The sequence below is a fragment of the Pedobacter sp. AC402 genome (genome assembly GCF_979252805.1).
This window is the reverse complement of the sequence record NZ_CEEDAI010000006.1, coordinates 173,015-288,357: the sequence shown is the minus strand read 5'-3', so window position 1 is coordinate 288,357 and position 115,343 is coordinate 173,015. Positions and strand designations below refer to the sequence as shown.

General features: G+C 37.2%; 109 protein-coding genes and 5 pseudogenes (1 of these 114 cut by a window edge). 44 read left to right on the top strand and 70 right to left on the bottom strand.

The features are described 5' to 3' along the window. The 3 genes from secDF to AC0IWE_RS05645 all read right to left on the bottom strand — a co-directional run. Positions 1-2,391, bottom strand: partial view of a protein translocase subunit SecDF gene (gene secDF / locus AC0IWE_RS05655; RefSeq protein ID WP_471792284.1) — the 5' portion only. Its footprint begins 591 nt before the window's first position; only the first 2,391 of its 2,982 coding nucleotides appear in the window; the start codon lies at positions 2,389-2,391; its stop codon lies off the left edge, out of view. Positions 2,392-2,794: 403 nt separating this feature from the next. Further along, entirely contained in the window at positions 2,795-3,358 is a 564-nt protein-coding gene (locus tag AC0IWE_RS05650; protein WP_471792283.1) for a dihydrofolate reductase, read from the bottom strand. A gap of 76 nt (positions 3,359-3,434) precedes the next feature. After that, positions 3,435-4,229 carry a thymidylate synthase gene (locus AC0IWE_RS05645; RefSeq protein ID WP_471792282.1) on the bottom strand — a complete coding sequence of 265 codons (795 nt, stop codon included), beginning with the start codon at positions 4,227-4,229 and terminating at the stop codon, positions 3,435-3,437. A gap of 210 nt (positions 4,230-4,439) precedes the next feature. Here AC0IWE_RS05645 and ispE point away from each other — a divergent pair, with 210 nt between their 5' ends. The 3 genes from ispE to AC0IWE_RS05630 all read left to right on the top strand — a co-directional run bounded on the left by ispE (position 4,440) and on the right by AC0IWE_RS05630 (position 7,086). After that, entirely contained in the window at positions 4,440-5,243 is an 804-nt protein-coding gene (ispE, locus tag AC0IWE_RS05640; RefSeq protein ID WP_471792281.1) for a 4-(cytidine 5'-diphospho)-2-C-methyl-D-erythritol kinase, read from the top strand. Positions 5,244-5,389: 146 nt separating this feature from the next. After that, positions 5,390-5,809, top strand: a complete 420-nt coding sequence (locus AC0IWE_RS05635; RefSeq protein ID WP_471792280.1) for an OsmC family protein — start codon at positions 5,390-5,392, stop codon at positions 5,807-5,809. 110 nt (positions 5,810-5,919) lie between these two features. After that, positions 5,920-7,086 (top strand): trans-sulfuration enzyme family protein, encoded by a 1,167-nt coding sequence (locus AC0IWE_RS05630; protein WP_471792279.1) that lies wholly within the window; start codon positions 5,920-5,922, stop codon positions 7,084-7,086. A 114-nt stretch (positions 7,087-7,200) separates the two neighbouring features. Here AC0IWE_RS05630 and AC0IWE_RS05625 read toward each other — a convergent pair whose 3' ends face one another. Next, a complete protein-coding gene (locus AC0IWE_RS05625; protein ID WP_471792278.1) occupies positions 7,201-8,457 on the bottom strand; it encodes a hypothetical protein in 1,257 nt (418 codons plus the stop codon). Positions 8,458-8,834: 377 nt separating this feature from the next. Here AC0IWE_RS05625 and AC0IWE_RS05620 point away from each other — a divergent pair, with 377 nt between their 5' ends. Beyond that, positions 8,835-9,557, top strand: a complete 723-nt coding sequence (locus AC0IWE_RS05620; RefSeq protein WP_055905930.1) for a pirin family protein — start codon at positions 8,835-8,837, stop codon at positions 9,555-9,557. 142 nt (positions 9,558-9,699) lie between these two features. Further along, entirely contained in the window at positions 9,700-9,996 is a 297-nt protein-coding gene (locus AC0IWE_RS05615) for a hypothetical protein (protein ID WP_471792277.1), read from the top strand. 225 nt (positions 9,997-10,221) lie between these two features. Here AC0IWE_RS05615 and AC0IWE_RS05610 read toward each other — a convergent pair whose 3' ends face one another. From AC0IWE_RS05610 to tgt, 9 genes and pseudogenes are all read right to left on the bottom strand, one after another. After that, a complete protein-coding gene (locus tag AC0IWE_RS05610; protein ID WP_055905924.1) occupies positions 10,222-10,500 on the bottom strand; it encodes a lipopolysaccharide assembly protein LapA domain-containing protein in 279 nt (92 codons plus the stop codon). A 3-nt stretch (positions 10,501-10,503) separates the two neighbouring features. Next, the gene (locus tag AC0IWE_RS05605) at positions 10,504-11,253 is read right to left on the bottom strand and encodes a hypothetical protein (protein WP_471792276.1); all 750 of its coding nucleotides are present in this window, start codon (positions 11,251-11,253) and stop codon (positions 10,504-10,506) included. A gap of 104 nt (positions 11,254-11,357) precedes the next feature. Next, positions 11,358-13,307, bottom strand: a complete 1,950-nt coding sequence (locus tag AC0IWE_RS05600; RefSeq protein WP_471792275.1) for a TolB family protein — start codon at positions 13,305-13,307, stop codon at positions 11,358-11,360. A gap of 2,229 nt (positions 13,308-15,536) precedes the next feature. Continuing rightward, positions 15,537-15,779 carry an EamA family transporter gene (locus tag AC0IWE_RS05595; protein WP_471792416.1) on the bottom strand — a complete coding sequence of 81 codons (243 nt, stop codon included), beginning with the start codon at positions 15,777-15,779 and terminating at the stop codon, positions 15,537-15,539. Between the two features lie 23 nt (positions 15,780-15,802). Then, complete coding sequence (locus AC0IWE_RS05590) at positions 15,803-16,414, bottom strand: EamA family transporter (protein ID WP_471792274.1); 612 nt, start codon at positions 16,412-16,414, stop codon at positions 15,803-15,805. Between the two features lie 2 nt (positions 16,415-16,416). Then, entirely contained in the window at positions 16,417-16,521 is a 105-nt protein-coding gene (locus AC0IWE_RS05585) for a hypothetical protein (RefSeq protein ID WP_471792273.1), read from the bottom strand. 171 nt (positions 16,522-16,692) lie between these two features. Further along, on the bottom strand, positions 16,693-16,848 hold the full coding sequence (locus tag AC0IWE_RS05580) for a hypothetical protein (protein WP_471792272.1): 156 nt from the start codon (positions 16,846-16,848) through the stop codon (positions 16,693-16,695). A gap of 98 nt (positions 16,849-16,946) precedes the next feature. Further along, a complete protein-coding gene (locus AC0IWE_RS05575) occupies positions 16,947-17,525 on the bottom strand; it encodes an LptF/LptG family permease (protein ID WP_471792271.1) in 579 nt (192 codons plus the stop codon). Between the two features lies 1 nt (position 17,526). Continuing rightward, positions 17,527-18,658: pseudogene (tgt, locus tag AC0IWE_RS05570) on the bottom strand (tRNA guanosine(34) transglycosylase Tgt). A 132-nt stretch (positions 18,659-18,790) separates the two neighbouring features. Between tgt and AC0IWE_RS05565 the strand changes: the two are divergent. From AC0IWE_RS05565 to rsmG, 3 genes are read left to right on the top strand one after another with little or no spacing between them, the layout of a single operon-like run. Continuing rightward, the gene (locus tag AC0IWE_RS05565) at positions 18,791-19,408 is read left to right on the top strand and encodes a glycosyltransferase (RefSeq protein ID WP_471792270.1); all 618 of its coding nucleotides are present in this window, start codon (positions 18,791-18,793) and stop codon (positions 19,406-19,408) included. 5 nt (positions 19,409-19,413) lie between these two features. Further along, a complete protein-coding gene (locus tag AC0IWE_RS05560) occupies positions 19,414-20,007 on the top strand; it encodes a glycosyltransferase family 2 protein (RefSeq protein ID WP_471792269.1) in 594 nt (197 codons plus the stop codon). Between the two features lie 25 nt (positions 20,008-20,032). Beyond that, positions 20,033-20,668: a 16S rRNA (guanine(527)-N(7))-methyltransferase RsmG gene (gene rsmG, locus AC0IWE_RS05555; RefSeq protein ID WP_471792268.1), complete on the top strand. Its 636-nt coding sequence runs from the start codon at positions 20,033-20,035 to the stop codon at positions 20,666-20,668. 101 nt (positions 20,669-20,769) lie between these two features. Here the strand turns inward: rsmG and AC0IWE_RS05550 are convergent, their stop codons facing one another. The 5 genes from AC0IWE_RS05550 to AC0IWE_RS05530 form a co-directional block, all read right to left on the bottom strand. Continuing rightward, on the bottom strand, positions 20,770-21,744 hold the full coding sequence (locus AC0IWE_RS05550; protein WP_471792267.1) for a M28 family peptidase: 975 nt from the start codon (positions 21,742-21,744) through the stop codon (positions 20,770-20,772). Positions 21,745-22,166: 422 nt separating this feature from the next. Beyond that, complete coding sequence (locus AC0IWE_RS05545; RefSeq protein ID WP_116252798.1) at positions 22,167-22,376, bottom strand: DUF2281 domain-containing protein; 210 nt, start codon at positions 22,374-22,376, stop codon at positions 22,167-22,169. Between the two features lie 285 nt (positions 22,377-22,661). Next, on the bottom strand, positions 22,662-22,895 hold the full coding sequence (locus AC0IWE_RS05540) for a hypothetical protein (RefSeq protein WP_471792415.1): 234 nt from the start codon (positions 22,893-22,895) through the stop codon (positions 22,662-22,664). 29 nt (positions 22,896-22,924) lie between these two features. Next, positions 22,925-26,203 carry a chromosome segregation protein SMC gene (gene smc, locus AC0IWE_RS05535; RefSeq protein WP_471792266.1) on the bottom strand — a complete coding sequence of 1,093 codons (3,279 nt, stop codon included), beginning with the start codon at positions 26,201-26,203 and terminating at the stop codon, positions 22,925-22,927. Between the two features lie 211 nt (positions 26,204-26,414). Next, positions 26,415-28,718 (bottom strand): ATP-dependent helicase, encoded by a 2,304-nt coding sequence (locus AC0IWE_RS05530; protein WP_471792414.1) that lies wholly within the window; start codon positions 28,716-28,718, stop codon positions 26,415-26,417. 436 nt (positions 28,719-29,154) lie between these two features. Between AC0IWE_RS05530 and AC0IWE_RS05525 the strand changes: the two genes are divergently transcribed. Beyond that, positions 29,155-29,508, top strand: a complete 354-nt coding sequence (locus AC0IWE_RS05525) for a DUF493 family protein (RefSeq protein ID WP_471792265.1) — start codon at positions 29,155-29,157, stop codon at positions 29,506-29,508. Between the two features lie 78 nt (positions 29,509-29,586). Here AC0IWE_RS05525 and AC0IWE_RS05520 read toward each other — a convergent pair whose 3' ends face one another. Genes AC0IWE_RS05520 through AC0IWE_RS05510 form a run of 3 tightly spaced genes read right to left on the bottom strand, consistent with a single transcriptional unit; the run spans position 29,587 to position 32,672 of the window. Then, positions 29,587-31,092: a PH domain-containing protein gene (locus AC0IWE_RS05520; RefSeq protein WP_471792264.1), complete on the bottom strand. Its 1,506-nt coding sequence runs from the start codon at positions 31,090-31,092 to the stop codon at positions 29,587-29,589. Then, entirely contained in the window at positions 31,092-31,640 is a 549-nt protein-coding gene (locus tag AC0IWE_RS05515) for a PH domain-containing protein (RefSeq protein WP_471792263.1), read from the bottom strand. Before AC0IWE_RS05515 ends, AC0IWE_RS05520 begins: the two co-directional genes overlap by 1 nt. 57 nt (positions 31,641-31,697) lie before the next feature. Beyond that, the gene (locus tag AC0IWE_RS05510) at positions 31,698-32,672 is read right to left on the bottom strand and encodes a GDSL-type esterase/lipase family protein (protein ID WP_471792262.1); all 975 of its coding nucleotides are present in this window, start codon (positions 32,670-32,672) and stop codon (positions 31,698-31,700) included. A gap of 302 nt (positions 32,673-32,974) precedes the next feature. Here AC0IWE_RS05510 and AC0IWE_RS05505 point away from each other — a divergent pair. Together AC0IWE_RS05505 and AC0IWE_RS05500 are read left to right on the top strand one after the other, a co-directional pair. Further along, positions 32,975-34,347 (top strand): annotated as a pseudogene (locus tag AC0IWE_RS05505) (dipeptidase). Positions 34,348-34,944: 597 nt separating this feature from the next. Next, on the top strand, positions 34,945-35,886 hold the full coding sequence (locus tag AC0IWE_RS05500; protein ID WP_471792261.1) for a glycoside hydrolase family 43 protein: 942 nt from the start codon (positions 34,945-34,947) through the stop codon (positions 35,884-35,886). A 19-nt stretch (positions 35,887-35,905) separates the two neighbouring features. Here the strand turns inward: AC0IWE_RS05500 and AC0IWE_RS05495 are convergent, their stop codons facing one another. Beyond that, on the bottom strand, positions 35,906-37,072 hold the full coding sequence (locus AC0IWE_RS05495; protein WP_471792260.1) for an MFS transporter: 1,167 nt from the start codon (positions 37,070-37,072) through the stop codon (positions 35,906-35,908). A 203-nt stretch (positions 37,073-37,275) separates the two neighbouring features. Here AC0IWE_RS05495 and AC0IWE_RS05490 point away from each other — a divergent pair, with 203 nt between their 5' ends. Then, positions 37,276-38,193, top strand: a complete 918-nt coding sequence (locus AC0IWE_RS05490; protein WP_471792259.1) for a glycoside hydrolase family 25 protein — start codon at positions 37,276-37,278, stop codon at positions 38,191-38,193. Positions 38,194-38,377: 184 nt separating this feature from the next. Here the strand turns inward: AC0IWE_RS05490 and AC0IWE_RS05485 are convergent, their stop codons facing one another. After that, positions 38,378-39,475 (bottom strand): mandelate racemase/muconate lactonizing enzyme family protein, encoded by a 1,098-nt coding sequence (locus AC0IWE_RS05485; protein ID WP_471792258.1) that lies wholly within the window; start codon positions 39,473-39,475, stop codon positions 38,378-38,380. Positions 39,476-39,604: 129 nt separating this feature from the next. Between AC0IWE_RS05485 and AC0IWE_RS05480 the strand changes: the two genes are divergently transcribed. From AC0IWE_RS05480 to AC0IWE_RS05470, 3 genes and pseudogenes are all read left to right on the top strand, one after another. Beyond that, complete coding sequence (locus AC0IWE_RS05480; protein WP_471792257.1) at positions 39,605-41,614, top strand: thioredoxin domain-containing protein; 2,010 nt, start codon at positions 39,605-39,607, stop codon at positions 41,612-41,614. A 194-nt stretch (positions 41,615-41,808) separates the two neighbouring features. After that, a complete protein-coding gene (locus tag AC0IWE_RS05475; protein ID WP_471792256.1) occupies positions 41,809-42,267 on the top strand; it encodes a hypothetical protein in 459 nt (152 codons plus the stop codon). 265 nt (positions 42,268-42,532) lie between these two features. Next, positions 42,533-43,040 (top strand): annotated as a pseudogene (locus AC0IWE_RS05470) (FKBP-type peptidyl-prolyl cis-trans isomerase). A 75-nt stretch (positions 43,041-43,115) separates the two neighbouring features. Here AC0IWE_RS05470 and AC0IWE_RS05465 read toward each other — a convergent pair. From AC0IWE_RS05465 to AC0IWE_RS05440, 6 genes are all read right to left on the bottom strand, one after another. After that, positions 43,116-43,745 carry a Uma2 family endonuclease gene (locus AC0IWE_RS05465; protein WP_471792255.1) on the bottom strand — a complete coding sequence of 210 codons (630 nt, stop codon included), beginning with the start codon at positions 43,743-43,745 and terminating at the stop codon, positions 43,116-43,118. Between the two features lie 87 nt (positions 43,746-43,832). Further along, positions 43,833-44,342: an outer membrane beta-barrel protein gene (locus AC0IWE_RS05460; protein ID WP_471792254.1), complete on the bottom strand. Its 510-nt coding sequence runs from the start codon at positions 44,340-44,342 to the stop codon at positions 43,833-43,835. A 13-nt stretch (positions 44,343-44,355) separates the two neighbouring features. Further along, on the bottom strand, positions 44,356-45,021 hold the full coding sequence (locus AC0IWE_RS05455; protein WP_471792253.1) for a hypothetical protein: 666 nt from the start codon (positions 45,019-45,021) through the stop codon (positions 44,356-44,358). Positions 45,022-45,068: 47 nt separating this feature from the next. Next, the gene (locus tag AC0IWE_RS05450; RefSeq protein WP_471792252.1) at positions 45,069-45,599 is read right to left on the bottom strand and encodes an RNA polymerase sigma factor; all 531 of its coding nucleotides are present in this window, start codon (positions 45,597-45,599) and stop codon (positions 45,069-45,071) included. Positions 45,600-45,722: 123 nt separating this feature from the next. Next, complete coding sequence (locus AC0IWE_RS05445; RefSeq protein WP_471792251.1) at positions 45,723-46,418, bottom strand: DUF4397 domain-containing protein; 696 nt, start codon at positions 46,416-46,418, stop codon at positions 45,723-45,725. A gap of 166 nt (positions 46,419-46,584) precedes the next feature. Further along, a complete protein-coding gene (locus tag AC0IWE_RS05440) occupies positions 46,585-48,207 on the bottom strand; it encodes an ABC-F family ATP-binding cassette domain-containing protein (RefSeq protein ID WP_055905850.1) in 1,623 nt (540 codons plus the stop codon). Positions 48,208-48,516: 309 nt separating this feature from the next. Here AC0IWE_RS05440 and AC0IWE_RS05435 point away from each other — a divergent pair, with 309 nt between their 5' ends. The 4 genes from AC0IWE_RS05435 to AC0IWE_RS05420 all read left to right on the top strand — a co-directional run bounded on the left by AC0IWE_RS05435 (position 48,517) and on the right by AC0IWE_RS05420 (position 50,773). Beyond that, positions 48,517-48,807, top strand: coding sequence for a hypothetical protein (locus tag AC0IWE_RS05435; RefSeq protein ID WP_471792250.1), 291 nt, complete (start codon positions 48,517-48,519; stop codon positions 48,805-48,807). Further along, positions 48,755-49,198, top strand: coding sequence for a hypothetical protein (locus AC0IWE_RS05430; RefSeq protein WP_471792249.1), 444 nt, complete (start codon positions 48,755-48,757; stop codon positions 49,196-49,198). The genes AC0IWE_RS05435 and AC0IWE_RS05430 overlap by 53 nt, the downstream gene beginning before the upstream one ends. 333 nt (positions 49,199-49,531) lie before the next feature. Then, the gene (locus AC0IWE_RS05425) at positions 49,532-50,086 is read left to right on the top strand and encodes a hypothetical protein (protein ID WP_471792248.1); all 555 of its coding nucleotides are present in this window, start codon (positions 49,532-49,534) and stop codon (positions 50,084-50,086) included. A 111-nt stretch (positions 50,087-50,197) separates the two neighbouring features. Further along, the gene (locus tag AC0IWE_RS05420; protein ID WP_471792247.1) at positions 50,198-50,773 is read left to right on the top strand and encodes a nitroreductase family protein; all 576 of its coding nucleotides are present in this window, start codon (positions 50,198-50,200) and stop codon (positions 50,771-50,773) included. 730 nt (positions 50,774-51,503) lie between these two features. Here AC0IWE_RS05420 and AC0IWE_RS05415 read toward each other — a convergent pair. Both AC0IWE_RS05415 and AC0IWE_RS05410 read right to left on the bottom strand, forming a co-directional pair. After that, on the bottom strand, positions 51,504-51,743 hold the full coding sequence (locus AC0IWE_RS05415) for a hypothetical protein (protein ID WP_471792246.1): 240 nt from the start codon (positions 51,741-51,743) through the stop codon (positions 51,504-51,506). A gap of 300 nt (positions 51,744-52,043) precedes the next feature. Beyond that, positions 52,044-52,283 carry a hypothetical protein gene (locus tag AC0IWE_RS05410; RefSeq protein ID WP_471792245.1) on the bottom strand — a complete coding sequence of 80 codons (240 nt, stop codon included), beginning with the start codon at positions 52,281-52,283 and terminating at the stop codon, positions 52,044-52,046. A gap of 572 nt (positions 52,284-52,855) precedes the next feature. Here AC0IWE_RS05410 and AC0IWE_RS05405 point away from each other — a divergent pair. Beyond that, complete coding sequence (locus AC0IWE_RS05405; RefSeq protein WP_471792244.1) at positions 52,856-53,200, top strand: DUF1801 domain-containing protein; 345 nt, start codon at positions 52,856-52,858, stop codon at positions 53,198-53,200. A 17-nt stretch (positions 53,201-53,217) separates the two neighbouring features. Beyond that, entirely contained in the window at positions 53,218-53,670 is a 453-nt protein-coding gene (locus AC0IWE_RS05400) for a 3-oxoacyl-ACP synthase (RefSeq protein ID WP_471792243.1), read from the top strand. A gap of 651 nt (positions 53,671-54,321) precedes the next feature. On the opposite strand, the gene AC0IWE_RS05395 is transcribed toward AC0IWE_RS05400, so the two are convergent. The 6 genes from AC0IWE_RS05395 to AC0IWE_RS05370 form a co-directional block, all read right to left on the bottom strand. After that, entirely contained in the window at positions 54,322-55,488 is a 1,167-nt protein-coding gene (locus AC0IWE_RS05395; protein WP_471792242.1) for a DUF3298 and DUF4163 domain-containing protein, read from the bottom strand. A 90-nt stretch (positions 55,489-55,578) separates the two neighbouring features. After that, entirely contained in the window at positions 55,579-56,460 is an 882-nt protein-coding gene (locus tag AC0IWE_RS05390) for a polysaccharide deacetylase family protein (RefSeq protein ID WP_471792241.1), read from the bottom strand. A gap of 11 nt (positions 56,461-56,471) precedes the next feature. Next, positions 56,472-57,425 (bottom strand): M1 family aminopeptidase, encoded by a 954-nt coding sequence (locus tag AC0IWE_RS05385; RefSeq protein ID WP_471792240.1) that lies wholly within the window; start codon positions 57,423-57,425, stop codon positions 56,472-56,474. 28 nt (positions 57,426-57,453) lie between these two features. After that, positions 57,454-57,834 carry a hypothetical protein gene (locus AC0IWE_RS05380; protein WP_471792239.1) on the bottom strand — a complete coding sequence of 127 codons (381 nt, stop codon included), beginning with the start codon at positions 57,832-57,834 and terminating at the stop codon, positions 57,454-57,456. 55 nt (positions 57,835-57,889) lie between these two features. Next, on the bottom strand, positions 57,890-58,087 hold the full coding sequence (locus tag AC0IWE_RS05375; protein WP_471792238.1) for a hypothetical protein: 198 nt from the start codon (positions 58,085-58,087) through the stop codon (positions 57,890-57,892). After that, entirely contained in the window at positions 58,029-58,772 is a 744-nt protein-coding gene (locus AC0IWE_RS05370) for a polysaccharide deacetylase family protein (RefSeq protein ID WP_471792237.1), read from the bottom strand. The genes AC0IWE_RS05375 and AC0IWE_RS05370 overlap by 59 nt, the downstream gene beginning before the upstream one ends. A gap of 173 nt (positions 58,773-58,945) precedes the next feature. Between AC0IWE_RS05370 and AC0IWE_RS05365 the strand changes: the two are divergent. Together AC0IWE_RS05365 and AC0IWE_RS05360 are read left to right on the top strand one after the other, a co-directional pair. Continuing rightward, positions 58,946-60,499: pseudogene (locus tag AC0IWE_RS05365) on the top strand (DPP IV N-terminal domain-containing protein); the annotation flags it as partial. A gap of 51 nt (positions 60,500-60,550) precedes the next feature. Next, positions 60,551-61,453 carry an alpha/beta hydrolase family protein gene (locus AC0IWE_RS05360; protein WP_471792413.1) on the top strand — a complete coding sequence of 301 codons (903 nt, stop codon included), beginning with the start codon at positions 60,551-60,553 and terminating at the stop codon, positions 61,451-61,453. Positions 61,454-61,864: 411 nt separating this feature from the next. Here the strand turns inward: AC0IWE_RS05360 and AC0IWE_RS05355 are convergent, their stop codons facing one another. Then, positions 61,865-62,701 (bottom strand): M57 family metalloprotease, encoded by an 837-nt coding sequence (locus AC0IWE_RS05355; RefSeq protein ID WP_471792236.1) that lies wholly within the window; start codon positions 62,699-62,701, stop codon positions 61,865-61,867. Positions 62,702-62,823: 122 nt separating this feature from the next. Here AC0IWE_RS05355 and AC0IWE_RS05350 point away from each other — a divergent pair, with 122 nt between their 5' ends. The 4 genes from AC0IWE_RS05350 to AC0IWE_RS05335 all read left to right on the top strand — a co-directional run bounded on the left by AC0IWE_RS05350 (position 62,824) and on the right by AC0IWE_RS05335 (position 65,654). Continuing rightward, entirely contained in the window at positions 62,824-64,026 is a 1,203-nt protein-coding gene (locus AC0IWE_RS05350) for a S8 family serine peptidase (protein ID WP_471792235.1), read from the top strand. Positions 64,027-64,037: 11 nt separating this feature from the next. Next, entirely contained in the window at positions 64,038-64,469 is a 432-nt protein-coding gene (locus tag AC0IWE_RS05345) for a hypothetical protein (protein ID WP_471792412.1), read from the top strand. A 159-nt stretch (positions 64,470-64,628) separates the two neighbouring features. Beyond that, positions 64,629-65,453, top strand: coding sequence for a hypothetical protein (locus tag AC0IWE_RS05340; RefSeq protein ID WP_471792234.1), 825 nt, complete (start codon positions 64,629-64,631; stop codon positions 65,451-65,453). 45 nt (positions 65,454-65,498) lie between these two features. Beyond that, positions 65,499-65,654, top strand: coding sequence for a T9SS type A sorting domain-containing protein (locus AC0IWE_RS05335; RefSeq protein WP_471792411.1), 156 nt, complete (start codon positions 65,499-65,501; stop codon positions 65,652-65,654). Positions 65,655-66,099: 445 nt separating this feature from the next. Here the strand turns inward: AC0IWE_RS05335 and AC0IWE_RS05330 are convergent, their stop codons facing one another. From AC0IWE_RS05330 to AC0IWE_RS05320, 3 genes are all read right to left on the bottom strand, one after another. After that, positions 66,100-66,705 (bottom strand): c-type cytochrome, encoded by a 606-nt coding sequence (locus tag AC0IWE_RS05330; protein WP_471792233.1) that lies wholly within the window; start codon positions 66,703-66,705, stop codon positions 66,100-66,102. Between the two features lie 167 nt (positions 66,706-66,872). Next, positions 66,873-67,082: a hypothetical protein gene (locus AC0IWE_RS05325; RefSeq protein ID WP_471792232.1), complete on the bottom strand. Its 210-nt coding sequence runs from the start codon at positions 67,080-67,082 to the stop codon at positions 66,873-66,875. Positions 67,083-67,340: 258 nt separating this feature from the next. Continuing rightward, the gene (locus AC0IWE_RS05320; protein WP_471792231.1) at positions 67,341-67,472 is read right to left on the bottom strand and encodes a hypothetical protein; all 132 of its coding nucleotides are present in this window, start codon (positions 67,470-67,472) and stop codon (positions 67,341-67,343) included. 301 nt (positions 67,473-67,773) lie between these two features. On the opposite strand from AC0IWE_RS05320, the gene AC0IWE_RS05315 reads away from it, so the two are divergent. Then, positions 67,774-69,426 carry a M28 family metallopeptidase gene (locus tag AC0IWE_RS05315; protein ID WP_471792230.1) on the top strand — a complete coding sequence of 551 codons (1,653 nt, stop codon included), beginning with the start codon at positions 67,774-67,776 and terminating at the stop codon, positions 69,424-69,426. Between the two features lie 82 nt (positions 69,427-69,508). Here the strand turns inward: AC0IWE_RS05315 and AC0IWE_RS05310 are convergent, their stop codons facing one another. Both AC0IWE_RS05310 and AC0IWE_RS05305 read right to left on the bottom strand, forming a co-directional pair. Next, positions 69,509-70,111, bottom strand: a complete 603-nt coding sequence (locus tag AC0IWE_RS05310; protein ID WP_055905798.1) for an outer membrane beta-barrel protein — start codon at positions 70,109-70,111, stop codon at positions 69,509-69,511. Positions 70,112-70,427: 316 nt separating this feature from the next. Next, a complete protein-coding gene (locus AC0IWE_RS05305; RefSeq protein WP_055905795.1) occupies positions 70,428-70,985 on the bottom strand; it encodes an NADPH-dependent FMN reductase in 558 nt (185 codons plus the stop codon). Between the two features lie 107 nt (positions 70,986-71,092). Between AC0IWE_RS05305 and AC0IWE_RS05300 the strand changes: the two genes are divergently transcribed. Further along, positions 71,093-72,295, top strand: coding sequence for an MFS transporter (locus tag AC0IWE_RS05300; RefSeq protein WP_471792229.1), 1,203 nt, complete (start codon positions 71,093-71,095; stop codon positions 72,293-72,295). Positions 72,296-72,346: 51 nt separating this feature from the next. On the opposite strand, the gene AC0IWE_RS05295 is transcribed toward AC0IWE_RS05300, so the two are convergent. The 7 genes and pseudogenes from AC0IWE_RS05295 to pyrE all read right to left on the bottom strand — a co-directional run bounded on the left by AC0IWE_RS05295 (position 72,347) and on the right by pyrE (position 82,480). Further along, complete coding sequence (locus AC0IWE_RS05295; protein ID WP_471792228.1) at positions 72,347-72,976, bottom strand: hypothetical protein; 630 nt, start codon at positions 72,974-72,976, stop codon at positions 72,347-72,349. A gap of 162 nt (positions 72,977-73,138) precedes the next feature. Then, positions 73,139-73,834 carry a hypothetical protein gene (locus AC0IWE_RS05290; RefSeq protein WP_471792227.1) on the bottom strand — a complete coding sequence of 232 codons (696 nt, stop codon included), beginning with the start codon at positions 73,832-73,834 and terminating at the stop codon, positions 73,139-73,141. An 11-nt stretch (positions 73,835-73,845) separates the two neighbouring features. Then, entirely contained in the window at positions 73,846-74,499 is a 654-nt protein-coding gene (locus tag AC0IWE_RS05285; RefSeq protein WP_471792226.1) for a hypothetical protein, read from the bottom strand. Positions 74,500-74,649: 150 nt separating this feature from the next. Continuing rightward, positions 74,650-77,251: pseudogene (gene clpB / locus AC0IWE_RS05280) on the bottom strand (ATP-dependent chaperone ClpB). Between the two features lie 1,318 nt (positions 77,252-78,569). Continuing rightward, positions 78,570-81,248 (bottom strand): alpha-L-rhamnosidase, encoded by a 2,679-nt coding sequence (locus AC0IWE_RS05275; RefSeq protein ID WP_471792225.1) that lies wholly within the window; start codon positions 81,246-81,248, stop codon positions 78,570-78,572. Between the two features lie 141 nt (positions 81,249-81,389). Then, positions 81,390-81,788 carry an SRPBCC family protein gene (locus AC0IWE_RS05270; RefSeq protein ID WP_471792224.1) on the bottom strand — a complete coding sequence of 133 codons (399 nt, stop codon included), beginning with the start codon at positions 81,786-81,788 and terminating at the stop codon, positions 81,390-81,392. A 26-nt stretch (positions 81,789-81,814) separates the two neighbouring features. Beyond that, positions 81,815-82,480, bottom strand: coding sequence for an orotate phosphoribosyltransferase (pyrE, locus tag AC0IWE_RS05265; RefSeq protein WP_471792223.1), 666 nt, complete (start codon positions 82,478-82,480; stop codon positions 81,815-81,817). Between the two features lie 600 nt (positions 82,481-83,080). Here pyrE and AC0IWE_RS05260 point away from each other — a divergent pair. Next, complete coding sequence (locus AC0IWE_RS05260) at positions 83,081-84,124, top strand: NAD(P)-dependent alcohol dehydrogenase (RefSeq protein WP_471792222.1); 1,044 nt, start codon at positions 83,081-83,083, stop codon at positions 84,122-84,124. Positions 84,125-84,199: 75 nt separating this feature from the next. On the opposite strand, the gene AC0IWE_RS05255 is transcribed toward AC0IWE_RS05260, so the two are convergent. Further along, positions 84,200-85,066 (bottom strand): hypothetical protein, encoded by an 867-nt coding sequence (locus AC0IWE_RS05255; RefSeq protein ID WP_471792221.1) that lies wholly within the window; start codon positions 85,064-85,066, stop codon positions 84,200-84,202. A 563-nt stretch (positions 85,067-85,629) separates the two neighbouring features. Between AC0IWE_RS05255 and AC0IWE_RS05250 the strand changes: the two genes are divergently transcribed. Beyond that, positions 85,630-86,046, top strand: a complete 417-nt coding sequence (locus AC0IWE_RS05250) for an NUDIX hydrolase (RefSeq protein ID WP_235526018.1) — start codon at positions 85,630-85,632, stop codon at positions 86,044-86,046. Positions 86,047-86,312: 266 nt separating this feature from the next. Here AC0IWE_RS05250 and AC0IWE_RS05245 read toward each other — a convergent pair whose 3' ends face one another. The 6 genes from AC0IWE_RS05245 to AC0IWE_RS05220 all read right to left on the bottom strand — a co-directional run bounded on the left by AC0IWE_RS05245 (position 86,313) and on the right by AC0IWE_RS05220 (position 89,964). Then, positions 86,313-86,918 (bottom strand): hypothetical protein, encoded by a 606-nt coding sequence (locus tag AC0IWE_RS05245; protein WP_471792220.1) that lies wholly within the window; start codon positions 86,916-86,918, stop codon positions 86,313-86,315. Beyond that, positions 86,908-87,411 (bottom strand): sigma-70 family RNA polymerase sigma factor, encoded by a 504-nt coding sequence (locus AC0IWE_RS05240; protein ID WP_471792219.1) that lies wholly within the window; start codon positions 87,409-87,411, stop codon positions 86,908-86,910. The genes AC0IWE_RS05245 and AC0IWE_RS05240 overlap by 11 nt, the downstream gene beginning before the upstream one ends. Positions 87,412-87,529: 118 nt before the next feature. Further along, positions 87,530-87,862, bottom strand: coding sequence for a hypothetical protein (locus tag AC0IWE_RS05235; protein ID WP_471792218.1), 333 nt, complete (start codon positions 87,860-87,862; stop codon positions 87,530-87,532). Between the two features lie 14 nt (positions 87,863-87,876). Then, complete coding sequence (gene coaD, locus AC0IWE_RS05230; RefSeq protein WP_055905751.1) at positions 87,877-88,338, bottom strand: pantetheine-phosphate adenylyltransferase; 462 nt, start codon at positions 88,336-88,338, stop codon at positions 87,877-87,879. Between the two features lie 289 nt (positions 88,339-88,627). Beyond that, a complete protein-coding gene (gene rsmD, locus AC0IWE_RS05225) occupies positions 88,628-89,167 on the bottom strand; it encodes a 16S rRNA (guanine(966)-N(2))-methyltransferase RsmD (protein ID WP_471792217.1) in 540 nt (179 codons plus the stop codon). Further along, a complete protein-coding gene (locus AC0IWE_RS05220; RefSeq protein WP_471792216.1) occupies positions 89,158-89,964 on the bottom strand; it encodes a DUF3822 family protein in 807 nt (268 codons plus the stop codon). Before AC0IWE_RS05220 ends, rsmD begins: the two co-directional genes overlap by 10 nt. A 390-nt stretch (positions 89,965-90,354) precedes the next feature. Between AC0IWE_RS05220 and AC0IWE_RS05215 the strand changes: the two genes are divergently transcribed. The 4 genes from AC0IWE_RS05215 to AC0IWE_RS05200 all read left to right on the top strand — a co-directional run bounded on the left by AC0IWE_RS05215 (position 90,355) and on the right by AC0IWE_RS05200 (position 93,988). Further along, complete coding sequence (locus tag AC0IWE_RS05215) at positions 90,355-90,867, top strand: putative sensor domain DACNV-containing protein (RefSeq protein ID WP_471792215.1); 513 nt, start codon at positions 90,355-90,357, stop codon at positions 90,865-90,867. Between the two features lie 58 nt (positions 90,868-90,925). Next, positions 90,926-91,495, top strand: coding sequence for a hypothetical protein (locus tag AC0IWE_RS05210; protein ID WP_471792214.1), 570 nt, complete (start codon positions 90,926-90,928; stop codon positions 91,493-91,495). A 266-nt stretch (positions 91,496-91,761) separates the two neighbouring features. Further along, entirely contained in the window at positions 91,762-93,195 is a 1,434-nt protein-coding gene (locus AC0IWE_RS05205; RefSeq protein WP_471792213.1) for an ATP-dependent DNA helicase, read from the top strand. A gap of 118 nt (positions 93,196-93,313) precedes the next feature. Then, positions 93,314-93,988 (top strand): MCP four helix bundle domain-containing protein, encoded by a 675-nt coding sequence (locus tag AC0IWE_RS05200; protein ID WP_471792212.1) that lies wholly within the window; start codon positions 93,314-93,316, stop codon positions 93,986-93,988. Positions 93,989-94,322: 334 nt separating this feature from the next. Here AC0IWE_RS05200 and AC0IWE_RS05195 read toward each other — a convergent pair whose 3' ends face one another. Continuing rightward, complete coding sequence (locus AC0IWE_RS05195; protein WP_471792211.1) at positions 94,323-95,168, bottom strand: CvfB family protein; 846 nt, start codon at positions 95,166-95,168, stop codon at positions 94,323-94,325. A 269-nt stretch (positions 95,169-95,437) separates the two neighbouring features. On the opposite strand from AC0IWE_RS05195, the gene AC0IWE_RS05190 reads away from it, so the two are divergent. From AC0IWE_RS05190 to AC0IWE_RS05165, 6 genes are all read left to right on the top strand, one after another. Next, positions 95,438-96,040, top strand: coding sequence for an LURP-one-related/scramblase family protein (locus AC0IWE_RS05190; protein WP_055905729.1), 603 nt, complete (start codon positions 95,438-95,440; stop codon positions 96,038-96,040). A gap of 179 nt (positions 96,041-96,219) precedes the next feature. Next, entirely contained in the window at positions 96,220-97,512 is a 1,293-nt protein-coding gene (locus AC0IWE_RS05185) for an ABC transporter ATP-binding protein (RefSeq protein WP_471792210.1), read from the top strand. Between the two features lie 70 nt (positions 97,513-97,582). Continuing rightward, entirely contained in the window at positions 97,583-97,957 is a 375-nt protein-coding gene (locus tag AC0IWE_RS05180) for an ATP-binding cassette domain-containing protein (protein WP_471792209.1), read from the top strand. Then, complete coding sequence (locus AC0IWE_RS05175) at positions 97,941-99,701, top strand: ABC transporter ATP-binding protein (RefSeq protein WP_471792208.1); 1,761 nt, start codon at positions 97,941-97,943, stop codon at positions 99,699-99,701. Before AC0IWE_RS05180 ends, AC0IWE_RS05175 begins: the two co-directional genes overlap by 17 nt. 61 nt (positions 99,702-99,762) lie before the next feature. Beyond that, complete coding sequence (locus AC0IWE_RS05170) at positions 99,763-100,653, top strand: SMP-30/gluconolactonase/LRE family protein (protein WP_471792207.1); 891 nt, start codon at positions 99,763-99,765, stop codon at positions 100,651-100,653. A gap of 365 nt (positions 100,654-101,018) precedes the next feature. Continuing rightward, positions 101,019-103,442 (top strand): DUF4982 domain-containing protein, encoded by a 2,424-nt coding sequence (locus tag AC0IWE_RS05165; RefSeq protein ID WP_471792206.1) that lies wholly within the window; start codon positions 101,019-101,021, stop codon positions 103,440-103,442. A 466-nt stretch (positions 103,443-103,908) separates the two neighbouring features. On the opposite strand, the gene AC0IWE_RS05160 is transcribed toward AC0IWE_RS05165, so the two are convergent. Then, complete coding sequence (locus tag AC0IWE_RS05160; protein WP_471792205.1) at positions 103,909-104,202, bottom strand: GIY-YIG nuclease family protein; 294 nt, start codon at positions 104,200-104,202, stop codon at positions 103,909-103,911. A gap of 348 nt (positions 104,203-104,550) precedes the next feature. Here AC0IWE_RS05160 and AC0IWE_RS05155 point away from each other — a divergent pair, with 348 nt between their 5' ends. From AC0IWE_RS05155 to AC0IWE_RS05145, 3 genes are all read left to right on the top strand, one after another. After that, positions 104,551-104,841 carry a hypothetical protein gene (locus AC0IWE_RS05155; protein WP_055906590.1) on the top strand — a complete coding sequence of 97 codons (291 nt, stop codon included), beginning with the start codon at positions 104,551-104,553 and terminating at the stop codon, positions 104,839-104,841. Positions 104,842-104,999: 158 nt separating this feature from the next. After that, a complete protein-coding gene (locus tag AC0IWE_RS05150; protein WP_055906587.1) occupies positions 105,000-105,188 on the top strand; it encodes a cold-shock protein in 189 nt (62 codons plus the stop codon). A 246-nt stretch (positions 105,189-105,434) separates the two neighbouring features. Further along, positions 105,435-106,106: a hypothetical protein gene (locus AC0IWE_RS05145; RefSeq protein ID WP_471792204.1), complete on the top strand. Its 672-nt coding sequence runs from the start codon at positions 105,435-105,437 to the stop codon at positions 106,104-106,106. Position 106,107: 1 nt separating this feature from the next. Here AC0IWE_RS05145 and AC0IWE_RS05140 read toward each other — a convergent pair whose 3' ends face one another. The 11 genes from AC0IWE_RS05140 to AC0IWE_RS05090 all read right to left on the bottom strand — a co-directional run bounded on the left by AC0IWE_RS05140 (position 106,108) and on the right by AC0IWE_RS05090 (position 115,195). Next, positions 106,108-106,449, bottom strand: coding sequence for a hypothetical protein (locus AC0IWE_RS05140; protein ID WP_055905710.1), 342 nt, complete (start codon positions 106,447-106,449; stop codon positions 106,108-106,110). A 1,424-nt stretch (positions 106,450-107,873) separates the two neighbouring features. Further along, positions 107,874-108,533: a bifunctional molybdenum cofactor biosynthesis protein MoaC/MoaB gene (gene moaCB, locus AC0IWE_RS05135; RefSeq protein WP_471792410.1), complete on the bottom strand. Its 660-nt coding sequence runs from the start codon at positions 108,531-108,533 to the stop codon at positions 107,874-107,876. Further along, a complete protein-coding gene (locus AC0IWE_RS05130; RefSeq protein WP_471792203.1) occupies positions 108,487-108,783 on the bottom strand; it encodes a cyclic pyranopterin monophosphate synthase MoaC in 297 nt (98 codons plus the stop codon). Before AC0IWE_RS05130 ends, moaCB begins: the two co-directional genes overlap by 47 nt. A gap of 1 nt (position 108,784) precedes the next feature. Continuing rightward, positions 108,785-109,228, bottom strand: coding sequence for a molybdenum cofactor biosynthesis protein MoaE (locus tag AC0IWE_RS05125; protein ID WP_471792202.1), 444 nt, complete (start codon positions 109,226-109,228; stop codon positions 108,785-108,787). Between the two features lies 1 nt (position 109,229). Then, complete coding sequence (locus tag AC0IWE_RS05120; RefSeq protein WP_471792201.1) at positions 109,230-110,336, bottom strand: ThiF family adenylyltransferase; 1,107 nt, start codon at positions 110,334-110,336, stop codon at positions 109,230-109,232. Positions 110,337-110,340: 4 nt separating this feature from the next. Further along, entirely contained in the window at positions 110,341-110,574 is a 234-nt protein-coding gene (locus tag AC0IWE_RS05115) for a MoaD/ThiS family protein (RefSeq protein ID WP_471792200.1), read from the bottom strand. 112 nt (positions 110,575-110,686) lie between these two features. Beyond that, positions 110,687-111,865 carry a molybdopterin molybdotransferase MoeA gene (locus tag AC0IWE_RS05110; protein ID WP_471792199.1) on the bottom strand — a complete coding sequence of 393 codons (1,179 nt, stop codon included), beginning with the start codon at positions 111,863-111,865 and terminating at the stop codon, positions 110,687-110,689. A gap of 7 nt (positions 111,866-111,872) precedes the next feature. Continuing rightward, entirely contained in the window at positions 111,873-112,853 is a 981-nt protein-coding gene (gene moaA, locus AC0IWE_RS05105; RefSeq protein WP_471792198.1) for a GTP 3',8-cyclase MoaA, read from the bottom strand. Continuing rightward, a complete protein-coding gene (locus AC0IWE_RS05100; protein WP_055905690.1) occupies positions 112,850-113,443 on the bottom strand; it encodes a nucleotidyltransferase family protein in 594 nt (197 codons plus the stop codon). The genes moaA and AC0IWE_RS05100 overlap by 4 nt, the downstream gene beginning before the upstream one ends. Further along, positions 113,444-114,559, bottom strand: coding sequence for an XdhC family protein (locus tag AC0IWE_RS05095; protein WP_471792197.1), 1,116 nt, complete (start codon positions 114,557-114,559; stop codon positions 113,444-113,446). A gap of 405 nt (positions 114,560-114,964) precedes the next feature. Then, a complete protein-coding gene (locus AC0IWE_RS05090; RefSeq protein ID WP_055905684.1) occupies positions 114,965-115,195 on the bottom strand; it encodes a hypothetical protein in 231 nt (76 codons plus the stop codon). Positions 115,196-115,343: the final 148 nt, after the last annotated feature.

Here is a 115,343-nt window from a genome sequence, read left to right as displayed (position 1 = left end):
TGCTAAACCTTTATTTAAAGCATCTTCTACAACTTTATCAGTTTTAATGTCCTGATCTTCAATGTGGAAAGTAGTGGTGATTTTAACCTGACTATCTTCACCTGCAGTTTTAACCTCTGGCGTTTCGTTACCGAAAACCGGATTTAACTTGGTTTTTAAATCTTCAGTACTCACAGCTTTATCGAAGTGAACCAAATAAGTTCTACCACCTTTAAAATCTACACCCAGGTTTAAACCGCCATTTTTGAAGTACATACCAATACCGGCAATAATAATGATGGTAGAGATAATGTAATAGATTTTACGACGGCCAACAAAGTTGAATGCTAAGTTTTTAAATGCATTACGTGTTAGGCTATTATCAAAACTAACATCGATTTTACGGTTTAATAACGATTCGAAAACAACTCTCGAAATGGCTACAGCAGCAAATAATGATGAAAGAATACCAATACATAAAGTAGTTGCGAAACCTTGAACCGGACCGCTACCAAAAACGTAAAGAATAGCACCTAAGATGAACAAGGTAACGTTTGAATCGATAATTGATGGCATTGCATGTTTAAAACCTTCTTTAATTGCAGTAGCGGTATTTTTGCCATGTGCAAGTTCTTCACGTACACGTTCAAAAATAAGGATGTTTGCATCTACCGATAAACCAATGGTTAACACGATACCAGCGATACCAGGTAAGGTTAATACTGCACCTAGTGATACCAAAATACCAATGATGAAGAATAAGTTGATTAACAATGCAAAGTTAGCAACCCAACCTGCACGGTGATAATACAACGCCATGAAGATTAAGATTACGATAAAGGCAATTACGAATGAGATTAAACCATCGTGAATAGCTTTTGCACCTAAAGTTGGACCAACCACATAACTACCCGCAATACGCGCAGGAGCAGGCAATTTACCAGCTTTTAAGATGTTAGATAAATCTTTAGTATCTGTTTGGGTAAAGTTACCAGTGATTGAAGAAACACCACCAGCAATTTCGTTCTGCACAGTAGGGGCAGAATAAACCTGGTTATCCAATACAATTGCAATAGATTTTTTGTTGTTCGGGTCAGCAGCAGCTTCAGCAGTAATTTTTTTCCATTTAGCAGCACCTTCGCTGGTCATGTACATGGTTACCTCTGGTTTGTTGTGCTGATCGAAATCATCTTTGGAATCGCTAATCGCATCACCACCTAAATCTGGTTTGCCATCGGCACTTACCACTTTAATAGCATATAATTCAAAAATTCTCGAACCTTCCCTTGGTTTAACACTCCACATAAATTTCATCGTTGATGGAATAGATGCAGCAACTTCAGGAAGTTTTAAGTAATTGTTAACCTTTGCAGTATCTTTTTGTAACGACATACCAACAACTGCACCTGGCATTAATTGTTGTTGTCCGTTTTCGCCTTGATAAATCGGAAGATTAAGAACAGCGTATAATGGGTTAGATTTTGCCAGTTCGGCCCTAACCGCTGTAGAATCTTTTTTACCTAAGCCAGCAAGTTTACCGCCTTTAGCTGTAGTATCTTTAGTAGCCGATTTTTCAAGGCCAGCCAATTTACCACCAGCAGCTGGAGCAGCAGTTGTATCTTTAGTTGCAGTAGCATCAGTTTTTAATGTTGCTGCTAAAATTTTATTAATGTTTTCTAATAATGGCGCAACTTCTTGTACCTGGTATACCTGCCAGAATTGTAACTCAGCAGAACCTTGTAAAAGTTTCGCCATACGCTCCTGATCTTGTACACCTGGCATCTCGATTAAGATACGGTTGCTACCCTCTTGTTTTTGCATGTTCGGGCTTACAACGCCAGAACCATCAATACGGGAACGTAAAACTGTAAACGAACGATCGATAGCACTAGTTGCTTCTTTCTCTAAGAAAGCTTCAACTTCAGCATTGCTTGCGCTAGGTTTTAACTGAGATGCATTATCCTGGTTAGAAAAATAATCTGCAAGTTTAACTCCAGGGCTTAATTTTTCGAATTCATCAACAAAAATTTTGATGTAATCTTTACCACCGGCATTTAACTGGATCTGTGCATTCTGAACTGCTTTGTTGAAGTTCGCATCAGTAGGGTTGCCCGCTAATGATTTTACCAACTCCGCTAACGATATCTCCATCGTTACGTTCATTCCGCCTTTTAAGTCTAAACCCAAATTAATCTCTTTCGCTTTTACCTCTTGATAAGTAAATCCAACTACAGGATAAACTTTCACGGTACTCATCGAATCTAAGTAAGCCTTTTCTTTGGCTAAATCACCCTTCGCAGCGTTTTTTGCGTCTTTTTCTACCTTGGATGCTACCAAAGTAAAAGAAAGTGCGTACGCACAAACGATAGCCAATACTATCGCTATAAACTTAATAAAACCTTTTCCTTGCATTGTTTGTTTAAAATAATTTGTCTTTCGCTGTTTTTTAACAAGTCGGCAAATCTAATTAAATTTTTAAATTATAGAACCCCTTAATTGATAATTTATTAACAATAATTTTTATCGGGCAATAATCCTTTACGATTCTCCATACATAATCCATAAAGGAGTTTAAAATGTAGATGATATTGACTGGGAAAGCAATTGCAGCAGCTTTTGGCTGAGGTTCCGTCCTGCTAATGTTTCTGCCCCGATAAAAAAAATCGGGGGCATCCACGTATATCGGGTTTAGGCGGCCAAGGTAGTGGGGCTTTGGGTATTTTGCCCTAGCAGGCTGCAAAACATTGTATAACCCTGGCTAAGCAACCTGGTTTTTAGGTTGCCTCATGCTTCCTTACCGCAGATGACTAATGGATTATATCCTTTCTAAAACTTCAAAAGTATAATCGTATTTGTTTTTTTCGTCGGCTTTATGTGCTTCGCTGCTAATTATTCTCCATTCATTTCTGTCAATTTCCGGAAAAAAAGTATCTGCATCAAAATTATGGTGAATGGTAGTTAAATATAATGTAGTGATTTTTGGCAATGCCTGTTTGTAAATTTCAGCCCCACCAACAATAAATACTTGTTTTTCTTCCGTTTTGGTAATCGCTAAAGCTTCATCTAAACTGTTTACCACTTCAACGCCCTCAATTTTTAATTCAGTATCTCGGGTAATAACAATATTTCTTCGGTTTGGTAATGGTTTTCCAACAGAATCGAACGTTTTGCGTCCCATTATTACAGTATGGCCTGATGTGGTTTGCTTAAAAAACTTTAAATCAGCCGGCATATGCCACAAAAGCTGGTTATTTTTGCCAATGGCGAAGTTTTCGCCTACGGCTACAGCGATGGATAACCCCAACCCCTGAAGGGGCTTTTCCGTTCCCTTGTTTAACCCCTCTACCCCTAAAGGGGAATTTGAATTTCCGTCGTTCATGTGCAGTGCTTAATCTCTTTTTTTTATTGCTGGTATTTCAACATGCGTTTAGCTCCCCCTTCAGGGGGCTGGGGGGTTACACCGCCACAATTCCTTTAATATGCGGATGCGCTTCGTAGTTTTCCAAAGTAAAATCTTCAAATTTAAAATCAAAGATGCTTTTTACATCAGGATTGATTTTCATGGTGGGTAGTGGTTTTGGCTGCCGGCTTAGCTGCAAATTGGCTTGCTCAATGTGGTTATTGTATAAATGTGCATCGCCTAAGGTATGGATAAAGTCTCCGGCTTCTAAACCGCAAACCTGTGCAACCATCATGGTAAGCAATGCGTAAGAGGCGATATTAAAAGGTACACCTAAAAAAATATCTGCACTGCGTTGGTATAACTGGCAGCTTAATTTTCCATCCGCTACGTAAAACTGAAAAAATGCATGACAAGGGGGCAAAGCCATATTTTCAATTTCGGCAACATTCCAGGCAGAAACAATAATTCTTCTCGAATCGGGATTGTTTTTTATCGTATTGATAATATTTGTAATCTGATCGATGTGCTGCCCGTCTGGTGTTGGCCAACTTCTCCATTGCGAACCATAAACCGGGCCTAAATTGCCGTTTTCATCAGCCCATTCATCCCAAATGCGCACGCCATTATCTTTAAGGTATTTAATGTTGGTATCGCCAGTTAAAAACCAGATCAATTCGTGTATAATAGATTTTAAGTGCAATTTTTTTGTGGTCACCATCGGAAAACCTTCCTTAAGGTTAAAGCGCATCTGGTAACCAAAAACACTTATAGTTCCAGTACCGGTACGGTCGTGCTTTTGAGCGCCATGATCCAGCACATGTTGCATTAAATCTAAATATTGTTTCATACTGTTCTGATAATTTACAAATATCTAAAATTTATCAGGTGTTGTAAATCATTTTATTGTTTTAATTGTTAACATCGGTTGTGTGTAATCTCGGTGTGCAGCCTTGGCTTAAAGCTGTGACCTACATAAAATTTGTATGTTTGCAAGTGAGATGTCTGCTGGTTTCGGCACCATGAACTCACGACTTAAAACTCACGACTCACGACTAACATGCTATCTTTTCCCAACGCAAAAATAAACTTAGGCTTAAATATCACCGAAAAACGTGCTGATGGTTACCACAACCTCGAAACTGTTTTTTATCCGATCAACATTAAAGATGCCGTAGAAATTACTGATGGCGCTATTACATCATGTAAAATTTATGGAATTGATATTCCTGGTGATGCAAATGATAACTTATGTTATAAGGCCTATCAATTGGTTAAAAACGATTATGACATTCCCGAACAGCAAATCAGTTTATTTAAAAATATTCCTGTGGGTGCTGGTTTGGGAGGAGGATCTGCTGATTGTGCTTTTTTAATTAAATTATTAAATGAAAAATTCAGTTTGGGGATGTCTGTTGATAAAATGGAAGATTACGCCCGTCAATTGGGTGCCGATTGTGCCTTTTTTATCGAAAATAAACCTGTTTACGCATTTAATAAAGGGGATGAATTTCAAAAATGCGAAATAGATTTGTCAGCCTGGTTTAAAGTTTTGGTAAAACCGCCTGTACATGTAAGTACTGCAGATGCTTATGCGCATGTAAAACCTCAAAAGCCTTTGCAATCGTTAAAAGAAATCATACATTTGTGCCCAACAACATGGAAAAATAAGGTTATCAACGATTTCGAAATATCGGTTTTCGCTAAATATCCCCAAATTCATCAAATAAAAACCAGTTTATACGATGCAGGCGCAACATTCGCTTTAATGAGTGGTAGCGGTTCGTCGGTTTTTGCAATTTTTGACCATCCGGTAAAATTGTCAGAACTGGAAGTAAATAACTTAGTATTTTATGGTATTTAAGCAAAGCACATGGCGCATAGCATGTGAAAGGCAAAAATGTTAGGTATTAAATTAAATAGCGGTGAAAAGGTTTAAGGTAGATGGTTTAAGGCATTAAAATGCCTCAAATCTCGCGTTTCAAATCTAACATCCCAATAGTATACACAATGAATATAAATCTAATCCGCAAAAGCGGTAAATTTAATTTTGAAGCAGAAAACGAGAGCGGTTTTACTGTAGAGTTGGATGCAAAAGCTGCTATTGGTGGCGAAGGAAAGGGTTTTAGGCCAATGGAAATGTTGTTGATCGGATTAGGTGGCTGCAGCGGTATTGATATGGTAAATGTATTAACGAAGCAGAAAGAACCACTTGATGATGTTAAGATTGCAATTAATGCCACTAGAAAAGACGAAGAAATGCCTCCGATTTTTGATGTAATCAATATTCATTTCGACCTGTTCGGCGATTTAAGCGTACCAAAAGTAGAGCGTGCTTTAGCAATGACATTCGATAAATATTGCTCTGTATCAAATATTTTAGGCCGTTCAGCAACAATTAATTTCACATATAAAATAAACAAGGTGTAGAGTAGCAGTTTAAGCTGTAGGGTTTAAGGTTGAGGGATAAAATCTCATACCTCAAATCTCACATCACAAAACCATCATTTCACATCTTAATACTCATATCTAGCAATACAATGAAATCCGAAAATTTTGAAACCATAGCTATACGCACTCAAACCGAACGCAGCCTGCATAAAGAGCATTCTTCTCCGATTTACCTTACCTCAAGTTATAAATTTGAAGATGCCGAAGAAATGCGTGCCTTATTTGCCAATGAAAAGGAAGGGAATGTGTATAGCCGTTATTCAAATCCAAATACATCAGAATTTATCGAAAAAATGTGCCTCTTAGAAGGTGCTGAAGATGGTTTTGCCACAGCAACAGGCATGGCCGCAATTTTTACAACATTTGGTGCTTTCTTAAAAAATGGTGATCATATTGTTTCGAGTAGATCGGTTTTCGGCTCTACCCACCAGTTGCTAACCAATGTTTTTTCTAATTGGGGCGTTACTTTCGATTATGCCGATTTAGATAAACCGCAGGATTGGGAGGCTTTGATTAAGCCAAATACAAAAATGATTTTTGTAGAAACGCCATCTAATCCGGGTATCGATATTATTGATCTTGAATTTTTAGGCAACCTGGCTAAAAAACACAATCAGTTATTGGTTGTGGATAATTGTTTTGCTACACCATATTTACAGCGGCCGATTGAACTTGGCGCGCACATTTCAATACATTCTGCAACCAAATATATCGATGGTCAGGGCCGTGTTTTGGGAGGTGTTATTTTAGGTACAAAAGAATTAATTGCCGAGGTTATTGCTTTCGCCCGCCACAGCGGACCAGCTTTATCGCCTTTTAACGCATGGATTTTATCTAAAAGTTTAGAAACTTTGGCCATCCGTATGGACCGTCATTGCGAAAATGCTTTAAAGGTGGCCGAATATTTAGAGAAACACCCAAAAATTAAGCTGGTAAAATATCCATTTTTACCTTCGCACCCACAATATGAAATTGCTAAAAAACAAATGAAGCAGGGAGGTGGCATTGTTACCATTGTGGTTGATGGGGGGATAGATGCTGCCCGTAAATTTATGGATAATTTAAAAATGTTCTCCATCTCTGCAAATCTGGCCGATACCCGTTCCATAGCAACCCATCCTGCAACAAGTACACATAGTAAACTTACTGAAGAACAACGTAACAAAGTTGGTATTGAGCAAGGTTCTATCCGCTTATCTATCGGTTTAGAGCATATTAATGATATTTTAGCTGATATTGAGCAAGCATTGGCTTAAGGCATAATATCGTGTCGAACGTATTGGAGAAATCTTTGTACTGTGATAAAGATTTCTCCATTACGCTGCGCTTCAGTCGAAATGACGAATTTTCACAACGAGGTAGAAGAATAATTATTCGTATTTTGAAAAATCTACAGCGAATACGCAACGGTTAACCTGACTGCCGTTTTGAGCTCCTGCATTCGGTTCGAATTCGGTTAAGCTCCATAAATATCCATATTGGGCTTCAAGATATAATGATTCAGCTCCATAAGGCCATCTGTATCGAACGGTGTTTGTATCACCATCAGTATACCTCGCTAAACGGGCTGTAGATCCATACGATTCGCTAGGTGATCCGGTGCACGAAAGCCATGTCCTGTTTCCTTTTCTGAATACACCCTGTATCCCATGTGCATGATCTGAAGTAAATAAACTATTTTTTGGAACAACGGTTTGTATACCCGAATTCTGCAATTCTCCGGCTGTGCTGATCGGAAAGCCAAATATTTTAGGTACAATCGATGCATCTGCACTTCCTGCATAATATTGACCGGTCCATAATTGATTGTTTTCGTAATTCACCTGTACTGTTGAAATAGGACTGGCATCATTAATTTTATAGTAACCTACCTGCGGAAGGATGTAACGGTAGTTGAAAGCGTATAGGTTACCATTAGCATCTTTGCCACATTTATCATCAGTGCCAGTACCCGAAGTTACCTCAATAATTTTATCCAAATCGAAAACCCTTAAGCCCAAACTTGTACTGCTTAAATAAATTTTGCCATTAAAATAAGCCAGTCCGCCAGCATGCACGTTTAATGGTGCATAAGTGCCATATTGTGTATAATCCAAAGTGCCTGTTGGCAGCGTTGGCTGTACCAATAAAATATGTCTGTAAGTTAAATAAGTGCTCGAGCTTGGACTGATGTCAATAAGCGTTATTCTGGAGCCTTTACTTTCTGCTGCATCTTTAGCGTACCAGCTCACCAATAAATAACGCACGCCATTTCTAGAGAAACCCGCTATTCCCTGAGGGCGCCAAATGGATGTTGTTTCGTCGTCTTCATTCCACCTAATGCCCCTTACCCTGTTTTCTTCAGGGATGTTAAAGCCATATACCTCCGTGTAAGCGCTACCTCCAATGGCCTGTCGGTTTTTATCCAACTGTGTTGGGTTTAAAAATGAAAAGCCCGAACTGATATAACTTGATGTATTGGTATAAGCGTTTACACTTGCAGCTGCGCTGGCTGCTGCCGTTGTGGCCAACAGACTGGTTTTGTTTTGGCTTGCTGTAGTAACGCTATCTTCTGGCAATATATTCTTTTTGCAGGATACGCTTATCAGGCATATGGCCAGAAGCATCCAGATTGTGTTTTTTTGCATGGTTTTTTTAAGGCTGATTATTTGGTGAAATTGAAACAAGTTTAAAGAGTTGATGTAAACTTAAAACTGAAAAAATGTTAAGGATTGGTTATGTTTAAGGTTGGAAATATCGTTTTGTTTAAATTGTTGATGTTAAAAGCGCAAATAAATGCTTTGAGAAGAGGTTTTGCTTGCACGTGGTGATTGAAGGGTATTTAAAAATTTTTTCCTTTAAAAGGCTTTATTTTTGATATACCTAATGAACCAATGCAACTTTAATTAATGCTAGTTGCGATTAACACCTGGCGCGTTCCATTCCAAACTCACTTCTTATCCTAGGTCAATGCACAGTAAACTTGCTTGCTGTAAATTTGTATCATAAACAAGAAAGGAAATTTATGTCACAGTTTATTTTGCACAAAGAAAACACCCGCGGTCATGCTAATCATGGCTGGTTAAATGCACACCACTCGTTCAGTTTTGCTAATTATTACAATCCAGAAAGGATGCATTTCGGAGTTTTGAGGGTTTTAAATGACGACAGTATTGATGGTGGAATGGGTTTTGGTTCTCATCCACACGATAATATGGAAATTATTACCATCCCATTGGCAGGTGCAATTGCACACAAAGATAGTATGGGTAATTCAGCAGTAATTAAAAATGGAGAAATTCAGGTAATGAGCGCCGGTACAGGTGTTAGTCACAGCGAATTTAATGCAAATGCAGATGAGCAGCTAAATTTATTGCAGATCTGGTTGTTTCCGAACAAGAAAAACGTTACCCCGCGATATGACCAACAAACTTTAGACCTTGCTGCGAGACACAATAACTTTCAGCAGATTTTATCGCCAAATGCTGATGATGCAGGAGTTTGGATTCAGCAAGATGCCTGGTTTTCGCTAGGTAAGTTTGATGAAGGTTTTGAAACCGAATATAAAATCAAAAAAGCTGGTAACGGGGTTTATGCTTTCGTAATCAGTGGCGAAGTTACCATTAACGGACAGGTGCTGAGTAAAAGAGATGGATTAGGGGTGTGGGATACAGACAGCATCAGTTTTAAAGCCAATACTGCTGATGCAGAGGTTTTATTGATGGATGTTCCAATGGAATTGAATTAAATTATAAAAATCGTCTTTTTCGGCTGTTGTGGAGAAATCCTGAAGTAGAGATCAGGCATTTCTCCACCTTGCTGCCAATGTAATTGGTGCTTCAGCTGAACTGACGATTTTTTAATAAATATTACTTCTTAAATTAACAAATATGCAAACTACCATACTATATATTGGCCGTGATACCGAAATAACTACAGTAATGAACCGTTTGTTAAATGCAAGGCCCGAATGGAAGGGTTTATGTGTTTGCAAAGATGAAGAAGCTATTTCCATTTGCGCAGAACAGCAGATTGATCTGGTTTTACTTGGCAATGGAATTGAACCCAGTTCGGAAACTGAACTGAAAAATAAACTACTTTCATTAAGGCCGGAACTAAAAATTATACAACATTATGGCGGGGGCAGCGGCCTATTGTATGGCGAGATTATGACTGCGCTGAGCTAGGAAGAAAAACACTTCTCATTTAAATTGAGTAATCTATCTCCTAAAAAACAAGGTGATTGACAGAAAGTTTATGAAGGTCAAAATCCAGAGTGCCGGTCATCCCGAGTGAAGTGCAATAAGGCCGAGAGATCTATCGAGCCAGATCTCTCCATTTCACTGCGTTACGGTCGGGATAATGATTTGCTATAGCAAATCAAATTTTGAAATCCTATCTAATCTTTGGCATTAGCTAATGTAATCCCTGTCCTCGTCACTCAATTCTTTCTTATTCGAAACAGGTTGGTGTTTTTCGATTTCATCATCGTAACTGCTTAATGTTTTTCGCGGCCTTCCAACAACAAAGCCGATAATGAAACCGATGATGATACAAATGCCGATAACCAAAAGTTTAGATACCGGAACGGTGGCAACTAAAAAATCGAAATCAACAGGCTCGGTATTTACCATCAAAAATATAGTCAGTAATACAGTTAGGATAATGATGGAAATTGTTTTTGCACTCATGGTTTAAAAGCTATAATTAAATGAAAACTCTAATATCGGATTTTGATTGTAAATCTGATTAACAAAAACCAACCGTGCTCCTAAATCAACAACAGGTTGATACCTCAAAATGTTTACGCTTGTATTCAATTCTATACCATAAGTTTTAGGATCGTTAAAAGTGGTTCCTTTACCGATGTTTTCATAATGGCAGAATAACCCCGCCCTGAAATTTCTTACATAGGCAAGCGGACCTAATTCCCAATCAGGAAATGCAAAAGGAAAACGGTAGTTAAAGAGTAAGCTGTTTTGCAGCACGTTTTTCGCCAAAATATTGTTGTATCCATAAACAGTTGCAATCTCTGTGGCGTACTGGTTTACACCGCTGGCTTTTTGGTAATTGAAGCTAGCTAGAAACGAATGGTTTTTGGCGATCCCCGGAAAGTAAAAGAAACTTTCGAGAGCCAAAATTTCTCCTTTTAAATTTTTATCAAACGGTTGGTGATTGTAGGTTGCCCTTAACACTTGTGCCCATTTCGGAGCAATGTCTCGCTCGGTGGTTCGCACGCTATGGTTAAAAGTAAAATTATATTCCAGTGGAAATTTAAGCTCGCGGATAAAATTGGCAGGCATGTTTTCCGGCAGGTACCTTTGTGTAAAACTCGTTGCTGCATTTAAAGTAAAAGCATAATTCTCATTCCTTGCATTAAATGAAAGTGGAAGTGATGCATTAAGCTTAACATAGTTCTCTCTCCAATCGCCCTGCTGTATCACATTTTTAGCGCGGTAGAACGTTCTTTTCGGCCGGTTGCGGTATAACAGGCTTAGTACAGGATAAAGTGCCTTATAGCTAATATCTGCAGTGTACTCAAAACGTTTTAAATCGCGGTGGTATTTTGCCCTGTGTAAAAATCCATAGTGTTGAGCAGATTGTTCGATTGAAGCTCCAGCCCGAAAAGATATTCATTATCAATAACAGGAATAATGCTATGAAAACTAAACAAGTTTAATGCCTGATGGTAGCGTTTAGACTGGTAGGTGCTGTCGGGAATCTGATTAAAAACATTTCCAACATTTTCCTGCTTTTCTGCTGCTTCAGAAAAATCCATAAAGTTGTTTTCACCAACCGGTTTTTCGCTTAGTGCTGCTTCCGCAATTTCATAACCGTTGATTTTGTAATTGTTGAAAACGATTTTCCCGTCCATGCTTTCCGAAGGATTAAATGCACCATATTTAGCTGCGCTAAGTGCATTGATTTTTTTTGAATCAGGATCAATTTCATAAATGTTATCAATGCCGTTAAAATGCGCATTAAAAACAATTTTGTTTCCGATAAAAATCGGTCGGCTTAATTGCTGTCTGCTGTTCGAAATCAACTCCGATTTTTGATCACCATCGATCAACCACAAACTCTTTCCTTTTTCCGTAACGCTGATGTAGGCGATTTTATTTCCCGATTGATCAAAGGATGGCGTTTGTAAAATTTCATTTGTTGGATTTGGAAAAGTTTTTAAAATCTTTCCGGAGCCGGCATCTATTTCTACTAGGTTAAATTGATTGTTCAGCTCTACTTTTGCTGCTATGATTTTTGTTCCATCATTAGAAAGGCTGGGAGAGAAGAGCCTGCTCTTGCTGCTTAATTTTTTGAATTTTTTTGTTTGCAAATTATACGAACAGATTACGCTATAACTGCGCTGTTTATATCTTGGGTCGTAACGGATTTCGTCCCAAACCAAAATGTTATTTTTTAAGCTAAACCAAGGTTGTTCCTGATAGCCGATTCCGAATAATTTTTGTTCCGATTTATCTTCATTAATGATAACAATATAACGTGTATCAGTCTTGCTTTCTTTCAATGCTAAAATCTGGTTTTTATTTAACCTTACCGGAAGAAAATAATCAGTAGCTAAAGCAGGTTGTTTATTCAAACTTTCATAGTTTTCTGGTTTAGATTTTTCCTGCTGTATTTTCCATTTTTCTGTGAGCTTATTTTGGGTAGAAAGAAAGTATTGCCTGGTATTTTGTTTTGTAATTTTTTTTAAGCTCCCGGAGAATGGGTAAAGTCTTAACGGCCTCTTTCGGATATCTCCAAGTAAACTGTCTGAAATGAACTGACCATATTTTTCCTTCATATCTGAAACCATCAAATATCCTGTTTGGTAATAGCCTGGCGTTACATCCTTGTTCGACCCAAAATAAGCTTTACTGTATGAAAATTTTTTTCCTTCTAAAACGGAAGTTCGGTAAGGCATAATCCAGTTTGGTTGTCGGCCTCTGCCCGAATGGGTAAGGGCAGTTTCGTTAACCACAGCATCCCCTTCAAAAAACCAGGTTGGGATGCCCGCGCCAAAATAAGCAAAGTATACTAGCTCAGGGAAGGGGTGCGCTTGCGTTCCTGTCAATTTGTCAAACTGGGCGATGTGCCTAAGTTCATGTACAGCCAGGTTGTTCAGCCAATCCTGACTATCGAAAAACTGAGGTGGGGTAGCATAGAATTCAGACTTCTTAGGTGCGAGCTGAACAAAGCCGTTTGCCTGGGTGCCGCGGTTCTGTAACAGGAGCGGAATAGTGGTTTTTTGCTGCCTTAAACCAAACCCTATTTTAGGGTAGATGAAGGGTAGGGTATTGGCCATTCTCTGAGCTTCTTTCTCTAATTCCTGAGGATAGATGATTTTAAAGCCTCCTGATGAAATGTAGTTCCATTTTACACTAAGTGGGTTTTGTGCAGTGCTGAAAATTTGCCCGAAAACTGATAGTGATGTGAAACTTAATGTAAATGCACTTAAGTACTTGATAATTAATTTTTTGTTTGATTTATTTAAATTCATCTAAATTCTTTGCTAAAATATTTAGTTTTTTAAAATTTGTTGATCGTTGATTTGGTAGATATTTAATTTAACTATTAATATTTAATGTACTGATTATTAGTTAATAATATGATTTACTTAAATATCAAAATTTATTATTTTTAACTTTATTTTTTGTTGATTTTTATGAGGATTGAGGCTTTAATTAATTTTTTTTAAGCTGCTAATTTTATTGATTTAATTTACACTTATTAATCGATTTTCTTTGAATAATTTATTGTCTTTTTAAAAATCTGTATAGTTTTTAATAATTTGCTTAAGGGTTAAAAGACTGAGAAAAATTTGAATGGATAGTCCACTTTTCATCATTATTAATTTCTCCAGCTAATTGAAAATTGATTGGAGTTTTAAGGGGGAGAACCACTCTCTTGGAGACTAGAATTTAAGGCGTTTTTGGCTTTACAAAAACAAGTTTTGAGTGAGTATTTCAACACCAAATTTTCATAAAAATCTTACGCTAGAAAATTCTAATCCATATCTAAAAGTAGATTGTTATGACAAAATGTCTATATCATAACGTGATCATTTAAGCCTCAGTTTTATTAAATTTTGCGCTGAGATATCGGAAATTTTCTTTTTCTGATAAATTTTAAACCTTGAAAGCACAAGATTATTTGCTGTAAATAGCATGTGTCTTCAGCCAAAAAATTGATTTTTAAGCTTAATTTCTTGAGTTAAATTGAGACTTGCAGCTCTAATTTGTATGTTTTTTTAAGATGGTTGGTGCCCTTATTTGTATTTTTTCAGACTTATAACTGCATTTCCTGACGATATTCATGAATAAGGATGTATTCTTCAGGTTTTACAGAGATTTTTATTTGAATATAAAAAAGTGCTCTGAATGTTATTTAGAAAGTTTTTGATTAAAAAAGTGTGAATAGACTAAAAATCAAATATGCGGAGTCTTTTTTGCGTTTTGCCTATGAGAATAAAGCTAAAATGTAGGTTTTCGTCGCTCAATATCCTGAATATTTTAAGATGAATTGAGTCGGGAACAGCTAATTTCTTTAATATTTTTAGTTGCTTTTTCATCGCAAAAATTTCTGAGAATGGAATATGATGCGCTGTTATTTTGTTGATGATCTTTTATAATACGAAAATTGGATGCTTTATAACACTATAAATCCAGATAAAAAGTAGAGTGATTATTCTAGTTATTTTACTTGAAATTTGCTTTTATTTTCATTTGGTTTGGAGCTTAATTCTGCGCATTTTAATATTCTATAAAGCCAAATTATATACATATTCTGGTATCTATTTTTAGAGTGTTTTTTGTTATTTATTTTAGTGATTTAATAACCTTTTTCTTACGCTATAATTGTTTGTTTTCAAATGAAATTATTAGATGAATATGAGTTTGTTTTGGTTAAAATTTTATGATATTTTTCATTTCCTTGGAACTTTCTTTGTATCTCTATGTTGTTGAAGACGATTTTTTTTAGCGCTAATTTTTGGCTTGGATTTAAAGTTTTATTAGGTGAGTTTTAAGGAGGTTTTCCATCTTAATTTTCTTTATAAATTATCTGAAGATTCACACTTAAAATATTGCAATGCTTTTTTAATCTTCATTATTTTTATATTCAGTCTCATGATAGTTTTCTTCCTGATTTTTTATTTGTTAATGGAATTATAAACGGAAAATGTTAGGGTTTGGTAAATTAATAATGACCTGGAACATGGTTGTTGATGTAAAGAGTATTCATAACTTAACCAATTTATGATGCTTGCTTGGTCAAATGAATTTGATGTCAAATCGAGATGAAAAATTAAGAATTCAAATTGATATTTTTACTCTTTTTGTAAGTCTAATAGTTCTGCTATTGAAGTAAATTCTGTAATTAATATAGAGTATAGTGTATGAACTATTACTAGCTTTTTAGTAATGTTTTTATTGCAGATTATATTAAAGATTAAAGCCTGTTTTTTGCACTTCGTTAATGATTTAAACTTATTTATAAAATGCTTTTTGATCTCTATTTTAGATGGTGCTAATCAAGAAGAATAGTGAAATTTTAAGGTTCTTTTGGCAAATCATTATTGAATAATTGATCTTAAATTTATAGTAGAGATATTAGTTAAACAGGAAATCCCGTCTATATCACTTACATTACAAGTAGTAATTTTCCTAAATTATTTTAAGAAAGATTAAATGACTCTTATTAAAATTTATAGTGTTTTGGAAGGATTTGTTTACAGTTGACTTTTTCTTTTTTTATAGATCGGATATAAGAAAATTGAAGCCAAAATGATAGTTGCCCCGATATAAAAACCACCCGTCATTTGCTCCTTGTTTTGAAAGAAAATAAAGGCCAGTATAATTCCATAAACTGGTTCAAGGTTGGTAATAAGCGCAACTCTAAAGGCCGATAATGTACGCATTACAGCAACACCAGCAACGTAGGCAACTGATGTGCAGAGCGTACCAAGAAGGATAAGGTAGAACCAATTTTTTGTGCTCAGATTAAAGTGCGTATGCAGTAAAGTACCGTCGTATAAACGGTATAAAGTAATCCAGAAAAGCGCACCAACCAGTTCGTAAAATCCAATAATAGCAGGTTCGCTTTTTGTACCAATGTAGAATTTATGGTCGAAAATAAACTTGAAGCTACTGCCGCCAGCAAGCCGAAAATGATCCCTAAAGTATACTGACCTTCAAATTTGAAGATCATATAGATGCCTAAAATAATCAACAAACCGATTAAGATATCGCCCGTTTGGATAGGTTGTTTTTTAATCAGCGGTTCTAATATCGCAGTAAACAATGTGAATGAAGAAAGGCATACCAAAGTAACAGAAACGGTAGAAACTTTAATGGCATGGAAGAAAAATATCCAATGGATGGCTACAATTCCGCCAGTTAAAAAGAACTGGAAAAATTGTTTTTTGGTAATCTTAATGTTTTTCTTGGTAATTAAAAACCATGCAAAAAGGGTAGTGGTTGCAATCAATACACGATACCATACCATGGGTACAGCATCAATGGAAATTACTTTACCCAATACGCCGGTAAAGCCCCAAACAAAAACGGTAAGGTGAAGGATTAATAAATTCTTTTTTGTGGCTTCCATTATTATTTTGGTGCTTTTCTCAGCAGGTAAAAACCTAAAAGACCAAAGAATAGCGTAGGCATTATTACAGCGGCAAAAGGAGGTAATCCACCTTTGGTAGAAAACATCTGTGTAAACTGATTAAACACGATATAAGCGAAGCTAATGAAGATTCGCTATACCTAATGATACTCCAACGCCGCCACGCACTTTACGTGATGATAAAGCTACCCCAATAAGTGTAAGCACGAAAGCCGGAAAGTGGATGCAGGTACCGCTTGGATTCTTCAAATTGAAGATCATTCATTACACCTGTTCCACGGATTTTTTTCTTTTCTGATCTTCTCTGTCAGTTCTTTTGTAGTTAAATTCTGAACCACATTGTCGTAAGCAGAAAAATCATCAGGTCGCATGTCCAGAATGGTATCTTTCAGTTTTCCGTTACCGTAAATCATCGTTTCCTTAAGCCCTGTCAATCTTGCGGATCGAGTAATTGCTTAATTGCCACTTGCGTTTAAGTGAATCCCATTTAATGTTTTCGGCTATAATTTTTTTAGTTAAGATATCGCCATTGAAATTGTCTAAAGAAAAACGATATCCCGAATTTTGTTTTGTTGTCAAAATTATCAATGTAGATATACGTTTTATCATCCAGTTTCATGTGGATGTTCGACTTTGTAGAAGGATCGTTCCGTTTAACATAGGTGTTTTCGAAACGATTTTTTAAGGTATTTGTATACGGTAAAATGTATAAATTGGATAATAAATTGGCAGAGAAAATGATTGTTGCTGATACCAGATAAGGGAATAAGAAACGATTAAAACTCACTCCACCACTTAAAATCGGAACAATTTCAGTCTGATCGGCCATCTTTGCCGTAAAAAAAATTACAGCAATAAAATTGATCAATGGTGAAAGCATATTCACATAGAAGGGAATGGAGCCAGCATAGTATTTGGAAAGAATTCCCCAAAAACTTAATCCGCTTTTCATAAAATCATCCATCTTTTCGGATAGATCGAATACAACGATAATGATAACGAAAATGGCCAGGGTATAAATAAATGTACCCAGGTCTTTACCGATAATGTATTGATCGATGATTTTTATTTTCCCTTTTAACAGACTCATTTTATAGCTTATTGCCTAATATTTTAACCATTTTGTTTTTCCACTCGTAAAATTCACCAGCAATAATCTTCTCTCTGGCCTGTTTTACCAACCATAAGTAGAAGTGTAAGTTATGTAAGGTAGCAATTTGTGCGCCAAGCATCTCCTTACTGTGCACTAAATGTCTTAAATAAGCTTTACTGGTTACTAAATCAACATGAAGATCGCTCTCCGCATCTAATGGAGAAAAATCATTCTCCCATTTTTTATTTCTGATGTTTATAATGCCATTCCGTGTAAAAAGCATCCCGTTTCTTGCATTTCTTGTTGGCATTACACAATCGAACATATCAATGCCCAACGCAATATTCTCTAAAATATTGATCGGTGTACCCACACCCATTAAATAACGTGGTTTTTCTTCCGGTAATATATTGCATACCACTTCTGTCATGGCATACATTTCTTCCGCAGGCTCACCTACAGATAAACCGCCAATCGCATTCCCTTCACGATCCATACTGGCAATAAATTCTGCAGATTTTATGCGTAAATCCTTATATACAGAGCCTTGAACGATCGGAAAAAGAGTTTGATCGAAACCATATTTCAGGCTCGGTACTATCAAAGCGTTCACAGCAGCGTTTTAACCAACGGTGCGTCATTTTAATCGATTGAGCAGCATAAGTATAATCGCACGGATAAGGCGTACATTCATCAAAAGCCATAATTATATCAGCACCAATGGTACGTTGGATATCCATTGCATATTCGGGCGTAAAAAGGTGTTTTGATCCATCAATGTGAGAATGAAAAGTAACGCCTTCCTCCTTAATCTTACGCACTTTACTTAAAGAATAAACCTGGTAACCTCCGCTATCTGTTAAAATCGGACGGTCCCAGCCTATAAATTTGTGTAGGCCACCGGCCTTTTCAAGAATTTCCAATCCTGGTCTTAAATATAAGTGATAGGTATTGCCAAGAATAATTTTTGCGTCAATATCCTCCTTAAGTTCGCGTTGATGCACCGCTTTTACTGTTCCGGCAGTGCCCACAGGCATAAAAATAGGGGTTTGTATTTCGCCATGCGCAGTTGTTACTGTTCCGGCCCTGGCTTTTGATAAAGGATCGTTAGCCTGTAAACTAAATTTCATCTGTTTCTATTTATTTCCTCCAGTTGTAAATTGGAGCTACTTCACACCAAAATACTTTTAATTAAATGTTATTTTGATGGTAAATGGTTTATATGTGTTTTTCTCGTCGAAAATCTCCAAAAATAGCAAAAATTGAGGGCATTATTTTGTTTAATTTTTTATCCACATAAAAGTGTTTTACAGATTAAAAATGAGAAATTTGCGCCTATTTATTTAACCATCGTGATATTAACTCCGCTTGAAATTACTCTGCTCTCTATATTGGCTTTTTGCCTTTTGGTTCAGCTGTATTTTGTACTTTTTGTTCATTTAAGATTGGCCACCGTAAGTATTGAAGAGGTTCCATTATCTGCCCGAAAACCGATAAGTGTAATCGTTTGTGCCCGAAATGAAATTAAAAATTTAGAACAGTATCTGCCTTCGCTTTTTAACCAGGATTACCCCGAATTTGAAGTTGTGGTAGTTAACGATCGCTCATGGGATGGAACAGAAGAATTTTTAGAGCAGCTGGAAAAAAAATACAGTAACCTTAAAGTGGTTAAAATTTTAGATAACGATAAATTTATTGCCGGTAAAAAGTTTGCGGTAACCATGGGCATAAAGGCTGCTAAGTACGATTGGCTGGTTTTTACTGATGCAGACTGTGAGCCAGCTTCTCAACATTGGTTATTGGATATGCAACCATCGGCAGATGAAAATACTGAAATTATTTTAGGCTATTCGCCTTACATGAAAAAAGAAGCCTTTTAAATGCATTGATCCGTTTTGAAACCTTTTTTACGGCTGTTAATTATTTATCGTTTGCTTTAAAGGGAATGCCTTATATGGGTGTAGGACGAAACATGGCCTATAAAAAATCGCTTTTTTTTAAGAATAAAGGCTTTGCCGCACATATGCATATCCCTTCCGGAGATGATGATTTGTTTGTAAATGCACACGCCAATAAATACAATACGGAAATCCGTTTAAACAAAGATAGCCATGTTTGGAGCGTACCCAATAATACCTGGAGAGGTTATTTGAGGCAGAAAAAGCGTCATTTCGGAGCGGGTAAATTATATAAATCGAAGCATAAGTTTATTTTAAGTCTACAGATAGTGTTCCAATTTTTATTTTACGCTTTCTTTGCTGCAAGTATGTTTTTTAGTCGCGAAGCACAATACATTGCCCTTGGAATTCTTGGATTGAGTATCATCATCAGGTGTTTCATCTACCCAAAACTGCTAAAACGCTTAAACTATGGCGATTTACGTTGGTGGTTCCCAATTTTAGATATACTTTTGTTCTTATTTTTAACTTTGAACGGATTTTTAGCCATGTTTGGCAAGAAAAAAGTAAACTGGAAATAATTCAATAATCTTTAGTAACTACAATATGCTTGATGTAAAGCCCGATATCGTTTTAAAATATTTCCCAGATTTAAGCGAAAAACAGATTGCACAGTTTTCGCAACTGTTTGAATTATATAGCTTTTGGAATGCACAGATTAATGTAATTTCAAGAAAAGATATTGAAGAGCTGTATGAACGTCATGTGTTACACTCTTTAGGGATTGCGAAAGTTTGTACTTTCAAAGCGGGCGAATCAGTTTTAGATGTTGGTACAGGAGGAGGGTTCCCGGGCATTCCTTTAGCCATTCTGTTTCCTGAAACAGAATTTTACCTAGTGGATTCTATCGGGAAAAAGATTAAAGTTGTGAAAGAAGTGGCTTCGGCCCTGGGTTTAGAAAATTTAAGGGCTGATCATTTAAGGGCAGAGCAGATTAAGGAGAAATTTAATTTTATAGTATCACGAGCGGTTACACGCTTAGGCGAATTTTATCCATGGATACAGGGAAAATTTAAAAAAGATTCACTAAATGCCATTCCTAATGGAATTTTGTACTTAAAAGGTGGCGATTTAGCTGAAGAAATTAAAGAATCTAAACTGAAAGCAGAATTATATCCACTTTCAGCTTATTTTGAGGAAGACTTCTTTGAGACTAAATATGTGGTTTACGTACCGCAATAATTAATGCGCTGTTTCAATTTGATTTGATGCCAGTATGATTTCACCAACATGAATTCCATTTATATTGGCACTCGAATTTAAACGCTGCAACGCTCAGAAAATTAAAACTTTTCCGACTTTCTTGGATTATCCATCATAATCATTTTATCCTTTAACAGCTGTTGTAAAGCAGTCTGTTTATCGATATTTTTTACCACATCGAGTACGGCGGCAGCGGCATTGCTAAAAAAGGGTTTAGTGATTGTCGAATATTCGTCAGTAGCTTTGTGGTAATCTTTATGGTCTTCTACACCGAAGTATAAAAAAGGAATGTTTTTGGCGTTAAATGCACCCTGATCGCTCTGATTGGTCCAATCATCATGGCCTTGTTTTGGATCATCATGACCGAAAAGTAATTTAATGTTGGTTTTAGTCGTATCTACATACTTCTTTAAATCCGGATATTTAAAGGTTCCACAAACATAAAGTTCACCTTTATCACTATGGCTAATCATATCCATGTTTAAATCAACAGCTATGGTATTGATGTTTACCGGAGGATTGGCTACAAATGCTTTTGCACCTTGTAAACCCATTTCTTCTGCATCGAAAGAAGCAAAAATAATGGTGTTGTTGGGTTTATTCTTGGCAAAATAAGCGGCAATTTTTAATAATCCTGCTGTTCCTGAGGCATTATCGTCGGCACCATTAAAAACTTCGTCTTTTATTACACCTAAATGGTCGTAATGTGCCGATACCACAATAACATTGGTTCCTTTGCCCGGAATGTAGCCGATGATGTTGGTTCCGTTTACCTTTGCACCAGATCTTCCGTTAAAAGTAAACTCCTGTGCGTAATTTACATGTTGAGGATATGATTTTAAACCTAATTTCTGAAACCGCTCTATAATATAGGCCCGCGCCATTTCTGCTCCTTTAGTACCTGTTTTTCGACCCTGGTAAGCATCAGAAGATAATACTTCCACATCTTTTAGCAGTTGGGTATCTAGTTTGCCTGAAACTGCTGTGTTTTGATTTTTTACTGATGAACAGCTGCTTAGCATCATGGCTAAGGGAATGATATATAGAATTTTCATGGTTATAATAGATTACTGCCAAAACATTTTAAAATAGTTGGATACAACTTGAATTTTTCATCGGCGGATAATAAGGTAGCATCTTTTCATATCGCTGAAGAAATTATTAACCGATCGAATGGATCTCTGTGCCTCATTCAACAATGGGACGTTATTATAATTGAAAATTGAGGAATTTTCAATTGATAAAAAAGTAAAACCATCTAAAAGTGCTTGATTATAAATGTCCTCAACAGTTACACTGAAGTGGGGAAGTTTACCAAGAGATTGTTTTATTGAGATTTCGAATGAACTAATTTGACTAAAGTAAACGATATTTTCTATGTTTTGAATAATATCCAAAACTTTTTTTGGGATTTTTGGACTGTTTTCCTGAAACCAAAGTAAGCAATGAGTATCTAAAAGATAGTAATTATATGCCATTACATGTACTCTTTTAAATCATCTAGAGGATCGTTAAAATTGTCTGGGATTGATATTTTACCTTTCAGCGCACCCGGAATTCTTTTTAAGATAGCTGGTTGTTCATCTGTAAGAAAGGTAACAATAACCTCTGTTTTTGTTTGTACAGGTGCTTTTTCTTTCAACGTTATCTTTCCTTTTTCGTAATATCCTTTAACTGTAGCTAACATATCCTTAAGTTGTTATAACAAATATACATTTTTTCATTATGCTATTCAAACACTGTTAGATGAACAGCATTGCGTTTTTAACCTGATGGAAACGGCAGCTCCCGACATAAAGTTGGGACTATAGTGTACAGCAGAGCTGAAAACGGAGAAAAGCCGTTGCTTTCATTTCTAATAAAAAAACTAATAAAAGATTGTGCCAGAACAGCTTATCGGCTTAAAAAGCCTTATCACAATAGAAGAAATGGTAGGTTTTGCTTTGGTCGTTCAGGTTTAACTTTTAAGCTTTTACGCCGCCACTTCCCTTAAATCAACCGCTACAACTCTCGAAACGCCTTGTTCTACCATGGTTACGCCATAAATGATATCGGTGCTGGCAATGGTCCGTTTGTTATGCGAAACGATGATAAACTGCGATTGATCGGAGAATTTACGGATGATATTATTAAATTTATCGATGTTGGTATCATCCAAAGGTGCATCAACCTCGTCGAAAATACAGAAAGGTGCGGGTTTTAACAGGTAGAGTGAAAATAATAATGCTGTGGCCGTCAGCAGCTTTTTTCTCCTCCCGACAACTGGTTGATGGATAGCGGTCTTTTACCTTTCGGACGGGCAATAATATCAATATCAGCCTCTAAAGGATTGTTAATATCCGATAAAATCAGGTCGCAGCTATCTTCTTCGTTAAATAAGGATCGGAAAACCACAATAAAATGTTCACGGGCCTGGGTAAAGGCCTGCATAAATTTATCTTTAGCAGTATCATCTATCTCTTTTATGGTTTGCAAAAGATCCGTTTTAGCAGCATTAAGATCTTTCTTCTGATTTTGAATAAAAGTATATCGTTCTTCCATTTCCTTAAAGGCCTCCATTGCCATAGAGTTGATGGCACCAAATTCGTCTAACTGGCGTTTCATTTTCTCAACTTTCTGACGGAGATCGAACTCGCTTTCTAGAGCTTCAATTTCGGTATCGGTATCTAAAAGATCGTTTATGTCTATGTTAAATTCAACGGCTAAACGTTCTTTTAACGCATTCAGGTCAATTTTTAAAGCATTTTTCTTATCCTTTATTTCGGTTAGTAAGAAATCGGTTTCCTCGCGGTTTTTACGAATATTAGTCAGGTCGTTTTCCACCTCGTTAATGCTTCCTTTACTTGTAAAATATGCTTGTTCTGCTTCAGCAAGCCCTTTTTCCATTTCTTCACGTTGTTGATACATTTCTAAAAGTGTATCGTCGTTAAGATCGGTATGTTGTAATGTTGCCGTAATCTGAATGAGTGCTTCCTGTAATTCTTTATCATTTTGGGCAATGCGCTTGTTTAACGCTTCTTCCTGTACAAAACGGTAATCCAAATCTTTTTCTAAGCCTGATAACTTATTTTGTTGCTGGTGAAAACGGATATTATCCTGATTGTATTTACCTGCACTTTCATTCACCTGATCGGCAATTTCCTGATAATTAAGTTGTTGTTCCTGCAAATTTACGTGTGCTTCCTGCTGGTCTTTTTGCAATTGAACCAATGCGGGCAACTTTTCTGATAATGCTTTTTCAATAGAAACTATTTTTTGCGCAATATCTGTCTTGCGGTTTTCACTGGTGGTGATAAATTCCTGGTATTGATCGCGACGGGTTTGAACCGAAATGTGTTCGTTATTTAAACGGTTCATTTCTTGTTTCAAAGCATTGATCTGATTAATTTTTGAAGCCTCTTTTAAATCAAAAATATGATCAGTTTCGGTTTTAATTGCCGTATTGTATTGGTTGATCAATACTTCTGAAGCCTTAATTTCCTTAGCGAGATTTTCTAAATTTTTAGCCCTTCCAATCCTTTTTCCCTCAAATAACCCCACAGAACCACCTGCCAAAGTAAATTTAGTTTGTGCATATTTCCCATTTTTGGCCAAAATGGTTAAAGTATCGGTAGGCGTTGTTTTAAATAGGTTTTCTTGGTCGGCTACAGCTATATATACGTTTTGTAACAACAAATTACAAAGGTTCTGGTACTTTTTGTCGACTTCTATTACTGATAAAGCTGATATCAAACCTTCATGAGTACCAATAACAGGATTTTTATCCGGCACATTTTCTAAAATGAAAAAATTAGCCCGTCCACGGCTGGCATCTGTTAAAAGGTTAATCGCCTGAACAGCATCGCTATACTGATCTACCACATAATGGTTCATTACCGGTTCGAGGTAATTTTCGATGGCTATGCGGTAATCTTCATTACAAAATAAAATATCCGAAAGGAGTAAGGCACTTTTAGCAAATGCATTGTTTTTCTTTAAAAAACGGATAGATTCCGGAAAGCCTTCCAAGCTATCAACCAATGATTTGGTGAGGTTATATTCATTTTGTTTGGCATCCTTTTTCCGGTTTTCGGCAGCCAGTTTTTCTTTATTCGAACTTAAATTGATTTCTGAAGCGGCTAGTTTTTCTTTTAAAATTTCTTCGGCCTCGGTGAGGTTTTTAATCGTGGCCTGCTTTTCTCTTACCTGTATATCTAATTCGGCCAAAGCATGGTCAAATGCTTTTAATTCTAATGTTTTGGTTTCTGTATCATCAACATTTCGGTTGGTTTCCTGTACCAAAGCATCTTTTTGAATGTTCAGTATATCAATCTCTTTTTGTGATTGATACACTTGGTTTTGAAGTTCGTTAACAGATTTTATCAGGTTATCAATCCTGTTTTTTTCAGTTTGCTGTTGTTCGCGTAACGCATCAAGTGTAGTTTTTAAGCTTTTTAAATCAGATTCAAGTTTATTAAAAACCTCGGTTTCTGTTACTACTTCTTCGTTTAAACGTTTGATGTTGTATTTAATGTGGTTAACCTGGTTCTTATCTTTTTCGAGTTCGCCAGATAAACGCGTTTCCTTTTCCTGTAAAAAACGCATTTGCTCATTTTTTACCTTTTTTTCGCTTTCGTAAGCACGGATTTTAGAAACAAACTCGTTTGTAGCCTTTTGTTGTACAGAGAGATTTTTTTCCTGATTGATGCTTCCCAATTTAAGCTTTTGCAGCTCAGCTTCGCCAGTATCTATTTTAGCATTGAGTTCGGTGCGGTTTACCTGTTGGTTTTGCTCCTGTATTTCTAAAGCATTTAAATCGGTGCGGAAAAATGCAATCCGGTGTGTAGCCAATTGAACACTCAACTCGCGGTATTGCTCTTTTAATTTATAATATCGTTCTGCTTTGCGGGCTTGGTTTTCTAAAGTTTTAAGGTTTTTTTCAATCTCAAAAAGCAAATCTTCAACACGTTCAAGATCTGTTTCAGTATCTTTTAACTTACTGAAAGTCTGTTTTTTACGTAATTTGTACTTAGAGATGCCCGATGCTTCTTCAAACAGCGAACGGCGACTATGTTCTTTATTGGTAATAATTTCATCTACCATTTTAAGCTCAATGATCGAATAACTATCAGAGCCGATTCCTGTATCTAAAAATAAGTCGGTAATGTCTTTCAACCGGCATTGAACATCGTTTAAACGGTATTCGCTATCGCCATTTCTATAAAGTTTACGGGTAACGGTAACTTGCGAATAGGCAGTGGGAAGAATATTTTTGGTGTTGTCAAAACTTAAGGAAACCTCGGCAAGCTGTGCCTGCTTACGGTTTTTTGTACCATTGAAAATGATGTTCTCCATCTTTTCAGAACGTAAGGCTTTGGTACTCTGTTCACCCAAAACCCAGCGCATCGCATCAATTACATTGGATTTTCCGCAACCATTAGGACCAACAATAGCGGTAACCCCTTCATTAAAATTGATGGTCACTTTATCGCCAAAGCTCTTAAAACCTTTAATCTCTAATCTGGTAAGTTGCATGGTTTGTGATCGGGAGAACCGAAACCAATATTAAGGATAATTTTATGGTTTTTCAAGTTTTAACCATGGTAATTTAAACCGCAAAGTATGCAAAGAGAAAAGCGATTAAGGTAGGTTGCCCAGGTTTTTCATACTAAACCACAAAGACACAAAGAACACAAAGATTAGCGAAGAAATTCTTAGTGTACTTGGTGCCTTTGTGATAAAAAGGTTATTTTACAATCATCAGTTTAGCAAATTTAAGCAGCAATTGCTTGTTGCCCAAACCCTGAAAAAATACGGTTGCCTTAACATCGGGTAAAGTACCTTCCAAACTGATGATTTTACCGAAACCGAATTTTTCGTGTTCCACATCCATACCGCCTTGAAATTCGTGTGCCTGGGATGGTGTAAAACCAGGGGTGGGTACATGTGCTTTTGCCAACAACGATGTTGTTTTTGGTCGTACTGGTGGGGCAGATGCAGTTGCACCTGCAGCTGGCTTTGGTTTGCTAATGAAATCGCGTGGCTGCGATGTCCATGATTTTCGCTCATCATCAAAACTGCCTTCAAAATTGGTAGATTTGGCTGGTTTAACATCCAACTCTAAAAATTTCGGACTTATTTCATTAATAAAACGGCTTGGTTCGCAATTGGTTAATGTTCCCCAACGGTAACGCGAGGTAGCATAAGTAAGGGTTAGTTTTACCTCGGCACGGGTAATGGCCACATAAAATAAACGGCGTTCCTCTTCTAAATCTGTCCGGTTGGTTAACGACATTTGCGAAGGGAACAGGTTTTCTTCCAAACCTACTATAAATACATTTTTAAACTCCAAACCTTTAGCCGAGTGGATCGTCATTAAAGAAACGGTATCTTTATTTTTGTCGCCATCTTTATCATCATTAGTTAAAAGGGCAACATCCTGCATAAAAATATCCAGTCCTTTTTCTTCGATATCTTCACGCTCTGCAAATTCTTTAATACCGTTTAATAACTCCTGGATATTTTCGTATCGCGCGCGTCCTTCAACGCTATCATCGGTATAGAGTTCTTTCAAAATACCAGCATGCTGCGCAATAAACAAAGCGGTATCGTAGGCGTCGAGCTTTTTCGCCTCTGCCTGAAAACTTTGTACCATCATGGCAAAATCGTTAAGCTGGTTTGCTAAACGGCCATCAACATATTCGTGTGCGTTCGAAATTACATCCCACATGGTTTTGCCATTTTGATCTGCAGCAACGATAATCTTATCAATAGAAGTATCTCCAATACCACGTTTTGGGTAGTTGATTACCCTTTTTATGGCTTCTTCATCTTTTGGATTAAATGTTAAACGGAAATAGGCAATTAAATCCTTAATCTCCTTACGTTGGTAGAAAGATTGGCCGCCGTATATCCGATATGGAATATTTAATTTGCGTAATCCTTCCTCCATAGCCCTGCTTTGTGCATTGGTACGGTACAAAATGGCAAAATCGTTGTGCTGATAGCCTTTTGTGCTCCTTTCCTGAATAATGGCTTCTGCAACCAGCTTTCCCTCTTCGTTATCGGTAAAAGCCCTCGATACTTTAATGCGGTCGCCAGGTTCGTTATCAGAAAAAACATTTTTTTCGAGCTGATTTTTGTTATTCGCGATGATACTGCTCGCTGCATCCACAATATTTTGGGTAGAACGGTAATTCTGCTCTAATTTATAAACCTTTAAATCAGGATAATCGCGCTCAAAATTTAAAATGTTCTGGATATTGGCCCCACGGAAAGCATAAATACTTTGTGCATCATCACCCACAACACAGATATTCTGATAAGCGGCAGCCAGTTTTTTTACAATGGTATATTGCGAAAAGTTGGTATCCTGGTACTCATCCACCATCAGGTATTTAAATTTCTGCTGGTATTTATTCAATACATCCGGATGCTCTTTTAAAAGGATGTTCGTTTTAAAAAGCAAATCATCAAAATCCATCGCACCTGCCCTAAAACAACGTTTGGCATAAGTTTCGTAAATCTGGCCAATTAAAGGGCGTTTATTCTGAATATCTTCTGCCTGTATCTGGTCGTTAGCCTGGTATTCTCCCCATGAAATTAGATTATTTTTGGCCGATGAAATTCTGTTAAAAACAAAATTCGCAGCATATAATTTATCATCCAGCTGCATTTCTTTCAAAATTGCACGGATTACACTTTTACTATCATCGGTATCATAAATGGTAAAATTGTTTGGATAACCGATTTTTTCAGCCTCTACGCGTAAAATTTTTGCAAAAACTGAGTGAAAAGTCCCCATCCAAATGTTTTTCGCCTCGGCACCAACCACTTTACTAATACGCTCGCGCATATCCTTACTCGCTTTATTGGTAAAGGTTAAAACCAAAATGTTAAAAGGATCTGTGCCGGTTTGAATGAGGTGGGCAACACGAAACGTAATTACCCTGGTTTTGCCCGAACCCGCACCCGCAACAATCATTACCGGTCCTTTTGTGTTCTCTACTGCTGCTCTTTGTTGTGGGTTTAATCCTGCTAAATAATCCAAATCGGCTCCTGTTTTTTTGAGGTTCAAAAATAACAATTCCTGTGGCTTTTTGCCAAAGTTGTTAGTAATTAGTTTTAAACCGAACCAGCCTGCTGTAATTATTGTAGACTGGTTTTGCTACATAGGCAAGGATGCAAGGATTGGCATCGGACAGAGATTTACAACCTATTGGCGAACAAAAAAAACTTACAAAATTTTTTATGACCGTTTAATTTGTGACACTTTTTTTCGTCACATAAAATTTGGTCACAAAGTTGTGTCACATTTTCTTGTGACAGTTTTTTTGGTCACAAGAAAAACGGTCACAAAATATAATTTTCATGGAATGGGAAGTTGATTAAACACTATTAAGATATTTTCTGTCGATTATTGAATTAATTTCTATATTCTCAGGTTATCAAAACGTGATAGGCTGTCAGAATTACATCCTATTTATTTGGGTATAGAATTTGATATGTTTTTAGAAATGGACGAGAAAAAAATGAATAAGGATATTGAGTTTTCTGATATCCCGGAAGGGGCAAATACAGATATTTATGCCAATTTAAAAGAGAAATTGGAAAGTGTTGAGCAGTTTGCTGGTATTTACAATTTTAAATTTATAATTACTGGTGGTTTGGACAAGATCCAGGAACTACGTGCAATTTTACCTGATGATGAGTTTATTGAACAACCTTCAAAAACCGGTAAATATGTATCGATTACAGTAAAAAAGCAAATGCAAAATGCCGATGAGGTGATTGCTGTTTATAAGCAAGCAGGAAACATCAAAGGGATTATGATACTGTAATTGCTGAAAATAATTATGCTGAAGCGTAGCGTTAAAATTTTCCGCTACGCTTCATTTAATGCTATTATTGGTGAGGATTTACATCCAATTTTCGTTTCTGCTTTCTACCTGATACAACCAATAATTTACCAATAATTTAATTTCTGTGTAATTGCCATATTTAAAATGAATTTGGCCGGCAGCGGTGTGTAGTGATAGGTGACCTACATCTACACCTTTATGCCAGGGATATTGAAAAGTGGTAATGGCCTGAATTTTATCTGGCTTTACAATTTCGTTGGAAATATCCCAAATGCCACTCTTTTTGATAATAAAATCTTGGTTTACTGCAAGCCGGTGCCTTTTGTAACTGATGTAGATCATTAATATACCAATTGCCAAATAAGCAATGGCAATGCCTATATAGGGCTTTATTTCGGGTACATTAAACGCAATGATCAGGAATATGCTAACGGGCAATGCCAGTTTAAAGAAAATTGGTAAATTTAGAAAGCGCCAATCGGGAATAAAAGTTTTTCCATGTAATTGTGCTTCACCTAAAATCATTTTTAACAGTTCATCCCGCTCAGTAGGGTTACAGCCAGGAATTTCCAGTGTATTTCCCTGCATTTCGTGTCCTTTTTTACTTTGACCAAAATGAGCCTGCTTTAAACTCATGTTCAGCATATTCATCTTTTCCTGGAAATAATTCTGACTATGTTTTGTTATCTGAACTTTATCGGGACTAATGATCGTATTTTTCTTAGCAATTAAACCTGATGAAAGTAGGAGGGTGTTTTTATGCTGGCTAATTTCGAGTTCGAAATATTTATAAAATGTTCTTATCAGGTTAATCAAAAGTAACACAACTAAAAGGCAGGCAATTAAAATAAATACCGTTACTATAGTTAACATGCCTGTTACAGTGCTCTGAATTTCATCTTTATTAATTTTAAAAGCATCGAGTACCTGCCTGCCTTCATATATAACGGTATAAAAAAAGGCAATCAGCAATCCCATGCTTTGGCCATAATTAGAAGTTAGGCCTACCTTTAACAAAGTCCACGCACTGATTTTTAAAAACGGTACTTCTGCGGTTAAATTCTTGTCTTGCGCTACTTCCAACTGTGTTTCTGCCTCTTCTTTTCGGTTTAAAAGATGTTCTTTAAGGTTATAGGCAGAAATTTCGTCGATAGCTCTTATGCTTACTTCATCTCCGTGAGCACCCGCAGTATCTATTTTAAGGCCATAAATTCCAATAATTTTTTGCAAAATGTTTTGATTAATATTAACCTGCTGTATTTTATCAAGCTGAATAATTACCTGGTCGCGGCTAAAAATCCCTTTGTTCACTACAAATTCCTGTTTTTCTTTATCTAAAAAGAAAGTAAACTTTAGGTACCATAAATAGGCAAAAAATGCACTCACCAGCATGATAAAAGCAATGCCCAGCAAAAGGTATATAAAAGTAGAGGTTGGTAATTTAATAAAGGCTGCAACAAATACAAAAAAGGTTCCTTTAGCTATCTGTAAAAAAGTATGGGCACCCATTATAATAATGCCAAATGCCGATTCGCGTTGTGGTTTACTAAAGTCGTTATCCATTATGCTTCAGTTTCTGGTAATGGTTTTTCGAGCAGATCGAGTTTTTTCAGCAATAAATCCCTAATGCTTCGGGCTTCATCAATGGCGATGCCTGAAATGCGGATATGGCCGCTTTGGCCACCTGCCGTAAACAGTTGTAGCGATCCTAATTTGTATGCTCTTGAAAAAATACCTTCATTTAATTCAATATGCTGAATTCTGTTTAACGGAACAATCGTTGTAGATTCTGCAATGATCCCATTTTTATAAATTACATCGTGCTTACGCATTGCATAACCCCTTTTTTTAAAGCTTAAACGGAAAAGCAGAAAGGAAATAACAACCAGAACGATATAAGCGGGGATTATCCACACTGCATTTGGCCTTATTTCTTTAAAAAGTAGAAGTAATGCAGTTGTACCCATGCCCAGGATGCCGAAAAAGATTAGCAAGTTAATGCAAATGATTTTCCAGTAATCCGGATGCGGCCTTTTAAGCGTTATCTCTTCATATTTTGGCAGTTGATCGAGATCAATGGTTTCATTGGTAAATAAGGACGCTGAAGGCATGGTTAAAGATATAAAAACATATTAATCTACTGTGTAGACAATTATTTAAATCTTTTGTTACCGCGCTACAATAAACTTTTTTGCTGTATTATACTGGCCGGAATCAGAAGATATTTTGAAAAAATAGATACCCGGTACAAAGGTTGAAGTATTGATTTCTAAGGTGTGTTTTCCGGTATTGAGGTATTCATTTACAACCGTTTTAACCAATCGGCCCATCATGTCGTAAATCTGTATGTTAAGCTTATCCGATTCAGGCAAAACCACATCAATAAACGTTTGCATTGCCGCAGGGTTAGGATAGTTTTGAGAAACGGTAAACTTTAAAAACTTATCAAAAATAGCTTTGTTAACGGCATCAAAAATTACGTAACTAACTAACCGGTAGCCCCGTGCATTAGGGTGGAAGGCATCCTGATACAGCGTAAAATCGCGTCTCATTGCGGCATTTACATCTGCAAGGTAAATTTTGTATTCGGTGGCCAATTTTCTGTAGGCGGCGTTAATGTTCCTGATGTTGGTATTAACCGCAACATAACTTTTATTTGTTCTGTCATCTACAAACTGAAGCGTACATAAAATTGGAACTAACTTCTGTTTTAAACTGGAGGTGATAAAAACACGCATGTTCGAAACCGTTTGGGCCAAGCTGCCTTTACCTGCGGCAATAGACAACGCATCGTTTATGCCCATATCAATTACAATAAAACCTGTTCTGTTGGCTATTGCGTTATCAATTCTGAGTAAACCCTGAAAAGTAGTTTGACCACCGATACCGTGATTGGTAATATCGACTACCTTATTAGTATAACAGTTTAAAAAATTATTCTGAAGCATGGTTTGGAAACCAACTCCATTTACACCTTCTACCGTGCTGGCACCAAAAGTTACAATGTTAATACTGTCTTTAGCGTAATATTGGGCGGCTTCGGGGCAACTTACCCGAGTTGGATTTGGAGCCTGGGCAAAAGCAGAGGTACGGACAAACAGAAGCAGCAGCAGAGATAAAAATACTTTTGCGCTAAACTTCATTGTTAAAATTCTTTCTTACAGGATTTAAGGATATCTGTTATGGGGCGCAATTTACAAAAAAGTAAATAGAAATGGTGCTGCAACATTCTTTTTTACAAACATTAAATTATTTTTTTGTATCCATTAAAAGACGGTTTTAATTTTAAAAAATTAAGGGTTGGTTTTTAGCTATGGCAAAAAATAAATAAACATTTTAACTGTTTGATTATTAGTTGAGTTTTACGCCTTGGCCCGGATAATTTGTAACTACTTACTGTGCCATTTATTTGGTAAAGCCTATATTTGTCCAAATTCATTTTGTTATGCAAGAGATTAAAAATTATGTAGAAACGCACAAACAACGTTTTTTAGATGAACTGTTTGAGTTATTGCGTTTTCCATCGGTTAGTGCTGATCCGAAATATAAAGGAGATGTTTTAAAAACTGCCGATTATGTTGCACAGAAATTAAAAGATGCTGGTGCTGATAACGTTGAAATTTGTCCAACTGCAGGATATCCTATTGTTTACGGAGAAAAAATTATAGATGCTTCATTACCCACTGTATTAATATATGGCCACTATGATGTTCAACCGGCCGATCCGTTAGAACTTTGGCACACACCACCTTTTGAACCTACTGTACGCGATGGCAAAATTTATGCACGCGGTGCTTGCGATGATAAAGGACAGTTTTATATGCATGTAAAAGCATTTGAACTGATGATGGAAACCAATACCCTGGCTTGCAATGTTAAATTTATGATTGAGGGCGAAGAGGAGGTAGGTTCTGCAAATCTTGGCATTTTTGTGAAAGATAATGCAGCACGTTTAAAGGCTGATGTGGTTTTAATTTCTGATACCTCAATGATCAGCATGGATCATCCATCTATTGAAACCGGTTTACGTGGTTTAGCTTATATGGAGGTAGAAGTTGTTGGCCCGAACCGCGATTTACACTCAGGTGTATATGGTGGTGCTGTGGCCAATCCGGCAACTATACTTTGCAAAATGATTGCTTCTTTACACGATGAAAACAACCACATAACAATTCCAGCATTTTATGATAAAGTGGTAGAATTAACTGATGATGAGAAAAAAGCATTAAATTCTGCACCTTACGATGAAGCTGAATACAAAAAAGATCTTGATATTGATGAGGTATGGGGAGAAAAAGGATATTCTACTTTAGAAGTCGTACAGGAACCCGCCCAACATTGGAAGTGAATGGAATATGGAGTGGATATATTGGTGAAGGCGCTAAAACCGTATTGCCAAGTAAAGCAAATGCAAAAATTTCGATGCGTTTGGTTCCTCACCAAAGTTCAGAAGAAATTGTAGAAATATTTACCAAACATTTTGAAAGCATTGCCCCTAAAAATGTTAAAGTTAAAGTTACCCCTCACCATGGCGGCGAACCTGTAGTAACCCCAACAGATAGCGTTGCTTACCAGGCAGCAGAAAAAGCAATTGAAGATAGCTTTGGTAAAAAAGCAATCCCTACGCGTGGTGGAGGAAGTATTCCTATTGTGGCACTGTTCGAAGATGTTTTAGGTATTAAATCGGTACTTTTTGGCTTCGGTTTAGATAGCGATGCTTTACACTCGCCAAATGAGAAATATGATATTTATAATTATTATAAAGGAATAGAAACTTTGCCTTTGTTCCATAAATATTTCGCAGAACTGAGTAAATAAGCTTGATTAATTTATGCGTTCTGACGCAACAGATCGTCATTTCGAGCGGAGTGCAACGTAGTAGAGAAATCTATTTTCAGCAGATCTCTCCATTTCGCCAAACTTCCGTCGAGGTGACGATTTTTTTGAAAACGAGCGGTTCTGTTTTTCATAGGTACTGTAGTCCCGCCATCGCTTATAGTCCTCATTTCGCTGCGCTCCATTCCGGGCTATTTAGCTTTGTCGGGTTTATTAGATAAAGTGTAGTTCTTTTTTGAAAGGCTTGTTATTGCGATGGGCTAATTATGCATCCTGCAGCCCTGATTAGTAATGGTAGCCCTGCAACCTAAACCTCACCGTAGTGTTAAACCCGCCGGCCGAAGCATAAGGCCGAGGATTTGAAACGAAGGGTAGGACTGCTTTAACTGAATTGCTAGGGGTTTTGCTTTCCTATACAACTAAATAATTTTAACGTTTATGATCAGTCTGAGCGTAGTCGAAACCATATCTATCTCTTTGCATCTGGAAATAGAATAACCTAAATTTTTTTAATAGCTATTTTTTTCTAAATTGGTGCCATGAAATACCTATTCTCTTCACTTTTACTTTTATCAGGGCTTGCTTCTTTTTGCTCAGGGTACTAAAACGATTAACCAATCTGGAAATCCAATCTTTCCCGGCTGGTATGCAGATCCTGATGCTGCCATTTTCAACAATAAATATTGGGTTTATCCTACTTATTCTGCAAAATACAAGGAACAGGTGTTTTTGGATGCCTTTTCGTCTGACGATTTAGTGAAATGGAAAAAACATCCCCATATTTTAGATACGGCAGCCGTAAAATGGGCCAATAAAGCGATGTGGGCACCCGCAATAGTACAAAAAGACAAAAAATATTACCTGTTTTTCGGTGCAAATGATATTCAAAGCGATAATGAGGTAGGAGGGATTGGCGTTGCTGTTGCCGATAAACCGGAAGGACCATATAAAGACCATTTAGGAAAACCTTTGGTTGATAAGTTTTACAATGGTGCACAGCCGATTGATCAGTTTGTGTTTAAAGATAAAGATGGTCAGTATTATTTAATTTATGGAGGCTGGAAACATTGTAACATTGCCAAATTAAATAAGGATTTTAATGGTTTTGTGCCTTTTGAAGATGGAAAAACCTTTAAAGAAATTACACCTGATAATTATGTAGAAGGACCATATATGTTCATTAGAAATGGCAAATACTATTTTATGTGGAGCGAGGGCGGCTGGACTGGTCCGGATTACTCTGTAGCTTATGCTGTTGGCGATTCACCTTTTGGACCGTTTAAAAGAGTGGGCAAAATTTTAAAACAAGATGCCGCAATTGCTACCGGCGCAGGTCACCATTCTATAATTATCAATGAGAAAAAAGGAAAATATTATATCGTTTACCACCGTCGGCCGTTAACGGAAACTGATGGAAACCACCGTGTTACCTGTATTGATGAAATGAATTTTGATGCTAATGGGAATATTCTTCCTGTAAAAATTACAAATGAGGGCGTTAAAGCCCAAAAAGTAAAATAAATGCTGTTCGGCTGGAAATTTATTCAGTTTCCAGCTGAACTTTGCTTTTTGCTAACAAAATTTCAGCCTGCTTTTTATTTAGTGTATTAAATCCCCAGGCACACAGTAAAAGCATGCAGGAGATTCCTATCCAAAGCCAATTGTAACCCAGGTTTTCTGCCACTAAAAATCCCAGATATGGTCCGGCCAGCTGTGCAAACGACCAACTTAAGGTATATCCTGCTGCATATAAACCCCTGTTGTGTGCGTTACTTCTGCTAATTACAATCGTATTGATGAATGGTAATGTGAGCATTTCTCCGCAGGTAAAAACCACGATAGTTAGTATTGCCATCAAAATATGAAAACTTACCGGGGTACTTAACAGGAGATAAGCAGTGGAAAATAGTATAGCACCTATGATGATGAAAAATATGGGCGATCTTTTTGCTTCAATTTTATTGATCATCACCATTTCAAACAAGGCAATAACGGCCCCGTTGATGCCAATGATAAGACCTATTGCAAATTCATCAATATGCCATTCTTGTTTAAAAAACACGGGTACAATCCTGAACATTAAAAAAGCACAGGTAATAAATACGGTGGTGAGGAGAATAAACTTTACATAGAAAGCATCGTTCCATGGTTTCATAATGACCATATTATGTGCAGTTTCTTTAGCTTTTTTTATAAAACCTTTCACTTGTGGTAAAAATGAGAGGATTAACAAACCCACAATAATACTTACCACCCCTTCTACCACGAAAAGCAGCCTGTAGTTGATGGAAGCAATAATACCTGCAAAACTAATCCCTATAGACCAGCCCATGTTTGTGGCTAACCTGTTTAAAGAGTACGATCGCGTTAAAGTACCTTCTGCGGCATAGTGAGCCACTGCGGTAAAATTAGCCGGGCGGAAAGCTTCAGAAAAAAAGCTAATCACAACTGCGAGGGCACATAAACTATAAAAATGAGTAAGGGTAGAAAATAAAATAAATAGTAGGCCGCTTACAACGGATGATAAAACCTGTACCGGGCGAAAGCCAATCATATCGGTTAATTTACCGCCCGTTGCCGAGCCAAGTACCGAGCCAACTCCAAATAAAATAATGATTAAACCTGCATCCGTTACCGATCTATGTAAGCTTTGGGTAACAAACAAACCCATAAAGGGTACAGACATACTGCCGAATCTGTTGAACATTATCACAAAACTCAGCAGCCAGGTTTCTCTGCTTCAACCCGCTAAAGGAGCTTTTGTAGGTATTAAAAATGAGTTTGAACATTAGCTATTTTAGATGCCGTAAAAATAGTAAAAGGCAATGTATTAATTGATCATCTGAATTCAATATCCGTTAAAAAACTAAAAAAAGTTCGGCAGAAAATATCGGGTAATTTTTTACAAATTTGCATACGGAAACCGATCAAATGCCGCCAGAGAAAAGAACCCCATTAAATAAAACGCCTGTTGCCAGAAAACCTGCTGTTCGGAAACCTGTAACCCGAAAACCCGCTGCAAATAAAAAAAGGAAAAGTGTACTCTCCATTCAGGTTAAACTGGTTATTGCCGGATTATTGTTGATTTTGCTTTCTCCGTTCTATTACGGCTACGTATTACGAAGTTTTGTTGCCACCTGGCGCTGGGTTAAAGATTGGGGGCAAGATCCAAATTATAGAACTTATGAAAGTTTTAACATCAAAATTCCAAAAAAGTATAGCATTCATGGCATTGATGTTTCATATTATCAAGGTAAAATAAACTGGCAAAAGGTAAAAGAAATGAAAGAAGATGAGGTGAGCATCCGTTTTGCCTTTATTAAAGCTACAGAAGGATTGATGCTGGTTGATCCCTATTTTCAGCGGAACTGGCGCGAAGCACCAAAAGTTGGTATTATCTGTGGTGCATATCATTTCTTCAGACCAAAAAAGGACGGGAAAACGCAGGCGAAATTCTTTTTACAGGTGGTTAATATAGAAAAAGGAGATTTACCTCCGGTTGTTGATATTGAATCGTTAGATGGTGTTTCTCCATTAAAAATGAGGGCAGAATTGTCTGATTTTTTGAATTATGTTGAGCTAAAGACGAAAGTAAGGCCGATTGTTTACACCGGACTTAAGTTTTACGAAGATTATCTGCTTGATTATTTTGATGATTATCCATTATGGATAGCCCATTATTATCAACCAAAATTGCGCATGGATAATAGCCGCTGGAAGTTTTGGCAACACTCTGATAAAGCCAAAATTAACGGCATTGGGCATGTGGTTGATTTTAATGCTTTTAATGGCGATAGTTTGGAGTTGGATAGATTATTAGTTCATTAATTCAATGGTTATTAGTTGATTCTACATGATTTATACCCTTTTCATCATTGCAAGAAGGCTTTTTTATTAGTCATATACCCTCGTGGCGTCATCCTGAATTTGTTTTAGGATCTATTATTGTGAATTTTACAATATTTTAAGTGTTTAAACCGATTGATCGACTCCAAACCCCAAACTCAGTAAATTAAACCGTCCAGCTTTCACATTTTTCCAAGAAAAATTCGTCTGCTTCGGCACCTATGCCAATTTCATCCGGAACATCAAGGAAGTAGCCATTATAAGTTAAGCCACCAATTACAGGATCTACTAAATGCCCTAATAGTGCAGTATCCAGGTCGAAAAATTCTACATTTGGACTTGCCAGCGCAAAATGAAGGTTGGCACTTAGCGCAATCCGACTTTCCAGCATACTACCAATCATACATTTTACACCATGCTTTAATGCTTCTTCGTGTATTTTTTGGGCTTCTAATATGCCTCCTGATTTCGAAAATTTAATGTTTAAATAGGTGGTGCTCTGGCTATTGATCAGTTTACGGGCATCATGATGGTTATAGCAGCTTTCATCGGCCATTAATTTAATTGGCGAGTTTACATTCAGCTCTGGTAATTTATCGTCGTACCAGGTGCGCATGGGCTGTTCGCAAAATTCAATGTTGTATTTTTCCAATTCGCCCAAAGCAAATAAAGCATCATCAAAACTCCATCCCTGGTTGGCATCTAAACGTAAAATCAATTCTTCACCTACAGCTTCGCGGATGTGTTTTACCCTTTCAATATCGTCATGAACTTTTTTGCCCAACTTTATTTTAATAATCCTGCAACCCTTGCTTTTGTATTTTAACGCAGTTGCGGCCATGCCTTCAGGTGTATCAATTCCGATGGTCATATCGGTTTCAATAGTACGTTTTTGTCCTCCAAGGAATTTATATAATGGCAATTCTGCATTTTTTGCTGCAATATCAAATAAAGCCATATCAAAGGCACTTTTAATGGTATTGTTATGGTCTGCATAACCCAATAAGTCGTTCATCCGCTCCGGAATTTCGAGTGGATCTTTCCCTTTTAATATTGCTGCAAAATCTTTAGCCATGGCAATACATGTTTCCTGGGTTTCACCTACAATCATCGGGAAAGCTGAGCACTCTCCAATTCCGTGGATACCAGCGTCGGTATAAATCCTGACCAATACATTCTGGGCAAAATGCATGGTTCCGGTTGCAATTACAAAAGGTTCCATTGGTATACTAAAGCGGTATATTTCGGTATGGGTAATTTTCATTTTTTATAAGCTTAGATTTCCAACTAAAGTATAAAAACAAAAACTAAATCGAAACAGGTTTGTAGATTATTAATAGATTTACGCCTTACCAAAATTCTGCTTCCGGCTTACATTTATATACTAAACACCATGTCTGATACCAATAACTTAATCCACGCTTCATCGCCATATCTTCTTCAACATGCCCATAACCCCGTTAATTGGTACGAATGGGGAACTGAGGCTTTAGAAAAGGCAAAGGCAGAAAATAAATTGATATTGGTGAGCATCGGTTATTCGGCCTGCCATTGGTGCCATGTAATGGAGCGCGAAAGTTTCGAAAACCATGAAGTGGCCGAGGTGATGAACCGTCATTTTATCTGTATAAAGGTAGATCGGGAGGAGCGTCCGGATATTGATCAGATTTATATGTATGCCATACAGTTAATGACCGGAAGCGGGGGCTGGCCCTTAAATTGTATTTGTTTGCCAGATCAGCGTCCGATTTACGGAGGAACCTATTTTAGAAAAAATGATTGGATAAACATCCTCGAAAATGTTGCTGCTCTTTGGGCAAACGAACCTGATAAAGCCATTCAATATGCCGAAAGGTTAACTTCAGGCATTAACGACAGTGAAAAAATAATTCCAGCCGTAGCTACTGAAGAATATAATGATGCACATTTAACCGAAATTGTAACACCATGGAAGCGCCATTTTGATATTGGTTATGGAGGATATAACCGTGCACCTAAATTTCCATTGCCTAATAATTGGGTGTTTTTATTACGTTATGGCTTTTTAAAGGATGATGAATCTGTTTTCACTGCTGTTTGTCACACTTTGGAAGAAATGAGCAGGGGAGGCATTTACGATCAGATTGGCGGTGGCTTTGCCCGTTATTCGGTTGATGACAAGTGGCATGTACCTCATTTCGAAAAAATGCTGTATGATAATGCACAATTAATCAGTTTATATGCCGAAGCGTATCAATGCACTAAATTCGATTCTTTTAAACAAACTGTTGTTGAAACCATCAACTGGGTTTTTGAAGAGATGACTTCTGCCGATGGATTATTTTACTCGGCATTGGATGCAGATAGCGAAGGCATTGAAGGTAAGTTTTATGTTTGGGATAAAGCAGCTTTCGATCAGATTTTGGGAGATGATGCTCAATTAATCGGTGCATATTATAACGTTACCGAAGATGGAAACTGGGAAGAAGAACAAACCAACATTTTGCGTAAAACAATTAGTGACGACGATTTGCTATCGAGATTTAATTTCGAACCTGAAACACTTTATGATAAAGTTAAATCGGCCAAGGTAAAATTAATGGCTGAACGAAGCAAAAGGGTTAGACCAGGTTTGGATGATAAATGTTTAACGGCCTGGAATGGTATGATGATTAAAGCACTGGCTGATGCTGCTCAGGTTTTAAGTCGCAACCAATATTATGAAAAGGCAGCTGCTGCAGCCAATTTTATTTTAAATAATCTAAAATCGGAAAATGGAGGATTATACCGGAACTATAAAAATGGAAAAGCATCTATAACAGGTTTTTTAGATGATTATGCGTTTTTTATCGAAGCTTTAATTGCAATATACGAATATGATTTTGATGAAAAATGGTTGGAAGAAGCCAAATTATTTGCAAATTATGTAATCGCTAATTTCACTGATCCGGATTCACCGATGTTTTTCTACACCTCCGCCCAAAGTGAAGATTTAATTGCCCGAAAACACGAAGTGATGGACAATGTAATTCCTGCTTCCAACTCTGTAATGGCCCAAAATTTAAAAAAATTGGGTTTACTTTTTGATCAGGAAAACTATGCGGAAAAAGCATCAGGAATGCTTGCTGCGGTACATCCTAAAATAAAAAATTATGGCTCCGCATACTCAAACTGGGCCATCCAGTTACTAAATGAAATTTATGGCATTAACGAGATTGCCATTACCGGTTTAGAAACAGATGTGATTAAATTAGAATTAAGCGGACATTACATTCCAAACAAAATTACATTGGGTGGAACAAAAAGTAACCTACCGCTGTTAAAAGGTAAGCAAAGCAACGAAACAAAAGTTTATATTTGCCGAAATAAAGTATGCCAGTTGCCGGTTAACACTGTTGAGGACGCATTAGAATTATTAAATTAGAAATAGCCTTTATAGAAGTAAATATTTTAAATATTATATATTTGTATAATAATGACACTCAAGATATTACATATCAGTAAACCTTCTGCAAAACTTGTAACTTTGGTTAGAAAATTGCAGTCAGAAAAAGAAGCTAAATTGAAGCAACTTGATTCTGAACGTGAAAAGTATTTCGGAATGAAGAAATAGCTTTAATGGGTAAAAAAGAGATTATACCCTTGATAACAAAGGAGGGGCACAATTATCTTATTCAGTTCGAATTTATTGGCAAAGCGCAAATTCCAGCCGGAGTTAAAACAGATATAGTTGATGTTCTTATATCAGTAGAAAATAATGTTGGTGTTAATAACGGCTCAACTCTTGGTCAATTTGCATCCATTCTTAAAAAATTTCTTGCCGAGAATAATGTTATCTTATATTGTTATTGTGATCACGCTGAAATTAATAGAGGAGCAAAAAAGCAGAATATGAGCCCCCAAAAATACCGGAGTAAGTTATTCTCAGCGATGTTTGACAAACAAGGCAATAATAATTATATCAATCAATTAATAGTGATTAATGATGAAGTAGACCACTATATTCACTTAATATCTCATAGAAAAAATGAGGAGGATATCACTTTACTCAAAAATGAAGTGCTTGCGCAAAAGTAATTCCATTACTACTTCCTGAACTAATTTATATTTATTTCAGTTTATTATAGATTACTAATTTTCTTTCTTTGAATTCACTAAAAAACATCTTCTTTTCTGAACAATAAGTGCATCTTTTTTGTTAGGTAAATAATTAACTTATCTTTGCCCAGCAATATTTAAAAGCACTATAATAAGTTTAATGAATATTTGCCGAAATAATTATGCCAGTTGCCGGTTAACACTGTTGAGGACGCATTAGAGTATTTACAATAAATTAATTTAAATGAATATTTCACCAAACTCTGTAGTAGCGTTAACTTACGAATTGCATACTACTAACGAAGAAGGACAACAAGTTTTTGTAGAAAAAAGCTGATGAAGAAAATCCTTTAGTATTTTTATATGGCGTTGGCATGATGTTGCCTAAATTTGAAGAACATTTAACCGGTTTAAAAACTGGTGATGAATATGGCTTCGAACTATCTGCTGCAGATGGTTATGGTGACATCGATCCAGGTGCATTTGCCGATCTTCCAAAAACAATGTTTACCGAAGCTGGTGGCGAATTGCCAAATGTTGGTGATGTTATTCCTTTACAGGATAATAACGGTAACCAATTCAGAGCTGGTGTTACTGCGGTTCATGATGAAACCATTTCTGTAGATTTAAACCACCCAATGGCTGGTAAAAACTTAGTGTTTAGTGGTGTAATTCTGAATGTACGCGAAGCTACTCAGGATGAATTGGCTCATGGCCATGCACACGGTGCTGATGGTCATTCAGGACACTAATAATAAATAGAAAGAGCTTTTAAAGGAGTCAGGTTTTATTAAACCTGACTCCTTTTTTTATGTAATGTATTTTAATTAATCCTGAAAAACCGCTTCGAGGTCTAATGAAAATCCGGGTAAAATTGGTGTGGTTACTACTTCACCTTCGGTTAAAAGCTTTGTAGGCTGAAATTTACCTTTATCATCAAGGATATACCTGAAAAATGTTTTTTCAGATGGGCTTACAATCCAGTATTCTTTAACACCTGCTTCTTCATAAACCTCATATTTATTTACGAGTTCTTTCTTGTTGTTGCCTGGCGATAAAATTTCTACCACAATATCCGGCGCACCGATGCAACCACGTTTATCTAATTTGCTTTGATCGCAAACTACCACAATATCGGGTTGTACTACAGTAAAAACTTCTTTATCGTTAAGAGTTCTCTTTGCCAATCGAACATCAAAAGGGGCACTATACACTTCACATTTACAACCGTTCAGTGCATTATATATAGGCACGTAAATTCTTCCTGATAGTTTTTGATGAATACGGGATGGCGCAGGACTCATCTTAAAAAGATAGCCTTTGATAATTTCTAAGCGATCTTCAAACTCGAAACGCATATAATCTGCATAACTGTATTGAGCAGAAAAATCTACCTCATTAACAGTTTTAACAGGGGGTAACTCTTCTTCTGTAGGGTATGGCTTAAGATTTTTCATATAACGTTACCCAAATATACTAAATATCTTAGTGTTTTTTTTTTCTAAAAATCTGTTCTTCTCAATCGAAGTCCGCCATTGGTAAGGTTAAGATTTTCTTTTTGAGAAAGTTTTCATCGGCAGGCGAAGAAAGGGTTCGATAGCAATATTGTTCTTTTTGGATATTTTTTGCTTGTATCCCAAAGAGAAATTGTAAAACCCGATGTATTTATCAGGATCTATATTGGCTTCGGATTGCGGCTCAACCGTTTTTTCTTTTACAATCAGTGTTTTAAAATCTGAATAGCCATTTATTGCCGGGGAAGAAAAACTTTGTACCTGGTTAATGATATAACTGTTTTGTTGCGAGTTATTTAAAACAGCAAGTGCTGAAACCCCAATATTGGTATAAAGTTTATCACTAATGTTATATTTTAATTCCAATGGAATATTAATTCCACGCACTTTAGCATCAACTGAAGCCAGATTTTTACCTGATAGCGTTTGTGGAGCAGAGGCATCTAAAGATTCGGTTGTACTAATTGAAGCATATGATACGCCAGAGCTTATCGATAATTTATTGGCAATGGCATATGATAATGAGAAACCGTAATTCATGGTTACCTTATTGTCATTTACCCATTGCAGGAGCAACATATACATCTGGCTGCCATTTGGAGTTTCCAGTAGTTTTGGCAGCAGGTTTTTGTTGATTAGCGTAACTATCCTGGGCTAAAAGCTTTTCAAAATTAGTTTGTGTACTGGGTTGAGGTTTTTTATTTTCGGTTAAAATATCAAATTCTTTCGACTTCAAATCGGAAATATTTTTGCCAGAAAGTGTATTATCCAGCAAATTGTTATTTATTAACCCTAATCCTTCTGTTGCATTCGTTAAAGCATAACCATTCTGTTGTTCCAATAAAGGTTTTATCTTTTCATTGGTTATGCTAGGGCTATTATAAGCTAAATTGGTTTCAGCAGGCGTTTGGTTGCCGATATTAGTGTTTGACGGAGGGGCAATACTTTTCGATGGAACAATAGTATCCGTATTTTTATGAGCTGAATCTTTTGTTTTTTGCTTGGTTATTGCAACTTCATTTTTAGAATTATCATTATTTAATGTTAAAAACACACCGCCAAAAATTAAAATTAAGGCAGCAGCAGCCCATAAAGGCCAGTATGCAATGCCTCTTTTTTTATTTTCTTTTTCCGAAAAGCGCTCCCAAGCACCATCAGGGTATGTTTCCTCATGGTTTTGGAGTTGCGCGGTGATGTGCTCAATTAATTCCTTATCCATTTTTTTCGTATGAATTAACCATGGTATTTAGGTAAAGGGTACGTAACTTATTTTTGAAAGCGGGTAAGATATACCCTGCTCGAACTTTCTGGAATGTTCAACATTTTCGAAATTTCATCATGGGCAAAGCCTTCAATTTCATATAAGTTAAATACCAGTCGCTGTGTATCTGGCAGGTGATTTAATAAATTTAAAATATCGTTAACATGAAGTTCGGAAGCAACAGAAACCTGCGTAACCGGATGTTCACTTTCTGCAAGATCATCTACATAAAACTGGGCCTTCGAACTTCTTATTTTGTCTATTGCAGTCCGCGAAGCAATCTGGGCAATCCACCCTTTAAAAGATCGCTGTAGTTCTTCGGGGTTTTTTGGTGGTTTAAATCCGCCAACATGTTTAAAAATCTTGATAAAGCTATCATTTACAAGCTCTTCGCTGTCTGATGTATTTTTTGTATACCTTAAAATAATGCCCATTAAATAGCCATAAAATGATTTATACATCATTTCTTTACAGCTATTGTCGTTTTTTACACAGCCTTTTAAAATTTCCTCAAAACTGAGTATTTTTTTTGTCACCCTTGTAAAGGACTATTTTTTAGCGGTTTATCATGGTTAATTGATTGCAAATTTAAGAAAATAACACCACCCAATTTTTTGAGTGGTGTCAAATTTCTTTTCAACAGGTAGTGTGAAATGATTTTATTTGTTTGTCATTACTGATAATCCAACTCCGGTACTATCAGTTTTGCTTGATAGGCCTTTTGCCCAAATGGTATAAATTTTTCCTTTTTCAATTTTAACAGCTGGTAAACTTACTTTAACTGTACCGCCTTGTTTTAACTGAAAGGTATAACTATCGTTTGGTGTAATGTTGCTAAAAGTAGTAAACTCTTTAAATGCCTTTGCAGTAAATAACGGTGTCTCAGTACCCGAAATAGCTAAATCAAATGGTGCAGAACCCGGACTTAAGTTTACAAAGCGAACTTTTGCCTTATCGGTTTCTGGTGCTTTTAAATCATCTTCTAAAATTAAAAGTTTTGTCGATTTTAAAGTATCCACTACGAAAACCGAATAAAATGATCCTGATTTTAATGTAGCTGTAGCTGTGGTTAAATATTTTAATGAATCTTTTTTGGCAACCCCAATCAATCTTGTTCCTGGGTAAGCGGCGTAATACCCTAAATCTTTAGTGTAAGTAAAGCTGTTTACTTTTTGGTTGTCCAAAATAAAATCCAAGGCAGCTGTTCCTGGCGATGCGTGTATGAAACCAATACCTGCAGCTTCAATCGGATCGCTGTTAAAGTCTTTTTTACAAGCTGATATAGTTAATGTAATTGCAATAAGAGAGAGTATAATTTTTGTCGTAGTGCTAAAGTTTTTCAAATTAGTTTTCATTTTAATGTTATAAATCAATTTTATGAACAAAATTGGTTAATGGCCATTAACGCTTTTTTCTTGTAAAACGATTAACGGAATGAAAACGCTACACCAGCTTGGTTTTTTTATATAAAAAAAGCCACATGTTTAACATGTGGCTTTAAAACAATATCTTAAATAAAATTTAAGAATACATTTGTTCTCTTAATTTGGCAACATCGCTGCTGTTAATGTATTCATCATAAGTCATTAACTTATCAATGGTTCCTTTTGGCGTAATTTCGATAATGCGGTTTGCAACAGTTTCTGTTAACTGGTGATCTCGTGAGGTAAACAATATGGCACCTTTAAAATCTTTCATGCCATTGTTCAATGCCTCAATGGATTCTAAATCAAGGTGATTAGTAGGTTCATCAAACATCAATAGGTTGGCTTGCTGCAACATCATCCTGGAGAACATGCAACGCATTTTCTCACCTCCTGAAAGTACTTTAACATTTTTAAGTACTTCTTCGCCTGAAAATAACATACGGCCTAAGAAACTGCGTACAAACTGTTCATCAGCTTCGGTGCCCGAATATTCGCGTAACCAATCAACAAGATTTTCATCTTTGCCGGCAAAATATTCAGAGTTATCATTCGGTATATCAGCAGTACTGATGGTTACTCCCCATTTAAATTCTCCTCTATGGTCGGTATCTCTACCGGTTAAAACATCGTAAAATGCGGCTGTTGCTAAGCTATTTTGAGACAATACGGCAATTTTATCGCCCTTATTTACCATAAAAGTAACTTTATCGAATAATATGCCTTCGTTTCCGTTTTTGCCAAGGTTTTCTACCTGTAAAATCTGATCGCCTGCTTCGCGGCCTGTGTTGTTAAATATAATTGCAGGATATTTTCTGCTTGATGCTTTAATTTCGGTGATATCGATTTTATCGAGGGCTTTCTTACGCGAGGTAGCTTGTTTCGATTTAGATGCATTGGCACTAAACCTGCGGATAAATTCCTGCAGCTCTTTTACCTTATCTTCCATCTTCTTGTTCTGATCGCTGCGTTGTTTTAATGCCAACTGACTGGATTCGTACCAGAATGTATAGTTACCGGTGTAGATACTCATTTTCGCGAAATCGATATCCACAATGTGGGTACATACAGCATCTAAAAAGTGCCTGTCGTGAGATACCACCAATACTATATTCTGGTAATCGGCCAAAAAGTTTTCTAACCAGGCAATGGTTTCAATGTCCAAATCGTTGGTAGGCTCATCCAGTAGCAAAATATCTGGATTACCGAATAAGGCCTGCGCCAATAATACACGTACTTTTTGTGTATTATCCAGCTCTTTTAGTAATTTATGGTGGTTATCTTCGGTAATGCCTAAGTTGCTCAACATGGTTGCAGCGTTGCTTTCCATGTTCCAACCGTCCATTTCTGCAAAAAGATTTTCCAGTTCTCCGGCGCGTTCGCCATCTTTCTCGGTAAAATCTTCTTTCATGTAAATGGCATCTTTTTCTTTCATGATGGCATAAAGTTCTTTATGTCCGATCATTACTGTTTCTAATACCGAAAACTCATCAAATTCGTAGTGGTTTTGTTTTAAAACCGCCATTCTTTCGCCTGGTGTAAAAGCAACGCTACCGGAAGTTTGGTTAACTTCTCCAGATAAAATTTTTAGAAAAGTAGATTTACCTGCACCGTTAGCCCCAATTACGCCATAGCAATTGCCCTGGGTAAATTTTAGGTTAACATCTTCAAATAGTGTGCGCTTGCCGTACCGTAATGATAAATTAGAAACTGAAATCATGCTGTAATTGAAATAAGGCGCAAAGATATACAAAAAGGTTGACGGTAAAAAGGTATTTGGTTGCTGATCTTGAAATCGTAATGGTTAAAAACGGGTAAATGATGGTTTCTGTTCTTTTTGGCAAATACCGTCCCGTTATACGCTTTACTCGTTGCACTTCGTGTTCGCTGCTACCGGGTTTATTTTACAAAAGGGAGGAGCTTTTGGCAGGTTGCGCACCACTCAAATTAAAAAGATTAATACAGGTTTAGTATACCTTTTTCTTGATGTTGTTTTGTATTTTAGTGCTACACACAAAATGAAATCAATATGAAAAAATTAACACTAGGCATTATAATGTCTACAATTTCCGTCGTGGCTTATGGCCAGGAATCCCAGTACAAGTATAAAGTAGATTTTTTTGGTGATACGATTCTGGTTGATTCGAAAGATAAGACCATAGGTAAACAGAAGAAAGACTTTTTTGGAAAAACTATTATTGTAGATAAAGATGGTAAAACCATAGCGAAGCAAAAGCAGGATTTTTTTGGCAATACAATATTGGAAAATGAAGCCGGAAAAACTGTTGGTACACAAAAAAAAAGATTTTTTTGGCAATAGGGTATTAGAAAGTGAACGCGAAGAAAACCTGGTGCCAAAACCTTTAGGTGGTTTGGTGCCTGGAGATGGAAAAACGGAGGTTACGCTAAAACAAAAGGCAGATATTTTTGGCAATACGATTATTGAAAACGATCGAGGCCAGGTTCTGAACGTTTACAAAACAGATATTTCGGGCAATATTACCATAGAAAATGGTGAGGGCAAGGTAATAGGCAAGCAAAAAAATAACTCGTTTGGCGAAACGGTTGTTGAAGATGACCATGGAAATGTGATTGCTAAGTATAAAAAAGATGTATTTGGCAATACTGTTGTAGAAGATGTTAACGGTAAAAAGATTGGTATTTTTAAAACAGATATTTTTGGGAATAAATCTTTTGTGCCTGAACATTAAACAACTAAACCTCGTAGGTTTAACCGTAATAATTGGCTTTATGGCCTCATAGCGCCAGTACTGTTTATAACCTGCGAGGTTTATTTAAATTTTTATCAGGGAGTGGGTTTTGCGTTAGGGATTGTAAGGGTTCAGTGCCGATTAAGCACCCCTGTTTTTATTAAATTACGGTATGCTTGCTTGTTTTACAGGCTTCATCGGTACCGGAGCAAAGCGAAGCCCTGAAAAAGCCCGACCCTTGCGCAGCTTGGGTAACGCCCAAATCATTTTATTAACCGCTCGCATTTCTGGATGATGTGAGGTTTTATCCGGTAAAAAATATATTTTCGTTTTATGCAATCAGATCTCTTGCTCGAAAACATAAAAACAACGCTGCAAAAAAGTAAGGTAGAAAAATTAGCCGCTATTGCTTCTGAAGAAACCTTTTCGGTGAAAGATTTGATTGATTTAAGTTTTTACCATGATGAACAGATTGGTTTTAGGGCCGCATGGATTTTAGAAAATGTATTTACTCATCATCAGGAAAGATTTTTACCTTACACGCATTATTTCTTAGAAAAATTTCCTCAACAAACCAATTTATCTGCTTTAAGGCATTATGTAAAAATCCTGGCTTTAATAACTAAAAGAAATGCTTCAAAAGCACTTAAAGAAATTATTGCCGATTACAATACGGATCATTTAGTGGAAATTGTTTTTGCCTGGTTAATCGACCAGAAAATTCCTGTGGCTATAAAATCACATTGTTTAAACATTTTGGCCAATTTAAATGCCAAACACGATTGGATAAAGGAGGAGCTTTTACAAACGATGGATTTTTTGGTGGATAAAGAAAGTATCGGCTTTTTTGCGAAGGTTAAACAGATCAGGAAACAGCTTTCAGTTTGAAGTTAAGGGTTTGCAGTTATTTAGTTTAAGCTTCAGTTAAGGGAACGTCAAAACTTTGGGAGTTGTTGGCTTCTTTCTTATACCTTCTGCCTTTTAGCTTATATTTACCACATGAGTACAACATACGATATCGTTTCAAAAGTTATAAAAGAACGTCGCAGTATTTTTCCTGCAAGCTATATAAAAAAAGAAATCCCGGTTGAGGTAATTAACCAGATTTTAGAGACAGCTAATTATGCACCTACACACAAATTAACGCAGCCCTGGCGTTTTGTGGTGATTAGAAAGGCTGGATTAGCCAAACTTGGTGAAGAACTGGGGAGGCTATATAAAGAGCTGGTTAGTCCGCAACAGTTCTTACAGAAGAAGTACGATAGCTTTGCCGAGAAAACAAGTCAAGCAGATTGCATTATAGCCATTAATATGCAGTTAAGTGGTAAAATACCGGAGTGGGAAGAATTGGCTGCTGTATCATGTGCGGTACAGAATATGGCGATAACGGCCGAAAGTTTACAGGTTGGCGCGTACTGGAGTTCGCCACCGTTGATTGATGATTTAGGCGAATTTTTAAGTCTATCCGAAAATGAAAAGTGCATTGGTTTATTTTATATGGGTTATCATAATGAGAAACCATGGGCACCGAACAGAACTCCGATGGAAGATAAGGTGAGGTGGATAGAAGGGTAGGATGAAATCTTTGGATTTGTTATTACTATAAATTCGTAATTGTGAGGCTGGGGAGAGTAGAGGGAATGCGTTAAATCCGTCATTGCGAAGATGGGGGAGAGCGAGCTGAAGCAATCTTTCTAGTAATGTTTCTAATACGGTCGTCATTCCCGCGCATGCGGGAATCGTAATGCTTTCGCTACGCTCGGGCTTGCCTCGGTTAGCCACCGAAGGGCTTTTACTTTTGGCTTGGCCCAAAAGTAACAAAAGTCCAAGGCTTGGAACTGATGTCGGATAAATTCGTTAAAGCTTTTTGGTCGTCAGCACAAGTTCCGCCGAAGGGGGCGGAAAGTGTGTGCTGCCTCAATGCAACGATGGAAGGAAAGGTATTGATAAAGCTTTAACGTTTTCTCCTTCCATCATTTCCTATGCCGGATAGCAGGGAGGAAATAGCGAGGGGCAGATACAGGCATCCGTAAGTTACTTCTTCTGAAACTATGAGGGGATGCATTCATCCGTCATCTCGACCGTAGTGGAGAGATCTTTGAATTTGCTATTACTATAAATTCGTAATTGTGAGGCTGGGGAGAGTAGAGGGAATGCGTTAAATCCGTCATTGCGAAGATGGGGGAGAGCGAGCTGAAGCAATCTTTTTAGTTTTTTACACACGGCCGTTATTCTTGGGTATGCGGGAATCGTAATGCTTTCGCTTCGCTCATGCTTGCCTCGGCTCACCGCCACCGAGGGGCTCTTACTTTTGGCTTGGCCCAAAAGTAACAAACCTGAGCGCAGCGAAAGCATGACTACATATAAAAACAACAAACAATAAGGCATAACTGAAAGGCTTGGAACTGATGTCGGATAAATTCGTTAAAGCTTTTTGGTCGTCAGCACAAGTTCCGCCGAAGGGGGCGGAAAGTGTGTGCTGCCTCAATGCAATGATAAAAGAAAAGGTAATGATAAAGCTTTTAACGTTTTCTCCTTCCATCATTTCCTATGCCGGATAGCAGGGAGCATATAGCGAGGGGCAGATACAGGCATCTGTAAGTTACTTCTTCTGAAACTATGAGGGAATGCACTCATCCGTCATCTCGACCGTAGTGGAGAGATCTTTGGATTTGTTATCACATAAATCCACCATTGCTTTTATGCTGGGGAGAGTGAGCCGAAGCAATCTTTCTAGTATTGTTTCTAACACGGCCGTCATTCTCGCGCATGCGGGAATCGTAATGCGGTCGCTATGTTTTCGCTCCGCTCGGGCTTGCCTCGGCTCACCGCCACCGAAGGGCTTTTACTTTTGGCTTGGCCCAAAAGTAACAAACCTGAGCGCAGCGAAAGCATGACTACCTATAAAAATAACAAACAATAAGGCATAACTGAAAGGCTTGGAACTGATGTCGGATAAATTCGTTAAAGCTTTTTGGTCGTCAGCACAAGTTCCGCCGAAGGGGGCGGAAAGTGTGTGCTGCCTCAATGCAACGATGAAAGAAAAAGGTAACGATAAAGCTTTAACGTTTTCTCCTTCCATCATTTCCTATGCCCGATAGCAAGGAGCAAATAGCGAGGGGCAGATACAGGCATCTGTAAGTTACTTCTTCTGAAAGTATGAGGGGATGCATTCATCCGTCATCTCGACCGTAGTGGAGAGATCTTTGGATTTGCTATTACTATAAATTCGTCACTGTGAGGCTGGGATAGAGCGAGCCGAAGCAATCGTTTTAATAGGTTTTTAACACGGTCGTCATTCTCGCGCATGCGGGAATCGTAATGCGGTCGCTATGTTTTACATACATGTTTGCCATTATGTCTAAGGCGATCGTCATGCTGATCCGATTGCTATCGGATTTATTTCAGCACCTTCTCCTGTTTAAAACATTGAGGGAGCACATAAATCCGTCATTGCTTTTATGCTGGGGAGAGTGAGCTGAAGCAATCTCACTATCAAAAGATCTCTTTAAAAATAATGTGAGCATGTAACTGGAAATTACTTTATCGCATTAGAAATGCGAATCTCAACAATCCTCGTTATAAACGAGGACTATGTAGGATTTAAAAGATTTCTTCACTTCGTTAGAAATAACGATCTTTCTAATTATTTAAAATATGTTAAATCCTCTGGATAATTATTTCGAGCAAAAAGATGAGCCAATTAAAAGTTGCCTACAATATTTGAGGGCGCTTTTATTGCGTTATGCCGATATTACGGAGCATTGGAAATATGGTATGCCTTTTTATTACCACAATGGGAAAATGTTCTGCTATCTTTGGACTCATAAAAAACTTTATCAGCCTTACATTGGGTTGGTTGACGGAAATAAAATTGAACACGAAGATTTGTTGCAAGAGAAGAGAGCCAAAATGAAGATTTTACTAATCAATCATCTTGAAGATATTCCTGAAAGGAAAATAGAATCTATCTTAAAACAGGCATTTGCCCTTCGTAAATAAATATCTTAAACCATTACATGTCTGCATTAAAATCCAATCTATACAAGCTTTGCCTAACCTTTATCCAAAACCGGATAGAAAACATTGAATATTCTTTGCAACAAGCCCGACAGGCTTCTAATGATGATACCAAAAGTAGCGCGGGAGATAAATATGAAACTACGCGCGAAATGATGCAGCAGGAGATGGACCGCAACAGTAAGTTGCTTTACGAAGCTGGTCAGCAGAAAATTGCCCTGCAACAGATCGAAAATGTTGAATCAGATCGCCTGGTTAAAAACGGAAGTTTGGTTTTAACTAATGAAGGTAATTTTTACATCAGCATTAGTGCTGGTGAACTTAATACCGATGGGCAAAAGTTCTTTGCAGTATCCCAGGCTTCACCAATTGGGCGGTTTTTGATTGGAAAAGCCTTACATGAAAGTTTTAAGTTTAATGGCAAGGAATATATTGTAAAAGAGATACTATAAAATTTTCATTTAACCGTTCGAAGCTTGCGGTAGATAGTTCTGAAGTCGCAGTAGATAGTTCTGAAGTCGCAGTAGGTAGTTCTGAAGTCGCAGTAGGTAGTTCTGAAGTCACAGTTGATAGTTCTGAAGTCTCAGTTGATAGTTCTGAAGTCGCAGTAGATAGTTCTGAAGTCGCAGTAGATAGTTCTGAAGTCGCAGTAGGTAGTTCTGAAGTCGCAGTAGGTAGTTCTGAAGTCGCAGTAGGTAGTTCTGAAGTCGCAGTTGATAGTTCTGAAGTCGCAGTTGATAGTTCTGAAGTCGCAGTTGATAGTTCTGAAGTCGCAGTAGATAGTTCTGAAGTCGCAGTAGATAGTTCTGAAGTCGCAGTAGATAGTTCTGAAGTTGCAGTAGATAGTTCTGAAGTCGCAGTAGATAGTTCTGAAGTCGCAGTAGGTAGTTCTGAAGTCGCAGTAGATAGTTCTGAAGTCGCAGTTGATAGTTCTGAAGTCGCAGTAGATATTTTTATCAACGCAGTCAACAACATTATCAAACATTCATCCTTTGAACTGGGAGAAATCTTAACCCTTCATTCCCGCAGATGATAAATTTTGAGTGGGCAGTTTCAATTAACCAATTCTATCTGTTAACCGTTTAACCAACAATCAACGCTAATTATTTAATTCCCATCCGTTGCGCAAACGCAGGCACCAGGTAATTTTTTAAATCTGTATAGGGAATAAACACCACAATCTGGCCCTGGGCATAGCTTGCTACTTCGTAAGGGTTGTACATAAATGCAATCCCGTTTGCATTGAAATAAAAGTTATGATTGGGTTTTATGAAATTGTCGAACAATACCGTAGTAAGTGCATCCGTGGCTTTTATATTGTATTCTTTACGGAAATTCCGCTCCAAAATGCCTTGTAAAGCATTCGAATCTATTTTAACAATATCGCTCAATACCAGTTGTTTTTTGTTCTTTACATCTAAACAGAACATCGTACTGCTGTAGTTGCCATGCGCCCCGCCTGTATAAGCATCGGCCAGAAAATCAATTACCACATAACCGTTATCATTGTAATTAATCGATTGCTGGGTATCGTTTGTATAATTTAACCAAGCCTGAAAATCTTCTCCACGGCTGTTTTTAGATTCTTCGGTAGCCTGAGATTTATAATCTTTAAAATAGTCGTCGGCTATATATTTGAAACCCACTGAGCGATCTACCTGTGATTTAATACCAATTATCTTTTTAAGTTGTGTATTTAACCAGTTTCCGGCGTCATCATTATTTTTACTTTCTAAATATTCGAAGCTGATTTCTGCTGCGGGAGATTTCGGTTGATTGGCAAAAGCTTTTACTGAATCTTTATAAATTGCGGCCTTAAACGGATAACTGCCTTCAGGGTATTTTTCTGTAAGGGCAATGGGAAAATTTTTGGTTTTATCGCCACTTTCCCAGTTGCCATTAAAGCCATTTCCATTCCATTTAAGCCTTAAAAGCGGCGATTTGGAATCATTTGTAAAGTACGATTCGTAAAAGCTGTACTCGGTAAGCACTAAGCTATCTTTACCAATCAGGGTATCGGTACTTAGGTTAAGCCACGAGCCATTGTAATAATAGGTTCCGCTTACATCATTATCTACTTTTTGCAGGTGCATAATTACTGGTTTACCGGCAATTGTTCCCTCTAATCTTTTATAAAAACTGGCAGTAAGTTCAACTTTTGCATTTGTTGTACCGGCTTTGTTTTCGGAAGTGTTGTTGCTATTTTTAGGGTTGTTACAGGCGGATATAATCAATACTCCGAAAAGGAAACAAAAGAAATGGTATTTCATGGGGCAGGCTATTACTTAACAGTATTAAAGTTTACAGCGTTGCAAGGTTAAATTTTTCAACCTGAAAGCACACAAGATTTACAGTTGAGGCTATGATTTTGTTTTATTAAAACTTTTATTAATGCTGTAGTATAAATTTTTGGCCGTGTACCTTCCTGGGTCTATTATTCTTCTGATGGTATAGAGCGGATAATTTTCATCTCTGGCTGTAGAAAGAATAAAGGCTGCCTTAAAACCATGTTCTTTTAGCTTATGTAATGTAGCGGATTTGAAAACTCCATAGGGGAAAGCGAAATAGGATACTTTTTTCCCTGTAATTTCCTCTAGTTTTTTGGTTGGCGCATCAATTTGGGTCGTCCAGTCTTGATCGGTAAAATGAGCAAAGTTTTTATGGTCGTAAGTGTGGCTGGCAATGGTGTTGCCTTCGTCTGCTAATTGCTTAATTTGCTGTTTAGTCATGTAATTGATCCTGCCTTTTCTACCTATTGATACGGTCATGATAAAATAAACACCTTTGAAGCCATATTTTTTCAAGGTAGAATTGCCTGTGGTAAACTGATCTTCATCGGTATCGTCAAAAGTTATCATAATTGGTTTTTCGGGCAATTTTCCTCCATAAACCAGGTAATTGTAGAGTTGATCGGGCAAAATGGTATGATAACCGCTATCTGCAAGCATTTTCATGTGTTCTTTAAACTTATCCGGGGCAATAATATCATCGTGCGCACGCTTACTGTCGCTGGCAATATTGTTTCTGATCTGGTGATAGCACAGCACTGGTACCTCTCTTTTTGCCAAAATGGTTTTGTTATCGGCCGGTTTAGTATTTGTAGAATCTTTTTTAACAGTTTCGGGGGTATTTGCGGTAGCCGTTTTTTCTTTTTGTTTACTGCCGGAGCATGCCAATGAAAATGAACCCAAAACCAGGATTGATACTAGGGTATAGACAGCGGAACTGAGGTATTTTCTCAATGTTTTTATATTTATTTTACCAAAGATACAGCGTTTTCGGAAAGGATAAATGTTTTTTCATAAGCATCCCATTCTTTTTGCGTGATTCCGGATTTTAAGGCATTTCTTTTAAAGAAAGCGTAATCTGTAAATTCACCTTTAGTGTTTAAGCAGGTATTGAGAAATTTAAACATGCGCTGCTCTCCGATTGATTGTTCGAGCCCGCGTAATAAAAACGGGCCGTATGAATAACGGTAAGTGCCCGATATTTCATTCGCTTCTTTAATGGCATTTAATGGTTTTGCCTTAAAATTTTTAAGTTGTTTCCCTTTGTCTTCAAAATATTTGGTGCCGAATGTTTTTCCAAATTTTTCTTCGCTTGCTTTTACTGATAAATATTCGGCGGTAGATTCTAAAAAGAACCAGAATAAGGTGGCGTTTGGTTGCAGTACATTACCGAAATAGTAGTGCCCAATTTCGTGTGCGATAAATGGGTAATCGTTTTGATTTTTAAGTTTGTGGTGTTCTTCATCTATCATATCGCCCAATTTAATGCCCGCAAAAGCAATGGTTGGAAACGACACAAAACCCCAGCTTCTGCCTTTGTTGAATTTTTCTACGGGCGCATGTTCAATAAAGATATTTTGGGTATTGTAGGGTATTTTTAACGCTTTAAAATAATAAGCTTTCATTTCGGCTATGTTTTCTTCAAAAACTTTAAGCTGCTTATCATTCATTTGGGTGTTTAAAAATATTGCTCCTTTTGTTTTTTGTGCATCGTAATCGCCAGCAAAAATCATGGGTGCAATCGGCACATCAGATTTAAACCTTGCAACAGGACCTGCTTTGGGCAGATCGCCATTAACAAAGATCATTTTGGCATCTTTACTGATTACCTGTATGTCGAAAGTCATCTGTTCAATCTGACGGTCGTTTTTGATATCATAAATAACCGGATACCATTTAGATTGATCGGTAGCCCGCATTGTTTTACCATTAAAAGCAATTAAGCCTTTAAAATCGACAAAGTTTAGCGTATCGGTATAAATAGGGAATGCCTCCTGTATAGGTAATGTGCAATTTCACGGGGTTAACCAATGTGCTATCTTTAAACAATGGGGTATAGGTTAAACCTTCGCCCCGCATAGCCCCGCCATAAAAACCAGAATAGTTTAAGGTTTGGTTTGCCGAATCTTTTATTGCTTTGATGTTAAATCCTTTGTTTAGCAGGATCTGGTAATCTTTTCCAAGGTTGGGGATATTGCTTAATACAAAATCGCAGGTAATTTGCCCGGTGGCCATTACAATTTCGGCTTTACCAGTTAAATGCGGCGTTTGTGCATAAGAGTTAATCAACTGAAAAGTTAACAGAAGCAGTAGTAAGTATTTTTTCATGTTTAATCGTTGGTTCGTTAAAAAGAAAAATCCCGACAGTGCCGGGATTGGTGATTTAAAAACTGTTTTTAATGCTGTTGCTCAATGTTTTTGGCGACCAGTAACCGCTGGCAATAATTCTGCGGATGGTAAATAACGGGTCTTTTTCATCGCGTTTTGTAGAGAGTTGATAAGCCATTCTGAAACCACGTTTTTTAAGTTCCGGAATTCCTTCTGCATTCCATAAACCAAAAGGATAAGCAAATTCGGTCATGGTTTTGCCTGTAATTTCTTCTAGTTTTTTCAGTTGGTTTATCCAGTTGTTCTTCCCAATCTTTACCGGCATATTTTTTAAAGTTTTTATGGTCGTAAGTATGGCTGCCAATTATGTTTCCTTCATCTGAAAGTTGTTTAATCTGCTCCTTCGTCATGTAATCTACAAACTTGCCTTTTCTGCCAATCGAAACCGTCATGATAAAATAAACGGCTTTAAAGCCTAATTTATCCAACGTTGGGCGAACAATGGTAAACTGATCCATGTCTGTATCATCAAAAGTAAGCATAATCGGTTTGCTTGGCAGGGCAGCACCAGTGTTCAGGTAAGCGTACAACTGATCGGGTAAAATGGTGTGGTAACCACTATCGGCCAGCATTTTCATTTGATCTTTAAAGTTTTGTATTTCTACAATATAATCTTTACCTACTTTACCATCGGTTGGTTTCCAGTTTCTCACCTGGTGATAGCATAAAATCGGCACTTGTTTTCGGGCCAGAATGGTTTTGGCATCGGCAACTTTTATCTTCGAAACATCAACCGGAGCTGCATTACCTGCTGCGGTTTTGGCCATTTTTGATGTGGTATCTTGAGTAGAAGGGTTTTCTGTTTGTGATTTAGACTGGCAGCTGGCAAATAAGATTGCGCCTGCTGTTATTAAGGTTAAAAAGCTATATTTCATCATTGGGATATATGGCTACAAAACTATAAAATCTGTTAATTATTTAGCTATCAAAATAAATAGTGTTAATAATTTATTTACAGCATATATAATTGAGCTAACTATCGCTTTTATTACACATTAAAACCTGCTTAATATGCTTTAATTAAATAATTTAGCGGTTCAAACAAATTTTAATGAATAAACTTTATAAACTCCTGTTGTGTGCGCAGTTTTTATCCCTAACTGTAGCTGCACAAAACAAAACTTTTACCATAACCGAGAATGTTCTGCCGCAACCTAAGGCGAATTATCAGCTTGCATCGCGTTTTTCGCCAAACAAGTTGAAAAAAATGGTGTATTCTACCGCGGTAGATCCGCATTGGCTAAAGTTAAGTAACCGTTTTTGGTACACTTTCGAAAGTCCGAAAGGTAAATTCTGGTATTTGGTAGATCCTGCTGCAAAAAGCAAAAAACTGATGTTTGATAATGCTAAAATTGCTGCAGATATTACCCTGGCCGTTCGTGATCCGTTTGATGCTGAGCATTTACCACTCGAAAACTTAAAATTTGCTTCGGATGAAAAAAGTATCTCTTTCGAAATTAAAAGCAGTGTTGATGAGTTGAAAAAAGAAAGGAAAGATAAAAAAGCGGCAGATTCGATGCAGAAGAAAATATTTTCTTTTAAGTATGAACTGGCCACTGCAAAGTTAACTGAGGTACCGAATTTTAGTAAACCCAAACCAAAACCAGCATGGGGATCAGTAGCACCAGATTCATCTGCTATTATATTTTCACGCAATTATAATTTGTATTGGATGGATAGGGACAATTACAAAAAAGCGGTTAAAAATGAAGATGACAGTACCATTGTAGAACATCAGTTAACAAAAGATGGTGTAAAATTCTATTCGTACGGGAGTGATGGCGATGGCGAAAACAATGTAGAAAACGAAAAGAATAATAAAAAACGCCGCGGTGCTTATGTGCTTTGGTCGCCGAATTCGAAATATTTTGTTTTAGACAGGACTGATTCGCGTAAGGTTAAGGATCTTTGGGTAATTAACAGTGTTACACCTGGCCGCCCAACTTTAGAAACCTATAAATATCAAATGCCTGGAGAGGCTGAAGCTGCCTAGGATGAGGTTTTGTTATTCGATTTTGCAGCAAAATCTTACAAAAAACTAAGTGTTGCAGCTTTTAAAGATCAAAGCATTTCGGTTTGGAGTAAACCTTCATTAAATAAAGACCGTGATAATGAATTCCGCCCGTCTATATGGCTCGGCAATGATAGCCGTTTCTATTTTTCTCGTACCAGTCGCGATTTAAAGCGCATTGATATTGGTACAGTAGATATTGCTACCGGAAAAGTTACTCCAATTATCGACGAACGTTTTAATACTTATGTAGAGGTAAACCGCCCGGGTTTGGTAAATGATGGTAAAGAGTTGATTCATTGGAGTGAGCGTGATGGCTGGGCGCATTTTTATCTTTTTGATGAAAATGGTAAACTGAAAAACCAGATTACCAAAGGTGCTTTCCACTGCGAAAGTATTGTGAATATTGATGAGAAAAAACGCATCCTATATTTTACGGCTAACGGACGTGAAGGCAAAGAAGATCCTTATTATTTGCATTTATACAGCATTAATTTTGATGGCTCGAATATGAAATTGTTAAATGCCGGCGATTTTGACCACGCTTCGAGTATGAATGATAACAATACTTTTTTTGTAGATAATTATTCGAGGGTTAATACTGCGCCTAAGGCTACACTTTATGATGGTACTGGTAAAAAAGTAATGGATCTGGAAACAACTGATTTATCATTGTTGATGACTGCTGGTTACAAATTTCCGGAAACTTTTAAAGTAAAGGCTGATGATGGCATTACTGATCTGTATGGTGTGATGTATAAACCATTTGATTTCGATCCAAATAAAAAATACCCGATTATTGAATATGTATATCCAGGGCCGCAAACGGAAGCTGTGAATAAGGCATTTAGTAAAAGTATGGACCGCACTGAACGTTTGGCTCAATTCGGTTATATCGTAATCACCGTTGGTAACCGGGGCGGAAACCCTTCGCGTTCTAAATGGTACCATACTTATGGTTATGGCAACCTGCGCGATTATGGTTTGGCTGATAAGAAAACGGCTATAGAGCAACTGGCCGCAAAATATCCTTATATAGATGAATCTAAAGTAGGGATTACAGGCCATTCTGGCGGTGGTTTTATGTCAACAGCGGCCATGTTGGTTTATCCTGATTTTTTTAAAGCAGCAGTTTCTAATGCAGGAAACCACGATAACAGCATTTATAACCGTTGGTGGAGCGAAAAACACCATGGGGTAAAGGAAACCATCTCGTTAAAGGGCGATACCTCATTTAAATACAGCATTGATAAAAACCCAGATCTGGCTAAAAACCTAAAAGGGCATTTGTTATTGATGCATGGTGATGTAGACAATAATGTGCATCCTGCGAACTCCATCCGTGTAGCCAATGCATTGATGAAAGCGGGTAAACGTTTCGATTTCTTAATTATCCCTGGTCAACGCCACGGCTTTGGAGATATGACAGAATATGCTTTCTGGAAACTGGCTGATCATTTTAACAAATATTTAATTGGCGATTTCTCAGAACCCAGCGATGTTGATTTGGTAGAAATGGACAGAGATATCGAACAGAACGGAAAATAAAATTCATTTAACCACAGATTAAGAGGATGAACACAGATAATGAATCCGTCTTTATCAGTGTTCATCTGTGGTTAAACAATATTCCTATGAGCCATCTGTCGTTTTTGGAAAGCAGGGCGCGGTAGTTCTTCGGTTATTGTAGTCCTGCTATTGCCTATAGTCCCGATTTAAGTGCGCTTAAATACAAGATATTTCCTCAAATCGGGAGCTATTTGGCGCTATCAGTAATAAATCAGGCTTGTGTTTCAAAGGGTAAGCCGTTGTCACAGGTTCACGTTACGCGTCATCCTGAATTTATTTCAGGATCTATTTCTGTTGCAACCCTTTAGTGAATAGAATATAAACATAAAAGCCCCGAATATTTCGGGGCTTCTAATTTTGATCTGTAAGATAATCCTTTGGGTGTTCTGCTTATTTGTAAAGGTAGTTTACAGCAATAACATCATTAGCGTTAAAGGTGCGGTTACCACCATTAGAACAGGCTAACATAAATGAAGCTGCATCAGGATTGGAAGGAGTTCCTGGAATTCTAACTGCGCCAACATTCGATGCACCTTCATTGCCTGCGCCACTTGCACCACAGCTAAAAGCACGGTTCATGTAATCGGTATGACGGAAACCTATGCAGTGGCCAACTTCGTGCTGGATCACAGAAGCCAGATACAATAAATCAGGGTTGCTTCCATAAGCAGCAGCATTGGTATTCATTTTGATCTGATTAAATGGTTTTCCTGATGATGTTGGGAAGCCTGCAGAGCCTAAGGTGATAAAACCACCGCTAGGGCCTTCATTAAAACCTATTACATTAATGTTTCCGGTTGTACCGGCACTAGCCCTTTGGAAAGTAATGCGAAGGCCCAATGAATTGTACCTCGAAATCATGGTATTTACGGCATCGCTGTATACCTGTGGTAAATTGGTTACTGATACTGTGATAACACGCGGTAAAGATTTTACAACATTAGTGGTTCGGTATTGCTCGGTTTCAGCAATATTTAAATTTGCACCGGTAGCAGTTTCAGTTAAATTATCTTCAGTTAAAAGGATATCGCCTTCAACTAAATAACCTTCGTCTATTTTGCGGAGGTTATCAGTGCTAAATCCTAACGATTTAATTTGTGATAATTTGTCGGCCGAAATATCTGTTTTGTTTTCTACTGCACTTTCTGTATTATTACTCTTACAAGAGTATAAAGTAGTGAATAAAAGGCATAGTGCTGCCATTGATAAAAATTGGGATGTTTTCATCTTGTTTAGGTTTGATTTTTTTTAAATTGAATAAGTTAGTTAATAAAATTTGCGGATTACCTTATAAATCCTAATTTAGGGAACATAAACGATGTAAACAAAACTTTGTTATAAAATATTTATTGAAAGTCACTACTGTATTTTTAGTTTTATTATTTTGTCTGTCTGCTTTTGGTTTAAACGCACAGGTACAACCTGCTGGAATAGAAAAATATTTTGAAAAATATATTTCAAAAGGTGGTAATTTTCAAAAATCACCAGCCGATTCGTTGGTTTTAGTTCGGTTTAACCGTAGCTTAACAACCCGGGAAATTGAGTTATTGCACCCAAAAAAGAAGCTTGCCAGCGATTATTTTATTGTCGAAAAATCAGCTGTTTCCAACCTATCCAAAAATGTAATTGATCAGCAACAGGCTAATGCCCTTTGGAAAGCCAGTGATCGGTTAATGAAAGTGCTGAACAAGGCAACAAAAAAGAGTGATTCCGTTCGGGTAAGGCTTTCATTCAAAAACACAAATGAGTTAACAGTTGCCGCTAAAAACCTTAATGTTAAAGCAATAGATTATGGCAATAATATAGTAACAGTTGATATTTTGCCATCGGATTTACTGTTGGTGCTGGAAAGTGATGGAATATTATATGCGGATACGCTGCCGGTTGCCAAAACAGAGGTGGTTATTAATGGGCTGGATTTGAGTTTAAATCAGATTTCTAACGCCCATATTCTTTTTCCAGGTACTGATGGCAACGGAATTAATGTTTCTTTTAAGGAAGGAATGTACGATGCAACCGATCTTGATTTACTTGGAAAAACCGTACCAGGAGCAATTATAGGTAAAACACCTACCAGCCATGCCACCACAATGGCCACGCTGGCATTAGGCAATGGCAATTCGTTTATCAGGGGGTTAGGGGCTGCACCTAAAGCTAAACTTGCATTTTCTGATTTTTCTAACCTCATGCCTGATTTAGCTGCTGATTTAAACAAGCTTAAAATCAGTGTCCAAAACCATTCTTATGGTACTGATATTGATAACGATTATGGCATGGAAGCCGCTGCTTACGATAAGCAGATTTACGAAACGGACACGATGATCCATGTATTTTCTGCCGGAAATAAAGGAACAACCACGCCATCAGTAGGCTTTTATCAGAAGATTAACTCAAGGGCTAACCTAACCGGTAATTTTAAACAAGCCAAAAACCTATTGGTTATTGGGGGCATTAGCAGGGAAGATGTATCTGAAAGTTTGAGCAGTAAGGGCCCGGCTTATGATGGCCGCGTAAAGCCCGAGCTTGTTGCTTTAGGCGAAGATGGAACCTAGGTTCGGCCGCAATTACGAGTGGATCAGTTGCTTTATTGGAACAATTTTATCAACAAAAATATAAAAAAGCTGCTTCTGCACCATTAATAAGAGCAACACTGATCAATTCTGCTGATGATTTGGGAACGCCACAAGTTGACTTTGTGTACGGATATGGGAAATTAAATGTAACCCAATCGTTAAAAACCTTAGATGAAAACCGGGTTGCAATGTATGAGGTTGCCAAAAACCAGGATCTGGTAATACCTTTAACTATTCCTGCCGATGTAACCGAAGCTAAGCTTACCATTACCTGGAATGATCCTCCGGCAACTGTGAATGCCGCACAAAGTTTGGTTAATGGATTGGATTTAAGTCTCCAAAGCCCATCAGGAAGTTTAACCTTACCGTGGGTATTAAGCAGTTTCGCTAATTTAGATTCCCTTTCAAAGGCCTGCGGTTAGAAAAGCGGATGTAATTAATACTATTCAGCAGATCAGCGTGGAAAACCCAAACCCAGGTGTGTACCAGGTTCATGTTAAGGGAAAACAGGATTGAAACTGGCAACAATCAGCGTTTTGCATTGGCTTACCGTTATAAAATGAAGAATACTTTTTTCTTTCGTGAGCCCGGAAAAAGATGAATACTTTTTTGCCAATGAAGGAAATTACATCCGGTGGGAAAATAATTATTCAAGCAAAAGCGGAAACTTGTCTGTAAGTTATAATGATGGAGCTTCCTGGAAATTAATAGCATCGGGAGTGGATATAAGCAAGGGTTTTTATAATTGGGTTGCGCCTGATTTGTTTTCCAAAGCGATGGTAAAAATGGAAGTAGAAGGCAATGTAATCATGAGTCAAACCTTTGTGATTTCTAACCCAAGAGTATTAAAGGTTGGGTATGCTTGTAAGGATGGTATTGTGCTAAACTGGAATCCACAGCCTGGTGCCAAAGATTATACACTCTATAACGTGGTGGATAATGTACTTACGCCGGTTTTAAACCTTACAGATACCCTTGTGAAGCTGGATATTAATAAAATTTCGGGAAAGTATTTTGCCGTGGCCGCCAACGGTACGGGGTTTACAGGGTTAAAAAGCTATACCATCGATTATACCCAACAAGGAATTGCCTGTTATGTTAAAAGTTTGTCTGCTTCGGTTATTGAAGATAAAATCAGACTTGATTTGAGTATTGGAACTACGTTGGATTTAAAAAATATCATTTGGGAAAAACAGACTGGCGTAAATAAGTTTACAGCTTTACACACCAGACTAAACCTGTTTCAAAATCAATTGGATTATGCTGTTTTTGATGACAAACCAAAGGCTGGGCATACAGTTTTATCGGGTTACCTTCGAAACGGCCAGTGGACAGGTGCAGAGCGATCTTGTTTTCGGTGGTTTACCTTAAAGAAGATCAATTTGCTTTCTTTCCCAATCCGGTAGCCGATTATTTAACCATTCTTAGCGGTATCATTCGAAGATTATAGTCTGGCTATATTTAACATTTTGGGGCAGAAGGTTTTTGAAGAAAAGGCAACAAGTTCTAATAAATTTGCCCTCAATGCATTATCTACAGGTGTTTATGTTGGTGTAATTAATAAAAACGGACAGCAATTGAAAAAAATTAAGTTAATTAAGAAATAGTTAAATTCTATATACTTCTTTTAAGTGGTTAGGTATTACCTAAACTTAGCTTTGTTATATTTAAATCCATAACCAATTTGTTCAAAATTATTCTTTGGAGATGCTGTGAGCAAGGTTTGTATCTAATTTAGTAGGTAAAGCTTGTAGCCGATTATATTCTTTTATATAATGGATCAGGTTTTTCCGGTCACAACCTGATAGACTATCTAAAGTTTTAATTTTATTACTTAAAAAATCGCTCGACTTTTGAAATATCCTTTATGTTTGCTAATGAAGATAAAGTCTCTTAATTTAAGGCTGTCCATTTTTGATAGCTCAAAGTAAGAAGGTACATTGGGGTAATATCTTTTTTCTTGCTCTACATGACAGCTTCTGCAGCCAATGTTAAATTGAAGTTCACTTCCTTTAGCTAGGTAAAGAAGCACCGCAAGTATCGACTAACATTTTATACACGATTTTTAGTAGCTGCTACTTTATTATTGTTACCTGTGCAGCCAATTATAAATGAGATAATTAATAAACTACCTAAACTTAGCTTTGTTATATTTCGTATCCATTGGTATGGGGATTTATAACTTTTGTTTATTTTTTCAGGTATTGTATCAGAAGCATCTTCAGGTGTTCTTAATATATACAAATGTGGCCGGTTATATTCTTTAATGTAATGGATCAGGTTTTTACGATCACAATCCGATAGACTATCAATTTTTTTAAGCGGTTGTTGTAATTGGTATAGGGTTTTCATATAAAAACTAAGATTCTTTTTATGCTTAATGATGAACAAAAAATCTCTTAATTTTAAACTATCCATGCCAGAAACCTCTTTCATGGTAAAAAAATCAGGTGTAATTCTTTTATCTCTCTGGGTGTGACAGTTTATACATTTAATTTCTTCTCCAATTTGAGCTGCTTTTTCTACATTCAGCTTACAGGTATCTGTATTCAATTTACCCAGCGCCTCAGATTTATCATTGTTTCGATTTATACAGCTTAAGGTAAGTAAGACCAGTAATAGATTACCTAAACTTAGCTTTGTTATATTTAAATCCATTGGTGGGGTTGTTTAAAATTTTTCGTAATATTCTACTGTATTTAAACGTTGGGCTTAAGCGTAATGACCATTGGACATATCAACCAAACCTAGCATTAAATATGCATTCATTTTGGATAGTTCACTCAATGAAATCATATTATTATCTGTACCTGCAATTTCAGCCATTATACTTTTTCTGCTTGCGGTCCGTTAACATGCTTTAAACCCAAAGTATGAAAAACTTCGTGCATACTGATATTTGGATATTTACACCAGTCGTTATATACAACTGTAGCAGGTCCACCTTCTCCATCAGTTAACCCACTCGTGTTTAAATTATCAGTTTTGAAACCGATCCTGTCTACTACTGCCAGAACAAAATCATTACCTGCCAATTGGCTTAATCGGCTAATTTTTTCTGAGTTTTACAATGTAATTTATTCTATATCTTAGATTATATGCTCGATACTTTATATTCTTATTGAATTTATTTGATTTTATATCATAACTTTCAAGAACTAATCCATATTCCATCGTTTCTCCCCTAAGTTTATTCGGAATATTTTGCTGGGTATAGTGCATTAAGCTATTTAATTTCGGCGCACCAGTGATGGTTAAATCAAACACTTTTATGGTTAGGGTTACATCGCCAGTTACCAGCAAACTCCGGCAGTTTTGCCAGATGCATGTATAAGCTGTATCCTTAAGCCATTGCAGGTAATGCCACCGGAAAGTTTTTTGCCCTGGGCCAAAGCAACTTTTGCAAATAATTGGTTGAGCGTCATTTTGTTGCAGGTTAAGGTGTAGGCATGTTGTATAAAATATAATTTTTAAATCGTAAAATTAATGCTGGATGACTTTGCTTAAGTGAAATAGTATCTACTAATATACATTAATATATAGTTAATACTACAATTATCTAATCCAAACATTTTTTTTGAAATTTGATGGAGACCCCAGCAAAATTATTATAGTAGGCTTATAGTGGATAAATGCCAGTCGTTTACTTAAAACTGCATCTCCTTTTAGCATTTTCTTCGTATTTTTCAACAAATCATACCAGTCATTAGAAACTAAGCTGTATAAATGAAAAAACTCTTACTATTTTCTACCTCTGCACTACTTTTTTTAAGTGCTTGCAGGCAAAATACCCAAATTACAGAAAACACTACTGATTCTTTGGCGATAAAAGCCATAAATGATTCTAGTTTAACCCAATATTTAGCTGTTATTGCTGCGGATAGTTTGGAAGGAAGAAAACCCTTTACTGTTGGCGAAACCAAAACCATTAATTATTTAAAGGCACAGTTCGAAAAATTGGGGTTGGAACCTGGTAATGGAAAGCGTTTTTTTCAGGAAGTACCGATGGTTGAAATTAAATCCGTACCTGAAGATAAAATGCTATTTAAGGGAAAAACAAGTTCTTTGGTGCTAAATTATTTAACCGATTTTGTTGCCGGAACTAGGCGTGTACAAAATGAAGTGAGCATAAACAATTCGCCACTGGTTTTTGCTGGGTATGGCATTGTTGCACCCAAATATGGTTGGAACGATTATGCCAACCTTGATGTGAAAGGAAAAACTGTTGTGGTGTTGATAAATGACCCTGGATTTGCAGATTCTACTTTGTTTAAGGGTAAAAATATGACTTATTACGGCCGTTGGACATATAAGTTTGAGGAAGCCGCAAGGCAAGGTGCTGCCGGAATTATCATTGTGCACGATACTGAACCTGCCGCTTACCCCTGGACTGTTGTACGCAGCGGATGGTCGAAATCTAAACTTACCCTGCAAAGCGAGGATAACGGTATGAACCGAAGTATAGTAGAAGGTTGGATTACTTTGAATAAGGCAAAACAGTTGTTCGCAATGGATGGCAAATCATTTGATGAGCTGGCTTTAAATGCCCGTAAAAAAGGTTTTAAAGCCGTTGATTTGGGTATCACTACCTCATTAAAAGTTAAAAATACCATTAAAAAATCGGTTACCTATAATGTGCTGGCAAAAATACCGGGCGACAAACGTAAAGATGAGGCCATTATTTATTCGGCCCACTGGGACCATTTAGGCGTGGGAGAAAAAATACAGGGTGATTCGATTTATAATGGAGCGGTTGATAATGCAACAGGCGTGGCATCTCTTTTTGAAATTGCTTCAGCCTTTAAAAAATTACCTAAGGCTCCGGGCAGAACGATTTTATTTATTTCTTACACTGCTGAAGAGCAGGGTTTATTAGGGTCTGAATATTATGCCAAGCATCCTGCCTTTCCTTTGGCAAAAACTGTTGCCAATATTAATATGGATATGATGGGCATTGCCGGTAAAACCAAAGATATTGTAGTATATGGTTTCGGCCAGTCTGAACTGGAAGATTATGCAGCAGAGGCTGCTAAAAAGCAGGGGAGGGTTATTGTGCCAGATCCTGTTCCGTCATCGGGTTTGTATTACCGATCTGATCATTTTAACCTGGCCAAGGTTGGTGTGCCGTCGCTGTTTACAGGTTCGGGAGTAGACAACATTAAAAACGGAAGGGCATGGGGATTAAAACAGGTTGCAGATTTTACCAAATTCCGTTACCATTCTCCTCAAGATAATTTTGATGCTAAAACATGGGATTTATCTGGCATTATAGCAGATGTTAGGATGCTTTTTGATTTGGGTTACCGCATCAGCAATGAAGGTTCTTACCCTAAATGGAAAGATGGATCGGAATTTAAAGCCATCAGAGAAAAGAAATAAACAAAAAGCGTCCCGATTGGAATAACCGGGACGCTTTTTGAAAAAAAGTCATTAATTAAGTTTTTCTATTGGAAAGACTTAATTAAAAGTAGAACTGTACACCTAATCTTGGCGCAAAAGTATCAGCATTTAAGCCAAAACTGTTTGTTTTTAATTTAGCACCTGTTCCTTCAGCTTTAATAGTGTAGTTTTCATAACTTAAACCTTTAACTGAAAGTTCGATACCGATTTTTTTAGTTGGGAAGAAAGCAAAACCTGGAGCAACTTCTACACCGATTTTAGTTGTAGTTCCCAATTTTACTGAGTTATCGCCATTAGCATCTGTTGCTTTTAACTGCCCGAAAGCCAATGGAACAGATAATTGGCCGAAAAATTTAAATTGATCTGATAAACCAACATAGTAACGACCGAAAGGAGCAACTTTAAAAGCGCCATCTTGTGTTTTTTCGCTAACTGTTTTATTGTATTCGTAACCTACACCTGTACCGATTGCAAAATTGTTGCTGATAAAATAACCAACACTTGGTAATACTGTAAAGCTGAAATCTGCTTTTGGAGCGCCGTCAACTTTTGTAGAATTTACACCTACGTTACCACCTAACATAAAATTTCCTTTTTCAGTTTGTGCTTGTGCACCATAAACTAAACCTGCTACTGCTACTAAAGATAATAATAGTTTTTTCATCTTTTTTATTATTTATTTGTTATTAAAATATAGTCAATTTTGTTAATTTAATGTCTGACTATATTCGCCTAAAAGTCAACACTTGTGCCAAAAAACATTGCTTAGGTCATTAAAAAATCAGTTTTTGGACAACTGCTTCACTCACAAACAGATGTAAATTTAATGTTAAGTCAATATTATTTTCGCGTGACTAAAAATCAATCGATCGATTAATTTTTTAAGCATGACAGATTGACAATCTGACTTTTTTTGTATTAATGTCAGATTTATTTGTAGCAGAATTGGCAGGTTTTAAGGAAAGCTTCTCTGGGTATTATTAAACTTTTGATGCTGAAATTAAATTTTCAATTTTCTTTTTAATGATGCTGATGGTTTTCTCATCTGTTAGGTTTCCTTCTGCATCAAATTTATTTTGTGCTTGCGCAATCAAAACTTCTGGTTGTAAAACAGGGTTCATATTTAAGAAAGTAAAAACGGGCAGAAAAGCGGCCTGCATTCTTACCGTTCCCCACATGCCCTGTGTTGCACCCATTAAAGCCACAGGTTTATGCATTAGTGGTGAGTCTTTTCCACGGCTTGCCCAATCGATGGCGTTCTTTAATCCGCCTGGGATAGAATAGTTGTATTCAGGCGAAACGATAATAAAGGCATCGGCACCTGCTAAAGCTGCTCTAAATTTTACTACGCTTGCTGGTCGTTCTTCAACTTCAGGTAAATCTTCATCAGCATTATAAACAGGGATATCATGATAAGCTACAATTTCGAAATCGATACCTTCAGGAATCAAGCTCCCTGCAACTTTCAGTAACATCGCATTATAGGAACCTTTTCTTAAACTTCCACATAAACCAACAATTTTTCTATTCTTTTCCATAGCTATTAAACCGCAACGTTATAAAAATGTTTGGTTTTTGCAAGGACAAGGCGCAAGGTTTAAAAATTTATAATTGCTACTTTTGATGCTATTAGTATACCGATTTTATGAATGAGCCTGCATCTACCACCTCCATTATTGAAAAAACCGTTTTTCCGATACTTTTTGCTTTAAGTTTTTCGCACTTGTTAAATGATACGATTCAATCGTTAATTCCTGCAATTTACCCTATCATTAAAACGAGTTATCATTTAAGTTTTTCGCAAATTGGTTTAATAACGCTTACCTTTCAACTGGCTGCATCGCTGTTACAGCCATTTGTAGGTTTATATACTGATAAAAAACCTCAGCCATTTTCGTTGGCCATTGGAATGGGTTTTACCCTGATCGGATTAATTTCGCTTTCGCAATCAACCCATTTTTACACAATACTGCTTTCTGTGTGTTTTATAGGCATAGGTTCTTCCATTTTTCATCCTGAAGCATCACGGATGGCACACGCGGCCTCCGGAGGAAAGCGGGGATTGGCACAATCCGTTTTTCAGCTGGGCGGTAATGCAGGCAGCTCTTTAGGGCCTTTGTTAGCGGCTTGGATTATAGTTCCTTACGGGCAGTTCAGCGTAATCTGGTTTTCGGTCATCGCATTGCTGGCCATTATCATTCTTACCTATGTGGGCAACTGGTATAAGGGTTTTATGCTTTCAAGAAGTAAAAAGGTAAACATACAAACGGTTGTGAATCAGTTTTCTAAACAAAAAGTGATTTTTTCTGTATGTATTTTGCTCTTGCTTATTTTTTCGAAATACTTTTACATGGCCAGTTTAACCAATTATTTTACTTTTTACCTGATCGATAAATTTCACGTTTCGGTACAAACTTCGCAGATCTACCTGTTTGTATTTTTATTTTCGGTAGCAGCCGGAACATTGCTCGGCGGACCAATTGGAGATAAAATAGGAAGGAAATATGTAATCTGGGCATCTATATTAGGAACAGCGCCATTCGCATTATTGTTGCCACATGCCAGCCTGTTTTGGGTAGGGGTATTGATTGTTCCAATAGGAATGATTTTGGCATCGGCATTCTCTGCAATTTTAGTGTATGCACAGGAATTAATCCCAGGGAAGGTAGGATTAGTGGCAGGACTATTTTTCGGCTTTGCCTTTGGTATGGGCGGCATTGGGTCGGCATTATTAGGGAAACTGGCCGATTCTACAAGTATTGAATATGTATTTAACATTTGTGCGTTTCTGCCATTAATCGGCTTGTTAACAGGTTTATTGCCTAACATAGAAACGAAAAAGAAATAAAAAAGCCCATCCTTTTTATAAAGATGGGCCACAATTTTGACTGTTGAGGAGTTAAAAAAGGATATAAATCTTAAAGCCAAGGTTGTTGATGAATCCTTGACTGCTTAAATTGAATGAGGTGGTTTCGGTTTTAGTGATCACGTTGGCATTATTTGTTTCGTTTATTTCGTTTTTAGCATACACAATGTCTGCTGTTAATAAACTGGTTTCTAATGCAAATCTTTTTGATAGAAACCAGGTAATACCTCCATATGCACCTACATTATATTGGTTACTGGTTGAGCTGTATTGCGAATAGCTTTCAGGTAAATTATTGTTTTCACTGTGTGTGTAACCGGCTCTTCCTCCAGCATATGCAAACAAGGTTTTTACCAATGGGAAATAATGCTGATAACTTAAATTGCCGCCATAACTTTTTTGCTCTTGCTTTACATTATCGTTCGCATTATATTTATTTAAACCATAAGTTAAATCTAATCCAAGCTTATCATTATCTTTAATGAAATAGCCATATCCAAGGCTGAAGCTATTATTTTGGTACTTGTTTTCGTAGTTTGCACCAGTAGTTTTGTTTGTGGTAGAGTTAATACCAAAGCTTAAAGCGTTTGTTCCTTTTGTTTGCGCGAAACCGCATAGGGAGATACCCACGGCCATAGCCGTAACCATTAGTTGTTTTTTCATTCTCATTTGTGTTTTTTGTGTATCCAATGATAAAATAAAAAAAACGATATTAACTATTGCTTTAGTTATGTTTTTGTTAAGTTATTGATTATCAGTAATAAAAAATAAAACCAATCTGTTTTATTAGATCGGTTTTAAGTAATAATAAGACTTATTTGTGTACTATTTAGCGTTTGCGCTCAGAATAAAATAGTACATTTCAAGGGGAGTGGAGTTACAATCGCCTCCTATATTTCCGGTAATTGATTTGATCTTTCCGTTTTCTTCGGGGAAAATACTTCTGTTGTATTCGATCTGTGCGCCACCTATTGATTTAATCTTTCCATTCTCTTCTTCAAAAATGCTCTTGTAGTATTGTATTTCTACCTGGCCAATTGTCTTGATTTTTCCATTTTCTTCGGGGAAGATGCTTTTATAGTATTCAATTTTCTTATCCCCGATAGATTTCACTTTACCATTTTCCTCAGGGAAAATGCTTTTATAATATTCGAAATTCTTATCTCCGATGGATTTAATCTTTCCGTTCTCTTCCGGGAAAATACTTTTATAATATTCGAAATTCTTATCTCCGATGGATTTAATCTTTCCGTTCTCTTCCGGGAAGATGCTTTTATAGTATTCAAATTTCTTATCTCCGATGGATTTAATCTTTCCGTTCTCTTCCGGGAAGATGCTTCGATAGTATTCTATTTTTTTATTGCCAATAGCCTCTGGCTTCCCATTTTCTTCGGGAAAAATACTTTTATAATATTTTATTTCAGTGCTTTCTGTTGTTTGGGCTTTCACATTACATATGTAAGTGAAGAGCAGCACTAAGCTTAAAATTCTTAAGCTTAGCAGATTGAATATTTTTCTCATTCGATCAGAAATTAGAAGTGAATATTGATGGTGAAGGTAGGGGTAAAGTTATCGAGTGCCAACCGGAGGTTATTTTTCTTATCGAAGTTGTAAAATGATTCTTCGGCATAATAATTTTGGTGGAAGAAGCTTAAAATTGGAAACGAAAACTCGATACTGGAATCGTTAGTAAGCATATAGGCAAAACCTGGACTTAAGCTTGCTCCAAAGCCTTTTGCACGAGCATCGGTACGGATAAGATAACCTTCATCGTCAATTCTATTGAATGTATTAATCTGAAGGAGCAAATTAGCCTGAGCAAAAAACTTAAACCGATTTTTAACATCAACATATTTGCGTATGAAAGGAGAGATGCCGAAGCTAAATTCTTTTGGACCATAGCGATCTTCGTATCTTCCATCTTCTTCATCCCAGGAAATATAACTTTCGCCACGTAATTTGGAAAGATTTAAAGGGATCTCCAGGCCTATAGCAAAATTATTGGACAAAAAGTAACCTCCTCTGGGTGTTGCAGTAAAAGTGTTTAAGCTTGGTGAGGAGTTGTTCTGTTTAGAAGTTCCAAAACTTAAACTCAAACCAGCAAAGCCGGTTCCTTTTTCAGTTTGGGCATAACAGCGCCAACTGACGGCGCATAGCAGTGCCATGATGATTAATTTAGGTTTCATTTTATTTGTGTTTTTGTGTGTAATCAATAATAACCATTATTGAAACAAAAAGCAAGAAAATGAACGGTTAAATTAGTTGATTTAAAAGGTGCTTTTTAAACAAAAAAAAACCGCCCCGATGTAATCGGGACGGTTTTTGATCAGTATATATTAACCAGCATTTTGGTTCAGGAACACAAAATTATGATCGAACATATCCAGCTTAATTTTACTGTCTTTATCGATCTTTCCTGCCAAGATCTCTTTCGACAGCTCATTTAAGATTCTTTTTTGAATGACCCTTTTTAACGGTCTGGCACCAAACTGAGGATCGTAACCCAATTGTGCCAACCAATCTAAAGCTTCATCACTGGCATCCATTTCTATACCCATTTCGGCCAGGGTTTGTTGTACCTGTTTAAACTGTAAGCTTACAATATTTCTAATTTCGCTGCGGTTTAAAGGGGTAAACATAATCAGCTCATCAATCCTGTTTAAAAACTCCGGGCGGATGGTCTGTTTCAACACCTCGAACAATTCATTTTTGGTTTTAGCAATTACCTCATCGCGGTTTTCGTCACTTAAATCTTTAAAATTATCCTGAATTAAATGCGCACCAATGTTAGAGGTCATGATAATGATCGTATTTTTAAAATTCACTGTTCTACCTTTATTATCAGTTAAACGGCCATCATCCAATACCTGTAACAGGATGTTAAATACATCTGGGTGTGCTTTTTCAATCTCATCAAGCAATACAACCGAATAAGGTTTGCGTCTAACTGCTTCGGTTAACTGTCCACCTTCATCGTAGCCAACATAGCCTGGAGGCGCTCCGATTAAACGCGACACGGCATGGCGTTCCTGGTATTCACTCATATCAATCCGGGTGAGGGCATTTTCATCGTTGAATAAAAATTCGGCCAATGCTTTTGCCAATTCCGTTTTACCTACACCTGTTGTACCTAAGAAAATGAAAGAACCAATTGGTTTACGTTTATCCTGTAAACCTGCACGAGAACGGCGGATGGCATCAGAAATGGCTTCGATGGCCTCATCTTGCCCGGCTACGCGTTGGTGTAACTCTTGTTCTAAATGGAGCAGTTTTTCCCGTTCACTTGCAATAAGTTTTGTAACTGGTATGCCTGTCCATCTACCTACAACACCAGCAATATCATCGGCAGTAACTTCCTCTTTAAGCATTCGGCTATCCGTTTGCTGACTTTCTAAATCGGCTTTAAGTTTTTCAACTTTATCTTGTGCCTCTTTAATTTTTCCGTAACGGATTTCGGCAACTTTACCATAATCTCCGGCACGTTCTGCCTGTTCGGCTTCTAATTTATAGTGTTCTATCTGCTCTAAGTGCGTATTTACAGCATCTACCAAATCTTTTTCGCCTTGCCATTTTGCTTTAAATTCATCGCGCTCTGCTGATAAATTTGCAATTTCTTCTGATAGCTCTTTAACTTTTCTATCGTCTTTTTCGCGTTTAATGGCTTCACGTTCAATTTCCAAACGCATAATCTCGCGGTCTAAAGCATCCACATGCCTCTGGCACACTGTCCATTTCCATGCGCAATTTTGATGCTGCCTCGTCCATTAAATCAATGGCCTTATCGGGTAAAAAACGGTCTGAAATGTAGCGCTGACTCATTTCTACAGCTGCAATAATTGCTTCATCTTTAATTCTTACCTTATGGTGTGTTTCGTAACGCTCTTTTAATCCACGAAGGATAGAAATTGCATCCTGGGTATCTGGTTCTTCCACCATCACTTTTTGGAAACGACGCTCCAATGCTTTATCTTTTTCTAAATATTTTTGGTATTCGTCTAAAGTTGTTGCACCAATGGCACGTAATTCTCCGCGGGCAAGGGCAGGTTTTAAAATGTTTGCGGCATCCATTGCGCCTTCGCCACCACCAGCGCCTACTAAAGTGTGTATCTCATCAATAAACAAAATAATGTCGCCATCACTTTGGGTAACCTCTTTAACAACAGCTTTTAAACGTTCTTCAAACTCGCCTTTGTATTTTGCACCGGCAATAAGTGAGCCCATATCTAGTGAATAAACCACTTTGCTTTTTAAATTTTCAGGCACATCTCCTTTAATAATTCTAAAAGCAATCCCTTCGGCAATGGCGGTTTTACCTACACCTGGTTCACCGATTAAAATCGGGTTGTTTTTGGTTCTACGGGATAATATCTGGATTACGCGGCGGATTTCTTCATCACGACCGATAACGGGATCGAGTTTTCCGCTTTCTGCATATTCGTTTAAATTCCTGGCATATTTGCTTAAAGCCTGGTAAGTAGCTTCGGCATTCTGATCGGTTACGCGGTTATCGCCACGCAATTCTACAATGGCTTTCTTAAGGTCTTTTTCGTTAACACCTTGCTCTTTTAATAACTTGGAAGTGCTATCATTAACGGTAAGAATACCCAATAACAGGTGTTCTACTGAAACAAATTCATCTTTAAATTCTTTTAAAAACGTTTGCGCTTTCTGTAAAACGCTATTGGCATTTGATGACAGATAGACATTGCTTCCACTCACTTTAGGGAATTTGGCAATCTCCGCATCAAGATTTTGATTTAAGGAATTAAGGTTAACGTTCAATTTCTTTAAAACATAAGAAACCACGTTTTCATCAACAGTAAGCAAACCTTTAAGCAGGTGTGCCGTTTCAATAGCCTGTTGCTGATTGCCTTGGGCTATTTCAGAAGCCTGTTGAACTGCTTCCTGGGCTTTTATGGTAAAATTGTTGAAGTTCATATTTGCTTTTAAGTCAAAACAAATGCCATATTGATTTAGATTTTTAAATCGGAAATTTTGTCTGTAAGTTTAAATTTTTTATGACTAATTTACTGATAATTAGTGTTTTATGCTGAAAATTTGTCGTGCATGGTTTGATTATTAGTTTTATTGATGACTGGGAAGTGTCAATTAATTAATTGCAACTGAAAACTCAAACTGCCAACTGAAAACTGCCAATTGAAAACTATAAATTGCCAACTGAACATAATAAACTGCTAATTGATTTGGGCGTTCCCCATCCCGATGAAAAATCGGGAAAGGGGCGGGCTTTACAGGGCTGCGCTTCGCTCCGGTACCGATGAAGGATCGGCACTGAACCCTTACAATCCCTAACGCGGTATTTAGCTCGGTATCTATCCCGAGGTGGGAAATTGTTGCCAAAAAGCACTGAAATTGCTGATTAAACCTGATAGAACGGAAAGCCCGAAGACCGATTTTTCCATCGGGCGAAGACTTGGAGAGATAGCAGGACTACCGTAACCTAAATGTACAGGAACATGATTTCCAAAATAAAATCAATGAAATTACTTTTTACAAAGATGCTGAAACAAGTTCAGCAGGACGGATTTAGGTAAGGAAATAAAAGTGAATAAATTAGTACATCCTTGTAAAATTACCGGGTATTTTCTCTTTGCGTCTTCCTGAACTCGTTTCAGGATCTTTTATCATGGTTGTTTGATCAAAAAACTTAAAATGAAAACTATAAACTGCCAACTGAAAACTATAAACTGCTAATTGATTTGGGCGTTCCCCATCCCGATGAAAAATCGGGAAAGGGGCGGGCTTTGCAGGGCTGCGCTTCGCTCCGGTACCGATGAAGGATCGGCACTGAACCCTTACAATCCCTAACGCGGTATTTAGCTCAGTATCTATCCCGTGGTGAGAAATTGTTGCCAAAAAGCACTGAAATTGCTGATTAAACCTGATAGAACGGAAAGCCCGGAGCCCGATTTTCCATCGGGCGAGGACTTGGAGAGATGGCAGGACTACCGTAACCTAAATGTGCAGGAACCTGATTTCCAAAATAAAATCAATGAAATTACTTTTACAAATATGCTGAAACAAGTTCAGCAGGACGGATTTAAGTAAGGAAAAGTGAACAAATTAATACATTCTTGTAAAACCACCGGGTATTTTCTCTTTGCGGTCTTCCTGAACTCGTTTCATGACCTATTATAATGGTTGTTTGATCAAAAAACTCAAACTGAAAACTATAAACTGCCAACTGATTCGTAGATTTAGACCTCGCAGGTTTCAAAAACCTGCGAGGTCTGGATTATTTACCTGCTTTTTGTTCTATTATATATTTCCCTGCGGCTAAATCTATTTTTCCGGTATTGCTTGGCTTACCATTTATATAGTTACTCATGCCACGGGTAAGTGGCAGATTAATTGTGGCTGTAGAATTAGCAGGGATAGTGATATCGTATCTAATTCCATTATTAATCCGCTTCCACGAACTGATAATTTTACCATAAGGACCAATATGGCTGGCTTCGAAAGCGTTTAATCCTTCCATAACGTGTGGGCTCAAAATTATATGTTTAAAGCCTGGCTCTTTTTCGTCGGGTTTAATTCCTCCTGGTGATTTGTATAACCAGGCACCAATTTCTCCAAACATAATGTGGTTCATCGAGATATCCGATTTTGCATCAATTGGCCAGTTTTCATACAATGTTGTGGCTCCGTTTTCCATCCACCATCCCCAGCTTGGATATGTTTTTTGAGCGGCAACCTTGTAGGCAACATCGCTGCGTCCGTTTTCGCTCAAAGCATTTAAAATGGCTTTAGTGCCCAATAAACCAACATCTAAATGAAACCCATCGGCTTCTACGCGTTTAGCTAAATTTTCTGCAACTAAAGCAACTGATTCTTCTGGAACGATTTTCCAATAAAGCGGCACACTCATCTCAGTTTGCACACCGGAAGCATAAATTCCTTTTTCTTTATTTAAATATTTGGTGTTAAAGGCGTCTTTAATTTTTTTGGCCAATGCCATGTATTTTTCATAATCATCGTTTTTGCCTAAAATTTTAGCTGCTTTAGCCAAAATAACCACATCAGCATAGTAATAACAGGTAGAGGTAAGTTCGACAGGGGATTTAGATTTTACCGGAATCCAATCGCCCAACCCCCAAGTGGTTAAGCCAGTAGGATAGGTTTCGTCGATATGGTTTACATATTTTCTGATGTTTTCGTAACAGTCGGCAAGTAATTTTTTATCGCCATAAAACAGGTAAACATTCCATGGTATAATGGCAATTGTGCTTGTCCAGTCGGGGCCATTACCCCATTCGTAACCCCAGCCATCAGTTGGAATAATAGATGGTAAAACACCATTTGGCTGTTGTTCATCACGGTGATCGGCAAGCCATTTTTCATAAATGGTGATGCCATCAAAGCCATATAGTCCGGTTTCTATGGCAATTTGTGCGTCGCCAGTCCAGCCGTTTTTCTCTCTCTGTGGGCAATCGGTTGGGTAGCCAAAAAGGTTAGATAGGTATGAATTGTTGGTGGCGTAATAGATTTTGTTAATAATCGGCTCAGAAGATTTAACATCGCCAGCAACCGGCACATCGCTGTGCATAAAATAACCCACTAAATCTTCTTTTTTTAATTCGATAGGAGCTGAACTGGTTACTTCTACATATTGAAAACCCTTGTAATTAAAATGCGGCATAAAACTTTGTTTACCCTTTCCGTTTAAAATCAAAATATCGGTTTGAAAGGGATCTGTATTATCGATGGGGCGGTAATGAGCGTCAATATTTGAAATATCTACATGCCCGTTGGGGTATAAACGTTCGCCATGTTTTAGTTTTATTGTAGTTCCTGCCGGGCCATTTACGGTAATTTTACTCACTCCGGAAATATTTCTGCCCAAATCGAAAAGATACGTGGTATCATTAAACTTTCTTAAACTTTTACTGGCTATTTCTTCTACATTTCGAATGGGGTGTAATGCCTGTGCAACAATATTTTTCGATGGGGCAGAGCGGTACATCACTTCTTTCCAATCTTTATCATCAAAATCAGGCGTATTCCAGCCTAATTTTTCTAAACGTGCGTCGTAATGTTCGGCTGTATAAATGCTGTTAAAAACAATCGGACTGAGTGCTGTTTTCCAATCTTTGCCTGATTTAATGGTTTCAGTTGTGCCATCTTCATAGCTAATGCGTATATCGAGGCAAAAAGCAGGCCTGTTGCGCCATGGGGCACGGTCAAAATACCATACAGCGGTTGATTGATGGTTGTACCATCCATTTCCTAATAATACCCCAATGGCATTTTTACCAGATTTTATGGCATTTGTTACATCATAAGTAACGTACAATGTTCTCCTATCGTAACGGGTATACATAGGATCCATACGGTGGTTGCCAATTTTATTGCCGTTGATCGATAGCTCGTAAAGTCCGCCTGCTGCGATATAAGCCCTTGCCGATTTTATTTTTTTTGTAGCGGTAAAGGTATTTCTAAAATAGGGGGCTGGTTTAAGCCTGGTGTTTTCGGTATCCGAGATCCATGCCCCTTGCCAGTTTTCCATTTTCATCATGCCAGTTTCAAAACTGGCAATCGCTATTTTATTGGATTTCTTTTTGTTTCCATCGGCTATATCAATCCTCCAATAATATTTAGTAAAAGGTTTTAGTAATTGACCCGAATAAACAACAAGATTTTTATCTGAAGTTACCCAACCGGTATTCCAAAGTTTGCCGCCAGCTTTAACAAGCGAAATAGAATCGGTATCAACCAGAATACGATAGGCAGTTTGCCTTGCACCCCGGCTGGTGTCATTCATTTGCCAGGTAAAACGTGGATTGGGATTATCCAAACCGATGGGATTAACCAAATATTCGGTTTTTAATGCGGTGAGTGATGTTTGTGCAAATGTTTGTGAAACAGGGATAAGGGCAAATACTAAGGCAGTTACCTGTAGAAATCTGAGGTTCATAGTTTAAAGGTTATTCAAAAACTAAGGTATTAAAATAATATGCGGATAAAAGAACAGCAATGGAATTTTTACGCATAAAAAAAGACGAGCTTTTACTCGTCTTCAATATCTATGCATTCAGTTAAATCTGAGAACCAATGTTTAGCCTAAAATTTCTTTCAGTTTTTCTGTTTGATGATCAGCAAGTTTTTGTAAAGGGCCAGAGGCCAACATTTTCATCATCATATTTAAATCTGCAGAAATGATGTGTTTTGCTGTAGTGGTTCCATTTCCATTATCGGCAACTGTCCATTTTAATTCAACATCGAAAGGTGCTTTTTCGCTCGGAATTGCTGTTATTTCTTCATTTTCTACCCGGTTAGCAATTTTTATGGCCAATTTTGCCATATTCTGAATGGTAAAACGTGCATCATCTTCAGTAGATTCCCAGTTGTAAATGTTTTCTGGCATCAATTGCTGATGATTGTTCATATTGGATAGGAAAGTATAAACCTCTGAAACCGGTTTATTAACTTCTACTGTGCTTTCAATAACAGTCATTATATATTTTTATAGATTTGTTTTACTTAAGACTCGGAACTTAAAGTCTGACCCTGGCCCCATTCTGAAGGATTTAAGCGCCATTTGCCTAATAATTCCATGTCGTTTTTAGCAATAATGCTGTGCTCTGCAGCATAATCGATTAAGGCACCATAATTTGATAAAGTTAAGTAACGGCATTTTGCAGCTGCAAAATTTTCGTCTGCTTTTTCGAAACCGTAAGTGAAAATTGCAGCTAAACCGGCTACAGATAAACCAGCGGCTCTTAAAGCTTCAACAGCTTGTAAACTGCTTTTACCTGTAGAAATTAAATCTTCAATAACCACCACGCGTTGGCCTTCTACAACTTCACCTTCAATTAAACTTCCGGTACCGTGCTCTTTAGCTTTTGCTCTAACATAGATAAAAGGTAAACCCAGTTCCTGAGCCACCAAAACGCCCTGAGGAATTCCAGCGGTTGCAACACCTGCAATTACATCAACCGAACCGAATTCTTCCTGAATGGCCTGTGCCAGTTTTTGGCGGATGTATGTTCTAACCTGAGGATGAGAAAGGGTAATTCTGTTATCGCAATAAATTGGCGATTTCCAACCCGAAGCCCATGTAAAAGGGTTATTTGGTTGTAATTTGATTGCTTTTATCTGTAATAAAAATTCCGCTACCTTTAATTCAATATCACTTTTATTATACATGGTTCAAAATTACAGATTTATTTGTGTTTGTCATAACGTTTATTAAACCCCAATGTTTTAAAGGGCATAAAAAAAATGTAGAAAATAATTCGATTTCAACATTCAAATGTTTCAAATATCGGAAATTCTGATGGATGCTAAAAGCTATTTCTTGCCACTCCTTGTAAATCAAGAGGATAAAGAATTGTAAGTGTTGAAAACACTAAAGATTATATTGTATTTATCATATTGTACCGTTTGTAACAATGAATAATCCGATCTGTCTTAAGAGATATCACTAATTTATGATAGTTTTAAAATCAGATTATTTTAGTTCGCACGAACGCCTTACGCTTTTTCTCAACGAGAACCATATTAAACGCGAAGATATTTTAGTGATCACCCAAGACCAAGGGATGTTTACAATCTTTTTTTACGCAGATGATGCTATAAAAGAAATTACACATGGCTTGTTCTCTTGATATATTTTGATCTAGTTCTCTTTAATAACATACTTATACCATACTGTTGTTTGAATTTTGCAATGAATTATTTGATTTGTGTAATCGTTCCTAACAAAGGGCTGATTACATTTGTTATGGTTAAATAAATTAAATTTTTATGATAGCAACAAAAGGATATGCGGCACAAAATGCCGGAACAGATCTTGCACCCTGGAATTTTGAGCGCCGGGAAGTAGGTCCTCATGATGTTCAATTTGAAATACTTTTCTGTGGCGTTTGTCACTCAGATCTGCATCAGATTAAAAATGACTGGTTTCCTGGGATATTCCCGATGGTTCCCGGACATGAAATTGTAGGCAGGGTTATTAAAGTTGGAGATCATGTTAAAAAATTCAAAGTAGGTGATCTTGCCGGTACAGGTTGTATGGTAGATTCTTGCCAGGTTTGCGAAAACTGTAAGCAGGATTTAGAACAATACTGTTTAGAAGGCAATACGCAGACATATAACGGTTTGGAGAGAGATGGTAAAACGCCTACTTATGGTGGATATTCTGATTCGATCGTAGTGCGTGAAGAATTTGTACTTCATGTTTCTGATAAATTAAATCTTGCTGCTGTAGCACCGCTTTTATGTGCTGGTATTACTACTTACTCTCCGTTAAGACACTGGAAAGTAGGAAAAGGCCATAAGCTTGCCGTACTTGGTTTAGGTGGTTTGGGCCATATGGCAGTAAAATTTGGCGTAGCATTTGGAGCTGAGGTAACTGTATTGAGTACTTCACCTAAAAAAGAAGAGGATGCTAAAAAGCTTGGTGCACATCATTTTGTGGTAACTACCGATCCTGAACAGGTTAAAGCTGCGAAAGGTACTTTCGATTTTATTTTGGATACAGTATCTGCAGAGCACGATTTTAACATGTACCTTTCTTTATTAAGAACAAATGGTACACATATCTGTGTGGGTGTACCGCCAAAACCAGCAGAAATTGCCGCTTTTAGTTTATTGGGCGGTAGAAAAAGTCTTGCAGGATCGGGGATCGGAGGAATTGCTGAAACTCAGGAAATGTTAGATTTTTGTGCTGAAAACAATATTGTTTCTGATATCGAAATGATCGATATGAAAGACATTCACCATGCTTATGAACGCATGGAAAAAGGAGATGTTCGTTACCGCTTTGTAATTGATATGGCTACTTTATAGCTATAACTTAGTATTTTAATAGGGATTTGGAACAGCATCAGCTGATTTTAAATCCCTATTTTTTTATAAAACGATCTACTCTGCAGCGTTCTGCTTTATAAATTCAGCTATCGTAATGTGATGATCAGATTCTACTTTAAAAATCTGTTTCCTGTTTTCGGCCAGTAAATTCTGAAGTGTGCTTACCGAATCTTTAAGGTAGGAGATGGATAGCATGCGCGAAATGCGGCTTCTTATTTTATCTGCCATAAATATTTCAACAAGGATCAGGCTGATTAAAAAAATATAATGTGTTAATATCAGGTTATTGGTGTTTTTGCCAAGGGCAGGCATCCCGATCGAACTGAAAATGGCATCTATAACCAATGGAATACCAATAATGGCAATTAACGAAAATGCACTTACCTTTAAGGTGATGCGTTTTTCTGCAAGTTTCATCTGTTCATTAAAGGCAGAAAACTTACTTTGAAAAGGAGTATTGCGGTTATTTTGTTGTTGCTCCAGTTTCTGCAAATCCTTTCCATGTGCTATGTCGATTTTGCGCACCTGCTCCACAATAAACGATTCCGCATTGTTGAGTTTTTCCTGGTCTTTTACTATCGATTCCTGCTCAGCAATAATTTTGTCCATCACCATCAAATCTTCCGGAATGCCATGGCGTAACTTCTGTTCTGCGGCAATAATGCGGTTATCCAATTGTTTAAACTGTCGTTTAAGCTCGGCAATTTCTTTGTTGTAATGCTCTTTTTTGGAGCTGTAATCGTTTTCCAGACTATTGAGTGCTGAAGCATACTCAAAATTTGCCAACAACTGTTCATTGCCAGCAAACCGCTGATAAAGCCCATTTAATTTGATAAAGAGTTCTCCTGTTGATTTTTCTGGGTTTGAAAGATCAATCTGGTATGCTTCCAGATCTGTTTCGGATAGTGAAGGTATTGGCATGGCAGATTAAAAGGTTAAAATTATGAAAATATTTGTCGTTGAGTGAATTATTCACCATTCTTTTCCAACTGATTATAAATATTGAGCAGTTAAACAATAACATTTTTGAAATACATTTCTTCTTCAAGAAAATATTTATATATTTGTACCAAGCAAGGGGTGAGAGCCTTGCATCAATCTTTGATTGAGAGCGTTAATTTAGATAAGGTTACAACATTAATTGTTGTAACCTTTTTTTTTACCATGTAAATAACTCAACAATTTTTCTACTTTAGGGGAATCAAACATTCAGATTTATTCGTGTTGGAATGATACAATTGAATTATTTGATTTGAGTTTAGCGCGTTTTAATGTCTTTTTAAAAATATATGCCGAGAAATTATAGAATTTATATTAACGATAACACTTTATTTATCTCAGATTTTCTGCCCGAACAAAAAGAGAAAATTCAACAACTTGAATTTCAGGATTTTGATTTGCAGATGTTCTACAAAAAACTAAAGAACGGGTCAAAAAAAAGCTATATTTTTTTAACAAAGAATCCTAAGGAAACGTTTAAAAAATTGAAAAAAGATTGCACAATCATAAAAGCTGCGGGTGGTTTGGTAGAAAGTGCAAACGGAAATTACCTCTTTATTTTCAGGAACAAAAAATGGGATTTGCCGAAAGGCAAGTTGGAAGAAGGTGAAAAAATGAAAGAAACCGCTGTTCGCGAAGTAGAGGAAGAATGCGGGATCAGGGTTTTTAAACGGGAAGAAAAGCTTTGTAAAACTTACCATGTTTATCCAATCGGTTCGAAAATGGTAATTAAAAAAACAAATTGGTATAAAATGAAGGTTAAAGGTGAACCTAATTTGATACCACAAAAGGAAGAGGGAATTGATGAAGCCGTATGGTTAGATAAAAACCACATTTCTCCGGTAGTTAAAAATACTTTTCCATCAATAATGGATGTGTTAAGGGCCGGGGGGATCTTGTAATTATTCCTTCGCACAGATTGTATTGCTGAAATTATTTTTAGCAGGTGGAAATCACCTTAACTTTGCCAGATTAAACTTGTTGAAACTTTTTAAGATATTTATATCCGCATTTATAGATCTTTTAGAAAGGTGGTCATGGTGAGGAGTAACCAGGAAAGCAATCTTTCACATTAGTGATCCTTGCCATAAATATTGCTTCGTCGGCTGAAAAAGCCTTCTAGCAATGACGATTTGACAGAAATTATTATTAAAATCTTAGAGGTACATTACTCATAATCTAGTTCATCAACTATTTTTTTTAAGTGTTTTAAATGTTTTCCGTAATAATACCAGGCCCACAGTTCGGTAATTGCACCAATAATTAAAATGGAAACAAAGCAGTTTAATAGAATATAAACAGATGATAATTTGCTTAAAATCCTAATGAATATTGAAGCTTTTTCAATAAACAGATATACCGCTATCAATGCGACCCCAATAAAGGCGATAATGTATGTTAGGGCTTTATAAAGTTCTACATTCAATTTCATTTCATAGTAAAACCACAGGATATTTTTGCGTGTATCCAGGCTCATATCGTAAGAATTTTTATAAAAGCGGTAAAATTTAAGAAAGTAATATGCTGTAAAACCACAGGTAATGGCATAAAACATTAAAAATACCTGAACCATCGTTTCTGAAAAGTTAAAAAGATAAGGAATGAAAGCCATGATAACCAAAGCAATAACCTGGTAAAAAAACTCATGTTTCATCTTTCTCCTAATCCTATCAATTGGAGTATGTGCCTGTTTTATTTGTAACATATCTTTAGAAATGTTGTTCCCTTCAGGATTTCCAGCATTCCATTCGTTTTTGATATCGTCAAAATTCATAACCGTTTTTCTTTATAATGAATTGTAATTTTTCTTTTGTTCTGTTTAGCTTAACCCTTGCATTTACTTCGCTGATGCCAAGGTTTTCAGCAATTTCACGATGGGATTGATTTTCGAGAAAAAGAAATATCAATGCCTTTTCGATCATATTTAACTCTTGAACTGCAGTATACAGATAGGCTAATTTCTCCTCTTTACCTTCGCTGTCGTTTACATCTATGATGTCAATATTTTCGTCTAAATGTATTTTATCAATCTTTTTCTTATCCTTTTTAAAATAAATCAATGCCGTATTTAAGCATACGCGGTACATCCAAGTGGTAAATTTAGCGTTACCCTTAAAAGTAGGATAGGCTTTCCAAAGTTGTAATACGATTTCCTGAAACAGATCACGTTGTTCTTCAACACCGTTCATATACATTTTCGAAATTTTATGTATAATCGCTTTGTGTTGATTAATCAGGTTGAGAAATATGTTTTCTGTTTCTTTCATTTAATATGATAACCCATTGGTAACGGATTGATTAAAACGTTACAGATTTATTGAAATAAAATTAAATGAATCCTCTGCCGTAACGTTTGGCTACAACTTAAATAAGTATTGTTACAGATTATTTAATAATTGCTGTATAAATAGCGCCAATGATCAGGAATAAAAAAGTGCCGATTAAAATTGCAGCGCCTGTGTACAGGTACAATGGGGTTTTTGAAAGCTTTTCATACACTTTAGCGTTCTCACTTATAACGTTATTGTTGCTAAAGTTGCAGCTATCGCAACTCATTGATGTGTATTTTTCGGCAGGAAGGATTGGAATCCCGTTGATTTGGTAATATTTCTGAATGATGCGATAGGTTACTGTTTTCTCATTGCAATTATCACAGCTTGCCAACTCATATTCATAAAAATTGAGCAGTTTCTCTGTTTTGCCAAAATGAACGAGCATAAAGAGTCTGATTTCTATAAAAAACTAAGTGCTTCTTTGGGTACAAATGGACTTACATCGCCATGGTTTCTTAAAATATCGCGTACTATTGTAGAGCTGATGGCTGAATATTCGGGTTTACTTAAAAGCAGAATGGTTTCTACTTCAGGCATCATGGTTTGGTTAATTTGTGCGATGGCTCTTTCATATTCAAAATCTGCTGCCGAACGGATGCCGCGTACCATGTAAGTAGCATCAATTTTTCTACAGAAATCTACTGTTAAACCTTCGTAAGTTTGAATTTCGATATTTTGATAACCGCTAAAAACAGTCTGTAATATTTGAAGACGCTGTTCTGCACTCAAAAAATTCTGTTTAGAACTGTTTAGTCCGATACCGACTACAATTTTATCGAAAAGTGGTGTTGCACGTTGTAAAATATTTACGTGAGCAATAGTGATCGGATCAAATGAGCCTGGAAATAGCGCTATCTTCATTATTCAAATATATATTTTATAGCGGAATTATTTACCACAATACACGAAGGACACAAAGTGGATTAATTTTTTTGCCACGGAAACACGGATTTACACGGAATTTTTTGGTTTTAACAATTAAGGAATTAAGAATGTTAAGGTGATTTTTGGCATTGCGGCTGGAGCAGGCTGCCCATTTTTAGTCTGATTGCAATGAAAAGCAGTGCTAAACGCCGCCATAATACAAGAATGACCGCCTTAAACAAAAGAAAATAATATATACTGGCTTAGGTTAAGCTTAGGACCTTCGCTACTTGCTATACTCAAAAAAACTAAAAGAAGAATTGCCGTATTTCCTGGTTTCGGTATAACCTGGCTGACTGTTCAGTTTCATGTTGCTTTGGTGTTCCACAATCAACAAGCTATCAGGTTTAAGTAGTTGTTGCTCTTTTACCATTACCGGAATTTGTGGGATGTTTGGCATGTTATAGGGTGGGTCGGCAAAAATCAGGTCGTAAGCACCTGTCATTTGTTTTAATAACTTAAAAACATCGCCTTTGCGAACATCGATTTGATTAAACTGGTGTTGCTTGGCTGTATTTTTAACCCAGTTTACACAACCATAATCCATATCAACGGATAAAATGCTTTCTGCGCCGCGTGAGGCAAACTCGAAGGTTAAATTTCCCGTTCCGCAGAACAAATCGAGTACGGTACAGGTTTCGAAATCATATTTGTTGTTAAGGATATTGAAAAGTGCTTCTTTGGCCATATCCGTAGTTGGGCGCACAGGTAAATTTGCAGGGGGCTGCAAACGGATGCCCTTTAATTTGCCACCAATTATTCGCATAAATCTAAAGCAAGCAGACCGCTAAAATAGTGTTTTGGCATATCTGCCAATAGTTCGCTATTCTGTTTTCCGGCTGGAAGGAAGAAATAAAGTTGATTGAAATATTTTAATAAGCAATTGTAATGCTCATCATCTTCGTTAATAATGCCTTGTAAATAAACCGGAATAGTATCGGTTAAACCCAATTGTTCGATCATCAACAAAAGGAAATAATTAAATTCCTCGGCATTTTCTGATTCATAATGATTTTGGAAAACAACTTTTTTATCCTTTATATACAATACATTGAAAGATACTGCTGTAAAATCGATCAGTAAAGCTTCATCAGCCAAATGGTTAAATAAAACCATCAAGGGTTCTGATTGTGGGAAAATGTTGGTTTCTTCGGGCAAATGGGCTTTCACATTTTCGTTTAAACAAAAGATGGTGTTAAAGCCAAGTTCGTCATTATGTTTAGTGTACACCTTTGCATCCGTACCTAAATATTTGGAGTAAACGGCTAAATTTTCACCGTTGAACCATTCATCAGGAATAAAAATGAAATTTGAGGTATGAACGGCTGCTTTTACAGCTGCATAAGGTAAAGATAAGTAACTATCGGCTTCAAATGCAGATTTTAGCTCTTGCTGAACGTCATCGCAACCTTGTTTATCGAAAATAACATTAATTTCTTCGGTATCCTTACCTACAATTGCATAAGAGAAGCTATCATTCGTTATTTTTAATAATAAATGGCAGTTTGCAGATGCATCGGCTTTAAAATTCGGATCAACTAATAAGAGACTATTGTTACTCATTGAAACAAAAATAGAGTTTTTTAAGGATTAACGGTAAGATGAGGTTTAATTTTTTGGTTTTGACTTGTAGTGCTTTAGTTTTTTGCCACAGAAACTCGAGTTCACAGAAATAATTCCTTGCCATTTGGTTTACCAATTGCCCAATAAACCTTTTAAACTTAAAGCACCTTAGTTTATTTAAGTGAATTGATATACACCCAAATTATTTAATAAACTTTATGTGCTTTGCACCTTCGTGTTTAATCTTGTCTCTGTGCTTTGCGGTAAAATGAACCTCAAAAATATCTGTGTTTATCTGTAAAGATCTGTGGTGAAACTGTCTGTATTTTTTTACCAAAATCAAACCTTTAGGGTATTCAAAAATCGAAATATTCGGCTTAAATTCGGAACATGAGTTACAAGCCTACCTATAAAGCTGCAAACACCATTGCGGCTACTATTGAACAACATTTTGTTAAGCTGCATAAAAATGCAATTGAACAAGGTGAGATAGATCTGGCTACTCAACCGGATAGGAAAATAATTGAAGCGATAATTGATGTTGCTTTTTGGAGCAGCCTCCGCAAGGAAGAAGGGCATTCGCCACGAATTTCGATTGCATTTTTACCTCCCGAGCAAGCGTCGAAACCTTTGCGCTTTGCAAAAAAGCTAGCTTTAAATGCCAATACTTTAACTAAAATTGCCCCTGGAATTGAACGTTCTGGAATCCATTTAGGGGTTTGGGAAGAAGATGGCGAACTTTATATCTGGGGCACAACTTTAAATATACCCAACTTTTGTTTTGTTGTAGATGTTTCTGAACCTGGCTTAATCGTAATTAAACACCGTCGGATTTACGGCATAGGTAAGTTTACCAATGTTGCGGTATTGAAAGGAGAGCGAGATCAGGATTGTAGACGATAGGAGCTGTACAAACAAAGATTGTCCGCCAATTTTACAGGCCTTATTAGATCTTACAGTTTTGGCGAGCTGGAATGATCCCATCAATATTCTCATTCAGTTTTCGGTTTCAATGCGTGCGCATGGCCGTGGGGGAGCTTTGTTAATTGTACCTAAGGGCGATACGAAGTGGGAAGAATCCATTATTCATCCGATACAATATTTAGTAGAGCCTCCTTTCTGCGGTTTATCTAACCTGGCGAAACAAAATGGCAACCAGAGCGAGATTTTTTCTCAGGGTGCTATACGTCGCGAGGTTGAGCATTTAGCAGGTTTAACCGCTGTTGATGGTGCAACAATTATTAATGAGGAGTTCGATCTTATTGCATTCGGGGCGAAAATCGGTCGCGCCAAAGGAAAACCAACCGTAGAGCAGATTGCTTTTTCTGAGCCGATTGTTGGTGGGGAGGATAAGATTTTATATCCCGGACAGCTCGGTGGCACCAGGCATTTTTCTGTTGCGCAGTTTGTTAATGATCAGCCACAATCAATTGGTTTAGTGGCTTCTCAGGATGGTCATTTTACTATTTTTAGCTATAGCAAAAAACAGAATATGGTAATGGCACACCGCATTGAAACGTTACTTTTGTAATAAGCAAGGAGCAAAGGGCTGAAAGCATAAATCATAGCGATTGCATTTGTTGGAAAAGGTACTGTACTGCTAATCGGATACAGTTGTCCGTCTTTCCGCTAAATACCCGATCAAACATTTACAAAAAAACGAATGTTAATCTAGATCGGGAGATACCGCTTCAATACGGTTTAATTAATTGAGGGCTGTGCTCAAAACTCAGTTTATTATTTCATGTGTAATCTACAATTAACTGATTAACTGTTTAAAAAAATTAACCATAAAAGATGATAATCGATAAAAGTCAGCTTATCGCTTCAGCATACGAACACACACCCACCAAGGAGCAGTTGCTTTTTTGTGAGCGGATGTCGGTGTTTTTGCAACAGGATGATGAATACCGCTGTTTTGTACTAAAAGGTTACGCTGGTACTGGTAAAACTACTTCTGTAGCGGCTTTGGTTAAGGTTTTGAAACAATTTAACCTGCGTAGCGAACTTTTGGCACCAACAGGTAGGGCGGCTAAAGTAATGAGCCAGTATTCGTACCGGAAGGCGCTCACCATACACAAAAGGATTTACCGTAAACGTTCGGCAGCATCGCCAGAAATGCAGTTTCAGCTGGCACCAAATCTTGCAGAAAATACGCTGTTTATTATTGATGAGGCATCTATGATTGCCGATGAGTTTAATGAAACGGGTTCTTCGATACTGAGAGATTTGCTCGAGTTTGTGTATAACACCAAAAATTGCTTTTTGCTTTTTGTAGGTGATACCGCACAATTGCCCCCGGTGGGCAGTTTAGATAGTCCGGCACTGAACGAGCAATACCTGAAAGATAAATTTGCATTAACGGTATCATCTGTAGAGTTAAAGGAAGTGGTGCGACAAGGGAAAAAATCGGGTATTTTGGCTAATGCGACGATGCTTCGTAACCAGATTGCGAAAAACCCGGAAAATCCATTGCCTAAATTCCTCACCAAAAGTTATACGGATATTTATAACATGCCTGGTGCTCGTTTGGTTGAAGGATTGGAATATGCGTACCGCAAATTTGGTATGGAAAATACCCTGGTGGTTTGCCGTTCCAATAAATCGGCCAATGTATACAACCAACAAATTAGGGCTAGGTTGCTGTACCGTGAGGAAGAGTTAACAGGCGGCGATCAGATTATGGTGGTACGGAACAATTATTTCTGGCTGCCTGATAATGAAGATACTGCTTTTATTGCCAATGGCGATATGGCAAAAGTAACCCGTGTGAGGGGGGAGGAGGAGCGTTACGGTTTCCGCTTTGCCGATGCTACGTTGGAATTTATGGATTTCCCTGCTGCGGGGCAGATCAGCTGTAAAGTAATGTTAGATACGCTTAATTTAGAGAGTGCCAACCTCCCGTATGAACAAAATAAAAAGCTTTTTGATGGGCTTAATGAGGATTATGAGCATATTGCCAACAAGCGGCAGCGGATGCTGGCCATTAAAGCAGATCCTTTTTATAATGCCCTGCAAATTAAGTTTGCCTATGCGGTTACCTGCCATAAGGCTCAGGGTGGGCAATGGGATGCTGTTTTTGCCGATCAGGGGTATCTTACTGAAGAAATGATTGATCTTGATTTTCTTCGGTGGTTGTATACGGCGGTAACCCGTGCTAAAAAAGAGTTATATTTAGTCAACTTTGCTCCACAGTTATTCGCAAAAACGGCACAGGAAGATTACTTTTAATCGCTATCGTCATGCTGAATTTATTTCAGCATTTATCCTGCAAAAACTCCATGATATGAATTCGGGGCGACGGTTAAGTGGCATACAAGTACGAAGAATTTTAATACTAACCAACTATATGATGAAATTTGCCTTTAGTCTTAAAAACAAACTGAAAATCGCTTTCCTGCTGTTTTGCATCATGTGTTGCACCTTGTTAATCCGCTTTTTGGAAGATAAGAGTGTAGAAAAAATTAATGAGTCTTTTATTTCGATGTACAACGACAGACTTGTGCCGGCAACTGATTTATATTTTATTGCCGAAAATCTGTATTTTAAGAATGAGATTCTTCAAGGAATATTGTTGGGCGATACAGCTGTTCAACTTTCAACCGGGATTGCAAAAATGAATAAACACAACCGGAAAATAGATTCGGTGATTAAAAAATACGAGCTTACTTTATTAGTGAAGCAGGAGAAAAGCTTTTTAAATGAGCTTAAAAAGGCTTTGGTTTTTCAGCAAAAAGTAGAGTCGGGCATACTGAATGCAGTTGGCATAGAAGGTAAGGGTATTTATGAATCGATGGGCAAAAATGCGGCTAACCAAACGCTGGCCAAACTCTCTGCGCTTATTAAAATACAATCTAACGTTGGTAAAGAATTGATCAAAGATTCAGAAATTTTTGTTTCGGGCACAAAAGTTTACTCTACTTTGCAGGTTATATTAGCTATCGTAATCGGGATTATGATTGTGGCGATTGTTTCAGCTTCTAATGCGGTGAAAATTCAGAGCGATAAGTTTAATTTGAATTAGGTTTTTTGCCACGGAGACACGGAAAACTATTCTGTGTTAATCTGTATTTCCGTGGCTAAATTATTTTGCTTATTGGTTGGTATCACACCGACCAACATTATCTATCTACTATATTATATTTATTCAATTTGGAGGTGAGTATGCCCCTTTCGGTCGGTGTGACATCAACCGATAAAATAAGATTTCTCCATTCCGCTTTGCTTCAGTCGAAAGGACGATTTATATATTGGCCACGGAGGCGCGGAAATCACGCAAAACTATTCCGTGTTCATCTGTGTTTCCGTGGCTAAATTATTTATAACATCTGTGTTTATCCTTTTGATCTGTGGCTAACTTATTCTGCTTCCTCGTCTGTAATCAATCTGATCGAATCGTCAGAAAGTATAATCAGGCGCTCTTTATATAACGAACCAATGGTTTTTTTAAATGCACTTTTGCTGATCTGGAAGCGGTGATAAATATCTTCAGGAGAACTTTTATCGCCCAATTCAATTACGCCACCACTTTGTTTCAGTTCTCTCAACATCATTTCTTTCGAATCGAGAATATGGCCGTACCCACTTGGTTGTAATGTTAAATCAATTTTACCTTCCACACGGATTTTCTTAATCCATCCTTTACGCATTTCGCCCGGTTGGATATTATCAAAAACCTCGTTATTATAAAGCAAACCGATATAAGTATTGTTGATGATTGCATTGAAACCAAGATCGGTTTCTTCGGTAATTAACAAGCTAACCTCATCACCTTCTTCAAAATCGAAACCATCTTCTTCAACAAAATCGTAAAGTTTAGAAGAAGCCAACAAGCGGTCGTTACTTTCATCTAAGTATAGGTAAACTACATATTTATAGCCTTTTTGCATCGGCCTTTTTTGTTCACGATCTGGTACATAAACATCTTTATCGATACCAAGATCCATAAACACGCCTTCATCACCATCAGATACTACTTTCAAAAAGGCAAAATCGCCTACTTCGGCATAAGCCTTTTGTGTTGTTCCTGTTAAGCGGCCATCTTTTTGTACAAAAACAAAAACGGTTATGTTATCGCCAATTTCTACGCCATTCGGAACGTATTGGTAAGGCAGGATGACCAGTTTATCGCCATCGGTTAAGTTTAATCCGGCTTCTGTTTTGCTTAAAATCCTTAACTCGTTGTATTTTCCTATTTCAATCATGTGTTTTGGGTTTAACCATTTTCTTCAATGGCTTTTGTTGCAAAGGTAGCAATGTTTGGTTGCAAAATTAATTTTAAATCGTTTGGAAGGGTACAGTAGTCTTTCATCGGAAAATGTAGCCGGGCTGTTCGCTAAATCCTCGATGAAAAATCGGGGATATCGCTGCCATCCCGTTTAAAATGAGCGCTTGTGCTGCGAATACACCTTATTAGAACTTACAGTAAAAAAAATTATATATTTTAGCGGCTTATCTAATATTAATCTACAATATGAACAAGCAGATTCCTCCATTTTTTTTAAGCGACGAGTATTTTATTGATGAGAAAGTAAACTTTTTAAAGTTTGCAAACGAGTACAAAGTGTATAACGATCAGGGTGCTCAGATCGGGATTATTAAGCAGCGTATTTCTGGCTGGCAAAAGGCTTTAACCTTATTGATTGATAAGCGTATGATGCCTTTTAAATTAGAAATTACCGATACCAACGACCAGTTGCAGGCCACCATTACCAGAGGCTGGACGTTCTGGATGTCGAAAATTATTGTTACCGATCCGCTTGGTGTTGAAGTGGGTATTATCAAACAAAAATTTAAGTTCTTTAAACCCACTTTTACCATTTCGAGTCCAACATCGGGTGAGGAGATTGCCAAAATATCTGGCGATTGGAAGGCCTGGAATTTTAGCATCACCAATAATGTAGGTGCCGAGATGGGCAAAATAAACAAAAAATGGGCTGGCGCTTTGAAAGAAGTTTTCACTACGGCCGATAAATACAATGTTTCTATCGATCCCAGTTATGCCGAAAGTAATCAAAAGGTTGCGATTGTGGCTACAGCGATAACCATTGATATGGTTTTGAAAGAAAGCAAATAGTATAAATGATTGAATATTGAATGAGTGGATGATTGAATCTAAGGATGATTGATTTAATTAAAATCCCCCTAAAACATTCACTCACTCAAAATTCAATCATTCTCTAATTCATTATTTTCTAATTTAATCATTTCTTTCGGCTAAATTTGGAATCTACAATTTAAGGTATCTTCATTGATATGGAAAAAACCAAAGGAGCCAAAAAGCCAAGTATTTTCAGTTTGCTTGGAAATTACAGGGGCTTAATTTTTATGCTGATCCTCTTTGCATTACTAAGTAACGGTATCAATTTACTTTTACCTAAAATTATTGCAAGCGGTATCGATTCTTATACCAACAAAACATTCAACCTTCAAACTATACTTTTCCAGTTTTCACTTGCCATTGTATTGGTTTTTATCTTTACCTATTTACAGAGTATTGTACAAACCTATGCTTCTGAACGTGTGGCCAGAGATTTAAGAACCAGGTTATCTGATCAGATTTCGCGACAAAGCCATGCCTACATCATTCAGGCAAATCCGTCTAAACTGCTCACCAACCTTACCGCAGATGCCGATTCGATAAAAATGTTTGTTTCGCAGGCAATTGTTTCCATCTGTTCATCTATTTTTCTTATTGTTGGGGCCAGTATCCTGCTGCTGATGATTAACTGGAAACTGGCACTTTGTGTAATTGCAATTGTACCCATTATTGGCGGTGCATTTTTCTATGTGTTAAGCAAGGTAAAAGTACTTTTTAAAAAGAGCAGGGAAGTTATCGATTGGCTTAACAAAGTAATTAGCGAAAGTATTTTAGGTTCGGCATTAATTCGCGTAATTAACTCACAGGCTTTAGAATACAATAAGTTTTTAGATGCGAATGCCAAAGCAAGAGATTTAGGAATTTCGATCCTTCGCATGTTTGCGGCACTTATTCCGATAATTGTTTTTACAGCCAATTTATCGGGCTTATGTATTCTGGTACTGGGTGGCCATTTTGTAATTACAAATTCAATGTCGTTAGGAGAGTTTACAGCCTTTAGCAGTTACTTAACCCTTATCATATTCCCCATTTTGGTAATTGGGTTTATGAGCAATGTAATTGCGCAGGCTACGGCCTCTTACCAAAGGATAGAAAGTGTGCTTAATGCTGCAGAAATCAATCATCCCGGTACACTTACTACCCAGCTAAATGGCGATGTGGAGGCGAAAGACATCAGTTTAAGCTTTGGGCAGAAACCAGTTCTGAAGGCTGTTTCATTTTCTGCAAAGGCAGGTTCAAAAACAGCTATAATTGGTCCAACTGCTGCAGGGAAAACACAATTGCTGTATATTTTAACGGGTTTGATTGATGCAGATTCTGGTGCGGTATTATATGATGGGGAAGAGATTAAACATTACAATCAGGAGAATTTCCACCAGCAGGTAGGTTTTGTATTTCAGGATAGCATTATGTTTAACATGAGGCATCAGGGAAAACATTGCTTTTAGCGATACCGTTACCGATGAATCTCTGGCCAAAGCAATTGCCACTGCCGAACTTAAAGATTTTGTTGATGCCTTGCCCGATCAGTTGAATACCATTGTTTCTGAACGGGGCAACAGTCTTTCAGGCGGACAAAAACAACGCATTATGCTTGCCCGGGCATTGGCGGTAAATCCAAAAATATTATTACTTGATGATTTTACCGCCCGTGTTGATAACAACACCGAGAAAAGGATTTTGGAGAACATCCAGCAAAATTATCCAGGTTTAACTTTACTATCCATCACCCAAAAAATAGCTTCTGTTGAACATTATGACAAGGTGATTTTGCTGATGCAGGGCGAAATCATTGCAGAAGGAACTCATCAGGAATTACTGAAAAGCAGTCCTGAATATGTTCAGATTTACAATTCACAACAGAGCACCAGCAATTATGAACTACAATCTTAACCAGCTTAGCACCGGGCAGGAAAAGCAATCTACTTATAAGGCGCTTAAGAGTTTGCTTAAACTCATCTCTGCCGAAAGAAGAAATCTTTGGCTGGCGCTCATTGCCATTTTAGTAAATTCAGGTTTATTGCTTTTGGGGCCATTATTGGTTGGGCACACGGTTGATACCTATATCCGTACCAAACAATTTCATGGTGTGCTTATTTTTGGCGGCATTTTATTAGTGATGTACATGATTGCCATGGTTACCGGGTATACCCAAACCAGGTTGATGGGTGGGGTTGGCCAGCGCATGTTATATACTTTGCGCAATGCCATTTTTAATAAACTGCAAGAATTGCCGGTTTCGTTTTTCAATCAGAATAAAGCCGGAGATTTAATATCGAGGGTAAATAACGATACCGATAAGCTCAATCAGTTTTTCTCACAATCGTTAATGCAGTTTATAGGCAGTATTGTAACCATGATTGGTGCCGGTATCTTTTTGCTTTCGATTAATTTGGAACTAGGTGCGGCAACATTATCGCCCGCAGTGGTTATTGTGCTTTTCACTGTGCTTTTATCGCCATGGGTAAAAGGAAAGAATGCCAAAAACCTAAAAAGCGTTGGCGGCATGAGTGCCGAAATACAAGAAAGTCTGAATAATTTTAAAGTAATTATTGCTTTTAACCGTAGAGATTATTTCAGGAAACGTTTTGACGAAGCCAATGCCGAAAACTATAAAACAGCCATTGGTGCAGGTTTGGCCAATAATATTTTTGTGCCTATTTATGGCCTGCTGTCGAGCGTTGCACAGTTAATTACCCTATTATTTGGTATTTATCTCATATCTACCGGTAATTTTACCCTGGGTTTATTGGTGAGTTATATTGCTTATACCACCAATTTTTATAATCCACTAAGGCAATTGGCAGCCCTTTGGACCAGTTTTCAGGTGGCTATGGCAAGTTGGGACAGGATTTCGCAAATTTTATCTTTAGAGAGTGACTTAAAACAAATCCAAGGTGAAGGAACCACAACTTCTGATGCTTTGCTGGAATTTAAAAATGTGCATTTCTCATATGATGACAGTAAAGAAATTCTCCATAACATTAACCTGAGGTTCGAAAAAGGAAAAACTTATGCTTTAATTGGGCCAACCGGGGGTGGCAAAACAACCACAGCATCCTTAATTTCCCGTTTGTACGATGCCACAAAAGGTACTGTTTTGTTAAATGGGAAAGATATCCGTTCTTTTTCAGCGCAGGAGCGAACTCAGAAAATCGGTTTTATTTTACAGGAGCCATTTTTATTTACGGGCACTGTAAAAGAAAATATTTTGTATGGCAACAGCCAGTACAAAGATGTTAGTGATGCAGAACTGGAAAAAATAATTGAAGAAGCCAATCTGAATGCACTCCTGGCGATATTTGATGAAGGATTAAATACGCAGATCACCTCTGGCTCAGACAGTATAAGTTTAGGACAGAAGCAGTTGCTTGCCTTTATGCGTGCAGTTTTACGAAATCCTGAATTATTAATCCTCGATGAGGCTACAGCCAATATCGATACCATAACCGAACAACTTTTAGGTAGTATTTTAAACAAACTCCCGAAAGAAACCACCCTCGTAATTATTGCACACCGTTTAAATACCATTGAAAATGCCGATGAAATTTATTTTGTAAATGAAGGAGAAGTGCAGAAGGCAGGTACGCTGAATGATGCATTAAATATGTTACTTAAAGGGAAGCGGGTAAGTTAATATCTTTAAAGATCTCGCAGGTTTCGAAAACCTGAGGTCTAATCAAATAATAATAACATAAATGAAAAAGTATTTATTTTCGCTGGCATTTTCTGCCTTAAGTATAGCATCTTTTGCACAAAGCAACGATCAAAACATTTTTGTTCAAGATAGCTTAAAGTTGATTTCATCACAATTTAAATTTACTGAAGGTGCATCGGTTGATAAACAGGGGAATGTTTTTTTTACCGATCAGCCAAACGATAAAATCTGGAAATATGGTACAGATAACAAACTGAGCCTATATATGGATAAATCGGGCAGGGCTAATGGTACCTACTTTGATAAAAATGGCAACCTGATTGTTTGTGCTGATGAAAATAACCAGATCTGGTCTATCGATAAGAACAAAAAAATTAAAGTACTCTTCAGCGATTATGAAGGTAAAAAAGTAAACGGACCAAACGATATCTGGTTAGATGCCAAGGGAGGGATTTATTTTACCGATCCTTATTATCAGCGTGATTACTGGACGCGTAAATCGCCCGAAATACAAGCACAGAAAGTGTATTATCTGCCAAAGGGCAAAAAAGAAGCGGTTGTAGTTGCAGATGATGTAATTAAACCTAATGGAATTGTAGGTACGCCAGATGGTAAATTTTTATACGTTGCTGATATGAGCGCCAATAAAACATACCGTTATACCATTAATGCGGATGCTAAACTAACAGACAGGCAGCTTATTCTTAACCAAAATTCGGATGGGATGACTTTAGATAGCAATGGAAACATTTATGTAACAGGAAAAGGCGTAAACATTTACAAACCAAGCGGAGAAAAAATCGGACACATTGATGTGCCTGAGGAGTGGTGTGGAAACATTTGTTTTGGTGGAATAAAGAAAAATATACTTTTTATTACGGCCTCGAAATCGCTTTATGTAATGCCAACGAACGCAAAAGGAGTAGAGTAACAGCCCTTGAACAACGTTAAATACCTGATAATTAAGGATGAATTAAACAGAAAATTTTTTCTGTTCAGTTTATTCATACCCAAAAAATATTAAAGTCATTATTTAGTTTTGAGCTTCCTACTTATAGGGATAGACGACTATGAAAAAGCCCTCTCAGGATTGAAGGGCTTTTTTACTTTTAACGCGCTGTTCTGAAAATCAAAACAAACAAATACTGCTGGCAATAAACTTCACATTTTTGACTAAAGTTTAAGCAATAAAAGCAAAAATTTTAGTGCAGAAAAGCATGTAATTAACTTTGGATGTGGTAATGGTTTAAAAAGAAGTTATCTTGCCTGTCGAATCAATCATCCAAAATATTCTAAATGAAAAAAATCTTTTTCTCGCTTGTTATTGCTGTACTTTTCCATTTAAATGCCTTTGCACAAAGAACAGAAATCCTGTTAGATGAAGGCTGGAAATTTTCCAAAGGAAATTTTCCAAATGCTGCCGAATCTACTTTTAATGATACAGGCTGGGAAACAGTTGCTGTTCCGCATGATTGGGCCATTAGCGGACCATTTGATAAGGAAATAGATAAACAGGTGGTTGCAATTACTCAGAACGGAGAAAATAAAGCCAGTGAAAAAACAGGTCGTACCGGTGCTTTACCTTATATAGGTGAAGGTTGGTACAGAAAAAAACTGAATCTGCCGGCAATTAAGCCAAATCAACAAGTGCTGCTTCAAATCGATGGAGCAATGAGTGAGCCACGCGTATACCTGAATGGCAAACAGGTTGGGCAATGGAATTACGGTTACAACTATTTTTATATTAATATCACCAATGATTTAAAAGCGAATGACAATATTTTGGCCATTCACCTGAGGAATATGCCAAAATCGTCGCGCTGGTACCCTGGGGCAGGTTTATACCGCAATGTTCATGTAATCATTAAAGAAGATAAAGGTATCGAACAATGGGGCATCACCGTTACCACCCCGATAGTTAAGAAAGAATTTGCCAAAGTGAATATTAAAACCAAACTGACCGGAAAAGGCATTCGTTTGGTAACGCAGATTTTGGATAGTTTAGGAAAACAGGTAGCGCTTGATACAGCAAAATCCATCTTCGGAAATGAAACCGATCAAAATATAGAAATCAGCAATCCTAAACTCTGGAGTCCGGAGAGACCATATTTGTATACCTCAGTATCGAGTGTTTATGAAGGAAATACATTAAAAGATGTAGTGAAAACGAGGTTTGGCATCAGAAGCATAAATTTCACTGCTGGTATAGGTTTCAGCCTTAACGGTAAAGTGAGAAAATTTAAAGGCGTTTGTTTGCACCACGATTTAGGCCCGCTTGGTGCTGCCATTAACACCGCTGCATTAAGAAGACAGTTAACCATTTTAAAAGAAATGGGTTGCGATGCCATCAGAAGTTCGCACAATATGCCTTCGCCCGAGCAACTGGAGCTTTGCGATGAAATGGGCTTTATGTTTTTAGCAGAAAGTTTTGATGAATGGGCAAAAGCTAAAGTAGAAAACGGTTATCATTTGTATTTTAACACCGATGCCGAAAAAGATGTTGTAAACCTGGTGCAGGCCAATAAAAATCATCCATGTATTGTAATGTGGAGTTCAGGAAATGAAGTTCCCGATCAGTTTGGAGCAGAAGGGGTTAAGCGGGCCAAATGGCTTCAGGGAATTTTCCACCGCGAAGATCCTACCCGCCCGGTTACCGTAGGGATGGACCAGGTGAAAGCAACCATGCAATCGGGTTTTGGAGCTGTAATGGATATACCTGGTTTAAATTATCGGGTACCCCTTTACGAAGAAGCAAATAAGGTATTTCCTCAGGGATTTATCCTTGGATCAGAAACCGCATCAACCGTAAGTTCGAGAGGGATTTATAAATTTCCGGTAGTTAAGGGATTTGATAAACAGTATCCTGATTTTCAGTCCTCATCTTATGATCTCGAATATTGCAGCTGGTCTAACGTGCCCGACGATGATTTTGTAATGCAGGATGATAAGCCCTGGGTAATAGGGGAGTTCGTATGGACAGGTTTCGATTACCTTGGCGAACCAACTCCTTACGATAGCAGCTGGCCATCAAGAAGTTCTTATTTCGGAATTTCTGATCTTGCTGGCTTACCTAAAGACCGTTATTATTTGTACCGGAGCCGTTGGAACAAAACAGCACCTACCTTGCATTTACTTCCACATTGGAACTGGGAGGGCAGAGAAGGGCAAACCACCCCTGTATTTGTATACACCAGTTACGATAGTGCCGAACTTTTTTTAAATGGTAAAAGTTTAGGTATACGTAAAAAGGATAAATCAACACCACAAAATCGTTACCGGTTAATGTGGATGGATGTTAAATACGAGCCTGGTACATTAAAAGTGGTGGCGTTAGATAGTAATGGGAAGCCTGTAGCCGAAGAAAAAATTAATACAGCAGGCAAACCAGCTAAAATAGTACTTACAGCTGATCGAAAACAGATTAGTGCAGATGGAAAAGACCTTTCTTTTGTAACTGTATCTGTGGTAGATAAAGACGGAAATCCTTGTCCTACCGCAACCAATGCTTTAAATTTCGAAGTAAAAGGAGCAGGCAAATTTAAAGCAGTTTGTAATGGCGATGCCACTTCTTTGGAGTCTTTTGTAAAACCAACCATGAAGTTGTTCAGCGGCAAATTGGTTGTTTTATTACAATCGGATAAAAAAGCTGGTGCAATACAGTTGAAAGTTAAAGGTAAGGGATTGCAGGATGGTGGTGTAGAAATTGTTGCTGTGAAGTAGTGATGGGTTATCTGATTGGGTTTTTCTTTTTGATTGGAAAGATTTCTCGGCTGCGCTGTGCTTCGCTCGAAATGACGGTTCCCATAAAACAAATCGTCATTCCCAACTTGATTGGGAATCGTAATGCTTAAGTGGATTAGTTTGGTTAGTAATATGCATTAAGATTCCCGCCTGCGGGGGAATGACGTATTGGGCTCCAGCGTCATTCCCAACTTGATTGGGAATCGTAATGCTTTGGCAGAGTTGTTTAATTTGTAATGTGCATTAAGATTCCCGCCTGCGCGGGAATGACGTGTTGGGCTATATCGTCATTCCCAACTTGATTGGGAATCGTAATGCTTAAGTGGATTAGTTTGGTTAGTAATATGCATTAAGATTCCCGCATGCGCGGGAAGGACGTATTGTGCTATAGCGTTTTGCAACTCAACTGAATATGCTAATTAGTTATTAGTACTGGGTATCACAATTATAGATCCTCACTAAACAAATCCTTCCAATCGGGATTATTATCACTAATCAATTTTACTTTCCAATCCTTATTCCATTTTTTTAACCTTTTCTCTTGGGCAATAGCCTCATCAATTTGATCATAAAATGTAAAGTAAACCAATTTGATACAATTGTATTTGGTTGTAAAAGAGTTTGGATATCTCTTGTGTTTGTGCTCAATGACTCTGGAATATAAGTCGGAGGTAACTCCGATATAATAAACCGTGTTAAAGACATTGGTCATGATGTATACGCAACCACCTCGTTCCATAACTAAAAATACAATTTTTAAGTAAAATTCCTAATCCGTATCGTCATTCCCAACTTGATTGGGAATCGTAATGCTTAAGAAAAGTTATTTGGTAGTAAAGTGCATTAAGATTCCCGCCTGCGCGGGAATGACGTATTAGGGCTATTATCGTCATTCCATATTTGATTGGGAATCGTAATGCTTTGGCAAAGTTGTTTAGTTTGTAATGTGCATTAAGATTCCCGCCTGCGCAGGAATGACGGCAGTGATATAATAAGTTATGTTAAATAATTGTATATCTACTGTTACAATTAATCTTATTCATAATAATTGGTTAAATTAGCGTACATTAAAAATCCTGATAAGCTTATGGAAAATCTAAAAGAAGAAACCAAAATCAAAGCTTTTCTCAGCAAAATTAAAGCAGAGTGGCCTGGAGTTGTAGAGCGCTTTGAGTTTAAAACAGGCAATGTAATTTACGTTCATTTAAAAGAAGGCATTTCGAGTATCGATTTTCTTGGTAAACTTTCAAGGCAGGTAGAACGTTTTGTAGATTTCAGTATGCCGATCATTTTGTATCATATTGAAAGTGACGGTATGAATTTAAGATCGCATCCCATCAATTGGTATTCTTCAATCACCCAGAGAAAATCTATCTAATATCAAATAACTTTTTAACCGTACTCATGCGGTAAAATGGCAAACAATCTTTACAGTTGTAAATATTTTGTGCATAAACTTCAATTTTGTTTGCCAGTAATTTTGGTTTTTGGGTTTTAATCCTATTTTTGATTTTTAATTTAAAAACATCCAGTATAATGAAAAACGGAACAGTAAAATTTTTTAACTCAGAAAAAGGCTTTGGCTTTATTAAAGAAGACAGCGGATCTGAGATTTTTGTGCATGCATCAGGCCTGATTGATGAAATCAGAGAGAATGATACAGTTGAATACGAAGTTCAAGAAGGCAAAAAAGGCCTTAATGCAGTGAAAGTAAGAGTTGTTTAATTCTTCCCTAAAAAGATTTTGAGCAGGATTTAGTCCTGCTTTTTTTTTGCACAGTAATTTGCTTTTAATTGTTCGCAACGCAAAACTAATTTACTGAATAAAAAAGTTGAAAAAATTTCTTTCTCATTTCTAGTCAATTACCGACTTAATCAGTCTTGATGCCACTTCCTATAGTTGTTTTCTAGATTGGATTTTTATTTTTGCTCTTGTCGATACACTCGGCCGGAACCAAACAGACTAATATTTTTGCAACTTTCTATTTTTTCAATTCAGGAACCTGTTTTAAATAACAAACCTATTGATCGTGGTACTTTTATGGCTGCGGCACAGTTTGTAACTGCACTCAATTTTGCCGGTGAATTTGAGCTTTTAAGTTTATCTGCTATGAATAATCAACAAGGTAATGCTAAAAAAGGCGGACTGGTATTTGTACGCAACGGCACATTAAAAATGCATCCCGAAATTTACGATCACTTAGCGTTAATATCAATTTCTTCCATTTGTGCAGGTAGCGTGTATTTTCATGGTCGCGATAAAATTGCCGCCGAAATTGCAAACCTCCCTTATAGCGATGGCCTTTTAAACCTCGAAGGGGCAGAAGAAGATTATATGGCTTTTAAACGATTGTGTAGTCCTGTTTCGCGGTTCTTTTTGTTGCAGGCTAAAAAAGTGCAATGGTCTGCAATACTCTCTGCCTTTAGGTTTTTAATGGTAGATGGCATTTGGGATGTGGTTAATTTTGTTGCCCATGCCATTAATCAGGCTGATGCGGATGTTTTGGCCTGTGCGCAGCTTTTAGAAAATATGCAAAAGCAAGATTGGTATCCTCATTTTTGTATGTCACTTAAAGATTATTACGCTTCAAGGTATCCCTTAAGTAAAATCAGATTGGAAGCTGAGCTGCCAGAAATGGCTTGAGTTATTTCAGGTAATTTTCCAATAAAGCACTAATATCCTCCCCAATTGCCCTATTGCCCATGTTATTGAGCTTTTGTTGAGAAGAATTATGCTTTTCGATATACGTAGCCTCCGTTTTATTAAATTTTAAATACCCTTGCTCAAAATAACGTTCTTCAATTTCGTTTGAAGAATCCATCGATCTAAACCATAATTTAATTAAAGAGCCTGTAATTTTATCAAAATAAAGCCAATGAAAAGTTGCTTCAGCATCTGCATTAGCGGGCAGATCCAAACGCTTAATTTCTAATATAACGGTATCTGTATTTTGGAAAAAGTATAAAATCTTATATTTAGAGGACATGCCGCAAAAATAGGACTTAATTTTTGATCAGAAAAGAGATTTTTACTGTTTAAATTTAATATTTCTGATCTTTGATTTATATCAACAATTGCATCGCTTAATTATTATTTCAAGGCTCAATATGATGAAGCTAATAGGTTATGATTTGATGCTATTAGGTTCTTAGTTAATGCTATTAGCTTGTTATTTGATGCTAATAGGTTATAAGTTGATGCTAATAGGTTATGATTTGATGCTATTAGCTTGTTATTTGAACCTAATAGGTTATAAGTTGATGCTATTAGCCTGTTATTTTAAGCTAATAGGTTATTATTAGATGCTATTAGCTTGTTATTTGAACCTTATAGGTTATAATTAGATGCTAATAGGTTTTGCTTTGAAGCTTTTAGCTTTTTATTTGATGCCAATAGAACTAAAGATGATTTTTGCTACGGAAACACATAAAGCACGGAAAACTACATCGTCCTCGTTTGTAACGAGGATGTACGAGTAAAGCGATTTAATCGCTCTTAAAGGAATCATTTTCGCATTGCAAATGCGTACCTCAAAAATCCTCGTTACAAACGAGGACTATTTAAGCATTTTAAACATCGTTTATGGGGCTTCAACTACGCTCAGACTTACAACAATAGTAGCGCGGTCGTCATTACTAGAAGGCTTTTTCAGCCGACGAAGCAATCTTTGTGGCAAGAACCATTAGCATGAAAAATTGCTTCGTAGTCCTCCTCGCAATAACGATTTCAGATGTGGTCAGGATTTAAATTTTATTAATATTTCTCACACTACATCGTCCTCGTTTATAACGAGGATGTACGAGTAAAGCGATTTAATCGCTCTTAAAGGAATTATTTTCGCATTGCAAATGCGTACCTCAAAAATCCTCGTTACAAACGAGGACTATTTAAGCATTTTAAACATCGTTTATGGGGCTTCAACTACGCTCAGACTTATAACAATAGTAGCGCGGTCGTCATTGCGAGAAGGCTTTTTCAGCCGACGAAGCAATCTTTGTGGCAAGAACCATTAGCAAGAAAAATTGCTTCGTAGTTCCTCTTCGCAATAACGATTTCAGATGTTGGTCAGGATTTAAATTTTATTAATATTTCTCACACTACATCGTCCTCGTTTGTAACGAGGATGTACGAATAAAGTGATTTAATCGCTCTTAAAGGAATTATTTTCGCATTGCAAATGCGTACCTCAAAAATCTTCGTTACAAACGAGGACTATTTAAGCATTTTAAACATCGTTTATGGGGCTTCAACTACGCTCAGACTTACAACAATAGTAGCGCGGTCGTCATTGCGAGAAGGCTTTTTCAGCCGACGAAGCAATCTTTACAGCAAAAATCATTAGCATGAAAAATTGCTTCGTAGTTCCTCCTCGCAATAACGATTTCAGATGTGGTCATGATTTAAATTCCATTAATGTTTCTCACCCTTAACCACCTTAAATAAATGTAAAACCTGTGGGAACAGGGCATCCATACTTTCTTCAACACCGCTTTTAGAACCTGGAAAGGTAAGTACCAACGTTTTTCCCATAAAACCTGCCACACCGCGCGAAAGCATGGCATAAGGCATACGTTCCTGACCATAACTGCGGGCAGTTTCCATAATCCCTTCAATATTCCGGTCTAGTAAAGGTGCAATGGCTTCGGGTGTAACATCGCGTGGCGAAAGTCCGGTTCCTCCAGTAAAAATCACAAGTTGGTAACCGCTATTGCTTAATTCAAGCGCTTTATCCCTAATGATATTTACCTCATCAGGTACAATTTCGTATTTTTCTACATCAATTTCCCATTGCCTTAAACGCGAAATAATTGCTTTACCAGAACTATCCTGTGCTTTGTTTTCAAAAACAGAATCTGAACATACCACCACAGCAGCTTTTATTTCGGGGAACCGGGCATTTTTAAGGTCTGATTTTCCGCCTGATTTTTTTAAAAGTCTGATATTTTCAATTTCTACGCCTTTATCAATCGGTTTTAGCATATCATACATGGTTAAAGCCGTTACCGATGCGCCGTGCATGGCTTCAACTTCTACACCAGTTTTGTATATGGTATGTACTTCTACAGTGATGATAATTGTTAAACCAGTAATTTCGTAGGTAATAGCAGTATATTCTATAGGAGAGCGGGTGGCAATCCGGAATTACATCGCTGGTTTTTTTTACTCCGAATAAACCGGCTGCACGGGCAAATTCAAATACATCACCTTTTGGTATTTTACGTTGTTCAATGGCATCAATAGTTTCCTGTTTCGATACTTTAACAGTAGCGGTTGCAACGGCAATCCTTAAAGTGTTGGATTTTTTTGTAATGTTTACCATGTTACGTATTTTCTTTCCATTGGTGTGTTTCGTCTTCGAATATTTCTTTTCCCCAAATTGGTAATTCTGCTTTTAAGCGGTCTACCACTTCGCTGCAAGCGGCTATTGCAGGTTTGCGGTGTGCCGATGAAGTAAAAACAAAAAGGCATATTTCGCCAGTCTTAACAGTACCCAGGCTATGGTAAATGTGCATGCAGTTAAGCGGATATTTCTCAAAAATATCTGCTCTGATCTGGTGCATTTTTTCAAGGGCAAGGTCTTCATAAGCGGTGTAATCAATCGCAGCTACAAATTTGCCTTCAATTTCATCTTTCCTCACCTGACCCATAAAAATACTATGACCCCCAATAGCGGTTTTGTTGCTGTGTTTGGCTATGCTATCGGCTATAAAATCAGGTTCGATCCGACCGTTTACAAATATATTTTTTATCTTTTTTTCGCTCATGTTACGATCTGAGAAAATGATCTCTCCATTTTACAATACCACCTTTTAAACTGTAAATCTTTTTTGCGTCGCCATATTTTTCTTGCATGGCCTCTGCTGCGGCTACGCTTCTAATGCCGTGCTGACAAATTAAAACCACATGTTTCTGATAAAATTCTTTAGTCATAAAAGCCCCAAATTCTGACATGGGTACCTGCGTAAAAATCTGTTTATCCAACACTGGTACTTCATGCCGTTCACGTACATCGATTAAAATAACCGATTCCAGCTGTTGGAGTTTAACCAGTTCATTGGCATCAATTTCTATATAACCCTGTGGCTTTTCGTTCGTATCCTGATAATTCATATTTAAAAATTCATCAACAGTTTTGGGTAGGGTATACCCTTCTCCGCGACTGATGCTGATGGTATATTGTTCTTGTGTAAGTAAATTATAACTTAATATTTTGTTGGTGAGGGGCTGCCCAATTCTTGCTATTAATTTGATGGTTTCTGCTGCGGCCATGGTGCCTAAAATGCCTGGTAACACGCCAATAACACCATTTTCAGCGCAATTTGGTATTTCTCCCTTATCGGGTGGAATGGGGAAAAGATCGCGGTAATTGGTGCTGGGCATTAAATGATCAGGGGTGTTAAATATGGCGAGCTGACCTTCAAACCCTGATACAGCAGCAAAAATCAATGGTTTGTTTAGCAAGGCACAGGCATCGTTTATGAGGTATCTCGATTCAAAATTATCTGTACCATCGAGTATGTAATCGTATCTGGATATGATATCGAGGATATTATTTTTTTGCAAACGGATGGGATGGCGGATAATCCCGATTTGGGTATTCATCTCCTGAAGGCGTTTTGCCGCAACTTCTACTTTCAGCTTACCAATATCAGCCGTTGTAAACAGAATCTGTCTGTGCAGGTTGGATAAAGCAATCGCATCATCATCAACAATGCCAATGTGGCCAATGCCGGCAACGGCCAGGTATTGCAGGGCAGGGCAGCCTAAACCACCGGCGCCAATAACGAGTACCTTCGCCCTTAAAAGTAGCTGCTGTGCCTCTTCTCCAAACCCTTTAAGGATAATTTGCCGGTTGTATCGCTCTGCACTCATATTTTTATCCCCCCGAAAAAGGTGGCATTATTGCTATTGTAGCGTTATTGGTGATTGTAGTATTTTCCTGAACAATATTTTTGTTAAGGGCAAGTTTATATTTCATGCTTTTTAAAGTAGGAAACTGATTTTCAAGATACTGTTTAAAAGCATCGGTATCGGCTATGCCATCAACATCAATGTTTTGATTGCTGATAAACTCGGCTATTTTGCCAAAACTGATCATTTCGATTTTCATGCTGCTAATTTACCGTTAAGATGCTGGTTTTGCCCCATCCTGTTTTAAAACTTCTTTTTTGCGAATCATTCATCCCAATCCTCACAGATAACACAAAGTTTGCCATCGTGTTTTAATAAGGGAAAAGCATTACCGTTAGTATATCACCTTTTTCGTAATGTTCTACTTTTTCCTCCAGGCAGATGAGGCAATTGGCTTGCGCAAAAGAACTCAACCTGTACGATTCCTGTGCATTTAAAGGCGTAACCTTTCCCTTATCATAACGGCCTTTAAGAAAATGTGCAAGGCCTGCCGGTTTACTGTATGAATGTGTAATTTCGGCCTCGATTTCCATCAAATTATTTACTTTATTTGAGAGTGATTTGATAGAAGGAAGCACGTAATTATAGTAACAACTGAGTACAGATGAAGGATTACCAGGAAGACCAAAGATTAGTTTTTCTGCTATTGTGCCAAAAAACAATGGTTTGCCGGGTTTTTGCTTTACTTTATGAAAAATTTGTTCGATGCCACACTGTGCTGCCGCTTCAATTACAAAATCATAATCGCCCACACTTACCCCTCCCGTTAGCAATACAACATCATTACCTGCTATTGCCTTTTGAAGTACATTTTTAAGGATTTGAAGGTTATCATCAGCTTCGTAAACAGTAATCTGTTCAATACCTTCGTGTTTTAAAGCAGCCGATAAAGAATAAGAATTAGATTCGTACACTTGCCCAAATCCAAGCATTTTTCCGGGCTGTTGCAGCTCTTTCCCCGTTACAATAATGGCAACCCTGGGCATTGGGTAAACGCTTAGGTTATTTAAGCCTATGCCAGCCAAAAAACCAATTGCGGCAGCACTCAGCATACTCCCTTTTTCCATAGCCAATGCCCCGGCTTTTATTTCAGAACCTTTATCCCGTACATTTAAACCCAGTTTTAAATTTGAATCCTGTATGGTTATTTTCCCATCTGCGCGGATAATTTTCTCCTGCATCACCACAGTATCAGCACCCTTGGGTAATGGGGCCCCTGTAAAAATTCGGCTGGTTTCGCCATTTTGAATGGTGATATCTGTCTCCGTTCCTGCGGCCATTTCGCCGATAAGAACAAGTTCTTTTTCGCGGTCTGCAAATTTAATTGCATAACCATCCATAGAAGATTGACTAAATGCCGGAATATCGTATTGTGCGTAAACATCAGCAGCAAGGATATGCCCTGATGCCTTTGCCAAATCGATTGAAACAGGATTAAGTGCTTTTGTATGTTTAGAAATGAGGTTTTTTGCTTCTTTTACGCTGATCATGAAAATTTTATCCTCCAATGGTAATCATACTCCTGTTTTGAATGGTAGTGGCATCAATTTTTTCGAAATCGCTCACCAATTGCCCGCCTAAGGCTTTCTTTTTGCTCCAAATAGTAGATTGGATTAAGGGTAACACTTCTTCATTGTTGCGCAATGCGGTAAGTAAATCTGTTTCGCTATCAGAAAACAAGCAGTTTTTTAGTTTGCCATCTGCAGTTAAACGCATGCGGTTACAGGTATCGCAAAAAGGATTGGTCATGGTGCTGATAATGGCAAATGAACCTTCGTGACCGGGGATCATGAAACTTTTAGCGGTATCGTGCGGTTCCCCCTTAACAGGCAAAACCGTGAAATTTTTTTCTACCACTGCCAGTATTTCATCAAGAGAAAACATTTTGTTGCTCGTCCATTTGTTGCCGCTAAATGGCATAAACTCAATAAACCTGATCTGAATGGGGTTATGTTTGGTCCAACTGATAAAATCATTTATCTCGTTATCGTTAAGGCCTTTCATTACCACCATATTTACTTTTACTTTAATTTTGTGTTGTAAAAGCAGTTCGATGTTGCTGCGTACCTGATGAAAAACATCTCTTCGGGTAATCATAAAAAATTTTTCAGGTTGCAGCGTATCTAGGCTTATATTTATGGTTTTAATACCTGCCTCTTTTAGCACAGGGAGCATTTCTGCAATGCGTGTTCCATTTGTGGTAATTACAAGTTCTACAGGAAGTTTACCCAATGCAGCAATAATTTCGGCAGCATCTTTCCTAACCAGTGGTTCGCCTCCGGTAAGCCTTATTTTTTTTACGCCATTGGCTACAAAGATTTCAGCTAGTTTGATAATTTCATCAGTTTGCATAAGTCTTGAAGCAGGGGTAAAGTCGTATTCCTCTTCCGGCATACAATAAAAGCAGCGAAAATTGCAGTTATCAGTGAGCGATATCCGCAGGTAATCGTGTATTCTTCCAAAAGAATCTGCTATCATTGTTGGCTAATTAAATGGTTATAATCGGTTTCTGTGTCAATATCAATTTCTCCTTCTTCAAAAACTACAGTTTCCACGTCTTGAGGATATTGCTTTAATAAGTTTTTTGCACCTTCATCACCTGTAAGGGATAGAAGTGAATCAAAGTAATGTTCTTTAAATAGAACGGGTGTTCCTATCGTTTCGGCATATTTACTGGCAATTATATTTTTGCCTGTTTCTTTCTGCTTCTCAATTAAGTTATTAAAGTTACTCATTTTTATAAAAGCCTGGTCGGCAACTGCAATAATGGTACTTTCAATTTCGCTATCATTGTTTATTAATGTCGAAAGTCCGGCAACAATGCTTGTCGCCATTCCTTTTTCCCAACTGTCGTTAACCACAAAAGTAACCTCATCAGTTTGATGGTGTTTGGCAATTTCTTCAGCATTTGCACCTAAAACAACAATAACAGGTTTAAAGTTTGTTTTAAGGGCTTCATCTATTACGGTTTGCAATAGTGTTTTGCCTTTATAATCTAAAAGTTGTTTTGGCCTCCCCATGCGAGAAGAATTACCTGCTGCCAATATAATGATGCCCGTTCTTAACATTTAATTATTTTTTAATTCGTAAACATGAATGGGATTTTTCTTCTCTTTTAAGAAAGATGCCGAGGCACCGGTAAATACCGATTTAATTTCTGCTAAAATAGAAATTGCAATTTCTTCTGCAGTTTCAGCACCAATATCCAGTCCGATGGGACCATGAACACGTGTTTCATTTTCTGGTGTGGCCAAATTCAACTCTTCCAACATTCTGATCAGTTTTTTCTTCGGGCCTAAAGTACCAATATATGGTGCGTTGGTATCCAATAAATATTTTAGCAGCTCAAGATCATAATTGTAATTATGTGTCATCAATACCAAAGCAGTTTGTTCATCTATTTCTACCTGAGCAAGCACATTTTCGGGTTTGCTTACCATAATCCGTGAAGCATTTACAAAACGTTGAGTAGTAGCATGTGTAGGTCTTCCATCCACAACTGTAACTTCCCAGCCTAAAAGGTAAGCCATTTCGGCCAGGGGCTGTGCATCGTTGCCTGCACCAGCTATAATTAAGGAAATTGGTGGGTGTATAAACTCCAAAAAGGCATCAATTTGTTTATCGCTAATTTTATATATATTAAAAGCAGTTGTTTTATTCGCGAAAACCTTTTCTGTATCACTAATGAGTTCATCTTTAATCGATGTAGGTATTTTTGATTGTATTGTATGCTGCTTAAATAATAAACTAGTGCCCAATTGAAGTTTATCGGTTAGTGAGAAAAGTGTTGCCAATACGGCACTTTCTCTGGTGCTTTGCAAAGCGATTAATATGGTTATCGGGTTTAGTTCATCTTGATCGATAATAGGCTCGAAAAGGATATGCACAATACCGTTGCAGCCCAACTGAACACCAAATTTGGCATCGTCTTCATCAGTAGTATCATAAGTAATCAGTTTATTTTCTTGCTGTACAATTGCCGAAAGAGCTTTTCTTAATGCATCACCTTCCAGGCAACCCCCGCTAATGGCACCTGTTAACTGTCCATCTTCGGTAATGAGCATCCTGGCGCCGGGCCTGCGGTAAGATGAACCTTCTACCTTAACTACCGTTGCCAACGCCATTCTTTTCTTCTCCTTGCCCGCCTTGTAGTAGGCTTTTATAATATCGGTAATTTCTTTCATTAGGGATAGATCAATAGATGATGCAATTTAATGATAATCTGTTAGAAATGGCAATAATGCCGAAACGGATTAAGTAACTATAAGCGATCTATATTTTTTTTGATGCGACAATACATGGCATACTCTTGCATTTAATAATTTTGTTAGCGTATTTCACTATAGGTATTTAATCAGGAGTGATAACTACTAGAGGTGCATTAAATAAGATTATCAGCCACTTGAAGAAATTGTAGTTAATAGTAACGCTATCTATAATGTCAGGCCTTATCTAATTACCGGCCCGCATAGCTGCGAACTTAGTATCCTAAAATAAGGTATTATCAAATCCTGACAGGATTAAAATCATTAATAAGCGTTATGGCAGGCTCGGAATAGTTTTTATAGATGAACTTTTTTTTAAAATACTTAAAAAGGCTCCGAATGAAAAATTTCGAGATTGATACAGCGCAAACCTATGCTATTAAAAAGTTCGGTAATTTCTTTCGTCCAATCTCTTGGCGAATCTACCCTCAATATTTTATCAGCATCCCACAGATCGATATTCCATTTTATTTCTTTAAAGCGACTGTTTAACAGTGGGCTAATTTCATTTAACTCGCTATCCGTAGATACATTTGTTTTGAAAACGGCAATCATAATGAAAAGTTTTAGGTTTGTTATGAGCAGTAGACGTACAACTTTGAAAATTACTTTAAATAAAAGTGTTTTTTTTTAACTATTTTAAATATTGCTTTTGAAGAACCAAAGCCCTGGTTTATGCGTAAGTGTAACATATCCATAAATT

What these genes read in the sequence shown, in the direction of transcription:
- AC0IWE_RS05650 (WP_471792283.1), bottom strand. Translation starts at nt 3,358, where the DNA reads ATGAACGACGGAAATTCAAATTCCCCTTTAGGGGTAGAGGGGTTAAAC.
- AC0IWE_RS05645 (WP_471792282.1), bottom strand. Translation starts at nt 4,229, where the DNA reads ATGAAACAATATTTAGATTTAATGCAACATGTGCTGGATCATGGCGCT.
- ispE (WP_471792281.1), top strand. Translation starts at nt 4,440, where the DNA reads ATGCTATCTTTTCCCAACGCAAAAATAAACTTAGGCTTAAATATCACC.
- AC0IWE_RS05635 (WP_471792280.1), top strand. Translation starts at nt 5,390, where the DNA reads ATGAATATAAATCTAATCCGCAAAAGCGGTAAATTTAATTTTGAAGCA.
- AC0IWE_RS05630 (WP_471792279.1), top strand. Translation starts at nt 5,920, where the DNA reads ATGAAATCCGAAAATTTTGAAACCATAGCTATACGCACTCAAACCGAA.
- AC0IWE_RS05625 (WP_471792278.1), bottom strand. Translation starts at nt 8,457, where the DNA reads ATGCAAAAAAACACAATCTGGATGCTTCTGGCCATATGCCTGATAAGC.
- AC0IWE_RS05620 (WP_055905930.1), top strand. Translation starts at nt 8,835, where the DNA reads ATGTCACAGTTTATTTTGCACAAAGAAAACACCCGCGGTCATGCTAAT.
- AC0IWE_RS05615 (WP_471792277.1), top strand. Translation starts at nt 9,700, where the DNA reads ATGCAAACTACCATACTATATATTGGCCGTGATACCGAAATAACTACA.
- AC0IWE_RS05610 (WP_055905924.1), bottom strand. Translation starts at nt 10,500, where the DNA reads ATGAGTGCAAAAACAATTTCCATCATTATCCTAACTGTATTACTGACT.
- AC0IWE_RS05600 (WP_471792275.1), bottom strand. Translation starts at nt 13,307, where the DNA reads ATGAATTTAAATAAATCAAACAAAAAATTAATTATCAAGTACTTAAGT.
- AC0IWE_RS05590 (WP_471792274.1), bottom strand. Translation starts at nt 16,414, where the DNA reads ATGGAAGCCACAAAAAAGAATTTATTAATCCTTCACCTTACCGTTTTT.
- AC0IWE_RS05585 (WP_471792273.1), bottom strand. Translation starts at nt 16,521, where the DNA reads ATGTTTTCTACCAAAGGTGGATTACCTCCTTTTGCCGCTGTAATAATG.
- AC0IWE_RS05580 (WP_471792272.1), bottom strand. Translation starts at nt 16,848, where the DNA reads ATGATTTACGGTAACGGAAAACTGAAAGATACCATTCTGGACATGCGA.
- AC0IWE_RS05575 (WP_471792271.1), bottom strand. Translation starts at nt 17,525, where the DNA reads ATGAGTCTGTTAAAAGGGAAAATAAAAATCATCGATCAATACATTATC.
- rsmG (WP_471792268.1), top strand. Translation starts at nt 20,033, where the DNA reads ATGCTTGATGTAAAGCCCGATATCGTTTTAAAATATTTCCCAGATTTA.
- AC0IWE_RS05550 (WP_471792267.1), bottom strand. Translation starts at nt 21,744, where the DNA reads ATGAAAATTCTATATATCATTCCCTTAGCCATGATGCTAAGCAGCTGT.
- AC0IWE_RS05545 (WP_116252798.1), bottom strand. Translation starts at nt 22,376, where the DNA reads ATGTTAGCTACAGTTAAAGGATATTACGAAAAAGGAAAGATAACGTTG.
- smc (WP_471792266.1), bottom strand. Translation starts at nt 26,203, where the DNA reads ATGCAACTTACCAGATTAGAGATTAAAGGTTTTAAGAGCTTTGGCGAT.
- AC0IWE_RS05520 (WP_471792264.1), bottom strand. Translation starts at nt 31,092, where the DNA reads ATGGATAACGACTTTAGTAAACCACAACGCGAATCGGCATTTGGCATT.
- AC0IWE_RS05515 (WP_471792263.1), bottom strand. Translation starts at nt 31,640, where the DNA reads ATGCCTTCAGCGTCCTTATTTACCAATGAAACCATTGATCTCGATCAA.
- AC0IWE_RS05510 (WP_471792262.1), bottom strand. Translation starts at nt 32,672, where the DNA reads ATGAAGTTTAGCGCAAAAGTATTTTTATCTCTGCTGCTGCTTCTGTTT.
- AC0IWE_RS05495 (WP_471792260.1), bottom strand. Translation starts at nt 37,072, where the DNA reads ATGTTCAACAGATTCGGCAGTATGTCTGTACCCTTTATGGGTTTGTTT.
- AC0IWE_RS05485 (WP_471792258.1), bottom strand. Translation starts at nt 39,475, where the DNA reads ATGAAAATTACCCATACCGAAATATACCGCTTTAGTATACCAATGGAA.
- AC0IWE_RS05480 (WP_471792257.1), top strand. Translation starts at nt 39,605, where the DNA reads ATGTCTGATACCAATAACTTAATCCACGCTTCATCGCCATATCTTCTT.
- AC0IWE_RS05475 (WP_471792256.1), top strand. Translation starts at nt 41,809, where the DNA reads ATGGGTAAAAAAGAGATTATACCCTTGATAACAAAGGAGGGGCACAAT.
- AC0IWE_RS05465 (WP_471792255.1), bottom strand. Translation starts at nt 43,745, where the DNA reads ATGAAAAATCTTAAGCCATACCCTACAGAAGAAGAGTTACCCCCTGTT.
- AC0IWE_RS05460 (WP_471792254.1), bottom strand. Translation starts at nt 44,342, where the DNA reads ATGAATTACGGTTTCTCATTATCATATGCCATTGCCAATAAATTATCG.
- AC0IWE_RS05455 (WP_471792253.1), bottom strand. Translation starts at nt 45,021, where the DNA reads ATGGATAAGGAATTAATTGAGCACATCACCGCGCAACTCCAAAACCAT.
- AC0IWE_RS05445 (WP_471792251.1), bottom strand. Translation starts at nt 46,418, where the DNA reads ATGAAAACTAATTTGAAAAACTTTAGCACTACGACAAAAATTATACTC.
- AC0IWE_RS05440 (WP_055905850.1), bottom strand. Translation starts at nt 48,207, where the DNA reads ATGATTTCAGTTTCTAATTTATCATTACGGTACGGCAAGCGCACACTA.
- AC0IWE_RS05435 (WP_471792250.1), top strand. Translation starts at nt 48,517, where the DNA reads ATGAAAAAATTAACACTAGGCATTATAATGTCTACAATTTCCGTCGTG.
- AC0IWE_RS05430 (WP_471792249.1), top strand. Translation starts at nt 48,755, where the DNA reads ATGAAGCCGGAAAAACTGTTGGTACACAAAAAAAAAGATTTTTTTGGC.
- AC0IWE_RS05425 (WP_471792248.1), top strand. Translation starts at nt 49,532, where the DNA reads ATGCAATCAGATCTCTTGCTCGAAAACATAAAAACAACGCTGCAAAAA.
- AC0IWE_RS05420 (WP_471792247.1), top strand. Translation starts at nt 50,198, where the DNA reads ATGAGTACAACATACGATATCGTTTCAAAAGTTATAAAAGAACGTCGC.
- AC0IWE_RS05415 (WP_471792246.1), bottom strand. Translation starts at nt 51,743, where the DNA reads ATGATGGAAGGAGAAAACGTTAAAAGCTTTATCATTACCTTTTCTTTT.
- AC0IWE_RS05410 (WP_471792245.1), bottom strand. Translation starts at nt 52,283, where the DNA reads ATGATGGAAGGAGAAAACGTTAAAGCTTTATCGTTACCTTTTTCTTTC.
- AC0IWE_RS05405 (WP_471792244.1), top strand. Translation starts at nt 52,856, where the DNA reads ATGTTAAATCCTCTGGATAATTATTTCGAGCAAAAAGATGAGCCAATT.
- AC0IWE_RS05400 (WP_471792243.1), top strand. Translation starts at nt 53,218, where the DNA reads ATGTCTGCATTAAAATCCAATCTATACAAGCTTTGCCTAACCTTTATC.
- AC0IWE_RS05395 (WP_471792242.1), bottom strand. Translation starts at nt 55,488, where the DNA reads ATGAAATACCATTTCTTTTGTTTCCTTTTCGGAGTATTGATTATATCC.
- AC0IWE_RS05385 (WP_471792240.1), bottom strand. Translation starts at nt 57,425, where the DNA reads ATGCGGGCTACCGATCAATCTAAATGGTATCCGGTTATTTATGATATC.
- AC0IWE_RS05380 (WP_471792239.1), bottom strand. Translation starts at nt 57,834, where the DNA reads ATGAAAAAATACTTACTACTGCTTCTGTTAACTTTTCAGTTGATTAAC.
- AC0IWE_RS05375 (WP_471792238.1), bottom strand. Translation starts at nt 58,087, where the DNA reads ATGACCGAATTTGCTTATCCTTTTGGTTTATGGAATGCAGAAGGAATT.
- AC0IWE_RS05370 (WP_471792237.1), bottom strand. Translation starts at nt 58,772, where the DNA reads ATGATGAAATATAGCTTTTTAACCTTAATAACAGCAGGCGCAATCTTA.
- AC0IWE_RS05360 (WP_471792413.1), top strand. Translation starts at nt 60,551, where the DNA reads ATGGATCTGGAAACAACTGATTTATCATTGTTGATGACTGCTGGTTAC.
- AC0IWE_RS05355 (WP_471792236.1), bottom strand. Translation starts at nt 62,701, where the DNA reads ATGAAAACATCCCAATTTTTATCAATGGCAGCACTATGCCTTTTATTC.
- AC0IWE_RS05330 (WP_471792233.1), bottom strand. Translation starts at nt 66,705, where the DNA reads ATGGATTTAAATATAACAAAGCTAAGTTTAGGTAATCTATTACTGGTC.
- AC0IWE_RS05320 (WP_471792231.1), bottom strand. Translation starts at nt 67,472, where the DNA reads ATGACGCTCAACCAATTATTTGCAAAAGTTGCTTTGGCCCAGGGCAAA.
- AC0IWE_RS05315 (WP_471792230.1), top strand. Translation starts at nt 67,774, where the DNA reads ATGAAAAAACTCTTACTATTTTCTACCTCTGCACTACTTTTTTTAAGT.
- AC0IWE_RS05310 (WP_055905798.1), bottom strand. Translation starts at nt 70,111, where the DNA reads ATGAAAAAACTATTATTATCTTTAGTAGCAGTAGCAGGTTTAGTTTAT.
- AC0IWE_RS05305 (WP_055905795.1), bottom strand. Translation starts at nt 70,985, where the DNA reads ATGGAAAAGAATAGAAAAATTGTTGGTTTATGTGGAAGTTTAAGAAAA.
- AC0IWE_RS05300 (WP_471792229.1), top strand. Translation starts at nt 71,093, where the DNA reads ATGAATGAGCCTGCATCTACCACCTCCATTATTGAAAAAACCGTTTTT.
- AC0IWE_RS05295 (WP_471792228.1), bottom strand. Translation starts at nt 72,976, where the DNA reads ATGAAAAAACAACTAATGGTTACGGCTATGGCCGTGGGTATCTCCCTA.
- AC0IWE_RS05290 (WP_471792227.1), bottom strand. Translation starts at nt 73,834, where the DNA reads ATGAGAAAAATATTCAATCTGCTAAGCTTAAGAATTTTAAGCTTAGTG.
- AC0IWE_RS05285 (WP_471792226.1), bottom strand. Translation starts at nt 74,499, where the DNA reads ATGAAACCTAAATTAATCATCATGGCACTGCTATGCGCCGTCAGTTGG.
- AC0IWE_RS05275 (WP_471792225.1), bottom strand. Translation starts at nt 81,248, where the DNA reads ATGAACCTCAGATTTCTACAGGTAACTGCCTTAGTATTTGCCCTTATC.
- AC0IWE_RS05270 (WP_471792224.1), bottom strand. Translation starts at nt 81,788, where the DNA reads ATGACTGTTATTGAAAGCACAGTAGAAGTTAATAAACCGGTTTCAGAG.
- pyrE (WP_471792223.1), bottom strand. Translation starts at nt 82,480, where the DNA reads ATGTATAATAAAAGTGATATTGAATTAAAGGTAGCGGAATTTTTATTA.
- AC0IWE_RS05260 (WP_471792222.1), top strand. Translation starts at nt 83,081, where the DNA reads ATGATAGCAACAAAAGGATATGCGGCACAAAATGCCGGAACAGATCTT.
- AC0IWE_RS05255 (WP_471792221.1), bottom strand. Translation starts at nt 85,066, where the DNA reads ATGCCAATACCTTCACTATCCGAAACAGATCTGGAAGCATACCAGATT.
- AC0IWE_RS05245 (WP_471792220.1), bottom strand. Translation starts at nt 86,918, where the DNA reads ATGAATTTTGACGATATCAAAAACGAATGGAATGCTGGAAATCCTGAA.
- AC0IWE_RS05240 (WP_471792219.1), bottom strand. Translation starts at nt 87,411, where the DNA reads ATGAAAGAAACAGAAAACATATTTCTCAACCTGATTAATCAACACAAA.
- AC0IWE_RS05235 (WP_471792218.1), bottom strand. Translation starts at nt 87,862, where the DNA reads ATGCTCGTTCATTTTGGCAAAACAGAGAAACTGCTCAATTTTTATGAA.
- coaD (WP_055905751.1), bottom strand. Translation starts at nt 88,338, where the DNA reads ATGAAGATAGCGCTATTTCCAGGCTCATTTGATCCGATCACTATTGCT.
- rsmD (WP_471792217.1), bottom strand. Translation starts at nt 89,167, where the DNA reads ATGCGAATAATTGGTGGCAAATTAAAGGGCATCCGTTTGCAGCCCCCT.
- AC0IWE_RS05220 (WP_471792216.1), bottom strand. Translation starts at nt 89,964, where the DNA reads ATGAGTAACAATAGTCTCTTATTAGTTGATCCGAATTTTAAAGCCGAT.
- AC0IWE_RS05215 (WP_471792215.1), top strand. Translation starts at nt 90,355, where the DNA reads ATGAGTTACAAGCCTACCTATAAAGCTGCAAACACCATTGCGGCTACT.
- AC0IWE_RS05205 (WP_471792213.1), top strand. Translation starts at nt 91,762, where the DNA reads ATGATAATCGATAAAAGTCAGCTTATCGCTTCAGCATACGAACACACA.
- AC0IWE_RS05200 (WP_471792212.1), top strand. Translation starts at nt 93,314, where the DNA reads ATGATGAAATTTGCCTTTAGTCTTAAAAACAAACTGAAAATCGCTTTC.
- AC0IWE_RS05195 (WP_471792211.1), bottom strand. Translation starts at nt 95,168, where the DNA reads ATGATTGAAATAGGAAAATACAACGAGTTAAGGATTTTAAGCAAAACA.
- AC0IWE_RS05190 (WP_055905729.1), top strand. Translation starts at nt 95,438, where the DNA reads ATGAACAAGCAGATTCCTCCATTTTTTTTAAGCGACGAGTATTTTATT.
- AC0IWE_RS05185 (WP_471792210.1), top strand. Translation starts at nt 96,220, where the DNA reads ATGGAAAAAACCAAAGGAGCCAAAAAGCCAAGTATTTTCAGTTTGCTT.
- AC0IWE_RS05175 (WP_471792208.1), top strand. Translation starts at nt 97,941, where the DNA reads ATGAACTACAATCTTAACCAGCTTAGCACCGGGCAGGAAAAGCAATCT.
- AC0IWE_RS05170 (WP_471792207.1), top strand. Translation starts at nt 99,763, where the DNA reads ATGAAAAAGTATTTATTTTCGCTGGCATTTTCTGCCTTAAGTATAGCA.
- AC0IWE_RS05165 (WP_471792206.1), top strand. Translation starts at nt 101,019, where the DNA reads ATGAAAAAAATCTTTTTCTCGCTTGTTATTGCTGTACTTTTCCATTTA.
- AC0IWE_RS05160 (WP_471792205.1), bottom strand. Translation starts at nt 104,202, where the DNA reads ATGGAACGAGGTGGTTGCGTATACATCATGACCAATGTCTTTAACACG.
- AC0IWE_RS05155 (WP_055906590.1), top strand. Translation starts at nt 104,551, where the DNA reads ATGGAAAATCTAAAAGAAGAAACCAAAATCAAAGCTTTTCTCAGCAAA.
- AC0IWE_RS05150 (WP_055906587.1), top strand. Translation starts at nt 105,000, where the DNA reads ATGAAAAACGGAACAGTAAAATTTTTTAACTCAGAAAAAGGCTTTGGC.
- AC0IWE_RS05140 (WP_055905710.1), bottom strand. Translation starts at nt 106,449, where the DNA reads ATGTCCTCTAAATATAAGATTTTATACTTTTTCCAAAATACAGATACC.
- AC0IWE_RS05130 (WP_471792203.1), bottom strand. Translation starts at nt 108,783, where the DNA reads ATGGTAAACATTACAAAAAAATCCAACACTTTAAGGATTGCCGTTGCA.
- AC0IWE_RS05125 (WP_471792202.1), bottom strand. Translation starts at nt 109,228, where the DNA reads ATGAGCGAAAAAAAGATAAAAAATATATTTGTAAACGGTCGGATCGAA.
- AC0IWE_RS05120 (WP_471792201.1), bottom strand. Translation starts at nt 110,336, where the DNA reads ATGAGTGCAGAGCGATACAACCGGCAAATTATCCTTAAAGGGTTTGGA.
- AC0IWE_RS05115 (WP_471792200.1), bottom strand. Translation starts at nt 110,574, where the DNA reads ATGAAAATCGAAATGATCAGTTTTGGCAAAATAGCCGAGTTTATCAGC.
- AC0IWE_RS05110 (WP_471792199.1), bottom strand. Translation starts at nt 111,865, where the DNA reads ATGATCAGCGTAAAAGAAGCAAAAAACCTCATTTCTAAACATACAAAA.
- moaA (WP_471792198.1), bottom strand. Translation starts at nt 112,853, where the DNA reads ATGATAGCAGATTCTTTTGGAAGAATACACGATTACCTGCGGATATCG.
- AC0IWE_RS05100 (WP_055905690.1), bottom strand. Translation starts at nt 113,443, where the DNA reads ATGTTAAGAACGGGCATCATTATATTGGCAGCAGGTAATTCTTCTCGC.
- AC0IWE_RS05095 (WP_471792197.1), bottom strand. Translation starts at nt 114,559, where the DNA reads ATGAAAGAAATTACCGATATTATAAAAGCCTACTACAAGGCGGGCAAG.
- AC0IWE_RS05090 (WP_055905684.1), bottom strand. Translation starts at nt 115,195, where the DNA reads ATGATTGCCGTTTTCAAAACAAATGTATCTACGGATAGCGAGTTAAAT.